This is a genomic window from Enterococcus avium ATCC 14025 (assembly GCF_000406965.1).
Classification (GTDB): Bacteria; Bacillota; Bacilli; order Lactobacillales; family Enterococcaceae; genus Enterococcus_A; species Enterococcus_A avium.
On sequence record NZ_KE136357.1, the window covers coordinates 1073671 to 1188598 of the forward strand.

120 protein-coding genes, 3 pseudogenes, 1 riboswitch and 1 other annotated feature (1 of these 125 cut by a window edge) are annotated in these 114928 nt (G+C 39.5%); of the genes and pseudogenes, 72 read left to right on the top strand and 51 right to left on the bottom strand.

Features of this window, described 5'->3' with window-relative positions; all coding sequences use genetic code 11:
- From OMU_RS05090 to OMU_RS05160, 15 genes are all read right to left on the bottom strand, one after another.
- Positions 1-154: the 5' portion of a sulfite exporter TauE/SafE family protein gene (locus OMU_RS05090; protein ID WP_016178898.1), read on the bottom strand. It extends 728 nt beyond the left edge of the window; 154 of the gene's 882 nt are visible here — the first part of the coding sequence; the start codon lies at positions 152-154; the stop codon falls past the left edge of the window.
- Between the two features lie 18 nt (positions 155-172).
- On the bottom strand, positions 173-1189 hold the full coding sequence (locus tag OMU_RS05095) for a proline racemase family protein (RefSeq protein WP_016178899.1): 1017 nt from the start codon (positions 1187-1189) through the stop codon (positions 173-175).
- 72 nt (positions 1190-1261) lie between these two features.
- Complete coding sequence (locus tag OMU_RS05100) at positions 1262-1741, bottom strand: glycine/sarcosine/betaine reductase component B subunit (RefSeq protein ID WP_016178900.1); 480 nt, start codon at positions 1739-1741, stop codon at positions 1262-1264.
- Between the two features lie 27 nt (positions 1742-1768).
- Entirely contained in the window at positions 1769-2506 is a 738-nt protein-coding gene (gene prdD / locus OMU_RS05105) for a proline reductase cluster protein PrdD (RefSeq protein ID WP_016178901.1), read from the bottom strand.
- Between the two features lie 229 nt (positions 2507-2735).
- Positions 2736-2981 carry a hypothetical protein gene (locus OMU_RS24135; protein WP_196805502.1) on the bottom strand — a complete coding sequence of 82 codons (246 nt, stop codon included), beginning with the start codon at positions 2979-2981 and terminating at the stop codon, positions 2736-2738.
- 27 nt (positions 2982-3008) lie between these two features.
- Entirely contained in the window at positions 3009-3461 is a 453-nt protein-coding gene (locus OMU_RS24140) for a glycine/sarcosine/betaine reductase selenoprotein B family protein (protein WP_016178902.1), read from the bottom strand.
- 3 nt (positions 3462-3464) lie between these two features.
- Positions 3465-3770: a CBO2463/CBO2479 domain-containing protein gene (locus OMU_RS05120; RefSeq protein WP_016178903.1), complete on the bottom strand. Its 306-nt coding sequence runs from the start codon at positions 3768-3770 to the stop codon at positions 3465-3467.
- A gap of 9 nt (positions 3771-3779) precedes the next feature.
- Positions 3780-5684 carry a D-proline reductase (dithiol) proprotein PrdA gene (gene prdA, locus OMU_RS05125; RefSeq protein WP_016178904.1) on the bottom strand — a complete coding sequence of 635 codons (1905 nt, stop codon included), beginning with the start codon at positions 5682-5684 and terminating at the stop codon, positions 3780-3782.
- A 27-nt stretch (positions 5685-5711) separates the two neighbouring features.
- Complete coding sequence (prdC, locus tag OMU_RS05130) at positions 5712-7001, bottom strand: proline reductase-associated electron transfer protein PrdC (protein ID WP_171030557.1); 1290 nt, start codon at positions 6999-7001, stop codon at positions 5712-5714.
- A 544-nt stretch (positions 7002-7545) separates the two neighbouring features.
- A complete protein-coding gene (locus tag OMU_RS05135) occupies positions 7546-8901 on the bottom strand; it encodes a peptide MFS transporter (RefSeq protein WP_016178906.1) in 1356 nt (451 codons plus the stop codon).
- 25 nt (positions 8902-8926) lie between these two features.
- The gene (pepI, locus tag OMU_RS05140; protein ID WP_016178907.1) at positions 8927-9808 is read right to left on the bottom strand and encodes a proline iminopeptidase; all 882 of its coding nucleotides are present in this window, start codon (positions 9806-9808) and stop codon (positions 8927-8929) included.
- 15 nt (positions 9809-9823) lie between these two features.
- The gene (locus tag OMU_RS05145) at positions 9824-10900 is read right to left on the bottom strand and encodes a M24 family metallopeptidase (RefSeq protein WP_016178908.1); all 1077 of its coding nucleotides are present in this window, start codon (positions 10898-10900) and stop codon (positions 9824-9826) included.
- A gap of 512 nt (positions 10901-11412) precedes the next feature.
- Entirely contained in the window at positions 11413-11877 is a 465-nt protein-coding gene (locus OMU_RS05150; protein WP_016178909.1) for a threonine/serine exporter family protein, read from the bottom strand.
- Between the two features lie 33 nt (positions 11878-11910).
- Positions 11911-12663: a threonine/serine exporter family protein gene (locus tag OMU_RS05155; protein ID WP_016178910.1), complete on the bottom strand. Its 753-nt coding sequence runs from the start codon at positions 12661-12663 to the stop codon at positions 11911-11913.
- 134 nt (positions 12664-12797) lie between these two features.
- On the bottom strand, positions 12798-13868 hold the full coding sequence (locus OMU_RS05160) for a M24 family metallopeptidase (protein ID WP_016178911.1): 1071 nt from the start codon (positions 13866-13868) through the stop codon (positions 12798-12800).
- 226 nt (positions 13869-14094) lie between these two features.
- On the opposite strand from OMU_RS05160, the gene OMU_RS05165 reads away from it, so the two are divergent.
- Positions 14095-15999: an alkyl/aryl-sulfatase gene (locus OMU_RS05165; RefSeq protein WP_016178912.1), complete on the top strand. Its 1905-nt coding sequence runs from the start codon at positions 14095-14097 to the stop codon at positions 15997-15999.
- 57 nt (positions 16000-16056) lie between these two features.
- Here the strand turns inward: OMU_RS05165 and OMU_RS05170 are convergent, their stop codons facing one another.
- The 5 genes from OMU_RS05170 to OMU_RS05190 form a co-directional block, all read right to left on the bottom strand.
- Positions 16057-17577: a chloride channel protein gene (locus OMU_RS05170; protein WP_016178913.1), complete on the bottom strand. Its 1521-nt coding sequence runs from the start codon at positions 17575-17577 to the stop codon at positions 16057-16059.
- 57 nt (positions 17578-17634) lie between these two features.
- Positions 17635-18720 carry a replication initiator protein A gene (locus OMU_RS05175; protein ID WP_016178914.1) on the bottom strand — a complete coding sequence of 362 codons (1086 nt, stop codon included), beginning with the start codon at positions 18718-18720 and terminating at the stop codon, positions 17635-17637.
- Between the two features lie 651 nt (positions 18721-19371).
- Complete coding sequence (locus tag OMU_RS05180) at positions 19372-19911, bottom strand: hypothetical protein (protein ID WP_016178915.1); 540 nt, start codon at positions 19909-19911, stop codon at positions 19372-19374.
- Between the two features lie 12 nt (positions 19912-19923).
- Positions 19924-20772: a ParA family protein gene (locus tag OMU_RS05185; protein ID WP_016178916.1), complete on the bottom strand. Its 849-nt coding sequence runs from the start codon at positions 20770-20772 to the stop codon at positions 19924-19926.
- A gap of 1096 nt (positions 20773-21868) precedes the next feature.
- Entirely contained in the window at positions 21869-22936 is a 1068-nt protein-coding gene (locus OMU_RS05190; RefSeq protein WP_016178917.1) for an iron-containing alcohol dehydrogenase family protein, read from the bottom strand.
- A gap of 227 nt (positions 22937-23163) precedes the next feature.
- Positions 23164-23396 (top strand) — a binding site (T-box leader).
- 82 nt (positions 23397-23478) lie between these two features.
- On the opposite strand from OMU_RS05190, the gene OMU_RS05195 reads away from it, so the two are divergent.
- From OMU_RS05195 to trhA, 5 genes are all read left to right on the top strand, one after another.
- Complete coding sequence (locus OMU_RS05195; protein WP_034875974.1) at positions 23479-24303, top strand: MetQ/NlpA family ABC transporter substrate-binding protein; 825 nt, start codon at positions 23479-23481, stop codon at positions 24301-24303.
- A 36-nt stretch (positions 24304-24339) separates the two neighbouring features.
- A complete protein-coding gene (locus OMU_RS05200; RefSeq protein WP_016178919.1) occupies positions 24340-25353 on the top strand; it encodes a methionine ABC transporter ATP-binding protein in 1014 nt (337 codons plus the stop codon).
- Positions 25353-26015, top strand: coding sequence for a methionine ABC transporter permease (locus OMU_RS05205; RefSeq protein ID WP_016178920.1), 663 nt, complete (start codon positions 25353-25355; stop codon positions 26013-26015). Before OMU_RS05200 ends, OMU_RS05205 begins: the two co-directional genes overlap by 1 nt.
- Before the next feature lie 72 nt (positions 26016-26087).
- Positions 26088-26384 carry a hypothetical protein gene (locus tag OMU_RS05210; RefSeq protein WP_227132440.1) on the top strand — a complete coding sequence of 99 codons (297 nt, stop codon included), beginning with the start codon at positions 26088-26090 and terminating at the stop codon, positions 26382-26384.
- 87 nt (positions 26385-26471) lie between these two features.
- A complete protein-coding gene (gene trhA / locus OMU_RS05215; RefSeq protein ID WP_016178922.1) occupies positions 26472-27107 on the top strand; it encodes a PAQR family membrane homeostasis protein TrhA in 636 nt (211 codons plus the stop codon).
- 50 nt (positions 27108-27157) lie between these two features.
- Here the strand turns inward: trhA and OMU_RS05220 are convergent, their stop codons facing one another.
- Positions 27158-28333, bottom strand: a complete 1176-nt coding sequence (locus OMU_RS05220) for an AI-2E family transporter (protein WP_016178923.1) — start codon at positions 28331-28333, stop codon at positions 27158-27160.
- A 334-nt stretch (positions 28334-28667) separates the two neighbouring features.
- On the opposite strand from OMU_RS05220, the gene OMU_RS05225 reads away from it, so the two are divergent.
- Both OMU_RS05225 and OMU_RS05230 read left to right on the top strand, forming a co-directional pair.
- Entirely contained in the window at positions 28668-28949 is a 282-nt protein-coding gene (locus OMU_RS05225) for a metal-sensing transcriptional repressor (RefSeq protein WP_016178924.1), read from the top strand.
- A gap of 13 nt (positions 28950-28962) precedes the next feature.
- Positions 28963-30300, top strand: coding sequence for an MATE family efflux transporter (locus tag OMU_RS05230; RefSeq protein WP_016178925.1), 1338 nt, complete (start codon positions 28963-28965; stop codon positions 30298-30300).
- A gap of 159 nt (positions 30301-30459) precedes the next feature.
- Here OMU_RS05230 and OMU_RS05235 read toward each other — a convergent pair whose 3' ends face one another.
- The gene (locus tag OMU_RS05235) at positions 30460-31332 is read right to left on the bottom strand and encodes a cation diffusion facilitator family transporter (protein WP_016178926.1); all 873 of its coding nucleotides are present in this window, start codon (positions 31330-31332) and stop codon (positions 30460-30462) included.
- A gap of 382 nt (positions 31333-31714) precedes the next feature.
- On the opposite strand from OMU_RS05235, the gene OMU_RS05240 reads away from it, so the two are divergent.
- The 3 genes from OMU_RS05240 (at position 31715) to OMU_RS23335 (ending at position 33452) form a co-directional block, all read left to right on the top strand.
- A complete protein-coding gene (locus OMU_RS05240) occupies positions 31715-32416 on the top strand; it encodes a MarR family winged helix-turn-helix transcriptional regulator (RefSeq protein WP_016178927.1) in 702 nt (233 codons plus the stop codon).
- Positions 32417-32791: 375 nt separating this feature from the next.
- Entirely contained in the window at positions 32792-33235 is a 444-nt protein-coding gene (locus OMU_RS05245) for a GNAT family N-acetyltransferase (RefSeq protein WP_227132299.1), read from the top strand.
- A 49-nt stretch (positions 33236-33284) separates the two neighbouring features.
- A complete protein-coding gene (locus OMU_RS23335; RefSeq protein ID WP_016178929.1) occupies positions 33285-33452 on the top strand; it encodes a hypothetical protein in 168 nt (55 codons plus the stop codon).
- 972 nt (positions 33453-34424) lie between these two features.
- Here OMU_RS23335 and OMU_RS05255 read toward each other — a convergent pair.
- The 7 genes and pseudogenes from OMU_RS05255 to OMU_RS05280 form a co-directional block, all read right to left on the bottom strand.
- Positions 34425-35090 (bottom strand): hypothetical protein, encoded by a 666-nt coding sequence (locus tag OMU_RS05255; RefSeq protein ID WP_016178930.1) that lies wholly within the window; start codon positions 35088-35090, stop codon positions 34425-34427.
- 307 nt (positions 35091-35397) lie between these two features.
- Positions 35398-36195 carry a C40 family peptidase gene (locus OMU_RS05260; RefSeq protein WP_016178931.1) on the bottom strand — a complete coding sequence of 266 codons (798 nt, stop codon included), beginning with the start codon at positions 36193-36195 and terminating at the stop codon, positions 35398-35400.
- A gap of 107 nt (positions 36196-36302) precedes the next feature.
- The gene (locus tag OMU_RS23685) at positions 36303-36605 is read right to left on the bottom strand and encodes a hypothetical protein (RefSeq protein ID WP_051122612.1); all 303 of its coding nucleotides are present in this window, start codon (positions 36603-36605) and stop codon (positions 36303-36305) included.
- 6 nt (positions 36606-36611) lie between these two features.
- A pseudogene (locus OMU_RS24145) lies at positions 36612-36809 on the bottom strand (DUF2922 family protein); the annotation flags it as partial.
- Positions 36810-36854: 45 nt separating this feature from the next.
- Complete coding sequence (locus OMU_RS05270) at positions 36855-37244, bottom strand: hypothetical protein (protein ID WP_016178932.1); 390 nt, start codon at positions 37242-37244, stop codon at positions 36855-36857.
- 71 nt (positions 37245-37315) lie between these two features.
- Complete coding sequence (locus tag OMU_RS05275) at positions 37316-37528, bottom strand: DUF2922 family protein (protein ID WP_016178933.1); 213 nt, start codon at positions 37526-37528, stop codon at positions 37316-37318.
- 17 nt (positions 37529-37545) lie between these two features.
- Entirely contained in the window at positions 37546-37749 is a 204-nt protein-coding gene (locus tag OMU_RS05280) for a DUF1659 domain-containing protein (protein ID WP_016178934.1), read from the bottom strand.
- Positions 37750-38309: 560 nt separating this feature from the next.
- On the opposite strand from OMU_RS05280, the gene OMU_RS05285 reads away from it, so the two are divergent.
- A complete protein-coding gene (locus tag OMU_RS05285; protein ID WP_016178935.1) occupies positions 38310-39149 on the top strand; it encodes a Cof-type HAD-IIB family hydrolase in 840 nt (279 codons plus the stop codon).
- 86 nt (positions 39150-39235) lie between these two features.
- Here the strand turns inward: OMU_RS05285 and OMU_RS05290 are convergent, their stop codons facing one another.
- Both OMU_RS05290 and OMU_RS05295 read right to left on the bottom strand, forming a co-directional pair.
- The gene (locus OMU_RS05290; protein WP_016178936.1) at positions 39236-39646 is read right to left on the bottom strand and encodes a type II toxin-antitoxin system death-on-curing family toxin; all 411 of its coding nucleotides are present in this window, start codon (positions 39644-39646) and stop codon (positions 39236-39238) included.
- Positions 39643-39885: an AbrB/MazE/SpoVT family DNA-binding domain-containing protein gene (locus tag OMU_RS05295; RefSeq protein ID WP_034875762.1), complete on the bottom strand. Its 243-nt coding sequence runs from the start codon at positions 39883-39885 to the stop codon at positions 39643-39645. The genes OMU_RS05290 and OMU_RS05295 overlap by 4 nt, the downstream gene beginning before the upstream one ends.
- 182 nt (positions 39886-40067) lie before the next feature.
- On the opposite strand from OMU_RS05295, the gene OMU_RS05300 reads away from it, so the two are divergent.
- The 8 genes from OMU_RS05300 (at position 40068) to OMU_RS05335 (ending at position 47209) form a co-directional block, all read left to right on the top strand.
- Positions 40068-40331: a hypothetical protein gene (locus OMU_RS05300; protein ID WP_016178938.1), complete on the top strand. Its 264-nt coding sequence runs from the start codon at positions 40068-40070 to the stop codon at positions 40329-40331.
- 76 nt (positions 40332-40407) lie between these two features.
- Entirely contained in the window at positions 40408-41016 is a 609-nt protein-coding gene (locus OMU_RS05305; RefSeq protein ID WP_016178939.1) for a hypothetical protein, read from the top strand.
- Between the two features lie 77 nt (positions 41017-41093).
- A complete protein-coding gene (locus tag OMU_RS05310; RefSeq protein WP_016178940.1) occupies positions 41094-41489 on the top strand; it encodes a VOC family protein in 396 nt (131 codons plus the stop codon).
- Positions 41490-41790: 301 nt separating this feature from the next.
- Positions 41791-43707 carry a BglG family transcription antiterminator gene (locus OMU_RS05315; RefSeq protein ID WP_016178941.1) on the top strand — a complete coding sequence of 639 codons (1917 nt, stop codon included), beginning with the start codon at positions 41791-41793 and terminating at the stop codon, positions 43705-43707.
- Entirely contained in the window at positions 43673-44182 is a 510-nt protein-coding gene (locus OMU_RS05320; RefSeq protein ID WP_016178942.1) for a PTS sugar transporter subunit IIA, read from the top strand. The genes OMU_RS05315 and OMU_RS05320 overlap by 35 nt, the downstream gene beginning before the upstream one ends.
- A gap of 47 nt (positions 44183-44229) precedes the next feature.
- On the top strand, positions 44230-44544 hold the full coding sequence (locus OMU_RS05325) for a PTS fructose transporter subunit IIB (protein WP_016178943.1): 315 nt from the start codon (positions 44230-44232) through the stop codon (positions 44542-44544).
- A gap of 18 nt (positions 44545-44562) precedes the next feature.
- Positions 44563-45657, top strand: coding sequence for a PTS fructose transporter subunit IIC (locus tag OMU_RS05330; protein WP_016178944.1), 1095 nt, complete (start codon positions 44563-44565; stop codon positions 45655-45657).
- A gap of 274 nt (positions 45658-45931) precedes the next feature.
- The gene (locus OMU_RS05335) at positions 45932-47209 is read left to right on the top strand and encodes a class II D-tagatose-bisphosphate aldolase non-catalytic subunit (protein WP_016178945.1); all 1278 of its coding nucleotides are present in this window, start codon (positions 45932-45934) and stop codon (positions 47207-47209) included.
- Between the two features lie 325 nt (positions 47210-47534).
- On the opposite strand, the gene OMU_RS05340 is transcribed toward OMU_RS05335, so the two are convergent.
- Positions 47535-48713, bottom strand: a complete 1179-nt coding sequence (locus OMU_RS05340) for an MFS transporter (RefSeq protein WP_016178946.1) — start codon at positions 48711-48713, stop codon at positions 47535-47537.
- 305 nt (positions 48714-49018) lie between these two features.
- Between OMU_RS05340 and OMU_RS05345 the strand changes: the two genes are divergently transcribed.
- From OMU_RS05345 to OMU_RS05380, 9 genes and pseudogenes are all read left to right on the top strand, one after another.
- Positions 49019-50926, top strand: coding sequence for a beta-glucoside-specific PTS transporter subunit IIABC (locus OMU_RS05345; RefSeq protein WP_016178947.1), 1908 nt, complete (start codon positions 49019-49021; stop codon positions 50924-50926).
- Between the two features lie 77 nt (positions 50927-51003).
- Positions 51004-52407 (top strand): glycoside hydrolase family 1 protein, encoded by a 1404-nt coding sequence (locus OMU_RS05350; RefSeq protein ID WP_016178948.1) that lies wholly within the window; start codon positions 51004-51006, stop codon positions 52405-52407.
- Between the two features lie 23 nt (positions 52408-52430).
- Positions 52431-53294, top strand: a complete 864-nt coding sequence (locus OMU_RS05355) for a PRD domain-containing protein (protein ID WP_016178949.1) — start codon at positions 52431-52433, stop codon at positions 53292-53294.
- Between the two features lie 414 nt (positions 53295-53708).
- Positions 53709-53861 (top strand): annotated as a pseudogene (locus OMU_RS22815) (family 1 glycosylhydrolase); the annotation flags it as partial.
- Positions 53862-53971: 110 nt separating this feature from the next.
- Positions 53972-54107: riboswitch (FMN riboswitch) on the top strand.
- A 231-nt stretch (positions 54108-54338) separates the two neighbouring features.
- A complete protein-coding gene (gene ribD, locus OMU_RS05360) occupies positions 54339-55394 on the top strand; it encodes a bifunctional diaminohydroxyphosphoribosylaminopyrimidine deaminase/5-amino-6-(5-phosphoribosylamino)uracil reductase RibD (protein ID WP_016178951.1) in 1056 nt (351 codons plus the stop codon).
- A gap of 3 nt (positions 55395-55397) precedes the next feature.
- Positions 55398-56000 (top strand): riboflavin synthase, encoded by a 603-nt coding sequence (locus tag OMU_RS05365; RefSeq protein WP_016178952.1) that lies wholly within the window; start codon positions 55398-55400, stop codon positions 55998-56000.
- The gene (locus tag OMU_RS05370) at positions 55993-57180 is read left to right on the top strand and encodes a bifunctional 3,4-dihydroxy-2-butanone-4-phosphate synthase/GTP cyclohydrolase II (protein WP_016178953.1); all 1188 of its coding nucleotides are present in this window, start codon (positions 55993-55995) and stop codon (positions 57178-57180) included. Before OMU_RS05365 ends, OMU_RS05370 begins: the two co-directional genes overlap by 8 nt.
- A gap of 18 nt (positions 57181-57198) precedes the next feature.
- A complete protein-coding gene (ribH, locus tag OMU_RS05375; RefSeq protein ID WP_016178954.1) occupies positions 57199-57666 on the top strand; it encodes a 6,7-dimethyl-8-ribityllumazine synthase in 468 nt (155 codons plus the stop codon).
- 327 nt (positions 57667-57993) lie between these two features.
- Entirely contained in the window at positions 57994-59424 is a 1431-nt protein-coding gene (locus OMU_RS05380; RefSeq protein WP_016178955.1) for an ATP-binding protein, read from the top strand.
- A gap of 228 nt (positions 59425-59652) precedes the next feature.
- Here OMU_RS05380 and OMU_RS05385 read toward each other — a convergent pair whose 3' ends face one another.
- Positions 59653-61113, bottom strand: a complete 1461-nt coding sequence (locus OMU_RS05385) for a glycoside hydrolase family 1 protein (protein ID WP_016178956.1) — start codon at positions 61111-61113, stop codon at positions 59653-59655.
- Between the two features lie 218 nt (positions 61114-61331).
- Here OMU_RS05385 and OMU_RS05390 point away from each other — a divergent pair, with 218 nt between their 5' ends.
- Positions 61332-62699 (top strand): PTS transporter subunit EIIC, encoded by a 1368-nt coding sequence (locus OMU_RS05390; protein ID WP_016178957.1) that lies wholly within the window; start codon positions 61332-61334, stop codon positions 62697-62699.
- Positions 62700-62749: 50 nt separating this feature from the next.
- On the opposite strand, the gene OMU_RS05395 is transcribed toward OMU_RS05390, so the two are convergent.
- The 6 genes from OMU_RS05395 to OMU_RS05420 all read right to left on the bottom strand — a co-directional run bounded on the left by OMU_RS05395 (position 62750) and on the right by OMU_RS05420 (position 66125).
- The gene (locus OMU_RS05395) at positions 62750-63586 is read right to left on the bottom strand and encodes a MurR/RpiR family transcriptional regulator (protein WP_016178958.1); all 837 of its coding nucleotides are present in this window, start codon (positions 63584-63586) and stop codon (positions 62750-62752) included.
- Positions 63587-63837: 251 nt separating this feature from the next.
- Entirely contained in the window at positions 63838-64266 is a 429-nt protein-coding gene (locus OMU_RS05400; RefSeq protein WP_016178959.1) for a phage holin family protein, read from the bottom strand.
- Positions 64267-64360: 94 nt separating this feature from the next.
- On the bottom strand, positions 64361-64918 hold the full coding sequence (locus OMU_RS05405; protein ID WP_016178960.1) for a DUF2922 family protein: 558 nt from the start codon (positions 64916-64918) through the stop codon (positions 64361-64363).
- A gap of 45 nt (positions 64919-64963) precedes the next feature.
- Entirely contained in the window at positions 64964-65347 is a 384-nt protein-coding gene (locus OMU_RS05410) for a hypothetical protein (RefSeq protein ID WP_016178961.1), read from the bottom strand.
- Positions 65348-65671: 324 nt separating this feature from the next.
- On the bottom strand, positions 65672-65905 hold the full coding sequence (locus tag OMU_RS05415; RefSeq protein ID WP_016178962.1) for a DUF2922 domain-containing protein: 234 nt from the start codon (positions 65903-65905) through the stop codon (positions 65672-65674).
- A gap of 16 nt (positions 65906-65921) precedes the next feature.
- Positions 65922-66125, bottom strand: coding sequence for a DUF1659 domain-containing protein (locus OMU_RS05420; protein ID WP_016178963.1), 204 nt, complete (start codon positions 66123-66125; stop codon positions 65922-65924).
- 520 nt (positions 66126-66645) lie between these two features.
- Here OMU_RS05420 and OMU_RS05425 point away from each other — a divergent pair.
- The gene (locus tag OMU_RS05425) at positions 66646-66894 is read left to right on the top strand and encodes a type II toxin-antitoxin system Phd/YefM family antitoxin (protein ID WP_016178964.1); all 249 of its coding nucleotides are present in this window, start codon (positions 66646-66648) and stop codon (positions 66892-66894) included.
- Positions 66895-67179, top strand: coding sequence for a Txe/YoeB family addiction module toxin (locus OMU_RS05430; protein ID WP_016178965.1), 285 nt, complete (start codon positions 66895-66897; stop codon positions 67177-67179).
- Positions 67180-67787: 608 nt separating this feature from the next.
- Here OMU_RS05430 and OMU_RS23995 read toward each other — a convergent pair.
- Together OMU_RS23995 and OMU_RS23340 are read right to left on the bottom strand one after the other, a co-directional pair.
- Positions 67788-67934 (bottom strand): annotated as a pseudogene (locus OMU_RS23995) (DUF6577 family protein); the annotation flags it as partial.
- Between the two features lie 18 nt (positions 67935-67952).
- A complete protein-coding gene (locus tag OMU_RS23340) occupies positions 67953-68099 on the bottom strand; it encodes a hypothetical protein (RefSeq protein WP_016178966.1) in 147 nt (48 codons plus the stop codon).
- 285 nt (positions 68100-68384) lie between these two features.
- On the opposite strand from OMU_RS23340, the gene OMU_RS05435 reads away from it, so the two are divergent.
- The 7 genes from OMU_RS05435 to arcA all read left to right on the top strand — a co-directional run bounded on the left by OMU_RS05435 (position 68385) and on the right by arcA (position 73739).
- Positions 68385-69689: an IS91 family transposase gene (locus OMU_RS05435; RefSeq protein ID WP_081638473.1), complete on the top strand. Its 1305-nt coding sequence runs from the start codon at positions 68385-68387 to the stop codon at positions 69687-69689.
- A gap of 43 nt (positions 69690-69732) precedes the next feature.
- Complete coding sequence (locus tag OMU_RS23870) at positions 69733-69867, top strand: hypothetical protein (protein ID WP_256596771.1); 135 nt, start codon at positions 69733-69735, stop codon at positions 69865-69867.
- 476 nt (positions 69868-70343) lie between these two features.
- Positions 70344-70985 (top strand): mucin-binding protein, encoded by a 642-nt coding sequence (locus OMU_RS05445; RefSeq protein ID WP_016178968.1) that lies wholly within the window; start codon positions 70344-70346, stop codon positions 70983-70985.
- An 80-nt stretch (positions 70986-71065) separates the two neighbouring features.
- Complete coding sequence (locus OMU_RS05450) at positions 71066-71677, top strand: helix-turn-helix domain-containing protein (RefSeq protein ID WP_016178969.1); 612 nt, start codon at positions 71066-71068, stop codon at positions 71675-71677.
- Between the two features lie 125 nt (positions 71678-71802).
- On the top strand, positions 71803-72087 hold the full coding sequence (locus OMU_RS05455; protein ID WP_016178970.1) for a type II toxin-antitoxin system RelB/DinJ family antitoxin: 285 nt from the start codon (positions 71803-71805) through the stop codon (positions 72085-72087).
- 83 nt (positions 72088-72170) lie between these two features.
- The gene (locus tag OMU_RS05460; RefSeq protein WP_229078953.1) at positions 72171-72371 is read left to right on the top strand and encodes a type II toxin-antitoxin system mRNA interferase toxin, RelE/StbE family; all 201 of its coding nucleotides are present in this window, start codon (positions 72171-72173) and stop codon (positions 72369-72371) included.
- A 174-nt stretch (positions 72372-72545) separates the two neighbouring features.
- Entirely contained in the window at positions 72546-73739 is a 1194-nt protein-coding gene (gene arcA, locus OMU_RS05465; protein WP_016178971.1) for an arginine deiminase, read from the top strand.
- 194 nt (positions 73740-73933) lie between these two features.
- Here the strand turns inward: arcA and OMU_RS05470 are convergent, their stop codons facing one another.
- Together OMU_RS05470 and mazE are read right to left on the bottom strand one after the other, a co-directional pair.
- Complete coding sequence (locus tag OMU_RS05470) at positions 73934-74275, bottom strand: type II toxin-antitoxin system PemK/MazF family toxin (RefSeq protein ID WP_016178972.1); 342 nt, start codon at positions 74273-74275, stop codon at positions 73934-73936.
- The gene (gene mazE / locus OMU_RS05475; protein WP_016178973.1) at positions 74275-74505 is read right to left on the bottom strand and encodes a type II toxin-antitoxin system PemI/MazE family antitoxin; all 231 of its coding nucleotides are present in this window, start codon (positions 74503-74505) and stop codon (positions 74275-74277) included. Before mazE ends, OMU_RS05470 begins: the two co-directional genes overlap by 1 nt.
- A gap of 172 nt (positions 74506-74677) precedes the next feature.
- On the opposite strand from mazE, the gene fic reads away from it, so the two are divergent.
- The 6 genes from fic (at position 74678) to OMU_RS05505 (ending at position 80236) form a co-directional block, all read left to right on the top strand.
- The gene (fic, locus tag OMU_RS05480) at positions 74678-75286 is read left to right on the top strand and encodes a protein adenylyltransferase Fic (RefSeq protein WP_016178974.1); all 609 of its coding nucleotides are present in this window, start codon (positions 74678-74680) and stop codon (positions 75284-75286) included.
- 373 nt (positions 75287-75659) lie between these two features.
- Positions 75660-76079 (top strand): hypothetical protein, encoded by a 420-nt coding sequence (locus OMU_RS05485; protein WP_016178975.1) that lies wholly within the window; start codon positions 75660-75662, stop codon positions 76077-76079.
- A 24-nt stretch (positions 76080-76103) separates the two neighbouring features.
- On the top strand, positions 76104-77138 hold the full coding sequence (locus OMU_RS24000) for a PTS transporter subunit EIIC (protein WP_016178976.1): 1035 nt from the start codon (positions 76104-76106) through the stop codon (positions 77136-77138).
- 9 nt (positions 77139-77147) lie between these two features.
- Positions 77148-78164 carry a glucose PTS transporter subunit IIA gene (locus OMU_RS24005; RefSeq protein ID WP_016178977.1) on the top strand — a complete coding sequence of 339 codons (1017 nt, stop codon included), beginning with the start codon at positions 77148-77150 and terminating at the stop codon, positions 78162-78164.
- A 19-nt stretch (positions 78165-78183) separates the two neighbouring features.
- A complete protein-coding gene (locus OMU_RS05500; protein ID WP_016178978.1) occupies positions 78184-79161 on the top strand; it encodes an ROK family protein in 978 nt (325 codons plus the stop codon).
- 19 nt (positions 79162-79180) lie between these two features.
- Positions 79181-80236 (top strand): PTS fructose transporter subunit IIC, encoded by a 1056-nt coding sequence (locus tag OMU_RS05505; protein ID WP_016178979.1) that lies wholly within the window; start codon positions 79181-79183, stop codon positions 80234-80236.
- Between the two features lie 421 nt (positions 80237-80657).
- On the opposite strand, the gene OMU_RS05510 is transcribed toward OMU_RS05505, so the two are convergent.
- Positions 80658-81218, bottom strand: a complete 561-nt coding sequence (locus OMU_RS05510) for an LOG family protein (protein WP_016178980.1) — start codon at positions 81216-81218, stop codon at positions 80658-80660.
- Positions 81219-81299: 81 nt separating this feature from the next.
- Here OMU_RS05510 and OMU_RS05515 point away from each other — a divergent pair, with 81 nt between their 5' ends.
- Positions 81300-81620 carry a MazG nucleotide pyrophosphohydrolase domain-containing protein gene (locus OMU_RS05515; protein WP_016178981.1) on the top strand — a complete coding sequence of 107 codons (321 nt, stop codon included), beginning with the start codon at positions 81300-81302 and terminating at the stop codon, positions 81618-81620.
- A 34-nt stretch (positions 81621-81654) separates the two neighbouring features.
- Here OMU_RS05515 and OMU_RS05520 read toward each other — a convergent pair whose 3' ends face one another.
- The gene (locus OMU_RS05520) at positions 81655-82431 is read right to left on the bottom strand and encodes a glycyl-radical enzyme activating protein (protein ID WP_016178982.1); all 777 of its coding nucleotides are present in this window, start codon (positions 82429-82431) and stop codon (positions 81655-81657) included.
- A gap of 148 nt (positions 82432-82579) precedes the next feature.
- On the opposite strand from OMU_RS05520, the gene OMU_RS05525 reads away from it, so the two are divergent.
- The 4 genes from OMU_RS05525 (at position 82580) to OMU_RS05540 (ending at position 87835) form a co-directional block, all read left to right on the top strand.
- Positions 82580-83326 (top strand): DeoR/GlpR family DNA-binding transcription regulator, encoded by a 747-nt coding sequence (locus tag OMU_RS05525; protein ID WP_016178983.1) that lies wholly within the window; start codon positions 82580-82582, stop codon positions 83324-83326.
- Positions 83327-83475: 149 nt separating this feature from the next.
- Positions 83476-85917, top strand: coding sequence for a glycyl radical protein (locus OMU_RS05530; RefSeq protein ID WP_016178984.1), 2442 nt, complete (start codon positions 83476-83478; stop codon positions 85915-85917).
- A gap of 119 nt (positions 85918-86036) precedes the next feature.
- Positions 86037-86717, top strand: coding sequence for a fructose-6-phosphate aldolase (locus tag OMU_RS05535; protein ID WP_016178985.1), 681 nt, complete (start codon positions 86037-86039; stop codon positions 86715-86717).
- Positions 86718-86737: 20 nt separating this feature from the next.
- The gene (locus OMU_RS05540) at positions 86738-87835 is read left to right on the top strand and encodes a glycerol dehydrogenase (protein ID WP_016178986.1); all 1098 of its coding nucleotides are present in this window, start codon (positions 86738-86740) and stop codon (positions 87833-87835) included.
- Positions 87836-88134: 299 nt separating this feature from the next.
- Here the strand turns inward: OMU_RS05540 and OMU_RS05545 are convergent, their stop codons facing one another.
- Positions 88135-89145: a LacI family DNA-binding transcriptional regulator gene (locus OMU_RS05545; protein ID WP_016178987.1), complete on the bottom strand. Its 1011-nt coding sequence runs from the start codon at positions 89143-89145 to the stop codon at positions 88135-88137.
- 197 nt (positions 89146-89342) lie between these two features.
- On the opposite strand from OMU_RS05545, the gene rpe reads away from it, so the two are divergent.
- The 13 genes from rpe (at position 89343) to OMU_RS05610 (ending at position 100414) form a co-directional block, all read left to right on the top strand.
- Positions 89343-90005 (top strand): ribulose-phosphate 3-epimerase, encoded by a 663-nt coding sequence (rpe, locus tag OMU_RS05550; RefSeq protein WP_016178988.1) that lies wholly within the window; start codon positions 89343-89345, stop codon positions 90003-90005.
- 3 nt (positions 90006-90008) lie between these two features.
- Positions 90009-90440, top strand: a complete 432-nt coding sequence (rpiB, locus tag OMU_RS05555; RefSeq protein WP_016178989.1) for a ribose 5-phosphate isomerase B — start codon at positions 90009-90011, stop codon at positions 90438-90440.
- Between the two features lie 95 nt (positions 90441-90535).
- Positions 90536-91462, top strand: a complete 927-nt coding sequence (locus OMU_RS05560; RefSeq protein ID WP_016178990.1) for a sugar phosphate isomerase/epimerase family protein — start codon at positions 90536-90538, stop codon at positions 91460-91462.
- 20 nt (positions 91463-91482) lie between these two features.
- A complete protein-coding gene (locus OMU_RS05565) occupies positions 91483-92856 on the top strand; it encodes a PTS transporter subunit EIIC (protein ID WP_016178991.1) in 1374 nt (457 codons plus the stop codon).
- Between the two features lie 80 nt (positions 92857-92936).
- A complete protein-coding gene (locus tag OMU_RS05570) occupies positions 92937-93674 on the top strand; it encodes a DeoR/GlpR family DNA-binding transcription regulator (RefSeq protein WP_016178992.1) in 738 nt (245 codons plus the stop codon).
- A gap of 13 nt (positions 93675-93687) precedes the next feature.
- A complete protein-coding gene (locus tag OMU_RS05575) occupies positions 93688-94155 on the top strand; it encodes a PTS sugar transporter subunit IIA (protein ID WP_016178993.1) in 468 nt (155 codons plus the stop codon).
- Positions 94156-94759: 604 nt separating this feature from the next.
- On the top strand, positions 94760-95707 hold the full coding sequence (locus tag OMU_RS05580; protein ID WP_016178994.1) for a serine hydrolase domain-containing protein: 948 nt from the start codon (positions 94760-94762) through the stop codon (positions 95705-95707).
- A 235-nt stretch (positions 95708-95942) separates the two neighbouring features.
- On the top strand, positions 95943-96956 hold the full coding sequence (locus OMU_RS05585; RefSeq protein WP_016178995.1) for a Gfo/Idh/MocA family protein: 1014 nt from the start codon (positions 95943-95945) through the stop codon (positions 96954-96956).
- Between the two features lie 29 nt (positions 96957-96985).
- Complete coding sequence (locus OMU_RS05590; RefSeq protein ID WP_016178996.1) at positions 96986-97462, top strand: PTS sugar transporter subunit IIB; 477 nt, start codon at positions 96986-96988, stop codon at positions 97460-97462.
- Between the two features lie 110 nt (positions 97463-97572).
- A complete protein-coding gene (locus OMU_RS05595; protein ID WP_016178997.1) occupies positions 97573-98334 on the top strand; it encodes a PTS mannose/fructose/sorbose/N-acetylgalactosamine transporter subunit IIC in 762 nt (253 codons plus the stop codon).
- Between the two features lie 4 nt (positions 98335-98338).
- On the top strand, positions 98339-99154 hold the full coding sequence (locus OMU_RS05600; RefSeq protein WP_016178998.1) for a PTS system mannose/fructose/sorbose family transporter subunit IID: 816 nt from the start codon (positions 98339-98341) through the stop codon (positions 99152-99154).
- Between the two features lie 17 nt (positions 99155-99171).
- Complete coding sequence (locus OMU_RS05605; protein WP_016178999.1) at positions 99172-99573, top strand: PTS sugar transporter subunit IIA; 402 nt, start codon at positions 99172-99174, stop codon at positions 99571-99573.
- Positions 99574-99604: 31 nt separating this feature from the next.
- Entirely contained in the window at positions 99605-100414 is an 810-nt protein-coding gene (locus OMU_RS05610; RefSeq protein WP_016179000.1) for a MurR/RpiR family transcriptional regulator, read from the top strand.
- Between the two features lie 396 nt (positions 100415-100810).
- On the opposite strand, the gene OMU_RS05615 is transcribed toward OMU_RS05610, so the two are convergent.
- On the bottom strand, positions 100811-102151 hold the full coding sequence (locus OMU_RS05615; RefSeq protein WP_016179001.1) for an ISL3 family transposase: 1341 nt from the start codon (positions 102149-102151) through the stop codon (positions 100811-100813).
- 212 nt (positions 102152-102363) lie between these two features.
- On the opposite strand from OMU_RS05615, the gene OMU_RS05620 reads away from it, so the two are divergent.
- Positions 102364-103011, top strand: coding sequence for a YczE/YyaS/YitT family protein (locus tag OMU_RS05620; RefSeq protein WP_016179002.1), 648 nt, complete (start codon positions 102364-102366; stop codon positions 103009-103011).
- 253 nt (positions 103012-103264) lie between these two features.
- Here the strand turns inward: OMU_RS05620 and OMU_RS05625 are convergent, their stop codons facing one another.
- Complete coding sequence (locus OMU_RS05625) at positions 103265-104155, bottom strand: DMT family transporter (RefSeq protein WP_016179003.1); 891 nt, start codon at positions 104153-104155, stop codon at positions 103265-103267.
- A 117-nt stretch (positions 104156-104272) separates the two neighbouring features.
- Here OMU_RS05625 and OMU_RS05630 point away from each other — a divergent pair, with 117 nt between their 5' ends.
- Complete coding sequence (locus tag OMU_RS05630) at positions 104273-105127, top strand: helix-turn-helix transcriptional regulator (RefSeq protein WP_016179004.1); 855 nt, start codon at positions 104273-104275, stop codon at positions 105125-105127.
- A 1-nt stretch (position 105128) separates the two neighbouring features.
- Here the strand turns inward: OMU_RS05630 and OMU_RS05635 are convergent, their stop codons facing one another.
- Positions 105129-106049 (bottom strand): sugar-binding transcriptional regulator, encoded by a 921-nt coding sequence (locus tag OMU_RS05635; RefSeq protein WP_016179005.1) that lies wholly within the window; start codon positions 106047-106049, stop codon positions 105129-105131.
- Between the two features lie 150 nt (positions 106050-106199).
- Here OMU_RS05635 and OMU_RS05640 point away from each other — a divergent pair, with 150 nt between their 5' ends.
- Genes OMU_RS05640 through OMU_RS05650 form a run of 3 tightly spaced genes read left to right on the top strand, consistent with a single transcriptional unit; the run spans position 106200 to position 108272 of the window.
- Positions 106200-107036, top strand: coding sequence for a class II fructose-bisphosphate aldolase (locus tag OMU_RS05640; protein ID WP_016179006.1), 837 nt, complete (start codon positions 106200-106202; stop codon positions 107034-107036).
- 16 nt (positions 107037-107052) lie between these two features.
- Positions 107053-107748, top strand: coding sequence for a triose-phosphate isomerase (locus OMU_RS05645; protein ID WP_016179007.1), 696 nt, complete (start codon positions 107053-107055; stop codon positions 107746-107748).
- Between the two features lie 5 nt (positions 107749-107753).
- Positions 107754-108272, top strand: a complete 519-nt coding sequence (locus OMU_RS05650; RefSeq protein WP_016179008.1) for a YjbQ family protein — start codon at positions 107754-107756, stop codon at positions 108270-108272.
- Between the two features lie 57 nt (positions 108273-108329).
- Here OMU_RS05650 and ndk read toward each other — a convergent pair whose 3' ends face one another.
- Entirely contained in the window at positions 108330-108731 is a 402-nt protein-coding gene (gene ndk / locus OMU_RS05655; RefSeq protein WP_016179009.1) for a nucleoside-diphosphate kinase, read from the bottom strand.
- Between the two features lie 77 nt (positions 108732-108808).
- Complete coding sequence (locus OMU_RS05660) at positions 108809-111190, bottom strand: phosphoketolase family protein (RefSeq protein WP_016179010.1); 2382 nt, start codon at positions 111188-111190, stop codon at positions 108809-108811.
- Between the two features lie 515 nt (positions 111191-111705).
- Between OMU_RS05660 and OMU_RS05665 the strand changes: the two genes are divergently transcribed.
- The 4 genes from OMU_RS05665 (at position 111706) to OMU_RS05680 (ending at position 114627) form a co-directional block, all read left to right on the top strand.
- Positions 111706-112380: a hypothetical protein gene (locus OMU_RS05665; protein WP_016179011.1), complete on the top strand. Its 675-nt coding sequence runs from the start codon at positions 111706-111708 to the stop codon at positions 112378-112380.
- A 446-nt stretch (positions 112381-112826) separates the two neighbouring features.
- Positions 112827-113210, top strand: coding sequence for a hypothetical protein (locus OMU_RS05670; protein ID WP_016179012.1), 384 nt, complete (start codon positions 112827-112829; stop codon positions 113208-113210).
- Between the two features lie 58 nt (positions 113211-113268).
- A complete protein-coding gene (locus OMU_RS05675; RefSeq protein ID WP_016179013.1) occupies positions 113269-113949 on the top strand; it encodes a DUF2922 family protein in 681 nt (226 codons plus the stop codon).
- Between the two features lie 393 nt (positions 113950-114342).
- On the top strand, positions 114343-114627 hold the full coding sequence (locus tag OMU_RS05680) for a PspC domain-containing protein (RefSeq protein ID WP_016179014.1): 285 nt from the start codon (positions 114343-114345) through the stop codon (positions 114625-114627).
- Positions 114628-114928: the final 301 nt, after the last annotated feature.

The following is a 114928-nucleotide window of genomic DNA, read 5'->3' on the forward strand; positions in this document are numbered from 1 at the left end:
ATGTATCCAAAAAGTCAGTAACAAAACCAATAATCCCTGAGACGATCCAATTTCCTTTTCCAAGATCATCTTTGTGTTTTATACAGTCACGTCCCATGTTGACCGTGTGCAGCAACATCAAACCAACATATACAGCTAATAATACTGTTACCATATTACCCCTCCTTCATCTTTATCCTAAAAGGAAACCATCCTTCAAGGAATCTTTCGGATCAACTAAAAATGAGTTGTATCCAGTGACATAAGCAGAACCTGTTACTCGAGGAATGATGGCTTTGTATCCTCCAACTTCTGCTTCTTCAACAATTTCACCTTTAAATTTCGTGCATAAAATACTTTCATACACAAAAGTATCGCCAACTTTCATTTCGCCCTTGCCGTACAACGTCGCAAGCTTCGCACTTGTACCTGTTCCACAAGGAGAACGGTCAACTTGTCCATCACCGAAAACAACTACATTTTGATATGTTGCATCCGGGCTGGTTGGTGGTCCATAAAATTCAACAAGATCGACTGTTTTGATATGATCCAGTGTCGGGTGTTGAATCTCAATTTGTTCGTTTACAGCATCACGAATGATCATGCCTAAATCATTAAATTTAGAAGCATTTTCTGGCTTGATTTCTAAACCAACAGATGCTGCTGGTAAGATTGCAAAGAAACTTCCGCCAAAAGAAATATCCATGGCCAATTCACCAATTTCAGGAACATTGACCGTTACATTTTCTTTATAAAGGAATGATTCCACGTTTTCGAATGAAACTGATTCTGCTGAATAGTCTTCATCCAAATGAACTGTTCCGCGTACGATTCCTGCTGGTGTATCTTGAACAACTTTTACTTCACGTTCGCCTTCTTTAGCCTCTACCCAGCCTTGTTCAACTGCTGATGTCATCGCTGCAATCGTGTTGTGTCCGCACATGTTCAAATAGCCGCCAGAATCCATAAAGATAATTCCGTAGTCCGCTTCTTCATGAACGGGCTCAGTAATAAAGGCACCAAACATATCACGGTGTCCACGTGGTTCCAGCATCAACATTCTACGCAAGTCGTCTGCTTCCGTTTCTAAATAAGCTCTCTTGTCAGCCATTGTTTCACCTGGGAATTTTGGAATTCCGCCGATGATCAAACGTGCAGCTTCGCCTGCTGTATGTGTATCGATCGCTGAAATCATTTTTGATACTTTCATGATTATCCTCCCTTGTTACCTAATTTTAAAAATAAATAGGACTTTGATGATTCATACTCATAAAATTTTTCGCTAACGTATTTGTTGATTATCTTTTCGCATTTTTAATTTAATTGACGCAAGCGCTTTAACTGCATCTCGATGATTGATGGTATTTTCACCAACAACCTCCGTCTCGACTCCGGCTTCTGATTTATTAAAATCCAATACGTGATCCGTAAAGTCATTTTCCACCACAAATTTCGCTTGTGTACCAATGAACTTGAGTCCAATCACGCTAATATCTCGGCGCCCGATTTCCTCTAAGGTATTCGCAAAATCCACATCTGAGTTTCCCCAGCCATCTGTTGAAGCAATCACACCATTGGTGCGCATCCCTTCTAACCACGCAGCCGTTCGCTGCCCGACTAGATATTTCATTGCATTACTTTGCGGTGTTCCCACGACAACGACTCCTTGAAAGTCAATGTCTGGATCTTTACCAAGAAGATCGACGAGCGGATCTTGAAAATGATGCAGTGATGTTTCTTTGGTTGATGGGCCAATTCCCATAACGCCACCACCTATCCATTATTTACGTTAAACCATGGAACGAATCGCCCCATCGCGGTATTCATTTGCTGTTAGAAAGACCGGCATATTGTTCATATCAATGATCGAACAACCACCTTTAAAGCCACTAGGTTCATTCGGATAGAGCAACATATCATACATTGCTCCCTGACCAGCCACTTGCTTGACTAAAGCAACTTTGGGCTTACCAGGATTACTACGCTCTTCATAAACATGTACTTCACAGGCGTCTTTACCCTCCAGCATCTTCATTCTTTCGCGAATTTCTTGAACAAAATCGTCCACGATCGCAAACATTTTCAGACAAAGCTCACGATTAAAAGGAGTCCCCTTTTTCGCTAAGAGATCTACATGAATAATGTAGTCCTCCGCTTTAGGCGTCCCTGCTCGATCCAATACTAAATGATCACGCAAAACACCTTCAGAGGAGCCAAATTCATGCATTTGTTCTCCATCTTCAATAGCCCCAGTCATGACGACTGAAACTCCTGTAAGTGTATGCGTGATCCCTGTACCCAACGCACCCAACACCTTTGTGGAGATCGGAATGATATCCATAATGGTGTTGGTTTCAACTTCATGTTGTTGCGGTGGGAGCAATCGAATCGTCAGCTTCTGAATAGTGGCGTCCTCGCAGTCAAAGTCTTGCTTAATTTGTAAACGAGTTGGTTCAATACGGAAGTCGTTACCTGTAGTGACTTCTTCCATATGAAAAACTTTGATCTTTAAAGTTTCGCCTCGCATCATTCACACCTACTTTCAATGTAAACGGCGATTAATAAGTAGCGTCTTCTACGCAAGCTACGCTAAGTAGAACTAGCATTCAGAAATAAGTCGAAAATTCACAAAAATTTGAAAAGCACCAAGTAGGTACCAATCAACATCAGTTCCTACGTCACTGTGTTTCTTGGCAATTTTAGGAATTCCCGTCTTATTTCTCGACGCTAAACACTTATTAAATCAGCCTCTTGACTTAGACGTGGGCAATGTATTCATAAGGTAATGGAACAATTTTCCCTGGCGTTTCGATTGATACTAATGCTTCTAAAGTATCCTTCATGATACCTGTTTGCATTTCAATGTTGTGTGGTTCACCGGCATTGGCACCCATTGGTACACGCGGCGCAACGGCACGTGGAGTCCCGTTTTGGCGTACAACTGGTGGTAATGCGGCGATTAAAATAGTAGGAATTCCCGCTTCCTCAATAGCTCTCTGCACGATCACGGCAGTTCTATGACAGGTTCCTCAGCCAGCGGTTAAGACGACAGCGTCGACTTCTTCTTCTACTAATTTTTGAGCGATTTCTGGTCCAGTCACATCGTGGAATGCGTCTTGGTCTCCACCGCCGCCCATGAATGCGTAGTGAACAGGTGCAGATTCTTTGATAAAGCCTTCTGCAGCTAATTCATGTAAACGATCTAACGGGAACATCGAATTGATATCGCGGTTCGCATCGGCATTATCATAACCACCGTGAGAAACCATCAAATCCTCTACTTTTGAAGTATCTGGTACTTCGCGGTATGTTGTATCACCCGCTAAATTGAAACGTTTATCTGATTTTAAGTGTACGCCAGCTGCTGTTGCTAACGCCACGCGCATTTCTTTAAGCTCTTTTTTCACAGGGGTAAAGACAGATTTTGGCGTAATCGGCACAAAAATTTCTGACTGTAACCCTTCAAAGACTGTTAAGCCCATGTGTTAATTCTCCTCTCCTGCTTCTTCACGTTTTCTTCTGGCTTCGGCCCGACGACGTTCATGCTCATAAATAGCAGTTTTATAATGTTCGTCTGGCTCTTCCGCCAAAACTTCTGGATAGCTCATTAGAAACCCAACTTCTTGACCGATCTCTAAATTATACTCAGAAATGATCATTCGACGGGGGATTTTAAGTTGACCTAAACGACCTTTTAAGTCGATTGTCACACTGGCATCGTGAAGTTCAACGATGATGCCTTCAAACATCTGTTCCGTCGAAATATATTTGAGTTTATTCATTCCATCCATTACTTCACCTTATTCTACTTCGTAAATTTCTTGGCGTTTTTTACTCTTAGGTAAGACTTGTTCGTTATCTACTAGGTCAATTTTCTTGCCTGTTGTTTTTTCGATGATCTCGATGTTGTTGGCTTTCACGTTTGGATTCCATTTACGTTCAGCAGCTTTGATCGTGCCGCCGCCCATCAAGGTCTTCAACATTGCTAGATCACGAATTGCATCTTCTTTACATAGGGTATTGTTCGACAAGATCTCATTTTCGATCCCTTGCATTGATTTGTTGTTGTCAACCATAGCGATCATCTCTGGGTTACCGACAACTAACGCACCCTGTACAGCTGAATAAGAGTCTCCGACAACTTTAATGCCGCGTTTACCAATTTCTTCGATATGTGAAGCAAAGTCGATATGGTTATTACCAAATCCTTCAGTTGTAACAATTGCGCCATCAACATCCATCGCTTCAATTGTCATACCTAAACGTTTAGAAACATAGTATTTTTCAGTATTCGCTTGCGGAGAACCTACAAACATAACACCGACTAAATCGATTTCTTCGTCTTCCATTGCTTCACGTACTAATGGTTCTCTCCAGTAGTGACGAGAAGTTTCTTTTGATGCTGGTCCAATACATGTTAATGCATGGATTCCGCCGTCTAATACTTCAGTTGGCGCTAAAATGACTGGTAAGTTTCCAAGGTCAACGTTAGGTTTCGCACCTAATGTTCCAACTGGTTCGATCGGCATGATCAAGTTATCGTGCATCGCACCTTGACCCATGATCTCTTTAACGATGATCACGCGTTTGTTACCAATCCGGCGTTTTTGTACGATTTCATCATGTTCTACAACTAGAGATTCGTCTGCTTTTTTCACTGCTTCGCGAATTTCTTGTGTAATGTAGTCAGATGCTTTATGAGCGGCTAATGGTCCAGGACGTTCCATATTCGCGCCTTCTTTAATTGTTACTTGTGTTTTGATGAAGATTTCGCCTTTGTCCGGTGCACCAGGACGTCCCCACATGATGTTGCGGTCTAATTCACCTTCAGATGAACCGAATTCACCGATTTGAACACCATTTGCATCTGTTCCTGTAAGAACCATCACGACGCCATCTAACACACGTGTAACACCATGGCCGATATCCGCGCCATCCATTTTAGCAGCGATAGGTTGTACGTCCATGATCGTTTCACTATATTCGTTGTATTTATCTGGTGTAATGATTTCAAAAGTAACACTTTCAACTAGTTCTTCTAGTTCTGCCGCTTCCGCACACATATCTTCCATTTTACGTAAAACTAATGTCGTACCTTCGATTTTCGTTTCATCGCCAAACACAACTTTTTCAATCTTCATGTGATCGCGACGAACAGAACGAACGACTTTTTCTTCTACTTTTGCTTCTGGAGCTGTTGAAGCTTCTGCAACTGGCGCTTCTGGCGCTTGAGCCGCTGCTGCAACTGGAGGCACTGGGGCTGCTGGAGCTACACCCATTTGACCTGCAATAGCCATCGGTACTTCTAAATCAATACCGCGTCCTTCAGCAATATGGATTTTAATTGTTTGTCCGCCCACTGGCGAAACTGGTGCCACGGGAGCAATAGGAGCAACTGGAGTAGGTGCTTCTTCGACAGGAGCTTCCTCTTCTGCTGCTTCTTCAGTGTCCTCAGAAACACCATCTAATAATTCTTTTGTCAATGGAACCAACGCATCCGTTGTTTCTTTCAATGTCGTGCCAAGTACTTGTTCGATTGTTAGAGTATTTTCAGGCATTTCTAATAAACCTGAATCCTCTAAATCAGGGAAGATCGCTGGATCTTCTAAATCATCTGGTGCGATTACTTTGCCTGCTTCTGCACGGCAACATAATACTGCAGGGTCTTTGGCATGTTCTTTAGCAGTTTCTGCTGTAATAGACATTCGTTAAATCCTCCTAAATTTTTAAAATTAATTTGTAGGTAATCGACGATATAGTCTATGCCCATCTGCCCGCAGTACATGATCTGTATGATGATAAACCGGAACTCCTAACCTAGGAGCTACACCCATAACGGTGTTCGTTCAATCGGAACAGGATCCAGTCAATACTACTTCTGCTCCTTGCTTCTTCAAGGACATCACAGTTGCAGCTTGGCCTGGACAAATACCTGGCAGGGCACATCTATATCTTCCATTTACTTCTACCATTCGCTTGCAGCGTTCTGCAGCGACAACTTCAGCGCCCATGTTATTAGCGATCTCGGTCATGCGTTCGGCAGAGCCGCCGCATTCGCAAATCAAAAGACCGACTTTCCGACTTTCTTGAGGGAAAGGCATAGCGACTAACACACCACCACTTGTCTTAGTGATCGGTGTCATCTCGTCACCACTTCTTCCTGTCATTGGTCCGCCAATTACGATCTCGCCATGAGGTTCGACATATCCGCCAACATTGTTAATCAATGTTTTAACTGGTGTGCCAATAGGTACATCTACGAAAACTGTTTCTTTTTGTTTTACACGACCCGAAACGGTCACGTCTTTGTCAATGAACGGTTTGCGGTCTTCAATTGCTTCTGCGATACGTTTAATCGTTTCCACATTGTCGATCACAGCACCAACCTCTGTAGGAAGTTGACCTGGTTCCAAAACAATGTCCATTACTTCACGAACGATCATACGCTCGTCCCCTGCTGGATAGATGTCTGGCAATTGATAAACATCCAGTGTTGGTTCATTGTCCACTGCCTTCAGCAAGCGTGTGACCAGCATCCGGTGTTTACCTTTTACAGCAATTACACCTTTTGGCGCCTTCGTCATTTCCATGCAGTATTTCATTCCGCGGATCAGTTGCTCGATATGTTCACTCATTTGTTTGACATTATGAGCTAATAACGCCTCACATTCTGCACCGTTCGCAATAAAAAGACCTTCTGGAATCTCGCAAGCCAGTTTCAAGAATGTTGGAAAACCCGCACCTCCTGCACCGACGATTCCCGCAGCTTCCACTGCCTTTGCATGAGAATCCGTTTCAGGAATGGGAACAAATGTTGAAAAATCTTGTTCCTCGTCAATCGTCAGAACGATATTTTCACCATCTACATCCACTACTTTCCCAGAAAAGCTGGCATGAATATTGGCACCTAAACCATTAGGCTCAGCGATTAATTGTCCTCGTTGGACCTGATCACCAGCCTGTACGATCCCTTTACAAGGAGCGCCGACATGTTGTTTTAATGGTATAAGAATTTGTGTCAAATTATTTCACCTCCTTGCTTCTTTGTTTGTTCGAACTTGAGCAAATCAGCCACCCGTAGTTCAAGTAAATCATAGCACACTCATCTCCCTTGTAAAAGGTCGTTTCTCGATTATTTTGATATTTTCTGATAAACAACTTGACAAATTGTAGATTTTTTTGGATTCTCTAATTAAATTTTCATCAAAAATATCAATTCCTCAAAAATCGTTTACAAAGACTGATTCAATAATATTTTTAACGATTGTGGATTGTCGACAACACAAGTTATGTATTTGAATATTAAGAAACCTCAATCGTTATTTCACATTTACACTAATTAATTATATTCGTTATTTTATTTAGCCTTGTCAGCAACTTAAATGAAGTTTTAGGACTATTTTTATCCCTTCCAACAAAATAAATCTTCTCCATTCATATGTATATAGGTTCACATTAAAGAATCTTGATTATTCTCTTTAACAATCTCATAATTGGCACGGTTCAAACTATTTTATTAAAGACAAAAAAAGCACTTGCCAGATTGAGGCAAGTGCTAAAAATTGATTAATCATCTTGTTCTAATCGATCAAGAGTTTTACTTCCAAACCATAACGCTAAACCTAACACGATAACAACTGCGGCTAAAATACCATAGCCCATCTGGAATCGAGAAGGATCACTTGTTTCTAAAATTGCATAAATTTTAGGGTAAATCATAGTCGCAAAGAATACCGCGATTGGCCATAGTCCTAATAATAGGCCCATTACTTTAGCTGGTGCTAACTTCGCGATAAATGAGTTGCCTAGTGGAGAGAAGATCATTTCACCCACAGACATCAACAGACTTACTAATACCAACCATAAAATTGATGTTTGTCCTTTACCGATGATATCTGCTAAAACCATCGCAACATAAGAGACACCTACTAGAATCATACCCAATGCTGTCTTTTTAAACATACTCATATCACCTTTAGGACGGGCAGCCATTTTAGTCCACAAACGACCTAATAGTGGGCCTAAAATGATACAAGTTAATGCATTCATTGAGTCAAAATAAGAAGTTGGAACTTTAAAGCTACCTACTAGCCAGTTTGCTCGTTCTAAGAAGCCTGCGCCATCACCATATCCAAAGTAATAGTAAGCTGGCATATAAGCTAAATACCAAACTGTCCAGAATACAATAGAAAAAATTGTAACTAAGATAATCGCTAGGATACGTTTTTTATCCCCCGAAGTTAATTTTGCATCCGCGCCTTCTTCCTTTTTACCGGCAGATTCAAATTTACGTTGGTCAATTTTAAATGGTTTTTTTCCTGCATCACCTAATGAACGGCTATTGAAAATAAACCATAGTGCATCAACCAATAGTAAAATACCACAAATTAAGAAAACAAAATTATAGCCAAATGTGGGAATTAACAATACTAAGAAAGTCGTTCCAATGAATGAACCAATGTTTACGAATGAGTATTGAACAGAGAAAGCTTCATTCAGTGCTTTTTCATCATCAAAGAGCAACCCGTTTACCCCGGATAAATTACCTTTGAATAATCCAGTACCAATCGATACTAAGATAATCATTATCCAAACCATAGTCAGGGAATCTGCCTGCCAAGTAAATAGATAACCTACACCCATCAAAATCATTCCGGCAGCCACACAAAGGCGTGGACTTAACCAATAATCGGCTAACCAACCACCAAAAATTGGAGTAATGTAAGTCATTGCAACGAAAGCAGCTGATACTGATGCAGCTTTTGCAGTTGAAAGTCCAAGACCTCCAGAGCCCACATTAACCGCAATCCAGATCGCCAACATATATTTTACCGTATAAAATGCGCATCGTTCAAACGAGAACCCTAATGCACAGACATAAAACCCAAAAGGTTTCTTTGTTTTTACTGGAGTTGTTTCCACTATCATTCCTTCTCTCTTTAAAAAATTAATCGTTCGCTGCGAGCCATTCTTCCAACAACTTCATATATTTTTCACGTTCTTCTACAAATGGCATGTGTCTGCTATTAGCAAACAGCTCCCATTTTGCGCCTGGAATCGCATCATACATGGTTTTTGCTACTAAAGGTGTACACAAATCATTTGTGCCACTTGTAACAAGTGTCGGGATAGTGACATCACGCAGCTTTTCGGTATAATCATACCCTTGTAAAGTACCTTCCGGCGAGTATTCATTTGGCCCCCAAGCCGTGACATAGCTTTCAGTACCAGCTACTTTTTCACGCCACAATGGTTCAGGATCATCCTTAGTAAATACTGGAGCCGCATGGCGTACCATGAAGCGATCATTTGCCGCCAGATAAGCTGGATCGTCGTAAACGCCGGTTTCTTCTGCTTTTGCAATGGCTGCTTGATCTTCTTCTGACATAAATTTGATCATCCGATGTTGTTCTTGCGCCCAAAGTTTGGCAGAAGGCAATGTACTAGAAAGTACCATACTCTTGATGCCTTTTGGTGCATAATCACAAACATAAATGATTTCTAACATTCCGCCCCAAGATTGGCCTAGTAAATGAACTTCGTCCAAACCTAGATGCTCTCTCAAAGCAATCAACTCATTGACCCATGTTTCCGCCGTCCAAAGTTCCGGCTGTGAAGGTACCGCAGATTTCCCGCAACCTAGTTGATCATACATGATGATCTGGCGGCCATCGACCGCCATTTCATCAAGAACTTCAAAATAGTTATGGGTTGATCCAGGTCCGCCGTGCATGACAATCAATGGTTTCTTATTCCCGCTTTGTTCTCCAACAACTCGATAATAAGTTTGATGCCCTAGATAAGGCATATATCCTTCTTCGATTTTCATACGTTGCGCGGCCTCCTAACCGATTACTTCTAAGTCTTTCGGATAATGGTTCAAGTTTTCGCAGCCATCTTCTGTCACGATTACTAAATCTTCGATCCGTACACCGACTTCGCCTGGAATGTAAATTCCTGGTTCAATCGAGAAGACATTGCCTACTTCTGCGACAGCATCATTTGCTCCTGAAACGTCCCCTGTTTCATGACAATCGATCCCGATAAAATGGCCAAGACGGTGAGTAAAGTATTCTCCGTAACCTTTTTCCGTGATGTAATCACGAGCAGCAGCATCAAGTTCAGAAAATTTAACCCCTGGCTTCACAAGATCAATCGCACGTTGGGCAGCTTCTTTAACGATTTCATACACTTCACGACCTTTATCTGATACTTCTTTATAGAAGAATGTCCGTGTCATGTCGGAAGCATAAGAGTTTTTGATTCCGCCGATGTCTAAGATGACTGAATCACCCGGTTTAACTTTTGAATCATCCGTTTCATGGTGAGGGTCTGCCGCATTTGCGCCATAACCTACGATTGGATCAAATGAGAAGCCGGTATTGCCTAACTCTTTGTAGATCTCGCCTAATTTTTCAGCCATTTCAGCTTCTGTTAGTTCTTGTGGCAATAATTTTTTCAAACGATCAATCGCGATCTCATTATCTGCTTGCGCATCACGCATTAATTGTTTTTCTTCTTCGTCTTTGATCGCACGGACCGCGTCAGTGACTTCCGAACCATTGCCTAATTTAGCATTAGGTACAAGCTCTAATAAGTGTAATAAGAAATGCGCAGGCCAATTCTTATCTACACCAATTTTTTTGTCAGTATCAACATACTCAAGTACTTTTTTCACAGCGTCGTCGGTATCATCAATAAATACTTTTTCCACGCCCAAGTCTTCTTCGATTGGGAATAATTTGTTAACGATCAATGTGTTTTTATTTTCTGGAGTAATTACTAATACTAACAACCGTTCACCAGGATGAATCCAGCGACCAGTTAGATAGAAAATAGTTGTTGGATCTGAAACTAGCAGTTGGCCATAACCTTGTTCTTTCATTTTCTCAATTACTCTTTCAACGCGACGTTCTTTCAAAATGTTTCACTCCTTCTATTGATATTCTTAGCCTGGCGGCATTATTAAAAACAGCTCTGTTTTCACGTAGCTGTTAATAATCCTTTTCGCGGAAACTAACTGCTATGCAACAGTTCGAAAACAACACAAAAAAATTGTGCAGCTATTCACCTATCACTAGTTTTAAAATAACCATAAAATCATTTGAATTTCAAGTCTTTCACAGAATAAAATCAACTAAAATTATAGGTATCCGCTTCCACTAGTTTACTATATCTTTCGGCTTATTTAAACAATTCTTTAAAGTTTTTTTCTAAATCGCCATTTGATTGGAATAATTATCAAAAAAATTGTCCCAAAATCTATTATTTCTCCAGTTATTTCTGCTCCTTATCTTTCTCTCATGGTTTTGTTTTTCTATTAAAATAATGGGATTTTCAATAACACTTTCTAAAACAATTAGTTTGTTTTTTCGAATGGAAATAAAATAAAAAACAATTCTGTTATACAACAAAATTGTTTCTACATTTTATTCACGAGAGTGAATTTTTATTCTTTTGCATTTTATGATAGGAATAGAAAAATTTAGGTGATAACTCATAACCCACTGTGATCCCTACAGCAATTGCGATAGCGATCTTCAAAACTTGAACACCAATTTGTGCGGCTTTGATGGAATCACCGATGAAAAAATTATAAGTAAAATTGTAAATTCCCATTCCGGGAACAAGGCAAAAAATACCACAAATCAAAAAAATTGTCACCGGTGCTTTTAAAGCAAAGGACGCTTCTCGTGAAAGATAAATCAATGCCATTGAAGCAATAAATGTCGCAGCAACTGGTGCAACCCAAAAATGCATGATCAGCAAATAGATGGCCCAACCGCAAGCGCCGATTACTCCGCAGTGAACATAATAGCAACGGGGAACCTCAAAAAGTATCGCAAATGAGATTGTTCCTAAAAACCCAGCTAGGATTTGAAGCAAAGTAGTTACCATGATTGCTTTCACTCCTTTCAATTTTCAAATAAATTAGCTAAATAATTGCAAGACAAGTCCAACTCCCACAGAAACACAAAGAGCGGTAATAAGAGCATTGATCATCTGCCCCCAGCCAGAGCTGTAGTCGCCATCAAATAAATAACGTATACCATTAACAACCGCCACACCAGGTAGCAATGAAATGATTCCACCAGTAACTAGACTAGTCAGCTGCAGTACCGGAAAAAAATGAACAAACAAGCAAGCTAAAATACTGACAAAGCCGCTACTGGTAATTGTTGAAATAATATCCGACATATTAAATTTCGGTAATAAGTACATAGAAAAGCAGGCTAATAGCACACCTAAAATGAATGCACCGATGGTATCCCAAAGACTTCCTCCAAAAATAAAACAGAAGCTGGCACTGCCAAAAGCATAGGCAAAAATTTTTAATGGATTTGAAGCAAAGGACTCATTTTTAATCTCCTGCAGCCACTCATTGGCATCCTCTGGGCTCAAACGTTTTTCTGTTAAGCGACGCGATAAGGTGTTGATCTGTTCAATCCGCCCCAAATTAATTGGAGAAATCGGAATATCCCGTACACGAGCCTGGACTGTTTGATCCTTCAGCCGAGCTGTCATAAAAATCCCATTGATTAAAACAAAACTATCAAATTCCTTCAAATCCAGAGCTTCCGCAATATGGCGTATGGTCGTCTCAATCCGCTTGATCTCCGCACCATTCTTTAATAGTGTTTCCCCAATATCATAGACGAAATCAAAAGCTTCCTGTTCATTCATCGGTTTCACTCCCTTTTTTACGTAAATAATCTGCCAAATCATACGTTTTTTTCATCAATAGTTTAACGTGATTACTTGTTTAAAAAACGACGACAGCCTCTGCCGTCGTCGTCTTAGTATAGCCTATCTCAATCTTATAATTCAATCAAATCATGAGAAATACTGATCATATTTTCATAGCCGTCATCCGTGATCAAGACTTGGTCCTCAATTCGGACACCACCCCAATCCGGAATATAGATTCCAGGTTCAATGGTCATGACCATACCCGTTTCCAATACATCATCATATTGTTCGTCAATGTATGGTAATTCGTGAACAAATAACCCGATACTATGACCAATATTCCGATACGTATATTGCGGATATTCTGTTCCCGCCAATGGTTTCAATGATGCTTGATAGATGTCTTTCACTGCGGCGCCATTTTTCATAACTGCTTCTGCTGCTTCTAGACTTTGTTTTTCAAGCTCATACACTTCTCGTTGTTTTTCTGACGCCTTTCCGACAACGACCGTACGTGTCATATCAGACATATAACCTTCGTATTGACAGCCAAAATCCATTAAGACAAAATCACCATATTCAATTGATTTTTTCGATGGAATGCCATGTAACAAAGAGGTATTTGCGCCAGAAATTAAAATATTTCCATATGGCTGCGTATCTGCACCCTCTTGTACCATGTATAAAGAAAGCTTAGCTGCTAATTCTTTTTCTGTTACCCCAATGCGAATTTCCGGTAATAGCCGATTAAGTGCACGACATGAAATTTCGCAAGCGTTGCGCATGTACTGAATTTCTTTTGGTGATTTAATGGCACGCATGCGGTCAATTACACCACCCTCTTGAACAAATTCCGCTTTGGTCTTCGAGGTGAAATCAGAATACATATCATAGGTCAGATAATCTGCTTCAAAAGCGATCGTCTTTATGTTTTTCTCACTTGCTAAGCGTGCCACTGTGTCCCCGACAGTCCGTCCGGGCAAACGCCAATTAATGATTTCATAATCTGGTACTTCAATATCCGCTTGTTCGGTATAACGCGGATCAGTCAAAAAGTATTGTCCCTCTTGTGTGAGCAAAATAAATGAATCGTCTCCTGTCCAGCCGCTAGTAAAACGAACATTTACTCTTTTAGCAATAAAAAAAGCGTCCAATTTCTCTTTTTCCAAATACGCACGAATCTTTGCTTCGTTTAACATTGTCACACGTTCCTTTCTGTTTTGAAGTTCTAGCCTTCTAAAGAATAGAGTAGCAGTCGCAGGAACTTTGGTCAACGCTTTCAAAAAAATATACTCTCAGCAACAACCATAAATAACCATTCTAGCGGTTCATTCCTCTAAGTCTTTCTGACCATCAGCTCTAGTTTGACAGTTTATCGCGAAATCGCTTACCATTGGTTTATCACATTTTTAAAAGGAGGTACTTATGGAAAAAGCTAGTCATCATACCTGTCAGCATAATCAACATGTGAAATCCAGCTTGCCTTTCAATCATAATCACGAGTTGAACCTTGCCAGACAAAACTGTGTTGCCTCGTTTAACAAACTTGAAATTATCCAAGAAAACAAAGTGATTTGGAGTCAAAAAGCTTATGATTTTTTGGAGAAGGACTGCCCTACTTCCGCAAATCCCAGTCTATGGGAAAATGCCCGCTGTAATCATCAGACAGGATTATTTCGTGTAACGGATAAGATTTTTCAACTTCGCGGCTTTGATATGGCGAACTTGAGTCTGATTTTGACTCCGCAAAATACTTGGGTGATTTTTGACACCTTGATGAGTATTGAATGTTCCCGAGCAGCGATTGAATTTGCTAATCACTGGTTTGAAGAAAATGACTATCCAATTGTTGACGGACACATTGCAGGAATTGTTATCAGCCACTCTCATGTGGATCATTTTGGCGGAATTCGCGGGTTGTTTCCTGATTTCACGTTAGAGCCAGAGATACCTATTTTTGCTCCAACAGGTTTTACTGAAGCCGCGATTGCTGAAAATTTGATGGCCGGCAAAGCCATGGGACGAAGAGCAGGCTACCAATATGGCACCCTGCTAGAAAATTCCCCCACTGGCTCACTGTCAATCGGGATCGGTCAAGGACAGTCTTTAGGAACGGTTAGTTTTGAGCTGCCGACAAAAGAGATTACTGAAAATCAAACGCTGGAAATAGATGGATTAGAAATGGTTTTTCAATTAACTCCCGGTACAGAAGCTCCCGCCGAAATGAACACATATTTTCCTCAGTATAAAGCATTGTGGATGGCAGAAAACTGTACCTGTACCATGCATAATTTATATACACTACGAGGAGCTCAGGTTCGTGATGCGACAGCTTGGGCAAAATATCTTCTAGAAGCCCAGCAATTATTTGGAGAACAAGCTCGGGTAATGTTTCATGCTCACACTTGGCCGCGATATGCAACAGCCGAAGACCCCGACGCAATTAAAGATTACTTAATCTCTCAAGCTCGATTATATAAAGGTATCCATGACCAGACGTTATCCGCTATCAATAAAGGATACACCATTAACGAACTTGAAAGTCAGATTAGGCTGCCAAAAGAATTAACGGAAAAATGGTACTTAAGACCTTACTACGGAACACTGAGTCATAATAGCAAAGCCGTCTATCAAAAATATATGGGCTGGTATGATTCGAATCCAGTTAATTTGGACCCGCTGCCGCCGATTGAAGAAGCTAAAAATTTCATCAATTATATGGGTGGCGCACAGAAAATTTTACAAAAAGCCGCTGAAGACTATCAAAACGGTAACTATCGCTGGGTAGCTAAAGTAACCAATCTGATCGTTTTCGCAGAACCAGACAATCAGGATGCGCGCCTTCTTTGCAATAAGGCTCTCACCCAATTGGGGTATCAGGCAGAGTCAGGTACTTGGCGTAATGAATACTTAACTGGTGCTCTGGAGCTCGCGCAGGGAACAATCAAAAATCCCGATCATTATGCCAATGGATCTCAGGATCTGATCAGTCATCTCACTGGGGAAATGGTGCTCAATTATTTAAGTTTACTCACTATCCCTAGCGACAAACAGCTTTCTGGTATAGTTGTTTTTGAAGATGATTGGACTTTTGAAAATGGCGCATACAAACAACGAAGCTCTTGTTACCAACTTGATTATTGGCGAGGAATCTTAACTTACTTTCCAATTAATTCAACCAATTTAGCTTCACCAGAATATCTTTATCGTGGAAACAGAATACCTTTTATGAATCAGCTTCTCTATACGAAAACAGAGGAACTAAAAGAATGGCGTCAGCTATTTGAAATAAATCCTGACGAACGTTACTTCAATATTATTGAACCTTAATAAAATGGAACAACCAAAAAGCAGCAGAAATTTTCTATTGAGAATTTCTGCTGCTTTTTATTTACGTCGATGGCGACTCATCCGAGTCATTGGTGCATCAGATGAGGGTCTATCTGTTTTGGTTTCAACCGTTCGTTTTGGTTCACGTGACGGACGAGCTTCTTTTCGGGTTAAAATTTCTTGCTTTGGTTTGGCAACACGCGGCTGCACATCTGAATTTTCAGCCTTTTTACGATCTGCTGCTTTTCTTAATTCTGAAACATCTCGTGTAGCGCTCTTTTCTTCTGTTTTTACTGAAGGTTTTTTAGTTCGCTTCGGCAATTCAGGAAATTTAAAGGATTTAATTGTTTGCTCTTCGTGGAAAAAGGGAATTCGTTGTAAAAACAAGTTGCCCAGATATCCCGCTAACCAGATCCACAAAAATAATTCCACTGGAAACAGTAATAAAAATAAACAGGCTGTAGCAAATGGCTGCTTCAAGATTACTGCACAAGCGCTAGCTGTAAAAACAGCTACCAATAAGCCAGGTGAGTACGGCGATAGATTCGCAAAAGCCAATGCAACGGCGATACTTCCAAAAATCATCGGAAAGATTGTTCCGCCACGCCAGTTGCAGGCCAGACAAATCATCGTAATCGCTACCTTACCAAATCCGATTAATAGCAGAATGAAAAAACTCATCGTTTCTGCCTGACGAGTAAAAGACAAGAGACTATGCTCGCCGGAAAATAAAAAGTATGGAGAGATCGTTCCCAATAATCCTAGAAGTACTCCCGCTAAAATAGCTAACGGCAGTGGATTTTTGATCCGCTGATTCAGCTTATCGCCCTTTTCTTGTAAAACTAAGAAAAATTTCCCAAAAAGCGCGCCTAAAATAATCATGGGAATAACCAGCAGCAAACCTTGCCAAGTAAAACTGCTCTCCATTCTGCGAATCGCAAACACTTGCTCTTGGTTAGGAAAGAGATTGTACGCTAAAAGATAACCAATGAAACCTGTAAACGTCGTAAAAATGTATAAAACGTATTTTTTAAGTTTACTTTCCGTCACCACTTGCCAATTATCACGTTCCACCGAACGTCCCACACCGAACAATGGTGTCATAAAGATAACACCCATGGATGTCCCGATGCTAAACTCGATCATATCGGTTCGCTGGTCAGCGGAGAGCTTCCTCCGATCAGCCATATACGTGACGAGACCACCAATGATTGCTACCAGAGCCGCTTCAGGCCCTAAGCTTGCGCCAAATAGCAACACGATCAAAGCGCCTAGTAAATTTCGAATCAGCTTTCCATCGTGATAATCGACTCGCTGTGTTTCTTGAAACTCATCAAAAGATTCTTGCAAGGTTCGGGGGTACCGTCCAAACGTTTTAACAAAAAAACCAATAGCTACCCCACCAATCGTACAAAGAATCAAAGGATAAAAGCGCGGATCACCCAGCGCTTTAGGCAGTGTCTGCCATAAAAGTTGATGACCTACCTCTGCCAGCCCCATAAATAAAGCTATAATGACTCCTACAGCTAATCCTAAAAGCCCACTATAACCAAAAAGTGCTAGTTTAAACTTATTCATAAAATTAACCTTTCTATACTGATAGACTCCGCTACATTATATCAAAGGTTTTCGTTCTTAGGAGACCTTTTTAGAGACTTTTTGCGTTTTTTCAAGCTTTTGCCGCAGATTTTTTTGCTGAATAATTAATTGAACCGATGAAAGCGTTTGTTTAAGATCAGCGGTTAGCTCGTAATGATCAATTAAGTATTGTCGAGTTTTCTCGGTAAAGAAGCCCTTCATGAAGGCAAAAAAGAACCCTTCTGGATTTTTAACCGTTTTATAACGATACATTTGTTCGATAGCCTTAGCAATTGCATCCCCAATGTCAGCCTTGAAATATTCGTTGTGTTCAAAGGTTAATACTTCAGCTTCTGCTGGTAATCCTGCTTGGATATATTGCTGTGTGCTGGCATATTTAGCTTTGAAAATAGTATCAACAAACCAACGTGCCTTTTGATAATTTCCCTCGCAAAATGGTAGAAATCGTTGAAAAGCTTGCTGTGGTAATAAATGAGCGTAACGAGCATTCAGGCCTTCGATTAAACTTTGATCCTGCGAAGTAGCTGTGTTTTGCGGCGACTTGCTGGTTACTTTTGTTGCATTTGTGGTTTGTTTTGCTAAATGTTTTTGTGTACTTGTAAGCAAATCTTGCGAGCTCCTAGACGCAGATTCTGCTTGTCTATCCACAGTGGATAACTCGGCTTTTTTTTCGGGAACTGAGTTTTCCACAGGAGTTAAGGTTTTTGTGCTCATATAATTTTTAAAAGACAATTGAACAACCATTCCCTTTTCAGGGGCTTTAGGATTAGAAACATAGATACGATAGTTCTTTAACCCATGACGCAGAACCTGAATTAAGCCCGCTTTTATCAATACATTTTTCAAAGTTGTTATTTTTCGTTCAGACACACGTAACAAAGCTGCCGCTTCTTCGTTTGAAAAATAGATATAAGGAATCCCTGCTTCATCTAGCCAGCTTCCGTCTTTTTGGGAATTGTAAATACTGCAAGTCATGCGCATTGTGTAAAGGGCATGGAGCATCATTGCTTCAATAGAAAGCTTTTCATATTGTGGATTATTAATTAAATTCATATCAATCGGAATATAATTTCCATTGGGTAAGTTTGTTGCTGTCATGATATTTTCTAAATTTGTGGACACGACAAAAAACCTCCTTGTTCACTCTCAAAATTATTTACGAAAGTTTTAAAGGAATGCTTACTGTCACAAGATATTTGATTGAGAAAGTATCCAAAATATGGTATACTTAATAGAAGGTTAGGCAAACGCCAATTTTTCTAACCCTTAAACGTTTATCTAAATGTGACAGGCTAATTCGCCAAAATTAGCTCAAACCTTTGAGTTTAAAGATCGCCAAATCTTTAAACTCTTTTTTTCGTTTTTTTCTACATGTATAGAATAATGGATTAAAAGCCTGTTGTAAAGCGATTCCCTACCATCTTTTTTTAGAGTAAACTTTTATTATGTTTATAAAACAAATTAAGGTTTACTATAATATAGAGATAAAAACAATTTTGGTTTACTTTATTAAAGGATATAAAAGTATTTATAGTAAACCTTAAATTAAGTATTGTCTTCCCCCTGTTCGAGTTGTAATGTGGATAAAAAGTAATGTGGATAAGGACTTCTTTAGTTATCCACAGCTTACATAGAGAAAGCTCGTCTTTAGGAAAAAGTAAACTTTAAAAAATAATAAACAATAATAAAGGTAAACTTAAATAACAGATAACTTTTAAAAAAGTAAACCGTAATGCAAGATGAACTCTACATTACGGTTTACTTTTTTTGTGTCTATTTCTCATCATTTTCTAATTCTTTGAATAATTTTTGGTACTTTGGCTTCTCTTTATACTCTTCCATCGAGGCTTCTTCAAGTTGATTTAAGAAACTTCGATCATCTCTTGAAAGACCTTTTTCAAGATAATAGTCGTATAAGAAGTCAATCATTTTATCTGGTGTATACCCATCAAACTTTGCATTGATTAAATTTTGCATGCGAATCTTAGTTCGGGCAGAGATTTTTTGCATTTCTAAAGCTTTTAAACGTGGATCGTAATATTGACGTTTCCGACCTCTCTTCCCTGCTTCTGATTCTTGGGGTTGAGGAGGATGTTGCTGAATTTGATTTCTCTCATTTAATTGTCTCGATTCATCGTGAAATGAAGAACGACGAAAATCTGTTTCTGGGCTTAGCGTGCGTTTTGCTAAGAGGTCTTGAGAGCTAGGTTTCTTCTCTTCTTTATCTTGATTGGAATACTCAGACATTTTTTCAATGCCTTTATTCTTTTTATTCGCCGTTAAAAGCGAATCTAGCTTCATTTTTTTCGCCATTTAACGTCTCCCCTACTCTTCACCGCTCAATATGAGGCGATGTTCATCAATTTCGTCCAAAATATTGACGAAAACCTCGTGTGCGCGCTTGTCCCATTGCTCAACTTTACCGTTTTTGTTGATTTCATAGGTTATTCCGGACCCATCGTAGCGTTTCAAACGGCTTTGATTTAACACAACCGTATCTAAAAGATGCGCACCGTAGATTTCTCTTGCTGCAGTATAGATCTCTTGGTCAACGGAGTCCCGCTTTTGCATCATAAATGGAACAATCCCTACGACTTCAAGATCTGTTTCGTACTGTTCAATGAAGAAATTCATGTAATCAATGTAATTTTGCGCTCCTTTGAGTGATTTCACCTGTGTTTGCAAAATGACGATAACATATTCTGCTACATACATGGCGGCATTTGAATAAGTGCTGATTGTCGGAGGAACATCAATATAGATGACATCATAAATACTCTTAAGTGGTTCGATCAATTCCTCCATGTATTTAAATTGAGACAATTTATCGCCAGGATATTTCTCAATCATATAATCAGGAAAATCAGAAAATGAAATATTCGCCGGGATCAGATCCAAATTCGGAATGATCTGGTAAATTGAGGACTGAATATCACCAGAACGAACAGCCTCCCAAATGGTTGCATCAAATTCGTCAGGCAAGGTATCATTGCCAAAATTTTCAGCAGTTAGCGACAATACGTCACTTGTATTCCCTTGAGGGTCCAAATCAATAACTAATGTCTTACGATCTTTCCGAAAAGCACTCTCGAAGGAAAGCATTTGAACGGTCGTCGATTTGCCTACGCCCCCTTTAAAATTCCCTACTACATATGTCTCAGCTTTTTTTGGCATACTAATTCTCCAATCGTAATTTCTCAATTTAAAGTTTACTATAAAACGATAATAATATCAATAAGGTTTACTATAATTCATTAAATGAGGTAAACTATAATTTGCTATGGAGATAAAGTTTACTGTAATTGCATAGAATAGAGTAAACTTTAATTAAGAAATAAAGTTTACTCCATTGTATAAATTGAGGTAAACTTCATCTGATATATAGTTTACCTCAATTGGTTATTTGAGTTAACGCTTTTCTATATAAGAGTATACTTGAATTTAATAAAAAGTAAACTTTATCTATAGTAATATCCTTTAATTTCAACATTTGTCTTTTAAAAAAGTCTACTTTAAAAAGAATATAGGTAAACCAATGATTATTTAAAAGTAAACTCTATATATTTTCTACCCTTAATAAAGTAAACCGTTTTAAATAAAAGTAAACTGCATTTATCACGATTAAGGTAAACTATTTGTTCTTATAAAAGTAAACTCTAAAATTATCAATGTTATGAGGTAAACTTTTTCTATATGAAATTAAGTAAACTTTTTTGAATAAGAAAGTTTACTTAAATATTCTAAATTGAAGTTTACCTATAAATAAAAAGTCAACTTTAAATCGAATGTTTAAGGTGAACTGTATAATATAAGTTTAAAGTAAACCTTATTTAATTAGAGTAAACCTCAATACTTAATAGGGTTTACTTCATTTAAAATAAATTGAAGTAAACTGTGAATTTTATCTATTATATAAAAGGAATCGAGATTAAAATAACTACTTAGAAACAGTGGTAATTGAAACAGCGATGAGAGGCATATTTCAGTAGGATATTTAAGGTAAACTTAAAAATAAAATAATCTATTTGATAAAGTAAACTTTAAATTAAAGAAATTCATCTAGTATAATGATATTAGAGTAAACCTTTATTTAAAATATTAAAAGGTAAACTTTAAATAAAATGCTTAATTAACAGCGTTATTAGAGGTGAACTCTATTAATAGATAAAAATTTATTGTATTTAAAGTAAACTATATATTGGGAATGATAAAAGGTAAACTTAAATAAAATAAGCCATTGAGGTATACCTCAATGGCTTAAAAGTAAACTTTATAAAAATTCTATCGTTTGAATCGCTCGATAGATTTGATCCGCGGTGATATGAGGATCAACCATATTAAAGGTTTCATTTGACGAGGCGGCATGTTCGATTACTGGTGTTAAAGCGCTCTTTGATGTGTCGAAGACTTCCAGATCTTTCAGTTTTAAAGGCAACCCGATTTTTTTATAAAAGGGTCTAAGCTTTTCGATTTCTTCTAGGTCTTTTGTGTGTGCTAGTTGGACCAAAATACCATAGGCGACTTTCATGCCATGAAGCTGATTATGAGTTGCTTCTAAATAAGATAGACCATCATGGACAGCATGAGCTCCCCCAGAGCGGCCATAGGATGCAGCAAACCCGCCTGTTTCTCCAGCTAAACCAATGATTGTATCGGTAACACGACTGAAGGCAGAGGTTGCTTGGTGATTTTCAAGGTCTTTGATAGCAGGAATGGCATCTTCTAAAAGAAGCTGCTGAATGGCTTTCGCACTGGCGATCCCAAGTCGCACATAAGCGGATTTTTCATCTTCAGCTAGATTTCTTGTAATTCCTTCAATTTCATACCATTTTGCTAGTGTATCACCGATACCGGCAACAAAGTAATCTTTTGGTGTTGCTAATAGGAAGTTTGAATCTACGAGTGTTAAGAAGGGTGCGCGTTTCATAAATCCCATCGCTTTAAATGTCCGATTCGGATGATAGACTGCGACAATTGGAGTAAATGGAGCACAATTAGAGATCAATGTAGGAATCACCATTAACTCGGCGTTCAGCTCTTCAGCAACCATTTTTGCTGTATCAATGACACGTCCGCCACCGATTGCAAGAATCAACTCGGCATGTCCAATCTGAGTGGCTAATTCCACTGCGTTTTCGTGGCTTGAACTGCCATCGTAACGATATGTTGGGTAATGTAGTTCCTTGCGATAGTATTTTTTGAATGCTTCAGAGGATTTCTCGCCGGTGATAACCGAGATTTTCTTGAAGTCAGCTAAATAGCTGGGTAAATTTTGCAGGATATTTGCACCGCTGGCATAGCGATTGGCGCCAGGGCGTACTTCGGTAGTGATGTCCATTGAATTCAACTCCTTTTTATATTGAAGAACAAGCCGTCAGTGGAAGACTTGCTCCATTTTAAACGAATACCAAGATGATTAAATGAAACATGGTATCTATTCGTTTTGTGAGATTTCAACTAGTTTATGCTTTGTTAAAATTAAAGTCAACTGTGTTTTTAATGATAAAAAGTGTTGACAGGTTTTATTTTAACCTGTAAGATACGATTTAACAATTTGCTAAACAAAGAAACGTGATGAAGAGAAAAGTATAAATGACGAAGCATCAAAGAGAGTCCGGGCAGGTGAGAGCGGATATGCGGAAGAATTTAGAAAATGGTCTCTGAATGGCATTGCCGATAAGTAGGCAATGACGGGGCAGCGCTCGTTACCAACGCTCAAGTATGCTTGTACTTGTTGAGGCAAGAGTCGTGAGGCTTTTGCAAATGAAGGTGGTATCGCGAGTTAGCTCGTCCTTTTCCAACACATAATGTGTGGAAGAGGGCGGGCTTTTTTCTTTGGCAAAAAAATTATACTTTAAAACGAATATGGAGGAAATGATGATGAAAAAATTAGGAAAAGGAATTTTATTAAGTGTAGCGGCATTGGCAGTTAGCGGAATCTTGGCAGGCTGTGGAACAAAAAGTGAGGCGCAGCCGTTGGATGAAAAGAAAGTAACGATTGGTGTGACGTCGGGTCCTCATCAGGAGATTTTAGAAGAGGTTGCTAAGCAAGCGAAAAAAGACGGACTTGATATCACAGTAAAAAGCTTCGACGATTATAATACGCCAAATACTGCATTAAACGATGGGGATTTGGATGGAAATAGCTATCAGACGTTCTCTTTTCTTGAGCAGCAGGTGAAGGATAAGGACTATAAAATTGAATCCGCCTTTAAAACAGTGGCTTTCCCATTAGGGGTTTACTCTAAAAAAGTTTCGAATTTAAGTAAACTTCAAAAGGGGGACAAAGTTGGTGTACCGAATGACCCGACGAATGAGTATCGGGCGTTGAAGCTATTGGAAGAAGCTGGTGTTCTGAAGCTGAAAGAGGGCGTGGAAATTAAAGCGACCAAAAATGATATTGCGGAAAACCCTAAGGATATTGAGATCGTTGAGTTAGAGGCTTCACAGATTCCGTCTCAGCTAGGCGAGCTGGCGGCAGCAGCAATCAATACCAATTTTGCCTTTGGTGCGGGATTGACCATTAATGATGATGCAATCTACCACGAGCCATTAAAGGATAACCCTAATTACAATGTCTTCGCAGTTCGCACAGAAAACAAAGATGACAAGATCGTTAAAGAGATTAAGAAATATTACCAATCAGACAAAACAAAGGAATTTATTGAGGAAAAATTCAAAGGCTCTGTGGTTCCAGCTTTTTAGTAATACCAGATAGATGAATGAGAAAGGGAGCTTCACATGATCGAACTTAGAAATGTGTCAAAGGTTTACCAACAAAAAAAGCGTCGAATCGAAGCGGTAAAAGAGGTGAGCCTAACGATCCAACAGGGCGAGATTTTCGGCGTGGTGGGTTATTCTGGTGCTGGAAAATCAACATTGATTCGCATGATTAATTTTTTGGAGCCGCCAACAACAGGACAAATTTTGATCAATGATCAGGATTTGGGCGAGCTTAACAAAAAAGAATTATTGTTAACTAGACGTAAAATCGGGATGATTTTTCAAGGGTACAATCTGTTATCGACAGCGACTGTTTATGAAAATATTGCCAAGCCCTTGAAGCTGGAGGGAGTGCCCAAAGAGGTGATTGCAGAGCGTGTGGACAGGTATTTAGACCTAGTTGGCTTAACGGATCGAAAAGACAATTATCCCGCCCAATTGTCCGGCGGGCAGCGACAGCGGGTGGCAATTGCCCGCGCATTGGCTCATGAACCTGAAATATTATTATCAGATGAGGCTACCAGTGCGTTAGATCCTGAGACAACAGAATCCATTTTGACGTTATTGATGAAGATCAATCAGGAACTGGGTATCACGATTTTTCTGATCACTCATGAGATCGACGTAGTACAGCGTATCTGTGATCGTGTAGCGGTGATGGAAGAAGGAAAGGTCGTCGAGGTAGGTCCTGTGATCGATCTGTTTACCCGTCCTGAAGAGGAAACGACGAAACGGTTCATTGGTGCAAATGATGGCTACAACGTCCCAGAAGAGGTCCTAGCGTCTTATAAGGGAACTGGCAGGCTGGTTCAGCTGCAATTTATTGGAGAAGAGGCGACGGAACCTGTTTTGGCAAAGGTCGCGAAGGATTTTCCTTTATGTCCCAATATTCTCAGCGGGAACATCGGCTATTTGAAGGACAAGCGTCATGGTCAGCTGCTCGTTCAGTTTGACGGCGGAACAGAAGCCGATTTCCAAGCGGCGAAGGAGTATATTGAAAATCAAGGAATCATCGTTGAGGGGGTTGTGTAATGAGCGAATTTTGGAATCAGTGGGGCAATGTCGTAATCGAAGGATTAGGTCAAACCCTTGTGATGGTGTTTGTAGCGTTAGGCTTATCAATTGTTATCGGGATACCTTTAGGCGTACTGCTAGTCATTGCTCGTCCTGGCGGTTTGAACAGCAATTTGCCTCTATATTCGATTTTAAACAGTATTATTAATGTGTTGCGCTCGTTGCCATTTATCATTTTATTATTTTTGATATTGCCAGTGACTAAGCTGATTATGGGTACCACTATCGGTGTGCAGGGCGTCCTCTTGCCACTGATCATCTACACGGCGCCTTATCTGGCTCGGTTAGTAGAGACGTCGCTTTTAGAAGTCGATGGCGGGGTGATCGAAGCCTATCAGGCGATGGGAATCAGTCATTTTCATATTATCCGCAGTGTGCTGTTGAGAGAGGCGCGAGGCGGAATCATTCGCGGCTTAACGATTGCCATGATTGGTTTGATCGGAGCTACCGCAATGGCCGGTCTAGTCGGAGCAGGAGGACTAGGAAGCATTGCCTATCAATATGGTTTTTTACGCAATGAGCCGGCAGTGATGTACACCACGATTATTTTACTGATTGTACTGGTTCAGATTGTTCAGTCGTTAGGCAATACCATCGCTAAAAGCTTGGATCGAAGCTAAGAATATTACGATGAACCGAAGGAGCGTTTTCCCCGGGTTCATCGTTTTCTTTTTGCTATAATAAAAGTGGAGGTGAGGTCGTTGAAAGCCAAAGATTTATTGACTGCAATCCAGATAGATGCGGCGGGTGAGCTGAAGAAACTGTCTTCATATACTTATGTTTTTGTGAAGGATGGAGATAAACAGACGAATCATTTAAGGATCAAAACAGAAGAGTCAAAGATTATTTTACAGAAACAGCAAAATCAGGTATTAACACTGAATGAGCTGATCAAGGTATTGAATACGGCCAAGGAATCAGAGATTTATGTAGAGGACGAGCTGGTTTTTGGCTATAAATTGGTTAAACAGGGGATTTCCTTAGGATGAGCTATCATCTAGTTTTGTAAACTAGATTGAATTATCTTGTTAACTATGATATAGTATCTTTAATAAATTATTCGAGGTGACAAATAAATGAATACACAGTTTAGCCGGAAATATCTGATCACAAATGAAGTGTTGAATGCGGTGACGCATGGTATAGGGGTAGTGTTGAGTATTGTTGGGTTTGTTTTTTTGCTGAAGAAGGCGGATAGCGGGCTGCATTATGTATCATTTATTATCTATGGCGTCTCGCTGCTACTACTGTTTTTAGCTTCAACGTTGTATCACAGCTTGATTTTCACCAAGGCGAAGAAAGTTTTTCAGGTCTTTGATCACTGTTCGATCTATCTGTTGATCGCTGGAACCTATACGCCATATTGTTTGCTCTATATTAAAGGAACGATCGGAATTGTTTTGTTAAGTGTCATTTGGTTGGCGGCGATCGTCGGGATTGTCTACAAAAGCTTGACGCTAAGCAAAGTTAAATCGGTCTCGAAATTGTCTACGATCATCTACAATGTGATGGGATGGGCAGTCGTGATTGCTTTGCCAAGTCTTTATCATAGTGTTGGATTGAAGGGCTTGCTGCTGTTAGTTGGCGGAGGCGTTGCTTATACCGTCGGATCGGTCTTTTACAGTATGAAGAATCGCCGCTATATGCATGTTGTTTGGCATTTGTTCGTGATGCTTGGCGCAATGCTGATGTTCTTTTCGATTTATCTATAAAAAATAATCAAAAATGAGTTGTCTCCAAATTGCGGAGACAACTCATTTTTTTATAGATAATCATCTTCGGAAAAGCCAGTGTTGCGATAGGCTCCTTCATCAGCGAAGTACTTATTATAGCGCTGCTTGAACTTGCGAAAGATGAAGACGACGAACAATTTGATCATGGAGTAGATCGGGATACCGAAGATTACACCGACTAATCCTAATAGATCCCCCATTACCAATAATACGACTAGAATCGTGATTGGATGAATCTTCAATTTGTCTCCCATGACCCGCGGTACAACCAAATCCCCGTGAAGCAGCTGAACAACAAACCAAGCGATCACGAATTTTACCACCATCAGATTCGAATCCTGAAAGGCAATGAACATTCCTGGTAAGAAGGCCAAAAATGATCCGATATATGGGATGATACTCAAAATCCCTGCAGCCAGTGCAATGACTGTCGCAAATTCCAGCCCTAACAGCAGGAAGACGATCCAATAAATCAAGCCTAGCAGCAAGGAAGCGATGACTTGTCCTTTTAAGAAGGCGCCTAATTGTTGATTGGCTATTCGGATCAAGGCGCTCGAATCTTTTCTGAAACGTGGCGGAATCAGTTCAATTACTGCATTGTACAATTTATGCGGACTTTGCAGTAAAAAGAAGGCGATAATCGGTCCGGTAAACAAGGTAATAGCGGTACTGGAAACTGCTGAAAAGATTGTTCCCAAACCTTTGGCACCGTCTTGCCAGTTATTTCCTAGATAGGTAAGAGCTTCTTTTGCCAGCTTGTCCAACGAATCCAAAGCCTGATCAGAAGAAGTCGCAAATGGTGTGGCATCCAAAATATTCCGAATCGATTTTTGGAAATCATCGACATAAGAAGGGAACTGCTTAATCAACTCTTGCGCTTGATTTTGGATTACCGGTATAAGCCGCGCACCGCCAAAGAAAAGCATTCCGAAAATTACCACATAGGTGAGAACGATGCCGAGGGTGCGTGGTACACCTTTTTTACTCAGAAAATTGACTACTGGATTCAGTAAATAATACAGCAGCAAAGCAAAGATCATCGGCGGCAGCACCGTTGTAATAATGACCACCAGTGGTTTAAAAATGAATGACACAGTATTTAATAAATAGATGGCCAAGGAACTCAAAATAATCAGTCCAATAATGTAATACGATGTTTTCCCACCAAAAAATTGAATGATTTTTGAGGGTTTCTCTTTTTCCATAGGATGAGTCTCCTTCTATGTTTAATTCGAACGTCGTCAAGGTCTCAATGGGATAGCTAATAAAAATATCAGCAGGTTGGGCCATAGTAAATTACTGAACGAACATCCGCATAAAATAGTATACCGAAAGTAGGTAAGCATGTATACTTTTCAGAGTTTTTGGAGAAACGAGATTAAAATATTAGCATTCTTATGCCCTCCGTCTGTTAACAGTGGATTTTGACTTTATTACTTGAAAGTTTTACAATAACCATATGGGGTATGGGGGTATATAGCATATGATGAGTGCTGTAATATACCCAAGTTTTATCAAAGGAAAAGAGGAGGAACAAACATGTCACATAGACCGGATCATCAGGTGGATAACCTTGTAAAACGAATCAATCGGATCGAAGGACAAATTGGCGGGATCAAGAAAATGATCGTTGATGAAAAGCCTTTTGACGAAGTGATCATTCAATTGAATTCTGCTAAGGCAGCGATACAAAAGATTTCTCAAATATTACTAGAAGCACATGCAGATCATACCTTTATAGATGCTGTGGAAAGCGGGAAGACCGAACAGGAGTTGGAAAGTTTAAGGCGGGCGATTCATCAATACAGCAAGATGCTATAAGTGAGGTGATTAGATGCCTTCACTCAAAGAAAATAAAATTTTAGCATTGGCGATTCCAGCGACGATCGAAAATATTTTGCAGACGACAGTAGGATTTATTGATGCTCTGATGATTTCAAAGATCGGCTTAGTGGCGGTGAGTGCAGTCGGCATTGCTAACACGGTCTTGAATGTGTATTTGGCCCTTTTTATCGCGCTAGGTGTCGGGGCTTCAGCCTTGATTGCTCAAAAAATTGGGGCAAAGAAAAGTGACGAGGCGCAAACAGTTACCAATCAATCTGTTCTTTTAACCGTTGCAATCAGTGTGCTGCTTGGTATGCTCTCGATATTTTTTGGTAGCTCGTTATTGCGTGTGATGGGAGCATCGGCAGCTGTTTTGCAAGAGTCGCTGCGGTTTTTCACTGTTGTAGGCGGTGGCGCGATATTCATGGGTCTAATGACGATTTTTGGCAGTATTTTACGGGCAACCGGAGATACGAAATCACCTATGCAGGTCAGTGTCGTGGTTAATATTGGGAATATCGTGATTGATTATATTTTGATTTTCGGTATAGGACCTATTCCCGCTCTAGGCGTTTTAGGAACAGCGATTGGTACGGTTTTATCCCGGCTGCTGGGGTGTTGGCTGCTTTATCGAAGGGTACAGCTTTCTAAAAGTCCATTGGATTGGTCAACCTTGTTTACTGTTAGAAATTATCGTCCGCTGATCAATCTATCGATTCCAGCAACTTTGGAACGGTTAGTGATGCGGTTGGGACAGGTGCTTTATTTTGGTTTGATTGTCAGTATCAGTGCCAAAACCTTTGCGGCTCATTCGATTGCCGGAAATATTGAGAGCTTTACATATATGCCTGCATATGGTCTGGCGACAGCAGCGACGACTTTAGTAGGGAACGCTGTTGGGGCACGGGATTACTTGCAGGCAAAAAAATACGGCTATTCGGCGGCTAAATATGGTGTGATCTTTATGTCACTGCTGGGCGTGATTCTATTTTTCGGTGCGCCATTTTTTGCCTCGTTGTTTACTTCAGATCAAGAAGCGTTGCAGCAGATTGTGATTGCCTTGCGGATTGATGCCTTCGCACAGCCGGGATTGGCGATCAGTTTGATTACGACGGGCGCTTTGCAAGGAATGGGGGATACTAAGTCGCCTTTATACAGCACAGCATTTGGCATGTGGGGAATTCGGGTTGTGGGTGTGATCATACTTTCTAAGTACTTGGGGCTTGGGATCGCTGGTATTTGGCTATCGATCGCGATTGACCTGTACCTGCGTTCTTTATTCCTAGTCTATAAATTTAACCATAATCTTAGTGGCGAAGTAATAGCCATCAAGGAACCTTCTGAGTAGTGACTTGGAAGGTTCTTTTTAACGGAAACTATATACAAACTGAGATTGACAAGCTTAGTTTGCGGCAGTGCTAAAAATATACGGCTGGTTTAAATTTTTCCTGATAAAAGCGCTTCGTTTCCTCTGGGGTTTGTAAGGGTGGAACGAAGCGTCTTTTGTTTAATCACTCGGTTCAACATGGATATCGGTCTCGAAAATCTGAAACTTATTTTGCAACAATTTCTCAATTTGATCGGTGATGTCATGACTTTCTTTGACTGTTAGATCAGGCTTCATGGTAATGGTGACGTCGAGATAGACATTAGCGCCGTAACTGCGACCCTTGATACTTTTAACTGCTTGCACTTGTTTGATCTGGCTAATCGCTTCATTGTATTGATTCAGTTGTGTTTGGTCAAAGCCGTCAGAAAGTGAAAAGACGCTTTCTTTAAAAATATCCACAGCCGTTTTCAAGATCAGTAATGCCACAACGATTGCGGCCGTACTGTCGAGCCAGCCCAAGTTGAAGGAAGCCGCAAAAACCGCGATGGCTGTCCCGATACTGGTCCATGCATCGCTGCGATTATCCTTGGCAGCGGCCATTAATCCAGGACTTTTGACTTCTTCGGAAAGTCGTTTATTGAAGAAATAGACACCATACATAACAATAGCCAAAATAATTCCGACTATTGCCGCAGTGATATCTGGTGCTTCAGTTTTTTTATTGATTACGGAAAGAATCGAACTGTAAAGTACCTGCATTCCTACCAGCAGCATAATAAAAGAAGTCACTAAACTAGCGACATTTTCTGCTTTCCAGTGTCCATAGCGATGATCCGCATCCGCTGGTTTTTGCGCGATCCGCAAGCCGATCAGAACAGCAACGGAAGCGAGAATATCGGTGAAATTATTCAGACCATCGGCTCGTAAGGCTTCAGAATTAGCTAGATTTCCCACTACTAGTTTCATAGCGGAAACTAGTATATAGGCGGCGATACTAATCAGCGCACCCAACTCCGCTTTTTTCAATTGTTCGTAACGGTTATTTACCATAATTTACACCCCAAAAAAATAAAATGTTTTATCACTATACACTTTATTTCATCGTGAAAACAAGTAATTTTTTAAACTGTAATCATTTTGGGGCAGCTAAACTATTTTACGATTGGCGCCATGAGAAACTCTTCTAAGCTTAGCTAATTTTATTGCTCAGGACTACTTTTGAATGATTCCGAAGTATTTATGCCAAAAAGAATTGACGGTTAATCCTTGATGTAAGAGGTTTTTAGCACTATTTATAGAAAAATAATCAAAAAAATTAAAAAATTTTTGGTTTTATTCATTGACAATGATTAGGTACCGAAGTATACTAAGTTCAAATAAAAAGTTAGGTACCTAAAATATAGGTACCGAAGCAAAGGGAGGATAAGTGACGATGAGCGAGTATACAAAAGAATTATTGAAACGTCTATCCTATGTAGGAAGTGCCAGTCGTCAGTTGATGGTTGTAGGTAATTGTCAGAAGAGTGCACCCACCCAGCAATTGGTTTTAGATATTTTGGCAGAAGAGGATGGTGTAACCTCTGGGGTGCTAGCAGAAATTTTGGATATGCGTCCAAGTTCGGTCACCGAAATTTTGAACAAGTTGGAAAGTCGAGGAGAAATAAAACGTCGCGAAGATGAACAGGATAAGCGGATTAAACGGATCTATATCACGGAGATCGGCCGCGAGAAGGCCAATTTAAACAAACCACAAGAACGCTCGGAAGAATTCTTCGCCGGCTTAACGGATGAAGAACTACATACTTTGGATCAATTACTGAATAAGGTGATTGATGGCTGGAGCGAAGATTTCGGCGGTCGACCTGAATTTCCAAATGATCCATTTGAAGCGATTGAAGCGTTAAAAGCGATGAAGCTCCAATTCGAGCCTCATATGAAAGAGTTTGGTCGAATGTCACAAGCTGAACGCCGTCAAATGAAGCGGTCGTGGAGAGAACAAATGCGTAATCAATTCGGCAGAGCCGGCTTTGGCCCAGGTCCATTCGGTCCAGAGCATCCTAGAGGTCCGAAAGAAGACCCTAGAAAAAAAGACCCGCATGATCAGCCCAAAGATAAAGATTGGGAAAATTGGTAAACATATACGGCTTGAAAATCACACTAATTTTTCCTTGGAAAAATTAATTCTTTAATATGAAAAAGGATGTCAGTTCCACTTTTCGCAGTTTATACGGTGAGGAAACGAATAAAAGAGTAATGACACTCACCAAAAGAACAACTAGTGGAATGATATACGGCTTGAAAATCACACTAATTTTTCCACGGAAAAATTAATTCTTTAATATGAAAAAGGATGTCAGTTCCACTTTTCGCAGTTTATACGGTGGGGAAACGAATAAAAGAGTAATGACACTCACCAAAAGAACAACTAGTGGAATGATATACGGCTTGAAAATCAAACTAATTTTTCCTCGGAAAAATTAATTCTTTAATATGAAAAAGGAGGTCATTGATGATGAAAATCGAAATGGCTGAATTATTTAGCAAGGAACACACTAGCGCAGTGAAATTGCGTAAACAAGTCTTAGGTGGAAAAATTGACTGGGACAATGAAAAGAATTTACACGTTTTTGTCGCAATCGAAAACGATGAGGTTGTCGGAACAGCTGCGATCCAACTGTATCCCTTTGGTATCGCACGTGTCCGTCAAGTGGCAGTAGCACCAGAATATCAGGGCCAGCACATTGGTGATCAACTGATGAACAGCTTAGAAGAATTTGCCCAAGAGCATGGACATTTGCGCATCATTCTAACAGAACGTAAAACAGCCCAATTGTTTTATATGAAACGTGATTACCAGCGAATGTTGTTTTCATTTAAAAAGCATGAAATTGAATTTTTATGGATGATGAAGACATTGCCAACAGTAGAAGTTCCCGTTTTTTCTGAAAACTAGTCGAACAATTGTCCGCCTCTCAGTGTTATGAAAAAGGAGGAAATCTGTTATGAAGGAGTTATTTGATCCGAGAAGAAAAGAAAACGAACCAAAGAAGCATACAGGCAAGGAATTTGAAAAAATTCGTGTCGAATTAGAAGCTAAATCACGCCTCTTCACCACGACACTTGGAATAGTGAATTATCAAAAGTATCACGAATTATACGATTTGAATTAATAAAAAAGTTTTGAGAGAACACACATGTGTCCTTCTCAAAACTTTTTTACGTTAGAGAATCTGTAGCAAAAAAACGATACCAACAACGCCAACTACGATGCTAAAAAGCACGATGACCACCCGTTTAACCAGGTTGTTCTGGATTGAACGGGAGCTGGTAATTCCTAGAATGGAAAAGATCCCCATCAAAGCAATCAACACATTACAAAAGAACGGATAGTAGCTAAAGGGTAAAGGTGTATAAATCGCGACAAAAGGAAATAAACATAAGACCCCCAAAAGAGACAGAATTGTGAAGCTGATAAATAGCAATGACCGGGCCTTTTTATTTTTGATCAGAAGCGCCGAGGCCGTTCCACCAAAAAATACTGATTAGAATCGAAGATAACCCAAATAAAAGTATCGGAAGAATAATCCCACAAAGAATGAGGGGAAATAGAATCAATACGACATGAAACATAGGACGACTCCTTTCACAAGTACGCTGATCAACCACTCCATTCATCTTGTTTAAATAAGATGAACGGATAACAGACATTTCCTACTATCATTATCTGTGAAAAAGGCTTTGAAAACAACCATTGATAGGCCATTTGTATCGTTCGAGATTGGAAGTCATCACTTTTTAAAATTTCAAAATCAAAACAGCGAAGACTTTTTCAAGGAAAAAGAATTCGCTGATTTTGATTATCGGGCATGAAACGCTTTGTGCAGTAGCTGAGAAATGAGAATGATCACAATTATCCCGAAAATGGCCGAGAGCAAGGAGTTTTGTCCAAATAACAGCCAGAGACTTATGGCGATGATTTCTAATCCAAAGATCACGTACTTCATTTTCAGCTCACTTTCTTTTTGTAAAGAATAGTTGTTAGAGCGTGAAAACGTCAATTGGTTTGCTTCTGCATATGCGAATGGGGGGGGTGTATTTATTATCTACAGTCTAAATGCTGAAGACTTCTTACCTTCTAAAATCTACTGCACTGCCTCTAGCATGACATCCATCTGATCAGGCTCTACATTGCCGGCATAGTTAGGGGTAATAAGGGATAATCCGCCATTTTTATTATTGATCAGATACATCACATTGTTTTGATCTTGTCCGCCGGTACCTGAAAGATGCTGGGTTAGGGTGATTTGAGTGTTTACTTTGACTGTGCGAATGCCGCTTCCGTCCTGAGAGAAAACACGGATTTCCTTTGTTGGAATCGTATCAACTTGGGCCGCAAATTGATCTCCAGAATTCGATTGACGACTAGCAAAGGTTACAGTCGTTCCGCCATTGTTTTGCAAAGTGATTGAAGGAGGAACGTTTACTCCCCGTAAATTAAAGGTAGCAGGGCTACTGAATTGAGTGACATCCACTGCATAGGGAGCTGCTTGATTAACCGCTGCACTTTCTGATGAGTCGGTACTGCTAGAAGAGGCCTCTGTGCTGCTAGAGCTTTGTGAGGATTCACTTGAGTTGCTGACCGAACTTGCTGATGATTTGGAAGAGGACGCACTGATACTGCTCTTTTTAGTGACTGATGATTCAGAGACTTTAACTTCCTTATTGTTGTCTTTTTTGTTATTGCAGCCTGCCAGAAATAGAACGCAAATAACGGCAATAGTAGCGATAGAACTTAATTTTTTTAACATGTTCTCCGTCCTTTTGAAAAATTTTTTCCTAAAATGCGATGTTTTTTTATGAATGACCTATATAGGATAAAAGAACGATTCATTCTTTGAACTATAATATATGAAAACCATCACAAATTTGGATAACTATTATTTTATAGTAAATAGATCAGAAAATACATAGTCATTAATCTGCATAATAGCAATGAATAATGAGCATTTTACGTATGTTATTTACGAGAGAAACAATCTCATCAGTAAAAGGTAAGCAAATAACCACTGCAATCAAAAATCGCAGGGGAGAATCTTTCTTCCCAGTTTAGATCATCTACACCCGTCCTTTATTCAACCTATCTTGCAGCACCTTCACACAATCGGATACTGGGCTAATCAGGCCATCTCGTTTTGTGCCCATTCTTTTTTGCAATGCTAGACAGGTGACAGGACCAAAGTTTCCGTCTACGGGCACACGTAAATAAGCTTGGAGCGCGCGAATCATGTTCGAGCCGCCTGAACCATACTGAACGGATGGAATAAACTGATTTGCAGGGTTTTTGATTTGACCGCTGATATTTCCATCTTTGATAGCGCAATTCAGCACTTCCTGTAAACGTCGAGTGGTGGCGGGACCCCAAGAGCCATCAATCGCTAGGATTCGTTGTTGACTGCTATTTTCACTTTGACCAACAATGCTCGCCTGATTTACGCGAAAATAACGAACTGGTAGGCCTGAATAATCGCCCATCCAGCCAATTGCTTTAGTAACAGCGATGTTTTGACAGCCTTTGGAGTAGGTACAATGCAGTGCATCGCCATTGATATTTCCTAAGAACCAGCCGCAATGTCCAGCTGATCCTAGCGAGGCACCTTCATGACCTGCGACCCATAAATCCCCTCGTCGGACTTCTTGCCGGGTGATTTCCTTAAGTAAAGTCCCGTTCAATCCAAAGAGCGTTTCTGTATTGCCGATGGCGGTATGTTTAGGTAAAAGGCCAGCTGCGATCAGTGAACGGAAAACAAAGCTGGAGCAATCCATGGCACCTGCTCCAAGACGATTCGACATGGAATAACAGATTTTTCCGCGCAAAGCCAAGCCATACTGTAAGGCTGCTTCCGTATTTGGCATTGGATCACCTCTTTTATTCTAATATTTTTATTCGTAGACAGCTTGACATTTTTAACGTTTTTAGCTGTAATTTTCCTACGCATGATTGAGTAGAAAGTGCTCGGGATTTAGTTATCGTTAGGGTCTTCCTTATTTCGACTCCTTCGCCTGAACATCCGCTGGAACAGACCTTCTTTTTCAATAGAATCTTTTGTTGGTTCTGCTGTATGTGGTGTAGGGTACTCCGCTGATTGAACGGAATCTAAGTGATGCTCCATTGATTGATTTTCATGCTGTTCTTCTAAAAAGACTTTATCGGTAAGAACCACTGTTGGAAAGGCGGCTGGTTCCTGTTTGTTTGCTGCGTTAAAAAAGCTGACTGGTTCATTAGCTTGTTCTATTTCAGGATCGTGTTCCGGATCAAAAAGCACTTCTTCTTCATAAATGCGGACTTTTGCTGTGACAACAGAATCAAATAGTTTTACGCCGTCTTGTTCAAAAATATCTAGTGTTGTTAATAGTTCGCAAGCTTCTTTGATTTCTGGTGCTGACAGATTTAGGTCTAGGCCTTTGTAGGTCCAGTCATGGGTGCCGCCGTTGCTTTTCCCAAATGTTGCGACTAAATCTCGGGTTATTTTTTCATTTCCTTTCTCTCATTTTTTCTGCGTAGGTTATTCTTATCAGGTTTCGGTTGTTTCAGTTTCTTCAGGTCGGACAATTGAGATTAGTGAACGAACGATGGACACGGTCTTTTGACCAAAGTTACGTAATGGAAAAACTCTCAAGTTTAATTGTTTCCACTCGGATTCCATAAAATAATCCTCAAAGTAATAGAAAAATCGCTTCATGGTGCGAGTGGCCTTGGTATTCATAAACAGATAGCGGACGAGATCCTTTAAAATGTGGGCAAACTCCTGCGCACCTAGTTTGAATCTTACCCGTAAAGCTAAAATATATTTGATAGTCAGGCTGCTATTCTGTGTTTCTTGGTACTGTTCCATGATGCGCTTTTCTAATGTTTCTGGTTTTAACGAAAATAGTTTTTGATGCGACAAAAGCTGCTCATTCATTTTTTTCTCCTCCTGTGTTCTCTATTTAATGAAGAAGGGCGAGAGCATCGCACCTTCTCCAAATAGTCTCTCTAAAAAATAGTGATCTCGGTAATTTTGACATATTTCGCGCTTTCAACTGTGTCGAATAAATCAGCGCCGTCTTTATGAAATAGCTTTACCTTCGTTAGACGTTGCAACAAGTCTTTGACCTCAACCGCTGATTTATTTGGATCTGGATTATTGAGGCTCCAGGTTTGACGTTTACCTAAGCTGGTTCTAAATACTGTGACAAGTTTAAACATGTATATTTTCCTCCTTATTATTTGGTATATCGTGATTGACTAGTTAAGATAACGCCGTCTAGGGCGCTGCCTGCTGGTGAAAGTTCTGTCAGGATCGCGCCTAATTCCAGAACCGCCTCTTCGGTTGGTTCATCGATGACATTTGGAAAACTGACTTTTTTTGGCTTGTCTTCCCCTGAATCAATCTGTACCTGCAATTTGTTGCCGAGTTTTTGGATCATTTTACTTCCTCCATATTTCGATATTTTGTGTTCCGGCCGGTGACTTAACGATAAAGGCCAAACACAAACTTGGTCAAAACCGGCAAAATTACATTTGGGGGTCAAAATTGCACGTTTTTGCTCCCTTTTCTAGACGGAATCGCATAAGAAGGGGATTGCGTTAAAAAAATACTCCGAAAAACGTGCAATTTTCAGGGGCAAATGCAATTTTGCCCACTTTGACACATTTTTCATTTTAGGCATTGGAGAAGAATATTGTATTGATCGCTTTTCTGCACGGAAAATCTTTCGAAAAAAATTTCCTTTTTTTGTTCTGCTTAGTATTTTCTTAATAATTTACAAACAAAAATCAGCTGAACAGAAAACAGGAATTTATTCCGTCGATAGATTTAGGATGGCTAATAAAGTTTGATAAACGCTGGAATTAAAAATTTTTTCCAATTATAATGAGTAACTATCAGGTAACCTGTGAATAAGTGAACAGGTTGCGGTGTATGGGATTATAAAAATGAGGCTTAATTAGAGCCTTATAAACAGGTTTTTTAGAATGGAGATATGAAATGAGGAAGATCGTTTTTTTAGATATCGATGGAACACTGTGCAATGATAGTGGCGTCGTGCCAGCTAGTGCTGAGAACGCAATTAAGCAGGCACATCAAAATGGGCATCGCTTCTTTTTATGTACGGGGCGTTCAAAAGCAGAAATACCAGCGGAGGTCCTGGATTTACCTATCAACGGGATTATCGGAGCTGGCGGGGGCTACTGCGAGGTCGACGGAGAGGTGATTCTTCATCGAGTGTTTGATTCCGCGGAGTTAAGAAAACTTATCGGCTTCTTAGAAGAGCACGGTGTGGAATACTATCTTGAGTCCAATCAGGGCTTGTTCGCGAGTGCGAATTTGCGGAGTTGTTTAGTCAAGCTGACGTTGAATGGATTAGCGGAAAATTCAGTAGAAGGGAAAGCAAAAATAAACGAGATCAAATGGTTTTTAGATCTTTTGATTGAAGATCCATCGCGCATCGATTATGAAGATGTTAACAAGCTTTCCTTTGTCAATCATGCGATACCATATGAAACCATCCACAAAAAATACAATGGTGATTTCCACATGCTGCGAAGCACCGTTCCCGCCTTTGGAGCAGACAGCGGTGAGATCGGAATAAAAAATATCAACAAAAAAACCGCAATCGAAAAATTGCTGGCGCATATCGGACAGGAGAAAGAAGATTGCTTAGCTTTTGGCGATGGTGAGAATGATATTCCAATGTTTGAAGCAGTCGCAACCGGTATCGCCATGTCAAATGCCAGTGAGCGTCTAAAAGTAGTGGCTGATGAAATCACGTATAGCTCAGATGAGGACGGGATTGCTTATATGTTGGAGAAAATGGGGCTTGTATGATTGGTTCCATATAATAAAAGACCGATTCTCAATGCTGAGGATCGGTCTTATTAGTTAAAATTTATTGGTAAATGCATGCCGGCTTCTCAAGATAGGGTCATTCGTGCACCGATTATCTGTGAAACAGAATCTTTTAAGTTTTCAAAATCACTTGATTCATCGGTAGCGATTGACACAACGAGATCGATTCCGTCTTGTAGATCAAACTGAATTGAATAGCCGTTAAGCTGCAGAAAAATATCCACTGCCATCATCGCTGTACGTTTATTTGCATTATGAAAAGGATGTTTTTTAATCAGATTGATCATTAGGATGGCTGCTTTTTCCTCGATAGTTACATAAAGTTCACGACCGAATACGTGTTGAGCAGGTTGATTTACGGCCATCTCTAAAGCATTTATGTCTTTGATTCCCAACTGCTCATCCGGTGAATAATTAACAATTTGAAATGCGTTGATTTTTGAAATATCTTCTGCCCTTAAATAGTTAATCGTCATCTATCTACCAGTTCTTTATAGAGTTCATCGTGCTTCTGAACGGACTTCGCAATCATCATTTCCAATTTTTTTTGATGCTCGTCCTTTACTTCTTTTTTTGCAAAAGCCTCCTTAAGCTTCTCTTCATCAACGTAAACAATATCTGATTCACTCGCTCCGATACTCTCCAAAAATTCTTTTGAGAGAGTAACGACAACTGAATTTCCTATTTTTCGAAGTTTTCTTTCTTGAATCGCCATCATAAGTACCACCTTTCGTATATCTCGTATATCCAGTATATCATGACGGATGAAAGACATCAATTTGACTAATTATTTTTAAGTGAAAGTCTGATAACGTGATTCACAACACCTGTCCATCCATAGTAAACTAAAATTCTAGAAGTATGATGCTAAACCAAATCGTAAATAAAGGAGAAAAAATGAAAGAAATCTATCAAGCTGCCTATAAATACTCGATCTACAATAAAGAATTATTAAAAAAATCCGGCTTATGTGGTTGTTTCTATTGCTGCTTGCTTTTTCAATATGAACGTATCAACGAATGGATTGATGGTGATCCCGATTTGACCGCATTGTGTCCTAATTGTGGCATTGATTCGGTCATTCCGCGAAGTGAACACTACTTGTTATCGGTAGAATTTTTAGAAGAGATGCGAGCTGTTTGGTTTTGGACGGTTAATTAGCTACCTATTGCAAATTGAATGATCAAAGCAACAAACAGTATTGATTTGTCAGTAGAGCGTGAAAATAGGAGGAATAATGACAGTAAAATTTGATTTTAAAAAGCAAAAGATCCGTGGCTGGAAGCGTCGGCTAAGGGATGTTGAGTATTGGGTAATGAACAACAAAGACATTGATTTAGGGTGGTTAGAAGAAAGAAACATGAACTATTCAAAACTTTGGATCCACCCGTTTTTTTCTCTCAAAGAGTACACTCTACCAAATTGGTACAAGCGCCTATTAATTCAGGCATTGCTCGATGTTTATCATTCTTGGGAAACTGCTTTACAGGAAATTGGTGAACCTTACTATTTAAAAATCTGGATTTTCAAAAAAGATTTTATGCGATCACAGGTAGTCGCCAGTTATCGTGATTCGTTACATAATTACGATAACCTGTTTTCGGAAGTGAAGGAGGTCGTGACTTTACCATCAGAAATGAAAGTCGAGCCAGCTGACCAGTTGATCTGGAATCAAGGGATTTTCCTTGTACCTTGGTCAAAACAAGAAATGCTCGAGGACTTAAAGGCTGAGCTGATGACTTTAAAGGAAATCACTCAAATCATAGACTCTGCCTACACTATCGAAGAAAATTCGGATGATACGTTTTATTATGTTGAAGACGATACGGTTTGGATTGGTGGATAGAGCTTATTTTTAGAAAAACATCCGCAAGTTCCTACATGATATAATAATAAAAATGAAGTATAGAGGAGGTATTTGCCATGGTGACACCCTATATCTTATTCGACAAGCAATGCGAAGAGGCGATGCAGTTTTATGAAAGGGTTTTTTCTGGGGAAAAGAAGAATATTCTTAGATACAACGACTACGTCCCAGATGGTGTGGAAGAAGATGTCAGTAATTACGTCCTGCATGGTGAGCTGGAGATTTTTGGCACGCCGTTTACCTTTGCGGATGAAGTGGCTAAGCCAGTTGTTTCCGGCAATAATCTGCACTTGACGATCAATCCACATGAGCTGAAGGAAGCGACCGAGATGTTTAATGAGCTGAAAGAGAGCGGCGAGGTCTTTCTTCCGCCAACCGAAACCTTTTATAGTCCGTTCCATGCATCCGTTATGGATAAGTATGGCATCGTGTGGAATATTATTGTTGTTTAAGTATGTTTTATAGAAGAAGCTTCCCACTCACGTCGTAATGATTGGAGTTGTGGGAGGTTTTTTTGTATTTACACGAAAAGTACATCATTATCTTTTTATAGAGTAAGAGTTCATTCGCAGATTAATTGCAAAATTTTAGTCTTATTTTCTGCAACAAGTAAACGAGATGTTGTAGCGACTTGTTGCAGGGAAATGTAATAGTCAATCTCAAAAAGCCCATCTATAATGAAGCCATGATCATGATAACGCTATCAAAAAGATTAAGGCCTTTATTCTAGATAGTAAGGAAGTGTTTTTCATCATGCTTACAAAAAGACAAAAAGAATTGTTGGAGTTGTTGGCCCAGCAAAGCGACTTTCAAACAGTGGAGTATTTTGCAAGCAAGCTGGGGGTTTCAAAACGAACCACTCACAGCGAATTAAGGATTATTGAAGATTATCTCCAGAGCTCGGGAGAATATCTTGAAAAAAAGCGTGGCGTTGGTATCGCGATAAAGCGTTTCAAAGAAGTCGAAGCGATCGAGGAAAAAAAAGAAGCCAGTGATATCTATAATACCTTCAATCGAAGAGTCGAAATCATGAATATTCTGCTATTTAAAGAAAAGGTAGTCAGCTTCAATCATTTATCAGATAGCTTTATGGTTAGTAAAACTTCTATTATCAAGGATTTTGAATTTATCATGAAAATTCTGAATGTTGGCTCTAGGATTAAGTTATGCAGCGATATTCATGGAACGTCATTAATAGGAAGCGAAGAAGATATCCAGAAAGCCTTATTACAGTTCAATCGTTATTTACTAAATAATTCTGAACTGTATGACGAAGATTTCGCTGAAAAGATCAAATTACTTGATACGTATTATGGTGAGAGCTTGATCAATGTTTGCTCAAATATTTTGTATACGTATATCCGAGAAAATGTGAACGCTATCTCTGATTATTACGTACAGAATATCTTGAATATTTTTATTATCTTGGTTTTCAGAATCGCTAAAGGGCATCATATTGAAGAGTTGAAAAGAACAGATGCCAGTGAAACAACGATTTTCTTTGAAGAAAGTGCGGTTCGAATGCTGCATAAGGCGGCTTTGCGATTGGAGCTTACTTATACCAATGAAGATGTCCATTACTTATCACTACAGCTCATTTCAAATCGTTTTGAACCGTTACCGGAAGAAGAGGTCGATGAAGTGATCGTCGAGCGGCTGCTTTCAAGAGTATCCGCGGCGTTAAATATCAATTTTGCCAGTGACCAGAAGCTGGAAGAGCAATTGAAAAACCACATTCCACCAATGATCTATCGATTACGCTCAAACAATAAAACAGAAAATCCGTTTACTTCGCAAATTAAGAATGAATTCTCTTTGACCTTCAATGTCATTTGGGTGGTCTTAAGTGAGTATGAGCAGGAATTAGGTATCAGCTTTAATGAAGATGAAATTGCGTTTTTAACGATGTATTTTCAAGCCGCGATTGAACGGGCACGGATGAATCGGAAAATTTTGATCGTTTGTCAAATGGGGATTGCGACTTCGGAGCTGTTAATCAATCGAATAAAAAATGTTTTGCCCTCATTGGATACTTTTGAGGTGGCTTCGGTCGCAGAATTAGAACAGATGCCTCTTAACGAGTATGACTTGATTATTTCTACGATCAAAGTGGATATTCCGAAAAAGCAAGTCATCTTGGTCTCGCCGTTTTTGACCAAGGAAGATATTGAACGAATCAAACAGTCTGATCTTTTACCAAAGGCTGAAAATAACGTGTTGAAGCTTGTACGAGCCCATCATCTGATGAAATTTGTCGATAAGGATTTTGTCTTTGTAAACACTGATTTTTCTTCTAAGGAAGAGCTGATCGAACAAGTCGGCGAGGTCCTGATTGAAAATGGGTTTGTGACTCAGCAATTTATTCAAACAGTCCAGGAGCGTGAAGAGATGGGCGGCACGGATCTTCCAACAGGGACAGCTGTCCCTCATGGCAATTCAATCTGTGTCAATCAAACAATCATCGTTCTAGTTAAAAACAAAAAGAAATTCAAATGGAATAAATATTATGTTGATCTGGTGTTTTTGATTTGTATCGCGAAGCAGGATACCTTCCAAACGCGGAATATTTTAGCCGATATTTATAACATCATCGATAGCAATGAACAATTAAAACAATTACGCGAGGCAACGACAAATGATGTGTTGTTTAGAAAACTTGGGAGTGAGTAAGATGGAGAAAGTGCAGGAAAACAGCAAAGGTGTTATTACAACTGATTTAATTTTTTTAGATAGTGATTTAGACAATCAAGAAGAAGCAATCCAACACATCGTTGATACGGCAGAGTTTGTCGGATACGTAGAAGATGCAGATACCTTGTTTCAAGCAGTGATGAAACGGGAGGATGAAGTACCCACCGCGATCGGTTATGATATCGCGATTCCTCATGGAAAAACAGAAGCGGTGTTGAAGCCTTTCATTGCTTTTTTACGAGTGAAGCAACCCTTTCAGTGGGCGAAAGAAAATGAAGAAATGGTTCGTTTGGTCTTTTTGATCGGTGTGCCGCAAAACAGCGAAAGCAAGATGCATCTAAAATTTATCTCGCAATTAAGTAAGAAATTACTGGATGATGACTTTAGAAATAAATTATTGAAGGAAACAGACAAGCATAAAATATATGAACAATTAAGTTCCATTGAAATTTAAAAAATGGTATACGAAATGAACACAGATACGTTAAGGAGGAATACAAAATGAAAATAGTAGCAGTTACAGCATGTCCGACAGGGATTGCGCATACCTATATGGCACAAGAGGCGATTGAAAAAGAATGCAAAAAACGCGGACATGAGGTCCAAGTAGAAACACAAGGCAGTATGGGAATTGAAAATGAATTAGAACAAGAAGACATTGATCAAGCGGACGTATTGATCTTGGCGGTGGCCATCGATGTAGAAGATGGCGAACGTTTTGAAGAAAAGATCGATTCTGGCAAATCGTTATCAGTGGAGCCAGGGGATATGATCAAATATCCTGCCAAGTACATTGATGAAGCAGAAAAATTATAAAAAGGGAGACTTAAAAAAATGAAAAAAGAGAAAAAGTTCGTTAAAGACTTACAAAAAGCCTTTAATACTGGGGTTTCTTTCATGTTGCCATCAGTCGTTGTTGGAGGTATCTTCTTAGCCGTCGCTTTAGCTACCGGTAAGGCGACTGATGCTGGGATGGAAATCACCAGTCCCTTCATGCAAAACCTGAATGATTTGGGTGCGGCAGGTTTTGCGATGATGATTCCTTTGCTTTCAGGTTATATCGCGAATTCATTAGCGGGTAAACCAGGGTTAGTACCAGGGATGATCTTAGGTTTTGTGGCGAATAATCCGATCGGTGCAGGTCAAGTCAAGACAGGCTTCCTTGGTGCGATGATAATGGGTGTGGCCGCTGGTTACTTTGTTCGCTGGTGTAAAACCTGGAAGGTGCCATCAACAATCAAAACAATCATGCCGATCTTGATTGTACCGGTAGTGACGACCTTTGTACTGGGTATGTTCTATATTTACGTTATCTCTGTGCCGATCGGCGTAGCGATGGATTGGTTAGTTGAAGTTCTTGGACAAATGCAAGGCGGAAGCGCACTTATTCTAGGCTTGATCTTAGGTGCTATGACGGCGGTCGATATGGGTGGACCGATCAATAAAACAGCGACCGCATTTACATTAGCCTTGATGGCCGAAGGCGTATACGGGCCAAATGGCGCGCATCGTATCGCTTGTGCGATCCCGCCATTGGCAATGGCAATCTCGACATTTGTTGATCGGAAAAAATATACCGCCGAAGATAAAGACTTGGGAATTTCGGCATTCTTCATGTCCCTGATCGGTATCACAGAAGGCGCGATTCCATTTGCGGCAAAAGACATCAAACGGGTCCTGCCAGCCATCATTATCGGGAGTGCAGTCGGCGGCGCCATGGGTATGGCGACTGGTGTAGAAGCGTTAGTTCCTCATGGCGGATTTATTATCCTGCCGGTCGTGAACGGTAAATTATGGTATGCACTTTCCATCATCGTTGGTGCAGTAATCTCAGCAGGGATTCTGCATTTCACGAAACCAAGTTTAGTTGATGAAAAAAGTCAGGAAAAAAAGTCTGATGCAACTGAACAGGCGGAAGTAGCGAAGTAAAAAGGTGTTTATAATGAAGCGATAAAGCAAGATGGAGTTTAATATCCTCTTGCTTTTTTAGTGTAAATATCATTATAAAAATAACAGATAAACAGAATAGAGAGCTCTAATCAATTGCAACAAGTTCCAACCGATTCTGCAACAAGTAACGGCGCTGATGCATTGACTTGTTGCAAACAAATGTAATATTCACGCCTGCATTTCCACCTTATACTTTAAGTGTGATAAGAAACATGGACTCAAATTTAATTACACGAAATGGAGATGTCAAGGAATGGAAAAGCTACCGATTAAAACAGTCGTAGAAGGGTTACTTGATTTACAGGCAACAGGGAAAAGTGCTACTTTACTAGGAATTGGACCGATGTCAAAAAACTGTGTCCAAGCGACACTGGAGCTATCAAAAGATGATGATTATCCTGTAATGTTTATTGCCAGCCGGAATCAAGTGGATGCAGATGAATTGGGCGGCGGCTATGTAAATGGTTGGAATCAATTTACCTTTGCTAAAGCGGTGGAAGAAGTCGCGGCAGAAATCAACTATGACAATCTATACTACTTATGTCGAGATCACGGCGGGCCTTGGCAGCGTGATAAAGAACGCAACGACCATCTGCCAACTGAAAAAGCGATGGAATTAGGGAAAAAATCATACGTTGCCGATATTGAAGCCGGCTTTGATTTATTGATGATCGATCCAACCAAAGATCCGTTCGAAGTTGGGAAAGTCATTCCATTAGATACTGTATTGGAACGGACAGTGGATTTGATTGAATTTTGTGAACAAGAACGTAAAGCGCGGAATTTACCAGAGATCGGCTATGAAGTTGGAACCGAAGAAACCAATGGCGGCTTAACTTCAACAGAAACCTACGAAACATTTATTCTTAAATTGAAGGAAGAGTTAGAAAAACGCGGATTGCCAATGCCGACCTTCATTGTTGGACAGACAGGAACGTTGACCCGTAAAACTGAACAAGTCGGAACCTTCAACTTTAAAAACGCCTATGATTTAGCCCAAATGGCAAAGAAATACGGCGTTGGATTGAAGGAACACAACGGCGATTACTTAGATGATGTGACACTGCTAGAACATATTCCTTCAGCAATCACTGCAACAAATGTGGCACCGCAATACGGTACGGAAGAAACTCGGGCGTACTTGAATCTGGCGGCAGTCGAAGCAAAATTAGTGGAATATGGTTTAGTCAAGGACGCTTCAAACACACGGGATGTTTTATTAGAACACGCGATCAAGAGCGAACGCTGGAGAAAATGGATGGTCGGTGAGCAAAAAGAATTAACCGTCGATCAAATCATGGAACAAAATGACGCCGAACTTCAAGCGGAAATCCTAGACATTGCCGGTCACTATACCTTCAATGACGATGAAGTAAAAGCCGAAATCGAAAAAATGTACAAGAACTTGAAGGCGCATAATATCGATGGCCAACGTTATGTAGTCGATCATATCAAACGTCCGATTCGTGACTATGCAGAGTGTTATAACCTAAATGGTGTAACAACACGCATTAAGAATAGCGTCAAATAGATAGACGATTAGGAGTGTAAGTAATAATTAACCCCTTTGAAGCAAGGGTTCATGGAATTACAGTTAAAAATTACAATTAATCGGAACGAGCACTATTTAAGAGTGTTTCGTTCCTTTTTTAGTGAAGAGTATCGGCAGTTCTAATTGCTTTAGCAAGCTTAGAAGAATAACAGGCGTACGAGAATTCTTCTAAAATTTTACGTCGGAAAAATGCAAATTATAAATTTCACTATTCAATCCTCTTATGTCACACATATATTCAAAAACAAATAGGAGAGCAAGCTTCCTCTAAAGAAAGTTTTGTTATCCTTAATTTAGCATGGAGCTAACTTTTGAAATTTTCTTTCTTCTTTTGAACAGTGTAATAAACAAGAACAACTACCCCACCAACAAGCGAAGTGCCTGCTAATACCCAGTAGGCGATTTTCAAGTTCAATGCATTATTGATGGCACCGACTATAACAGGAAAAAGCGTCATACCAATCGCGTAGATTGCCTGAAAGAAGCCCATAGCGCTTGATTTTTTATTGAGTTCTATGCCTTCCATGGCTTCAGAAGTGAGTAATGAGAATAGGATTCCAGTACCGACACCGGGAATGAGTTGTAAAAGATAAAAAACTGGCAGGGCATTTACCAATGGAACAGTAAAACAGTAAAGTGCCAGCAGTCCAAACGATGTGAACGTTAGCCATTTTCTGCGCTGAGAATTTAGAGAGATATCTGAACCAATTCGAGAAAAGAAAACTGCTGATAACATGTAAGTGATTGAGGAGAGTCCAACTTGAAAATCAGTCGCACCTTGTTCTTTGAGTAATTGATTTGTAAAGGACATAGTTGTAGACATTTGGATTCCTTGTTGAATGAGAGCTAAAAAAGAGAATAGAATTAATTTTGGCTGCTTGCCAACAGCTAGTAGCTCTTTTACATTAACGGCTATCTCAATGTTTGTGTCTGTTTTTTTTAGTTTTAATGAAATAACAAAACCAGAGAAACCTCCTAAGACACTCAATAAACAAATATTCGTCATGCCAATATGATTATATAATAGGCTGCTCGTAATAAAACCAATCAGCATGCCAATATTATTCGTCATGATAATTTTTCCAGTTGCTGCGGTTTGCATTTGGTTATCATGGAGACTAAGGTAGTAAACCATGAAAGAAATCCAAGTAGCACTGGCAAAGCCTGAGAAAACATTACCTAATAAAAAACCAGTGCCGCTTTGAAAAAAGATGCGAAATAAGGAAGCAACTCCCGCACACAAAGTGCCCAATGAAATAAATAAACGGTGGTTCGGCCGCAAATCAGCCAAGATACCCACAGGCAGGCGTAATGCCAACTGAGAAATGCCGTAAGAGCCAACAATCACGCCGATGAAACTCGTAGATACATTGATTGCTGCTAAGTAAGGAGTCTGGTAAGGGATATAAACATATTGGGCAAACCAAAATAACGCGACTATTATTAATAATATTTTTTGTTCTTGTTTTTTTATGATGAACACACCCTTCGTGATTTAAAAATTCAAGGACAAGCATAACGTAAAATGAGAAAAAAATGCAAATAAAATTTTTATTTTGAATTCGCTTGCATTTGAAAAAATCACATGCTATAGTGTGGATGTAAATTTAATAACCGCGTTCGTTTGACGCGTTACTGGTAATGCAGGCGAGATCAAGTGTACGTAAATGATATCCATGGCTCATGGTGTTATTTATGTATATTTGATCTTTTTTTTGTTAAAAAACGCGGACCTTTGGCCAAGGGAAATCGAAGATCACAAAAAATAAATTTTTGGAGGATTAAAAAATGGATAACCACGATGTGGCACAACGAATTTTAGAAGAGGTCGGCGGGAAAGAAAATATTTCCAGCTTGACCCATTGTTTTACTCGTTTGCGCTTTGTGCTAAAGGACAAAAGCAAAGCAAATAAAGAAGTCATTTCAAATTTAGAAGGGGTCATCCAAGTCGTTGAAGCAAGCGGGCAGTTTCAAATCGTCTTAGGGAATAAAGTTGAAAAGATCTATGATGAACTGATGCCGATGGTGGGTGAGTTAGAGGAAACGAACAATGATAATGGCGAAAAGATTGGAATTGGGACGAAAATTTTAAATACAGTAGCCGCAATCTTTACACCAACGGTTCCAGCAATCGCAGCCTCAGGTATGTTAAAAGGGATCTTAGCCGTCGCAGCATTGATTGGGCTGAATATGTATGGTGTCGATATTAAAACATACAATACGTACATCATTTTAAACGCAGCTTCTGATGCACTCTTTTATTTTATGCCGATTATTTTAGCACGTTCAGCTGCGAAAGTTTTCAAAACCAACGATTACATTGCCATGATTTTAGGAGCGACGCTTTGTTATCCGGCAATTGTTGATTTAATGACCGGTGAGAATCCAGTGACTTTATTCGGTATCGGAATTACACAAGCAAATTATGTATCGTCCGTTGTGCCGATTATTATTGCTGTTTTTGTTTTGGCATACGTAGAGGGCTTCGTCAAAAAAATCATGCCGGAAGTATTAAAAGTCATCATGGTTCCAACGTTGTCGTTATTGGTGATGGTGCCGGCAACCTTAATGATTTTTGGTCCAATTGGTATTTATTTTGGTAATGTAGTGAACTGGGCGTACTACTATATCATGGGGTTGAGCCCAATCTTATTAGGCGCCTTCATTGGTGGAATCTGGTGTGTGTTGGTTATCTTTGGTGCGCATCGGGCGATTATTCCGATCGGGATCAACGATGTAGCCAAAACCGGGCGTCAAAATTTACTAGCTTTTGCTGGAGCAGCTAATTTTTCTCAAGCTGGAGCAGCTTTAGGGGTATTTTTGAAAACGAAAAATAAAAACTTAAAAACAGTCGCAGCTTCAGCAACGGTAACTGCGTTGTTCGGAATCACTGAACCGGCAATTTATGGCGCCAATTTACGTCTGAAAAAACCAATGATTTATGCCGTGATCAGCGGTGCGCTGGGCGGAGCATTGATGGGCTGGGGAGGCTCTTATGGAAATGCGTTTGCTAACCAAGGAGTGTTGACGATCCCAGTATACGCAGAGGCAGGAACGAAAGCCTTTGTTTGCTACCTGTTAGGATGTTTAATTGCGTTTGGCGGTGCTTGTATTATGACGGTTGTTTTAGGGTTTAAAGATCTTCCAGAGGAAAATGCAAAGAAGGTTCAGGAAACATTGACGGATGCGGTGAAGGAAGCGATTAACGATGATTTGGTATTTGAGGACAGTGATTTAGTCGTAGATTCACCGGTAGAAGGTCGGACAATTTCCTTAGCGGACGTTCCAGATGAAGTCTTTGCTTCTGGAGCAATGGGCAAAGGAATCGCCGTGTATCCAAGCAAAGGTGAGATCGTAGCGCCAATGGATGCAACGGTCAGTGTACTTTATCCAACCATGCACGCCATCGGCTTAACATTAGATAATGGTGTTGAGATGTTGATTCATATTGGAATTGATACAGTGAATTTGGATGGGAAATTCTTTGAAAAGCATGCGAATGTTGGAGAGCATTTGACTAAAGGACAGCGAATCGTTTCCTTCGATATGCAAGGGATTGAAGCTGCGGGATATGACTTAACGACATCAGTAATTATTACGAATTCGAATAATTATGTAGCGATTGGTTCAACCAAAGATAATCATATTGAAACAAACAGCAACTTATTATTTTTGCTGACGAATTCAGCAATTTAAACAACCCAAGAAGTGCAGATGAGTTGTATTCTGATAAACATCATGTATTCGAAAAAGTATGAAGGAGCTAAAATTATATGAAAAAATTCGATGAAAACTTTTGGTGGGGAGCTTCTTCCTCAGCCTTTCAAATAGAAGGAGCTTGGGACGAGGACGGCAAAGGGGAATCTGTTGCTGACCACAATTCATTTACCCGTTCTGCTCAGCAGGCGGACACAAAAGTAGCGAGTGATTTTTATCACCATTATGAAGAAGATATCAAGCTGATGAAAGAATTAGGATTAAAAACGTATCGCTTCTCACTTTCATGGGCGCGTATTATTCCAGATGGAGACGGTGAAGTGAATGAACGAGGAATAGCCTTCTATAATAAGGTCATCGATTGCTTGATTGAAAATGAGATTATTCCTTTTGTGACCTTATATCATTTTGATTTACCTTATGCGCTTGCTGTAAAGTATAATGGATGGGAAGCACGAGCTTGTGTGGATGCTTTTAGACGATATGCCCAAGTATGCTACCAAGCGTTTGGTGATCGAGTGAAGCACTGGCAAGTGAATAATGAACAAAACTTGATGATTCGCGTGGACGAACGAATGAATATGTACGATGTGAAGCCAGAGGACCGAGAACGTGTTCGGGCGCAAATGGATTATCACATGTTTGTGGCTCATGCCCATGCGACGAATGATTGCCATGAAATGATTCCAGGCAGCAGCATCGGACCAGCAGTTTCATCAACGATGACCTATCCGGCTTCCAACAAGCCGATGGATATTTGGGCAGCGAAAATGAATGATAATTTTAAAACAAATTATGCGTTGGAAATGTATTGCTTCGGACAATATCCTGGCTATTATCAAACTTATTTAGAAAAGGCGGGCATTGCACCAGTTACACTACCGGAAGATAAAACGATTCTTAAAGCGGCAAAACCAGATTTTATTGCGCTGAATTACTATCGGACACTCGTAGCTAGCTATTTGCCAGCTGATGAAACGCACCCATTCGGAACCCGGGAAAAAGATGTTGACTTTGATCTGTATGGATATTTCCGAGTGGAGAAAAACCAACATTTAATCGCTACAGAATACGGTGCACAAATTGATCCAATGGGGTTACGGCTGGTCCTGAATGAGTATTATCGTCAATTCCGATTACCGTTGATTATTACTGAAAATGGATTAGGGACAGCGGATGTGTTGACTGAGGATGGAAAAATTCATGACCAATATCGAATTGATTATCTTCGCGATCACATCGCGGCTTGTTGTGATGCGATTCAAGACGGAGTTGAATTATTCGGTTATTGTCCGTGGTCAGTGATGGACATATTAAGTTCCCATCAAGGCTTTAAAAAGCGTTATGGATTTATTTATGTAAATAGAGCGGATCACGATTTAAAGGATTTAAGACGAATTCCTAAGGATAGTTTTTATTGGTATCAAAACGTGATTCAAAATCACGGGCTGACAGATTAGAGAAAAGATAAGGCGGTGAGCCAATGCAGGTGCTAAAAGTGATGAATAATTCTCTCGTTTTAGCCTTAGACGAAGCAGGGACTGAATGCATTTTAATGGGAAAGGGCATTGGGTATAACAAAGCGATCGGTCATGAAATCCAAGACGATGAAATCGAAAAGGTGTTTATTTTAACAGATAACAAAATGCTAACCAACTTTGTCCAATTAGCCAGCACCCTGGATGATACCTATATAAACTTGGTGAAAAAGATTATCGATCATGCCGCTACCAGCTATCAAATAGAGGTAAAAGACTACCTCTATTTGTCTTTATCCGATCATATCTCATTCGTCGTAAAGCGTCTCAAGGAGGGAAACGTAGGTGAAAACTTCAATTATCCTGATGTGATGCTCTACCACAAAAATGAATATCGTATCGGCAGGTATGCAGTGGATTTAATAAACAAAGAGCTTCAAATTCAACTACCAGATAGTGAAGCTACAGCCATTGGACTTCATTTTGTTAACGCCAAGCTGGAATCCTCCTCCCATCAGAGAGATCAGAGTATTACCAAGCTGATGAATAATTTTGAAAAAATCGTTCAAAGAATCGTAGGCGGAAAAATAAACCGTGATACCTTTACTTATTCTCGCTTTTTGACTCATCCAAATTATTTCAGTGAACGAGTCTATGAGGGAAATCTCTTTCCTGATGAGGATAAGGAAGAACTGTACCAAACGTTAGCCGTAAAAATGACCAATGAAGTTGCTATTATCAGAGCCTTTGAAATTTTTATCTCTAAGGAATACGGCTTGGATATCACAAAACAAGAGAAAATCTATTTACTCGTCCATCTTCATCGAATTGTGGAGGAACAGGAACGAGAAAGGGAAAAAAGTATTTGAAATAACTAAATGGATTGTTTGGGAAAAATCGTTGATCAATTCTAGATCAGAGAAACAAATTAATCGTGGTTCAACTATCGAAAGTGGTAGTTGAACCACGATTTTCTGTATTTTTATAGTGAAACATTTCCGTCAAGTAAATGATCTTCCCCAACAAAGTCAGTTCATATTGCAAAGTTTTAGCTGGGGCACTTAGGAAACGACAATCAAATGAAATACTAAAGATAATTCCATTCAGAATAATCTTGAATAGAATTATTCTGAATGGAATAAATATTATGCACTAATGGATAATGATATACATGTTCTCACAATGGTCAATTAGATCATAAATCTCATTCCAATCTGTCTTCTTAAGATAATCCATGGTATCTTCTAAGGAACTTAGAATAGTTGACTTGGAAGCAAAGGTCAATTTTTGCGGGAACTGGTGAAATGAGTAAACGCTATGGGTTTATTTATGTGGATAGTGATGACCAAGGAAAGTGGTCGTTAAAACGCAGCAAGAAGAAATCATTTGACTGGTATAAGCAGGTGATAGCAAGTAATGGAGAAAATTTAAAATAACGGTTTAATGATCTGTTTTTCTAGAGATTATGATTGATATTTTTTGTTATTTTAAAATTATTCTGTTGACGACTCAAAAAAAGAATAGTAGTATTTTTTGTGAATTGAATAGTATTCTTCGGGGCAGGGTGTAATTCCCGACCGACGGTGACAAGGCGTGCCTTGAAGTCCGTGACCCGCATTTTTGCGGTTGATCCAGTGTGAGTCTGGAACCGACAGTTAAAGTCTGGATGGGAGAAGAAAAACTTATCAGAAGTATGATGGGGAAGGTCTATCCTTTTTTCATTATGGTTTCTTTGAGTTTATCTGTTACGGCCTCGTGTATGTGCTTACACGAGGCCTTTTTTTGGCAGTTTTTCTTCCTGCTTCAGCAGGTTAGAAAAATGCTATGCGTAACGAGAATAGAATTATTTTTCCCGTTTTTTGAAAAAAATAATACGATAAAGCGAAATAGCTGTTTGGAAAGGAGGAATTTGTATGCATGAAACATTTATGCGGCTTGCGATCAAGGAAGCGTTAAAGGGCAAAGGCAAAACCTTTACGAATCCTTTAGTTGGCGCAGTGATTGTCAAAGATGATCAGGTTATTGCCAAAGGCGCGCACTTAGCTTATGGCCAGCCTCATGCTGAAAAAAATGCGCTGACATCATGTGAAACTCCCGAAAAACTATTAAATTCAACACTCTATGTCACGCTGGAACCGTGTCATCACTATGGCAAGCAGCCGCCATGTACCCAAGCGATTCTGGAAAGTGGGATCAAACGGGTAGTCATCGGACAACTTGATCCGAATCCCCTCGTGGCAGGAAAGGGAAAACAGTATTTAGAAGAGCAAGGGCTTGAGGTGATTACAGGGGTTTTAGAGGAAGAAGTTCGAAGGTTAAATCGCCATTACAATTTTTATCATGAGCAGCAACGGCCGTTTATCACATTGAAGCAGGCCATGACCTTAGATGGGAAAATTGCGTTAGCTGGTCAAAGAACACCCTTAACAGGAGAAGAAGCATTGAAACGAGTCCGCAAAGAACGGGGGCATTATCAAGCGATTTTGATTGGAAGTCAAACCGCTTTGATTGACAATCCAACCTTAGGGACGACTGACGAAGATAAATTTCCTCCTTACCGAGTGGTCTTGGATCGAAAAGGGGAAGTATTGGCACATAAAGAACTCGTACTTTTTCAAGCTGACAGCAGTCCGGTGCTCATTTTCACCGAAAGGGATGATGAGATTCCTCTGCCTGAGCATGTCGAAGTCATTCGAAATCAGGTTCTTTCCCTGTCTTTTGTCGTGACAGAATTAACCAAAAGAAACATTCAATCCCTTTATGTTGAAGGCGGAGCTATCATCCATGATGCCTTTTTAGCAAGCGGCTATTGGGATGAGCTGGTTACCTATCTTGCGCCGAAAATTATTGGCGGGAATGGCACAGCTAGTTTTACCGGCGCACGCTTAGTGGAGCAGGTAACAGCACTAAGCGGTGTATCAATTGAACAATTGGGATCAGACATTCGAATCGTCGGAAGGAGAGTGTAGCAGATGTTTACAGGACTTATTAAGGAAAAGGGCAAGCTGACGCGAATCATTCCTCGTGGAAGGACCATTCTGTTAACCTGCCGAGCGTCTAAAAAACTACTAGCAGATTATCAGATTGGCGATAGTATGGCGATCAATGGTGTGTGCTTGACCGCCGTCAAAAAATCAGAGCAGGAATTTACGGTTGAAATTATACCAGAAACGTATCAGCGAACGTCGTTTTCAAAGGCAAAAGTATCTGACGAAGTAAATTTGGAACGAGCGTTAGCCTTCAATGGTCGAATTGAAGGTCATTTTGTCGCTGGACACATCGACACAACGACCCGCTTAGTCGAAAAGCGAGTGTTAGAAAATGCCTTGATTTTAACGTTTGACTACCCAAGAGAATTGACTGGTAAAATTATTTCTCAAGGCTCGATAGCAATTAATGGTGTAAGCCTGACCGTAACAGAAGCCACGAATCGCCTGTTTTCTGTGAGCCTGATTCCCCACTCGAAGGATCAAACCAATTTGGGGCGTTTACAGCGAGGAGAATTGGTCAATATTGAAACGGATTTGTTAGGAAAATATGTCAAAGCCCAAAGAAAGGACACATCGTATGGATAGAGAAAAAATCGAAGCCGCCATTGAACAGTTAAAAAAGGGTCAACTTGTGATTGTAGCAGATGATGATGATCGTGAAGCAGAAGGAGATTTAGTAGGAATTGCAAATCTAGCGACTACTGAAACGGTCAACTTCATGACAAAACATGCTCGAGGATTGATCTGTGCACCAATCTCCGAAAAAGTAGCTCAACGATTGCAGCTTTCTGAGATGGTCAAAAGAAATACAGACAGCTTCGGGACAGCCTTTACTGTAAGTGTCGATCATCAGTCAACGACAACTGGGATTTCGGCTGGTGAACGAGCACAAACAATCAAAGCACTAGCCGATCCCCAGGCAAAAGGAACAGATTTTAACAAACCGGGGCATATTTTCCCTCTGATTGGGAAAGCTGGAGGCGTACTTGTGCGAAGAGGACATACTGAAGCCGCGTTAGACTTGGCGAAAATGACGAATCAAAGTGAAGCGGCCTATATTTGTGAGATTTTAAATGACGATGGCTCTATGGCCCGCCGTCCACAGCTGGAAAAACTAGCAGAAGAATGGCAGCTGCCAATGATCACAGTGGAGGAATTAGCGAACTATCTGACTGCGACGGTACAAGGCAGGACGACGGTTCAGCTTCCAACTGAATACGGGTCCTTTGAATTAACATTGTTTGAGGATGGACAACAGCGAGAGCATTTGCTTCTTTCAAAGGGTGATATTTCAAACTCAGAACAGCCATTGTTGGTGCGGCTTCATTCGGAATGTCTAACCGGAGATGTCTTTGGATCTCATCGCTGTGATTGTGGTGAGCAGCTCCATGAAGCGATGCGCATGATTGAAGCAGAAGGAATCGGCGCGATTCTCTATTTGCGACAGGAAGGAAGAGGCATTGGCTTGAAGAATAAGCTGCGCGCCTACCAGCTTCAGGAACAAGGTCTAGATACCTATGAAGCCAATGTTGAGCTCGGTTTTGAACCCGATGAACGGGAGTATCAATTTGCTGCAGAAATATTAGCTTCTTATGGTATCAAGGAGATTCGCTTGTTAACCAATAATCCGGAGAAGGTGAAAGAACTAGAAGAACGAGGCATCCACGTTCACCAACGGGTTCCATTAGAAACAGCCCCTTTAAAGGAAAATAGTGCGTACTTAAAAACGAAAAAACAAAAATTTCATCATTTATTATCGATTTAAGAAAAGGAGAGAAAAAGAATGCCACAATTTGAAGGAACATTTGACGGCCAAGGAATCAAGGTAGGAATCGTTGTTGCACGCTTTAACGAATTTATTACCTCTAAACTATTAAGCGGAGCGATGGATAATTTGCTGCGGCATGGTGTAAAGGAAGAAGATATTGATGTCTATTGGGTACCAGGAGCCTTTGAGATTCCCTTTATCACAAAAAAATTAGTAGCAAGTGGAAAATACAGCGGGTTGATCACCTTAGGCGCAGTGATTCGCGGAGCCACCACCCATTATGAACTGGTTAGTAATGAAGTCGCAAAAGGGGTGGCCCATATCGGTCTAGAGTCAGAGATTCCTGTGATGTTTGGCGTATTGACCACAGAAACGATTGAGCAGGCTATCGAAAGAGCTGGGACCAAAGCCGGGAATAAAGGAGCGGAAGCAGCGCAGGGCTTGATTGAGATGGTGACGTTGAATCAAAAACTCTTTAGTTAACAGCACATAGTCATTTTGAACGAAAATCGTCCTTGTGGAACAATAGTAATAGGGGAGCGTAAATTCTTTAAAATGTAAGAAATATAATGTTGCTAAAAAACAGTCCTTTTTATTGATTTAAATTAATTAGTACCTATTCCACAGCTAGCATTACTTCGGACTAGCTGGATGAATCGCGAAATATAATTCCATTCAGAATAATCATAAACAGAATAATTCTAATCAGAATAAACTGTAAAAAACATGTTATACTGATCTTAAGGAAACGAGATAGATCAAACTCAGTTGACGTAGATTTCTACGGAATGAGATTGGAGGAATAGGGAAATGTTTGTAGGCAGGAAGAAAGAACTAGCTATTCTCGAAAAATTATACAAAAAATCCAGCTTTGAAATGGCCGTTGTCTATGGGAGAAGGCGGGTCGGGAAGACACGTCTTATCTCAGAATTTGCAAAGGGAAAGAAAACGATCTTTTTCTCGGCGAAAGAAGTGAATGATCGTTTAAATATCAATGGATTTTTACAAGCCGTTCAGGAACTTGTGGGGGAACATTTTTTACCTAATATTGATAATTGGGAAGATGCGTTTAATTATCTGTATGAAAAAACACGCGGTAGCAAAATTGTTTTGATTATTGATGAATATCCTTATGCAGCAAAGGCGAATAAGTCTTTAAATTCAATTCTTCAGCATTTTATTGACCACAAACTTGATCTTGATAGTAATATTTTTATGATTCTTTGTGGTTCGCAGGTGAGCTTTATGGAGGATGAGGTATTAGCAGAAAATAGTCCACTTTTTGGTCGAAAGACTACGCCTATTCATGTAGGAGAACTAGATTATATTGATGCCGCAAAATTCCTTGACAGCTACTCAAATGAAGACAAAGTGAAATTTTATTCCTGCATGGGAGGGATTCCGTACTATCTTTCTCAAGTAGATAAGACCCTATCCTTTGATGAGAACATGGAGGAGCTTTATTTCGATATTTATGGTGGTCTGTATTCAGATCCAATCATGGTATTGCATCAGGAGCTGCCAGAGCCTAAATTATATAATTCGGTTCTGCAAGCTATTGCCAGTGGGGCGAACACGCTTGAACAAATTCGGCAAGCAACATATATTGAAAAAAGTACATTGAGTAAGTACCTTAAAACACTAGTCAATATGCGGATTATTCAACGGAATTTGCCCTTCGATGTTGATCCGTTGAAGAGCAAAAATTCTCATTATACTTTAAAGGATAATGTCTATCGTTTTTGGTTTCGCTATGTCTTCACGAATCAAGAAGAGATCGAGCGTGGAAGAGGAAAAAGGCTGTATCAAAGAGAGATAAAAGAAACATTGAATGAGTTCATTGGTGCCCCTGCTTTTGAAGAAATCTCCATGAGCTATTTATATTTCTTAGATGAATTAGAAGAATTGCCCTTCTTTCCTAAACGTACAGGTTCATGGCGAGGGAAGAAGCAAAAAGGGGATTCTGATGAACGTGAATTTGATATTGTAATGGAGAATAAGAAAGAGCAAAAAATTTTGATTGGTGAATGCAAATGGCGCAATCAATTGAAGACGGTGAAAGAAATTCAAAAATTAATGAGCCATGCCTCCTATTTACCGGGATACGATGAGTATTACTTCTATTTTTTCTCAAAAGCGCCGTATCCAGAGCAAGCGCGTGAACTAGAAAAAATCCACGAAAACCTCGTATTAGTGACGATTGATGATTTGTTTGATGAGAAGATCGTTACGCTTCATTGAATGGGATGAATACAAGAGGTTGGTGATTTTTATAAGTCATCGTTGTTTCTTAGAATAGGTTGTTGCCTAGTATAGGAGACTCCAAAAGCTCCAGAAATTGACGAGTGTCCGTCGTTTCTGGAGCTTATAAGGTGAGTTCCGATGTTCACCAATTGTTTGATATAAACTAACACTTTAACTCTTTTTCTCCCATTTTTCAAATAAGATTCAACTTGAAAGCTTTACAAATTAAATTTCTTCGCCATTTGATGCAATCACTTGTTTATACCAATTGAAGCTCTTTTTCTTATATCGGTTGAACGTTCCATTTCCGAAATTGTCAGCATCTACATAAATGAAGCCATAGCGTTTGGAAATCTCTGAGGTAGACATACTAATAATATCAATCGGTCCCCAAACGGTATATCCGATTAAATCCACACCGTTTTTAATAGCCTTTCCCATTTCATTAATATGACTGCGTAAGTAATCAATTCTTTGAGTATCCTCAATCTCGGTAGTCCCATCAGAGTGCTCTTGAAGTCCGATACCGTTTTCTGCGACGAATAGTGGAAGTTGGTATCTATCATAAAGCTTTTCCAGCGTGATCCGAAGTCCGACTGGATCGATCTGCCATCCCCATTCGTTGCTTTCAAGATAAGGGTTCTTAACACCATTCACCAAGTTGCCTGTTGTGAGTTCAGTATCTTTATCAATTTTATGTTTAGAAAGAACAGTCATGTAATAGCTGAAGGAAAGGTAGTCGATAGTGTTTTCCTTCAGCAGCGTCTCATCTGTATCTTCCATAATAAGATTAATATCATTTTCTTTAAAGAAGGCTTTTATGTAGCTTGGATAATAACCTCTCACTAAGACATCAGAATAAAAAAGATTTTTCTGATCGTCCTTGATTGATTCCAGGACGTCAAGTGGATCACAGGACGCTGCGTATCCTTCTCGGCGCGCTAACATGCCACCCATTTGTGCATTTGGAGAAATATCTTTTAGTATTTTTTTAGCCATTGCACTGGCCATAAAAAGGTGGTGAATCACTTGGTATTTATCCGTTTTTTCGTCCTTTATATAGTCCGTTGGAACAGCGCCGCCTACATAAAAACTATGATCAATCACATTTATTTCATTAAAGGCCATCCAATACTTGACCGAATCTTTGAACTCAGATATGACTGTCTCACAATAATGAGAGAAAAACGTCAGCATTTTTCGATTGATCCAACCTCCATACTTCGTAGCAAGATATGCAGGTGTTTCATAGTGGGAAAGAGTAACGATTGGTTCAATATCATACTGTTTTAACGTTCGGAATACGCGATGATAAAAATCCAAACCGGCTTTGTTCGGCTCTTTTTCATCACCTTTAGGGAATATTCTTGACCAAGAAATAGACATCCTTAGCGCTTTAAACCCCATTTCAGCAAATAAAGCAATATCCTCTTCGTACCTCTCATAGAAATGAATGCCCCATCTCTTAGGATAAATATCCTTTTTATCGGCTAATCTTTTTTCTATTTCCTCAATTGATAATTCATCGAAAGCAGCATATTTAGCGTAATCTTGATTTTCATAGTATGGAGCAGTATCTGCTACCGATGACCCGCGCCCATCCTTGTTCCAAGAACCTTCTGATTGATTTGCGGCGATAGCCCCACCCCATAAAAAATGTTCAGGAAAAAAAGTATCTTTTGCCATATTTTTACCTCCTTATCGTTATTTTAATCTTAAGACAAGGGAATGTTATAATCAATGGAAATTGGGCTAGGGTGCAAATGTTGTCCCCTGTATAAAGCAGGGTGCATATTTTGTCCCCCGACAGAAATGAAAAGAAAGTATGCTGTTAGTATAAAGAAATTGTTCTTTATAGAAATCGTTTGTGTAACTTTCGACAAATAGTATGAAGGAGGAAAAATATGAATTACCAATCAGTTTCTCAGGCGTTACTGGATGTTATTAAGATCGAAAACATTCGTAACATCACACACTGCGCAACCAGACTCAGAGTGAATGTCAGAAATATCGACCAGATCGACACAGAAAAGGTTGAACAAATTGAAGGGGTCTTAGGTGTCGTCAAACAGGGTGATACGCTGCAAATTATTTTTGGCCCGAATGTCCAAGGAGTCTACGATACGTTTAATCAATTATATGAGTCAAAAATTTCTACAACTAAAAGTAAAGAAGAAGATTCTACCAAAAGTAAAGAAGGACCATTTTCTAGAGCGCTGAGCTTTTTAGCCGCCGCATTTTTACCTACGATGCCAATCGTGGTTGCTGTGGGACTAATATCTGCAATTCTTAATATTATCATTCTTGCGACTAGTTTATCAGCAGAGTCACCTACCTACGAATTGATCAATGCAATCGCATCTACGGGTTTCTTTTTCCTTCCGCTCTATGTCGGTTATGGAAGTGCGAAGCAACTGAATATCAATCCTGTTTACGGCATATTTTTAGGGGCGGTATTACTAAATGAAGGAATTAACGGAGTAGAAGGTCTGAGTCTTTTTGGTCTGCCCATTGTCGCAACCACGTATTCTTATACCGCGCTTCCGGTGTTATTGGGCGTGATTATAATGGCTCAAACGCATAAACTTATTTATAAAAGAATTCCAAGCTATTTTAAAGAGGTCTTGATTCCATTAATTGTCATTACAGTCGGAACACTTGCTACGTTGCTGTTAGTAGGACCTTTAGGAGTCATTTTAGGAAATTGGATGACTGCTGGATTTGTATTCATTCATGATAAAATTGGTTGGCTGGCTCTGGGATTAGTTGGTGCACTATTTGGCTTTACGGTACTTACTGGAACAAACAAAGCGCTGGTTCCGATCATGGTTACTTCTCTCGCTGCTCAAGGGTATGATACATTCCTTATTCCTGCGATGCTTGGTACCAATATCGCGATTGCTACGGCCACTTTGGCTGTCGCTTATCTTGAAAAAGATGCGACGAAAAAAGGGACACAGCTGTCAGCCGGAGTGACTGGACTTATGGGTATTTCAGAACCATCCTTATTCGGAGTGCTAATCAATGATAAACAGGCATTATACGGCTCGATGATCGGAGGAGCTATTGGAGGGGTAGTGGCAGGTATAACGAATTTGGCACAAAACTCAATTGTTTCAGGCTTACCCGGATTAGCAACAATGGTTATCTCGAAGGCTCCATATACGGGTCTATCGAATATGTACGCAGGCATTTTAGTCATTGTCGTATCAGGAGCTGCCGGTTTTCTGGCGACGATTTTCTTAAAAAGAAGAAAAATGAGTAAGGTATAAGCGATGACTAGTTAATTTCAAAATACAAAGAAGAAGCTGGATGAAAATGATCATTCAGCTTCTTTTTGCATATGTTTTACTTCCTTATCAATAGTTGCGTATTCATAGTATAAAAAGTCAAAGAACAAATTTGTCGCGTATCTTCTGTTTACGACCTCTTCCTTGACCGTTTCATTTGAAATTTGATCCGTAAAATTGTAAAGAGTGCTGTCTGTTAATCGGATAATGTCGGTAAAGACTGAGTGAGTATATTGATTATTCAAAGTAACAAGATAGATCGGACACGTCATTTCTTCCAGATCTGTAACAATCGAATGCGCCATGACACTGCTGGAGGATAGGACGATGACTACATCATTTTCTTCTATTTGTATGTCGCTATCCTTCTTGTAATTGATGATGATATCCCAAAAAGAGTTAAATCTCAAAAATTGCATTTGCATATCCTCTACCATTCGTGTTGTTGAAGTAGAGGTAAGCCAGTAAATATTTTTAGCATTATGCATGACTTTCGCCAATGTTCTAATTTTCTCAAGAATCTTAGAGTTATTATTCAAAAAGAATTTCTGAATCTCATTTATTTGCTGAATGTGTTCTTTTACGTAGTCTTTTCTATCTAGTTCCTTTTCAAACATACTGATATCGTATGGGATCGTAAACTCATTTTTGAAATCCAAAAAACTCTCATGATCCAGTTTTGAGAAAAAACGCCGAACAGTGGCTCTTGAGACGTGACAATCCGCAGAAACATCGTAAATATTGATGCTTTTTATATCATCAAATCGCTTCAGAAAATATTTTGATAGTATTTTCTCCGTTGAGTTTGTCGGCGATTCATTGTACAGCCTCAGTAATAGTAAAAACGTTCCATATCTTTCAACTGACATTTTATTTCCCTTTCCAAAAAGTATTCTGCTATCATTTTATCATTTATTTTTGTTTTTCTAAGAAATAAATGGGAGGAAAAACGAGCAGGTGGAAAGAGTGTTGTCATGTTACAAGAAGGGGAAATTATATCAGACCAACAACTGACGGATTTTGCACATTATTTATCATTCAAGCCATACTATATTTCCCCACGCAAAGACAACCCAATTACAAGTCCACTTCAGCACTTGCAATTGGATTCTCTTTTTTATTATACATTGTTCTCTTGATCATCCTTATCAGGCAAATCCCCGACATCCCGTTCAAACACTCGCAGCCATTTCTGCAGCCACGCGATCTTTAGTCCAAAGGCATGGGCATTTTCTAAGATCGAACCAATCTCGTACAGAATCAGAAGAGCGGTCCAAATCAAGGCGACATTAATAGGCAAATCGATGCCAACGACAGGTGCTAGTATGTCTAAAGCAGCGGCACAGATAATTGTTGAGAACGTGATGAACTTGGTAAACAGTCCGTAAAGATTGATAGAGGAGACCCACGTATGGCTTTTTAGTGCTTTGGCGTAGCCAGTAAAAAGGTCTAAGCCAACCATCGTCAAAAAGACACCCATGATTGGGACACTTCCGCCGAATAGATAGTTAACGAGTGTTCCTCCAGATAAAATTGATAAAACAGTCATTTCAATTCCCTTCTTTCAAATAGATTTAATCAACATCTGCGATTTAGCTCGCAGGTGTCATTTGTCCTACGCTAGATAGAATGGAGATTAGCGATTAAGTGCTTGATTCATGATTCGCTGGGTCGTCTTTATTCCGCTGTTTTCGCCTGAACATTCGTTGAAGCAGGCCTTTTTTGTTGTTTGCATCTTTTCTTGTTGGCTGTTTAGTCGATCGTTTGACAGGTGCGGCTACAGTTGCTGGATGTGCGACGGGTTCATTCGTTTCTAACGATAATTGTGTTTTACTAAATGGCACAATCGCCACAGGAATCTGGAGCGGCACGTGTTCGGATTTCTCCTGTTTTTCTGGTACTTCAAAACAGCCAACCTTTTCACAGGTCGCTTCATAAAACGGTTCAGTTTGATCCACATCAATCTCGTTTTTCAGGTCAAACAGCGTGGTTACCTTGGTAGAGACAAACTTTGCCGTGACAACAGAATCAAATAGTTTTACGCCATCTTGTTCAAAAAGGTCTAAGGTCGTTAATAGTTCGCAAGCTTCTTTGATTTCTTCTGCCGACAAGCTCGTATCCACGTCCTGATAGGTCCAGTTGTGTTTCTTGCGGTCACTGTTAAAAAAAGTTGTGACCAATTTTGTAGACTCAGTGATCATTTTTCTTCTTTCCTCTCATTTATTTTCTGCGTAGGGTAGTTCTTATCAAGGCTCAGTCATTTCTTCAGGACGTACAAATGAAACCAGTGAACGAGCGACAGACAAGACTTTCTTGCCAAAATTTCTCAAAGGGAAGACCCTCATCGTCAGCCGTTTCCATTCAGGCGCCGCAAAGTAATCCTGAAAATAATAAAAGAAGCGCTTCATGGTACGTGTTGCTTTGGTGTTCATAAACAAATAGCGGACAAGATCGCTGAGAATGTTCGCAAACTCCTGCGCACCAAGTCTAAAACGGATGCGTAAAGCCATAATATATTTAATTGTTAAGCTGCTGTTCTGTGTTTCTTGATAAAAGGTCATGATTCGTGCCTCAAGTGTTTCGGGTTTTAGTGTGAAAATCTGTTGGTGCGTTAAAAGTGGTTCATTCATGGATCTTCATCCTCCTTATTTGTTTTGAAGTAGTTTTTTGTAAAAAGAAAGTTCGATTCGAATGCCGTATATCATTCAACTAAAGTGCTGGAACGATAAACTAGCTATTAATGCTAATTATTTTTCTAACTAAGAGACCTGCGAAAAGTTGAACTGACATCCTTATTTGTTTTAAAGTAATAATTTTTTCCAAGAGAAAAAAATCGTTCGATTCAAATGCCGTATATCATTCTTTTAAAATTGCTAAAGTAAGAACTGACATCCTTATTAATAGAGAAGAGCGGTACGTCTACCGCGACTTCTCAAATTTAGTAAAGCAATATCCTACTGTTGTTCCTGTGTGTTATCAAATAGGATCGTTTCAGTTGTTTCCACATATTTTGCGCTTTCGACTGTGTTGAAAAGGTCCGCGCCGTCTTTATGGAAAAGCTTGATGCCGATTAGACGTTGTAAGAGGCTTTTGACCTCAGTAGGCGTCTTATTTGGATCAGGGTTATTCAGGCTCCAGGTTTGTTTTTTTCCTAAGCTGGTTGTAAAGGTTGCGACAAGTTTAAACATCTAATTTTCTCCTTCCTTATTTGGTATACCGAGATTGGCTAGTTAGGAGCACACCGTCTAGGTTGCTGCCTTCTGGTGAAAGTTCTGTCAGGATGGCGCCAAGCTCTAGCACCGCTTCTTCGGTTGGTTCGTCGATGACGTTTTGGAAGTTCACCTTTCTTAATTTGTCTTCACCTGCGTCGATTTGTACTTGTAATTTGTTGCCGATTTTTTGAATCATTTTTTCATTCCTCCGTTATAGTATTTTTTTTGTTCCGGTCGGTGACTTAACGATAAAGGGGAAATACAAACTCGGTCAAAACCGGCAAAATTACATTTGGGGGTCAAAATTGCAGGAGTTTTCAATCTCTTTTTTACACAAATCCTATAAGAACAGGATTTTACTTTGTGAAAAATGAAAGAAGCCAGTAATTTTCATAGCCTCATGTAATTTTGCCTACTTTGACACATTTTGGGTTTTATGCGTGGAGAAGTAATGTTGATTTGATAGTGTTTGTAGAATGGAAACATCTTCTAAAAAAACTAAACATTTTTATTTGACTTAAGGTTTTCTTAATGAGTAAAGGAGAAAGTTGAAATGAGGAAGGTCTAGAAATAGTGTCGTGATTTAAAAAGATGACGGCTCCAAAAATTCAAATGGAGGCTTATTTTGACGGTTATAAGGAGTTAGAAGATTGATAAAACTAAGGATGTACGTTATAATGTACGTGATAACGTACATGTAGAAAGAGGGGCTTGTCATGGAAGTAATCACACCAACGAATTTAAGAAAGAATTTATTTGAAACTTTGAAGGGCGTAGCAACTGATAACAGCGAGATTGAAGTTACCTTAACGAATAAAGAGGGGGTAAATGATGGAGTAATCATGATGTCTAAACGTGAATGGAGTGCGATTCAAGAAGAATTATATTTGTATAGAACAGGTACGCTTGATAATGTATTTAGCCTTATGGAAAGCGAATCTGAGGATGATTTTGAGGAAGCATAATTGAGCGATTGGAAGGTATTAGTCCATAAAGAAGTTAAAAAAAAGCATTTACCGCTGTTAGAAAAAATAAATCTGCTATCTGACTATGAAGAAATCATCGAAACGCTAAAAAAGAACCCTTATACTCAAATTAGAAATTTTGAGCAATTACGTCCAAAAAACAAGCTAATGTATTCTATGAGAATCAATGGAAAGCATAGAGTTGTTTATACGATTGATAAGAAGAATAAAGTAGTTAAGGTATATTCTGCTTGGTCACACTACGAAAATAATATGCCAAAATAGAGAAACACGAAAAAAACCGTTAGGGAAAGCCCCAAGCGGTTTTTTGTGGCAAAAAGGATGAAAGAGTAGGCGATGCAATAGATCAATCAGCTCATATGCACGTAATTTTAGAGATAGTCCTTGTTCCGATTGAAAGGTCGATTGTTCCGATGTAGAGATGTTTCTCCTAACAAAAAGGGCGTTTAGTCCCGTGTGTCGAGTCAGTATTTCCAGTAGTAGACTTTGCTCGATCGGTTTAAAGATCAAAAATATTCTAATTCCAGACTGAAGCAATGGCAGACATTCTATTTTAGCAGCTGAGATCAAAAAAATTTCATACTGCTACGCATTAAATATGGGCAACGGCAATGAAACATCTCGTTACTCTAAATACATTGAAACCTTTTACAATTTTTACTTTGATTTAGCTTGCTTATCTTTATATAAAGAAGAGCCTAATATCAGTGATCCTATCCTATTAAGTAAATCATTTGTATCAGGGGCGGCAATTGATTATGACAAGTAGTATCAGTGAAAATTGCATCAAAAATACGATTTTAGAGTATACAGAGATCTTTCTGTGTACTTTTTTATTTTGATCATGAGGCTCAACAACTAAGTTAGCCGCCCTAACTTTCAATCAATAATTTTTCAAGTTTAGGTGTATAGAAATTGTCGTTAACTTTATTCAAAGGAGCGTCTACGTGTAATTGATTTACGATCGTATTTTCTTCTTGTGGAGAAATGTAATAGTTATACATTTTCTGTTCTGGAGATAAAAAAGTGTTGGGATGCTACTCTTTCAAAAAATAGAATGCCGCATCTAATACATCGGCGTCGATTTCAACAATGAGATTATTTGTCTGAATCAAATGAGTAGCTACAATCGGGTTTTCTTTAAAAAAAGATAGTAAGTCTTTCTCGTGTAATGCATCTTCCATAGTAAATTCTCCTAACCAAATAATTGGGTCATAATCAAATTTAGACCTAATTATTTGGTGTCTATCTACTCACAATAATAGAAGCAATGCTTTAATTTTTTTTGAATGACGCCATTCACAAAAGCTGCTACAACATAATAATCTTCATCACGTAATTAAGTTACGCAAAAAGCGACGGCTCTTTTTTGACATTAAAGGAAGTATAACATTTTAAGAGGTCAAAGGATTGATACATCAATCTTTTGACCGCTTTTCATCTGGTCTTTTTCCTATTAAACTGGAGATATGAAACCCAATATTTTACACGCCATTTTCTTTGATGAATATCAAAACTGGGAGAAATTCAATCAAAGGTACACGAGAAGGATTCGATCCGTTGTGAAAAGAGAAGTGAAGAAGTTTCGCGATTGTGGTGACCTTAAAAAAGGTTATCGTCTATTTGTCTGTGAAGGATGCCATGATGTAAAGAAAGTGGCTTTTCGTTGTAAAGGGAAATTTTGTCCAACTTGTGCAACTGGGGAAAGTCAACGGTGGGCAGAGGTTGCGGCGAATGATCTGTTTACAGTGACGCATCGACACGTCATCTTCACGATCGATGAAGGTTTACGTGAGATTTTTCTGAAGGAGAAGTATCGTAAGGAGCTTTTAAAAGGATTAATGGATGAAGCTGCACGGATACTATTAGATTTTTTTAGAAAGCACCATATACAAGCTGGGGTTGTGGCAACACTCCACACCTTCGGTTCTCAGCTAGAATACAATCCGCATGTTCATTTAGTCGTCACCATGGGTGGACTGACGAAGGATGGAAAATGGAAGGACTATGACTATTTTCCGTTCGCAATGTTGAGGAAATATTGGCAGAATGCGGTCCTAAAGCTCATTCGAAGAACCTTATCCCAATGGGATAAGGCACGAGTCCAGCCGCTTTTACAAGCGGCGTACACGAAAAATGCAGAGGTTTTTTACGTGCATGCACCCAAAAGGAGCCGAACTTCTCTCAAAAAGATATTAGAATATATCAGTCGTTATATGAAACGTGGTCCCATTGCTTTAAATCGTATCCTTTTGTACGATGGGAAAATAGTGATGTTTCAGTATCATGATAAACGAACTAACACGGATAAGATAAAGACGATGTCGGCAGAGGAATTTATTGGTGCACTGATTCGTCATATTCCAGAGAACCAGTTCAAAACAATTCGTAGATACGGCATTTATAGTCGGCGGATCAAGACAATCATGAAAAAAGTATTAAGTAATTACCAGAAAGAGATTCAACGAATGCTTGTGAATGTGAAGAAAGCACTTAAACCAAAATCATGGTGTGAACGAATAGCCGAAGAATTCGGAGTAAATCCATTGGAATGTACTAGATGTGGCGAATATTATGAATTTAGTGGAGTTAGTGTGTCTAAAAATGGACGACTTGTAGTGAAATATGCGAAGAATAAAGAATCGGAACGATTCATGCGAGAGGAGAATAAAAAAATTGGGGAAGAAGCATCGAAACGTAAGTATGAAAAAGAAAAAGAAGCAGCTTTTAAAAAACTTCGATTCCAATGGAGTGGTTCATTACATTTGTCTTGAATGTGGGATAAAGGAAAAAATTCCAAAGGAAGTAGTTCAATTTTTGGATGCAGGAGATGTTGCATTTGATCCTGAGAACGCTCCGCAATTTGATTGCGAAAAATGTGGTGGAGAGATGTATCCAGAATACTATAAGAACATACTTGGACACGAATTTAGAATCAGTGATCGACAATAAAATGATTTATCTAAACAAAAAGTCCTCAGGAGCGGTTTTCTCCTGAGGTTTTCTTATTTGCTTTGGGTTCAAAAAAGAAAGGCTACTCTGTAAAACGACAAATAGGATAAAAAAACAACTAGAAACTGGCATTTTAGATAGGAACAGTTGAATTACTAAGGTTTATGTCAGTGATTTCCAGCTACTGATAGTTAAAAATAGAATTTTATTATTGGATTTTATTTGAAATATGTGTATTGGTCTTCAATCATTTTTACACAACATTGCCTTTAAATGATTGTTTTTAACAAAATAAACCGAAATAGTTACTGATAATCACAAATGATGACGCTTTGTTAACGTTTCTATAGATTATGATACCTTTCGTAAGGAAAAAAGAACGAAACCGAATAGCTTGAGCGTGCTGTCATTTGATGGCTTTTTTCGTTAGCGAGGTTATTTATTTCGTTCAATTTATAGAAAGAAGACAAATATTAATGAAGAAATCAACCAAGCAAAAAGGATTGTTATTTGTCTTTTCCACCTTTTTTGTGTTAACAGGCTCCTTTGTTACACAAGCGCTGGTGAGCCTCCCTGTTTCCGCGGAAACGATTGTTACTCCAACAAAAACAGAAGAACGGATCGAAACTAAAGAAATCAATCGGGTGATTCATTATACCTACGAAAGCGCCAAGAAAGCCACGTCAGACAAAACGGAAACAGTCACTTTCACACGTATCGTAACGGAAAACCTAATGACCGGTGAAGCTGTTTATGGAGAATGGGTGGCCGCAGACCAGGATACCACCTTTGAGAAGGTGAAGAGTCCGAAATTCAATGGGTATACAGCAGATAAAAAGGTAATCGATGAAGTGACTAATCTCGAAGTTGACGATGAAGACGTAGAAGAAACAGTAACATATAAGAAAATCGCTTCAGTAACTTCAACTGCGGAGTCGAGGGAATCAAGCACACTATCGTCAGTAGAATCAAGTGATTCAACCACTACTTCATCGAAGACTCTTCCAAGTAACGGTGAAAAGAGCCAGCACTACGTTACATGGTTCGGTGGTATTGCGATATCCGTGATGATGATCCTTGGCGTTTTAGTTAATCGTTTGAAACGCAAAATAAATTAAGTGCTAATAATATTGTTGTTTATAGGAAGTTTCGAAGGACAGTGAACTTATTTCAGATAGAACAACTGGAGGAATTTTATATGAGAATATTGGTGTTAACCAAGAACATCCATCATGAATTAGTATTACAACGAGAGTTGCAGATTTTGAATCACGAAGTTTTCGTGACACGAAATGAACGGAGCATTTGTTTAGTAAATGAATGTGAGCTTGTATTTGATTGTTTATTTTTGAGTGAAACGTTATCAGAGAAAGAATTTTTATCAATAACCAAGAAAGCTTTTTCCTTATTTAACGGGCAAATAATTCGTGTGATTCCTGAAAACGGAGAATACCCTTCACACTCAAAAGAAGCTTCAAACGTATTATACGTTAGTCGGTCATTTGTCGATTTGCGAGATCTTTTAGCCACGCTCATTACTAAAAATGATGAATACAAAGAACAGGCAACATTAGAACAATTTATTCGAAAGTTGAGCAAGAATGAACAGTTATTTTTTGAACAACTACAGGAGGAGCGACCGATCACTCGCCAACAATTATGTCAGATCATTTGGCAAGGGGACGAATCAAAATCGAGAAAATCTCAGCTCTCGTACATAGCGAAGAAGGTCAATAAGAAACTCGCGGCATACAACTATACAGACAAAAGAATCAAGACCTACTGGGGGAAAGGGTATATCCTTCAGTAGTTTGGAGTGTTGAATTTTCGATGGTGATAAACGGGGCTATCTATCGTCATTTTGTTGCTATATGTAGCTTTTTATATACGAAAGCATTATAATATAGATAGTTAATAATAAGAGGAGGGAGCAAAATGGCAACCATTCGCATTGATGATGAGTTGAAAAAAGAAGCCGACGAAATGTTCGACGAGGTGGGAATGAATACTTCAGTTGCGGTGAAAATTTTTTTGACACGATTTGTTAAAACTGGGAAATTTCCATTTGAAATAGAAACAATCGATCACCAGCCCAACGAGGAAACATTAAAAGCCTTCAAAGAGACCGATGAAATGATTAATCAAGGAAATTTAGGGAATAACGAAGAATTGCAGGCCTACTTTGATAGAATGAAAAAGGAAGCCGATTTGGATGCTTAATTATCAGACAACAAAACGTTTCGATAAAGATGTGAAAAAAATTGATTAAACAAGGGCGATAGATAGAAAAATTGCAACAGGCGATGGAGTTACTGATAAATGAAGCGGAGCTGGGTCAAGAGTACAAGCTTCATCCATTAGAACCCAAGAATCAGATTCCAAAGCGATGGGATATACATATTGGTGGACGGAATAGTGATTGGATTGTTATTTTTTATTATGTGTTCGCAAAGAAGACAATTATTTTTGAACGCACAGGCAGTCATTCTGACCTTTTCAGATAATTGGATACTTTGTACTAAAGAGTCTTTCGAGGCTCTTTTCTTTTTTGCAACAGCAGGGAACTTGGATTATCTGTGATTCTCATCTATACTTTTATTAGGCATTCTTTTTTTGAGTAACGAATATCATGCCTATAATCGAAAGCGTGTACATGTCGAGAGGAAGGGGAAGAATTTATGAAGAAACCAATCCATGTTTTTTCGGAAATCGGTCCATTGAAACAAGTGCTTCTGCATCGGCCTGGACAGGAGCTAGATAACTTGATGCCCGATTATTTGGAGCAGTTGTTGTTTGACGACATCCCATTTCTTGATCAGGCGAGAAGGGAGCATGATCTATTTGCGGATACCCTTCGATCAAAAGGTGTTGATGTGCTCTACTTAGAAGATTTAGCTGCGGAGTCCTTAACATGTGATGGGATTAAGCAGGAATTTTTACAGGAATACTTAGATGAAGCCTTCATCACTGACGGTGATATCCGCAAAGAAATTACGGACTATTTTTCAGCTATTAAGGATAACCGCATGTTTATTGATCATACGATGGCAGGGTTGAAAAGAAATCAGCTGTTTGACAGGACGGATGAGGCGTCACCTTTTTATATTGATCCAATGCCGAATTTGTATTTTACTCGTGATCCCTTCTCAACGATTGGAAGCAGTATCGCACTGAACAAAATGTATGCCGAAACCCGTCGCAGAGAGACGTTTTATGCCAAGTATATCTTCAACCATCATCCCATGTTTGCGCAGAATCCTGTGAATCTGCTGTACGACCGTGAAGACAGTACGAGACTTGAAGGCGGCGATGTATTGGTGCTTTCAAGCAAAGTATTGGCTGTCGGAATCTCCCAAAGAACTGATATGGAATCCATCAAAAAATTAGCCGCCCGCATTTTTGAATCAGAGCCAAGCTTTGAGCAGGTATTGGCCTTCAATATTGGCGAAGAACGAAAATTCATGCACCTAGATACCGTCTTTACGATGGTGGATCAGGATAAATTTACGATCCATCCTGAGATCGAAGGAGATTTGGCGGTCTATTCACTAATCAAAGCCAATCAAAAAGTAAAAATTATTGAAGAAAAGGATACGTTAGAAAATATTCTGTGCCGCTATCTCGATTTGCCGGCTGTAGAGCTGATTCGTTGCGGCGGAAATGATATCACCGCAGCTGCTCGCGAGCAATGGAACGATGGCGCGAACACCCTAGCGATCGCACCCGGCGAAGTGATCGTCTACGACCGGAACACGATCACGAATAAGAAATTAAAAGAAGCCGGCGTCAAAATAAACACCATCCCAGGAAGTGAACTCGTTCGCGGACGCGGCGGTCCACGTTGTATGAGTATGCCGTTTGTTAGGGGATAGATGCCGTTTTGGTGGGTTCATTATATGGGAAAAGGAAATTGGTTGTTAAAAAAACTACATGGCATCGAATTGGACAATTTTTGATATGAGTGATTTTTGTTTCCGAATTTATATAACGTGACTCTCGCAAGACATATGAGAAAAAATCATAGTAACAAACTCGTTGTACTAATAACAACAGCTCCTTACTATGATTAAAATATATATTCAATAATTTGATCTATTTTAGCCATATCTTGCAAAGGTAAGGATTCAATTTTTTTGAGCTTTCTCTCTTTGAAATCAAGTGATTTTAATTGAGAAATAAGTATTTGTCCCGTAGTGTCTAAATCGTTTGGTAAAGAATAACGTGTTGGTAAGTTTCTTATTGTAGAAGTAATCGGGCAAATCACTGCAAACAGCGTTTTACGGTTAAACTCGTATCTAGATACGACCAACCCAGGACGTCTCTTTTGAATCTCTTTTCCTGCGGAAGGATCAAAATCAATCCACACAATATCTCCTTTTTTAGGAACATAGATTTTTTCTTCAGTCATTATAAAATCTCTCTTCCTTCAGGAGATAAATCTGTCCATTCGTCTTTTTCATAATACTCCGCTTCTTCTCCACCACTGAAGGGATCTTCGATTTTGGGAACTAATGTGATTGTCCCATCATCAGAATAGACAACAATATACTCTTTGTTTTCTTTAGGTTTCTTCCCGTTATCCGAAGGTAAGGTTATCACTACAGAGCTTCCTTGTAATCTAGATTTTGCAATAAGCATAGTACCACTCCTTTATATCAATTTTACCATGCAACACTCAATCACGCAATGGGTGCAAATTTCATTTTAGTGTCTAGAGAAAATGCTAATTTTATATAGAAAGAAAAACCAATACGAGACAGATGTTTAGTAAAAATCATTATGATGTCTTTTTGGAAGAGGAGAACAGGTCATGGCTATTTTAGAGAACTTACTTGGCATAGACAATCAAACAGAGCTTGCCAAAGCCAAAGAAAAAGTAAGTAAAACCAGAGCAAAAGAACTCGTAGAAAAGAATGTCATTGATTCGTTTGATGTAGGCACCTTTAAAGGACTGGCTCAAATTCATCATTATCTGTTTCAAGATATTTATCCTTTCGCGGGAAAAACCCGAGAGGTTGATTTAGCAAAAGGTCAGTTTAGATTTGCGCCAGTGCTGTATCTTGAACCCGCACTGAAAGAAATAGAGAAGCTCGAACAGACGAATTACGAGCAAATTATTGAAAAATATGTAGAGATGAACATTGCTCACCCCTTTAGAGAAGGCAACGGTCGTGCCACTAGAATTTGGTTAGACCAGATACTGAAGAAAGAAATAGAAAAGATGGTAGACTGGAACGAGGTAGACAAGGATCAATACCTTTCAGCAATGATCATGAGTCCGGTGAATGATCTTCCTATTAAAGAGCTATTGAGACCTGCCTTGACCGACAAGATTGCTGATCATGAAACCTATTTTAAAGGGATTGATGCTAGTTATTATTATGAAGGATATACAGAGTTTAAGACAGAGGATTTGTAGTTGTAACTGATGTGATATATACGCCCAATCATCTATATCGATGATTAGGCGTTTTTTTGTGTTCAAAATATGTTTGGTACATTAGAAATTTATCGCATTATGAGAGAGAAAACACCAAATTATCGAAGAGAAGATAACCGATGGATAGTTAAATCAGCTTCAACTACTACCAAAAAAACTACATTAAGACCATTCATCTACTAATTGGCACAAAAGTGCATTTCTATTTCAAAATAAAAATGTTTAAGAAAAGCACAAAAGTGCAATTTAGAATCTATTTCACAAGCGTCGTTGACGAAATCGCTTTCAGGTGATAACTTTTTACTTACGAAAGGACAGTAAATACTTTCGAAAGAAAAAGGAGGAGTGACGTATGAAAAGAAAGCTAAAGAGTAAAAAGGTTTTTGCTACTATTACTGACCTGTTTATTTTCTCCGTATTTGCAAGGGTTGTTCTTTATGGATGCCATCAAATCGGACTGGGGATGCAGCTTTCATTACTTGTTGGTCTATTAGTTGGAGGGATAATCAATTATGTATTAATTCCTTTATTTTTCAATAGACAGACCATCGGAATGAAGGTTAATCATCTTGCTTATGTATTTGTGAATAGTAGCACTAAATGTGATGGTATCGTCTTGTTGCTGAGGTTTTTATTGCAATTATTGTTGAACGTTGTTTTTCTTGGAATTCCCTTAGCAGTAAATCTGTTTCTGCTTGTTTGGAGAAAGGATGCTTTTACGCTAGTGGATCAGTTGTTTTCACGTGTCATGGTGAATCAGGAGTTACGTTAGAGAATGGAAAGGGATGAGTGATTTATGAAAAAATTATTTGGGATTCTACAAAAGGTCGGTAAGTCGTTAATGCTGCCTGTTGCTACTTTGCCGGCTGCTGGGATTTTACTCGCGTTTGGAAATTTGTTCCATCAGGAAACGGTTTTGAACCAATTTCCAGTGTTGCAGGCCGGCTGGTTTCAGATTGTGGCAGATGTAATGGAGCAATCTGGTTCGATTATTTTCGGCAATCTGCCGTTGCTATTTGCAATTGCGGTCTCCATTGGATTAGCTAAAAATGATGGAAGTGCGGCCCTTGCTGGGGTTGTTGGTTACTTGATGATGAACATGGCGATGGGGGCTATTTTAGGAATTACACCAGAAATGGTGGCTGAAAATGGTCAGAAATACGCCACTGTATTAGGGATTCCTACGTTGCAAACGGGTGTCTTTGGCGGGATCATCGCCGGGGTGATTGCATCCAATTGTTTTAATAAGTTCTATAAGATCGAATTACCGCCTTATCTAGGCTTCTTTTCTGGAAAACGATTTGTCCCAATGGTAACGGCGGTATTCTCACTGCTGATTGCGGGAGTTTTATGCTTCATTTGGCCGCCGATTCAGGATGGCTTGAATGGTTTTTCTTCGACCGTTATTGAAACGAATCAAACGTTGGCTGTCTTTATTTTTGGAGTAATCGAGCGGGCATTGATTCCCTTTGGTCTTCATCACGTATTTTACGCGCCCTTCTGGTTCCAATTTGGTTCTTATACGTCGACTTCAGGAGCTATTATCCACGGCGATCAGCAAATTTTCTTCCAACAAATGCGTGACGGGGTTGCGCTAACCGCGGGAGCCTTCATGACAGGGAAATTCCCATTCATGATGTTTGGCTTGCCAGCTGCTGCCTATGCCATGTATAAGGAAGCAAAACCAGAAAGAAAAGTGTTAGCCAGTGGGATTTTACTATCAGGAGCCTTAACCGCCTTCTTAACAGGGATTACGGAACCATTAGAGTTTTCTTTCCTATTCATCGCGCCTGCTTTGTACGGTATTCATTGTTTATTAGCCGGAGTTTAATTTGCGGTGATGAATATTTTAGGGGTAAAAATCGGGATGACCTTATCTGGCGGGTTAATTGATTTCATTCTTTTTGGTGTTTTAGTCAATCGTACCTCTTGGTGGTTGGTGATTCCGGTTGGTTTAGTCTTTGCGGTTATTTATTACTTTGTCTTCAGATTTGTGATCGTCAAGCTGAATTTGCCAACCCCTGGTCGTGAGGAAAATGTTGACGACGAAGAGGCCGCGGCTGTTTCATCTGGCGGCAATCTTGTGGTTAGCTGGAAAATCATTGATGCATTAGGCGGCAAAGCCAATCTTAAATCGGTGGAAGCCTGTATCACACGGTTAAGAACCGTATTGGTGGATAACTCGATTGTGGATGAAGAGATGTTGAAAAAATTAGGCGCAGTGGGTGTCGTGCACGTTGGCGATGGCTTCCAAGCGATTTTCGGCGCAAAATCAGATATTTATGCGACAACTATCAATGAAATCATCGATTCGAATATGGAACGTCCTGCTGAAATTGATTTGGAGAAAACGATCACAGTGGAAGCTCCGTTAGAAATCAAGCTGGATGACGCCTGTGCGAATATTAAAGAAAAAGTTGTTTCACCAGTAGCCGGAAAAATCGTTCCCATGAGTGAAGTACCAGATCCAGTCTTTTCACAAAAAATGATGGGTGATGGATTTGCCGTTATTCCAGAAGATAATGTGATTGTATCACCGATTGATGGAACGGTTATCAATGTCTTCCCAACGGAACACGCGGTAGGCTTAGTAACGGATTGCGGCATTGAATTGATCGTGCATGTTGGTCTGGATACGGTCGCGCTTAAAGGCGAAGGCTTCCAAGTGATGGTCAATGAAGGAGACCAAATTCATAAAGGCCAACGCTTGTTCATTGTTGACTTTGACTATTTGAAAGAGCAAGGGAAAAATACCATGACGATTGTTGCCTTTACCAATCTAGCGAATAAAGAGATCAAAATTGTTTCCGGAGATTCGGTTTCTTCCAGTCAAGCGGCGATTGTTGATTTAGCGTAAAGCAAGGAGTGACTTTAAAATGTACATGGTATTTGATATTGGTGGAACATTTGTAAAATATGCAATTTTAGATAGGTCTGGAAATATCTTCATTCAAGGAAAATTTCCAACGCCGCAGCAGTCATTGGATGAATTATTACTTGAAATGTTTTCAACGATTGAGCGTTATGAAGAATACGAGGTCAAAGGCATTTCCATTTGCTGCCCGGGGGTAGTCGACTCTTATCAAGGAGTCGTCTACTACGGCGGCTGTTTAACCTATTTACATGAAGTAAATCTCAAACAGAAATTCATTGAAAAATTTAAGCTTCCTGTTTCGATCGAAAACGACGGCAAAGCGGCGGCACTTGCTGAATTATGGCGCGGGGGAGTCAATCAGTCCAAACATGCCGTGATTCTGGTTTTAGGCAGTGCAATCGGCGGCGGCATCGTGATCGATGGTAAGCTCCATCGTGGACAGCATTTTTCCGCTGGTGAGGTGAGCTATATGGTAGGGGACCCGACAGACCAGCCAGGGATTTTTAAAATGTGCGGTTTTGATGCCTGTGCGCCTAAAATGATCAATGATATTGCTGAGGCAAATGGTTTGTCTCCTGATACCGATGGCCGCATCGTCTTTGAATATATCAAAAAGGAAAACGCAGCATCGTGGTCAATCTTTACGGAATACTGCCATAAAATTGCTAAAATGATCGTCAGTCTACAATACATTCTCGATCCTGAACGTTTCATTATCTGCGGCGGGATCAGTACTCAGTCACTTGTGTGTGAACAGATCATGAAGGAAGTAGAGCAGATTTATAAGAAAAATCCGATGTACTTACTGATGCCTGTTATTGAAAATTCGACGCTAAATAATGACGCCAATCTTTATGGCGCGCTGTATCACTTCTTCGAGGAATATATCGAGAAAGCCGATGAGTACGCGGAGCATAATGCGATCTTGTGTCCAAATTGCAGTACGGAGTTGATCCAGTCAGAGCAGAAGGCTGTGTAAGGTAGCGAAGGAGAGAAAGATGGAGACAGTTGAAAAGAAAAAGAATCATTTTTTAGAATCGATTTTATCAGGAGTCAACTATATGCTGCCGTGCGTAGTAGCTGGCGGGATTATGTTAGGTGTTAGTTTTTTATTAGATGATATTTCCATCAATCCTGATACTTATGGAACCAACTTGCCTTTAGCGGCATTCTTCAATAATAACGGGAATATCATGTTCAGCTTCATGTTACCGGTCTTTTGTGCCGGGATTGCCTTTTATATTGCTGGAGTCGCGGGGATTCCTGCGGCACTAATGGCCGGGGCAATCTGTCGTGATGGCGATTCAAGTTTCTTGGGGGCGCTGTTATTAGGTTTCGTTGTTGGCTTGTTTGTTCTATTGCTTAAAAAGCTATTGGCGAAGCTGCCAGAGACGTTTACAATTTTGAAAGACTTACTGCTCATCCCGCTTATTTCGGTGATTGTTACAGCAATAATCGCACAATTTTTGGTGGAGCCGATTATTGGCACGTTGAACCTGTTAATGAATTCAGGGCTACAGTCTATGAATGGGTCAAGTCAGATTATTTTAGGCGCTGTTTTAGGTTTAATGCAGTCTGCGGATATGGGTGGTCCGATCAATAAAACGGCGTATCTGTTTGCTACGGCTGCCTTGGCAAATGGACAATATGTTTTGATGTCTGCGGTATTAGCTGGTGCCTTGATTCCGCCGTATGTCACAGGAATTTCTTCCTTATTGTTTAGAAAAAAATTTACGGAGAAAGAACGGGGACAAGGAATCACCAACTTGATTATGGGACTAGCCGGCATCTCAGAAGGCGGCATTCCTTTCCTATTGAAAGATCCGCTTAGAGTTGGCGCTGCGTGTATGATTGGCTCAGCAATTGCTGGCGGTGGCTCTGTTTTACTCGGGTATTCAGTCATGGCGCCGTTTGGCGGATTCTTCATTTTACCGCTGAATGCGAATCCTTTTGGGTTTGTCCTTTCGGTTGTATTAGGGGTAGCTGTGGGTGTCGTTATTCTTGGCGTAACCAAAAAAGAAGCGGCAGAAGCCGAAGTTGAAATAGCAAATTAACAAAAATGCATGTGATCAAAAAATGGCGGGCTGCCCGTCAATAGGACAATGAAATATTTTTTTTTGAACTACTCTTCCATCTTTGGAGAGTAGTTTTTTTCAAGTAGTAGCTACCGCTTTGTGTCGTTTCAGCTTCCGCGAGGATTATATCTCCTAATCCAGTTGATTCTTCATTTTCCCCATAATAAACACCCCTAACTAGGACGTAATTATTTCCTTGTCCTCGTTAGGGGTTAATTTATCAGATTAAGATGATTTGGCTTCAGTCAATGTAATTTCACGATAGAAAAACTATTGTATTACATTTAGATGGTACAAAACAAAAGGTGATTTATGAAATTTGTATAATCTCTTAGAGTCATAGAAGACTGAGGGATTTTAATCAACGAGGCACAATCAGCTTGTGTTTCATTGATTAAAGTTAATATGTTCTGATTTCTGGAGGTGTGTAATTTTTTATAAATTGATCGATTTCCTTTAATGAAACAGAAAATAGCGTCTTGGCTCTGTCTGCTTCAGTAAGAAATTCGTTTTCCACCATATTATCAAATAGATTCTTCAATGGATTATAAAATCCACTTTCATTGAACATAATACATGGATTTGGATTTTGACCAATCCTTGACCACGAAATCATTTCTGTAATTTCTTCCAATGTTCCTGGCCCGCCTGGTAAAGCTATGCAGGCATCTCCTAGAGTGAACATTTTTTGCTTTCTTTCAGCCATATTTGCAACGGTATACATTTTGGTCAACTTAGGGTGAGCCAATTCTCTTTCCATTAAAAATGTGGGCATTACACCGATCGCAGTCCCATTTTTATCAAGCACCGCATCAGCAACAACTCCCATCAATCCAGCTTTTCCACCACCATATACTAACGAATGACCTTGATCAGCGATCCATCCCCCTAAGTTCTCAGCGGTTTTCTGAAAGATTGGGTCTTTCCCCGTATTAGCTCCACAATAAACGATGATATTCAAATATTTCCCCTCTTTCTTTCATAGTTAGTTTAGTGTACCATAGAAAAAAGAACTTATGTTCCTAAAAAAGGAGGTTATAGATTGGAATTAAGAAAGTATCAAACATGGATCAGTGAATTTTATAAAAAAAGAAATTGGTATCAATATAATCCATTTATTCGCTCTAATTTTTTATCCGAAGAAGTCGGGGAAGTCTGCCGCGCAATTCGAGCTATTGAAATCGGCCGTGATCGTCCCGATGAACAACAAGCTGACTATCAAGAATCTCTTGAAAATTTGACAGAGGAGCTGGGAGACGTTCTTGATAACTTATTAATTATCGCGGATAAATACAACATTTCTTTTGATGAAATCATGACTACCCATAAGAAAAAATTAGAACAGCGATATAATCATAAGTAAAGGCATTTTTCGTCATAATGCTCGCACGCCTTTTTTAGTGAACCGAACAGGAAATCTGATGGTCCTCAAAGATCGCTTTAAAGTAATCCAAATCTTCGGTATGAAGCTGAGGGATATCGTGCATCGTGTACTCTCTCTCAAGGTATTCGTATTTTTTTTCTCCAAACTGATGAAAAGGCAGCAGCTCGACCGTAGTGATCCCCATCTGATTAAAGAGCTGAGCAAAGGCTTCGGCATTTTCCTCTCCGTCATTATAGTTCGGGATGACCGGAATTCTTACTACTAAATTGGGATGCTCGTTGAGGGCGTAGGTTAAATTATTTAAGATAGGCTTCAACGACACACCCGTTCCTCTTTTATGTTCGTCTTCATCGTGGTGCTTCACATCAAAGTAGAGAATGTCGACTTGCTCGATATATTTTTTAAAGACTTCAGCTCGAGCGAATCCCGTCGTCTCACTAGCGGTATGAACGCCTTTCTCCTTTAATTGTCTAAGTAATTCGGTAGCGAACTCTGCCTGATAAAGGACTTCGCCGCCAGATAAGGTGACGCCGCCGCCGGATTCTTCATAGAATGGTTCGTCCTTCATCACTTCCTCAATGATTTCGTCTAAGGTTTTGTATTCACCTACAGTAGTGACAGCCTTTTTTTGGTTATCCCACATATTTTCTGGTTTACCGTCCTGAGACTCCGGATTTGAACACCAGTAGCATTTCAATGGGCAGCCTTTGAAAAATACGACGGTTCGGATACCAGGACCGTCATGAATACTAAATTTTTGGATATTAAAGATACAGGCTTTGTCTTTCATGGTAAGACTCCTTTCCTAACTCACTTGTATTTTAACAAATAATATTGTATTCGTAAATATAATATATTACGTACGAAACTAAATGATTTTAAAATATTGTTGCGTGATAGGAAATATGGTAATCTAAGAGGGATAAAGGAGGTTCACTATGACAAGAGAAGAGGAAATTATTTCGATAGTAAGTCAAAAGAAAAAAATTGAAGTAAATGAACTTTCGGAATTGCTAAACGTATCCAAAGTAACCATCAGAAAAGATCTGGATAAATTAGAATCACGAGGCCTTTTGCATCGCCAACATGGGTTTGCCTTATTGAATAATATGGATGATATTAACTATAGATTGGCTCAAAATTACGATTTAAAACGAAAAATCGCCTTAGAAGCCAGTAAAATTGTTAATGATGGCGATGTGATCATGATCGAATCGGGGTCTACCTGTGCGTTGTTGGCAGAAGAGTTGGCCTTCAATCGAAACGACATTACGATCATTACGAATTCATGCTTTATTGCTTCCTATATAAGGAAAGCGGATTCGGTGAAGGTGATCTTAATCGGCGGCGAGTATCAAAAGGAATCTCAGGTGAACGTGGGGCCGCTGGTAAAACAGGTAATTAGCGAATTTTACGTCGATAAGCTATTTGTTGGCATTGATGGCTTTGATTTGAAGCGGGGCTTTACTGGCAGTGATATCACGAGATGCGACACGACGAGAACCTTAGCAACCGCGGCGAAGCACACGATTGTCTTAACGGATTCCAGCAAATTTACTCAAAATGGCGTGGTATCTGAATTTGGATTTAATGAGATCAGCAAGATTTTTACCGATGATGGGATTGAAGAAGCAACACGCACTTTCCTGAACAAAAATAAAATTGATGTCATCGCAGTGAAGTAATGGGTTACCCTTAAAGAGAATTGCACATTTGTGCAATTCTCTTTTTTCTTTTTTTGTTCTGGATTCATATTGACGTATTTTACCAGTGCATGGTATCATAACTTCGAAAGAACAATAAAATAGTTACGAACGAAACAGGAGGGCTTGATATGAGTATTCAAACAAAAGAACGTGAAGGTACGAACAGTCAACCGTATTTTGGTCATTTAACAAATCGTATGAACGAGTATCGGGAATCTGTACTGAACAAGAAACCCTATATTTGTGCAGAACGCGCATTATTAGCTACTGAAGCCTATAAGGAAAATCAACATCAGACAAATGTCATGAAACGGGCATTGATGTTAAAAAACATTCTAGAAAAAATGTCGATTTACATTGAAGATGAAACCTTGATCGTCGGAAATCAAGCAGCCTCCAACAAGGATGCACCGATTTTCCCAGAATATACGATGGAATTCGTTTTAAATGAACTTGATCTATTTGAAAAACGTGATGGCGATGTCTTCTATATAACTGAAAAAACCAAAGAGGATTTACGTTCGATCGCGCCTTTCTGGGAAAACAATAATTTACGAGCAAAAGCGGGCTGCTTACTGCCTGATGAAGTTTCTGTATTTATGGAAACGGGCTTCTTCGGAATGGAAGGAAAGATGAATTCTGGCGATGCCCACTTAGCCGTGGATTATCGGACTGTGTTAGAAGTTGGCTTGGAAGGCTATCGCAAACGGACATTGCATGAAAAAGCGAACCTAGATCTGACAGAGCCGGAAAGCATTGATAAATACCAATTTTACAATGCAATTTTGATCGTATTAGATGCGGTTCAAACCTACGCAGAACGTTTCTCTGCCTTAGCAAAACAGCTGGCCGAAACAGCGACACCGGAAAGAAAAGCGGAGCTGTTAGAGATTAGCCGTATTTGTGCAAAAGTTCCCAATCAGCCGGCGGAAACCTTCCAAGAAGCAGTACAATCAGTTTGGTTTATTCAATTGATTTTACAAATTGAATCAAATGGCCATTCGCTTTCTTACGGTCGCTTCGATCAATATATGTATCCATATTTGAAATCTGATCTAGAAAAAGGCACCATTACTGAAGCGAAGGCGGTTGAGCTGTTAACCAACCTTTGGATCAAAACATTAACTATTAATAAAGTAAGAAGCCAAGCCCATACCTTTAGCAGTGCAGGCAGTCCCTTGTATCAAAATGTCACCATTGGCGGCCAAACGCGGGATAAGAAGGATGCCGTAAATAAGTTATCTTATCTTGTCCTTCGAAGTGTTGCGCAAACAAAATTGCCGCAGCCTAATTTAACGGTTCGTTATCATTCAGGATTGGATAACGACTTTATGAATGAATGTATTGAGGTAATGAAGCTAGGTTTTGGGATGCCTGCTTTTAACAATGATGAAATCATCATCCCTTCATTTGAAAAAATTGGTGTCACAGAAGAAGATGCCTATGATTATAGTGCAATCGGCTGTGTCGAAACGGCTGTTCCAGGTAAATGGGGCTATCGCTGTACCGGAATGAGCTACATGAACTTCCCTAAAATCTTAATGATTGCGATGAATGACGGGATTGACCCGGTTTCTGGTAAACGTTTTGTTAAAGGTTATGGTCATTTCAAAGAGATGAAGTCCTTTGAAGAGCTGCAGGATGCTTGGGATAAAACCGTGCGTGAATTAACGCGTATGAGTGTCATTGTAGAAAATGCTATTGATATTGGCCTTGAACGAGAAGTCCCAGATGTTTTGTGTTCTGCACTAACGGAAGACTGTATCGGCCGAGGGAAGACATTGAAAGAAGGCGGAGCCGTTTACGACTTCATTTCAGGCCTTCAGGTTGGGATTGCCAACTTAGCGGATTCTTTAGCAGCGATTAAGAAGCTCGTTTATGAAGAGCAAAAAGTAACGCAAGAAGAGCTTTGGGAAGCATTGATGACAGATTATGCCAGTGAACGCAGTCAAGAAATCCAGCAAATGATCCTAAACGATGTTCCAAAATATGGGAACGACGATGATTATACCGATCAGTTGGTGACAAAAGCTTATGACAGCTATATCGAAGAAGTCAAAAAATACCCAAGTACCCGTTTTGGACGCGGACCAATCGGCGGAACCCGTTATTCTGGAACCTCATCGATTTCAGCAAATGTCGGTCAAGGGAAAGGCACAATGGCTACACCAGACGGACGTAATGCGTGGGTGCCTTTAGCTGAAGGCTGTTCACCATCCCATAACATGGATAAAAACGGACCGACTTCCGTGCTTAAATCAGTCTCTAAGCTAAGAACAGAGGAAATCATTGGTGGCGTCTTACTCAATCAAAAGGTTAATCCTCAAACGTTAGCCAAAGAAGAAGACAAGCAAAAATTGATCATGCTGCTTCGCGCCTTCTTTAATAAATTGCACGGATACCACATTCAATACAATGTCGTCTCTAGAGAAACATTGATCGATGCACAAAGACATCCAGAAAAACATCGTGACTTAATTGTCCGCGTTGCCGGCTATTCTGCCTTCTTCAATGTCTTATCAAAAGCAACCCAAGATGACATTATTGAACGGACCGAGCATGTATTGTAAGAGATTCCTTATATCTGAGAGACCTAGTCTCTCAGATATATTCTAGGTTTAACTGCAAGTGAATATTTGTGAATTTTTCCACAAATAATCCGAATTACTTGAAAACGGAGTGTGCAAAAATGGAATTTATGTTAGACACAGCAAATATCGCAGACATTAAAAAATTTGAAAAAATCATTCCTTTAGCAGGTGTGACGTCAAATCCTTCAATCGTAAAGAATGAAGGCAACATCGAATTCTTTTCTCATATGAAACAAATCAGACAAATCATCGGAGACGACAAATCCCTTCATGTCCAAGTTGTTGCCACAGATTATGAGGGAATGCTTAAGGATGCAGAAACGATTTTAGCGAAAATTGACAAAAATGTCTTTGTAAAAGTTCCTGTCAGTGAAGAGGGCATAAAAATCATTAAAGAATTAAAGAAACGCGAAGTGAATGTGACTGCAACCGCAATCTACACCAAATTCCAAGCGTATTTAGCCATCGCAGCAGGTGCGGATTACATTGCGCCTTATTTCAACCGAATGGAAAACTTAAACATTGATCCTAGAGAAGCCATTGCTGAAATGGCGAAGGAAATTTCAAGAACCAACAGCCAGACCAAAATTCTTGCTGCTAGCTTCAAAAATGTCGGTCAAGTGAACGCCGCTTTAGAAAATGGCGCGCACTCTGCAACGATGGGTGTAGACATCATTAAATCTGCTTTTGCAATGCCGTCAATTGAAAAAGCAGTGGTGGATTTCACCTCTGATTGGGAAGCAAGTTTTGGAGAAGGAACGACTATCGCGTCACTTTAAAAAAAATTTGGAGGTTCGTTATGGAGAAAGTATTTGCAAGTCCGTCAAAATATGTACAAGGAAAAGGTGTGCTGACTACTGGGATTGCGCATATCAAAGCGTTAGGAGTCAATGCATTGTTACTTTGCGACGACATCGTTTGGGAAATTGTTGGAGAAACGTTCAATGATCAATTAAAAAAAGAGAATATCGCTGTTACCCGTGTTCCATTTAACGGGGAAGCTTCAACCAAAGAAATTGAACGCGTAAGCGACATTGGCAAAACCAATCAAAGCGATTTGGTTATTGGCTTAGGCGGAGGAAAAACAATTGATGCAGCAAAAGCAATCAGCGATAAATTAGCTATCCCTGTTGCTGTTGTGCCGACGATTGCCTCTACCGATGCACCAACTTCAGCTTTGTCTGTTATCTATTCAGAGGAAGGGGTATTTGAGCAATATTTGTTCTATAAGAAGAATCCCGAATTGGTGTTGGTAGATACGGCAGTGATTTCCAAAGCGCCGAGCCGCCTGTTAGCTTCTGGTATTGCGGATGCACTTTCGACTTGGGTCGAAGGGAGATCGATTATCGAAGCCCATGGAAAAACGATGGGTGGCGCAGCTCCAACTTTAGCAGCTGAAGTGATCACCGAAAAATGTGAAAGTGTTTTGTTCGCGAACGCCTTTCAAGCGATAGAAGCCTGCGAAGCAAATGTGGTAACACCAGCTTTAGAGGCAGTTGTCGAAGCTAATACACTTCTAAGCGGGATTGGCTTTGAAAGCTGCGGACTTGCAGCGGCGCACGCGATCCATAACGGCTTTACCGCACTGCATGGAGACATCCATACCCTGACTCACGGAGAAAAAGTCGCTTACGGAACCCTGACTCAGCTATTCTTAGAAAATAAGCCAAGAGAAATGATCAACAAGTTTGTTTCCTTCTATCAGGCTCTAAACCTACCAACAACATTAAAAGATTTGAAGTTGGAAAATGTTTCCTACGAGGAGCTCTTAAAAGTTGGCAAATTAGCGACTCAAGATGGTGAAACCATCCATCAGATGGCGGCAGATTTTACTGCCGAAGATGTGACAGATGCGTTGTTTGCGGTTGATGCTTATGTGAAGTCGTTGAACAAATAATTATGTCCAGAAATAACTTTAATACGATGAGTTAAGGAAGAAGTCCTTTGTGGCTTCTTTTTTTGGTGAAAAGCTGAGTTTGGTTAGTAAGCTTTCACTGGATAATTTAGTTGGGCTTCGTAAAACGCGCCATAAGTGATGATTTTATTCAAATCTAAATTGATATGATAGGAATTCTAGGGGAATGTTAGAAAATTACTGAAAGATGGCATGTGGTAGTGGATGGTTGGCAAGTATCTATAATTATTTCAGAAAATTAGTAGGATGCAAGAACAAATAAACCATAGCAATATTTTTGGCTATGGTTTATTTGTTGATTGGCGCGAAATCAGCGAAACTGGAACAATTAATAATTGATCTGTCTCATTTGGATGTAGGATGAGATTCAATAAATTATCTACAGCAACTTTGGCAATTTTATCAGTATCTTGTTTAACAGAAGAAAGTGGAGGAAACGCATATTTAGCTGCAGGAGTATCATCAAATCCAATTATTTTGATATCTTTAGGAACCGATTTATTTAATTGACGTAAAACTAGCATCGTTTCTAAAGCAATCGAATCATTGATACAAAAAATTCCGTCAATTTTAGGATTTTCTGTTAGATAAGTTTCAATAAGTTTTAAAAAATTTTGTTTGTCAGGATCTATATTCAGCAAATGATTCTTAGAGGAAAAGACGATATTATTCTTTTTTAATGCATCTTTAAAACCGCTGAACCGTTCTCTTGTTGACGTAGATTTTCTACTATGCATAGCGATTAAGGGATGTTGACAGCCAGAGTTAATTAGCTCTTCTGTTGCCTTAAAAGCGCCTTGATAATGATTAGACGAAATGAATATAGTGTCTTTTCTAGTTTTTGGCTCTCTGTCAATACAAATGTAAGGGATATGCTTGTCGCTAGGTGCATAATCAAAGTCAAAAGCTTCTGCTCCAGAAATCACGATTAAGCCATCCACGCCTTTGCCTTCAAGCATTTTTAAGTAGGCTGTCTCTTTTTCTTGACTACGAGCAGTATTACATATTATCGTAGAATACCCCTTATCAAATAAGATTTCTTCGATTTTTTGGACAACATCGGCAAAGAAATAGTTACTGATATCAGGAACTAAGATTCCAATCGTAAAAGAACGATTCATTCTAAGACTTTTAGCATTGTAGTTCATTTTATATCCAGTTTCTTCGATCACTTTCAAGACTTTTTGACGTGTCTCCTCGGAGAATCGGCCGTTGTCATTGATCACTCGGGAAACGGTGGCGATTGATACACCGCTGAGAGTAGCGATGTCTTTTAAAGAATATTTTTTCAAAGTAGCACCTCTTTGAGTAAACGATATCCATATCGTGTTTTATTTACTCATATTTTCCCATAAACAGATTAGTAATACAATGGAATCATTAAATAAGACGTTGACATTATTTTGTTGAGGTGATATATTTTGGTTAATCGATTACTCAATTATTTTTTTGTTTTTTGGGAAATCGATTACTCAAGGAGGTTGAAGAGATGAAAAAATTATTGTGTCCATCATTAATGTGTGCAGATTTTTCTAGATTGAAAGAAGAAGTTGAAGAATTAGATCGAGCCGGTACGGATATATTTCATATTGATTTTATGGATGGTAGTTTCGTTCCTAATTTTGGTATGGGGCTACAGGACTTTGAAATGGTTCGATCTTCTACTCAAAAGACCGTGGATGTTCATTTAATGATTCAAGATCCAAGTAAACATGTAAAAATGTTTGCCACTATGGGAGCGGATATTATTTATATTCATCCTGAAGCGGACCAACAGGCGTCTCGGACATTAGACGTTATTCGTGGTATGGGAAAGAAAGCTGGAATTGCGATTAACCCAGGAACGTCAGTTGAAAATATCTTGGAACTATTACCTTTAATTGATTATGTGATGGTAATGACAGTTAATCCTGGTTTTGCAGGACAAAAATATTTGGAGTTTGTGAATCCTAAAATTGAAAAACTTGTTAAATTGGCAGAGGATTTCAATTTTGAGATCCTAGTGGATGGAGCGATTTCTCCAGAAAAAATTCAACAACTTAATGGAATAGGTGTGACTGGTTTTGTCTTAGGTACTTCTGCTTTATTTGGAAAGAAAGATAGATATGATGAAATTCTGAATAAACTTAGAAATGAAACAGTGGAGGCGTAAATAATGAAATTAGCAATTGGTAGCGATCATGTAGGATTTGAATTAAAACCAGTAATTATTGAGTATTTAGAAGAGCTTGGACATGAGGTAACTGATTTTGGACCATACTCGAGTGAAAGAACAGACTATCCAATTTATGGTAAGAAAGTGGCTGAAGAGGTTGCAGCGGGTAATTTTGATTGTGGCATTCTTATCTGTGGAACCGGAGTGGGAATTTCGATTTCTGCTAATAAAGTTAAAAGTATCCGAGCAGTCGTTTGTAGCGAACCTTATTCTGCAAGATTATCTAAAGAACACAATAACACAAATATTCTTGCCTTTGGCTCACGGGTTGTCGGTAGTGAGCTTGCCAAAATGATTGTCAAGGAATGGCTAGATGCGAAGTTTGAAGGCGGGAGACATTCTAAGAGAATTGAGATGCTTAATCGTATCTAATTTTGAAAAAATATAAAAATGTTTGAAAAAATATGGAATAATTTGATTTAAAGTGGTATGATTACCTCACATAAGGTTAGAGGAGGAAATATCAAATGAAGTTAGCTACAAGAATTAACTCGTTTTTACCAAAGTTTGACAATAATCTGGAAAAAGTCTTTGCAGAGTTCAAAAATTTAGGATTAACTCATGTTGATCTAAATTATCCTGAACATGTTGTGGATTACAGTCCAGATGAAATGAAAAAAATTTTGAGTGAGAATAATTTAGAATTAAATGGAGTTGCTCTTCGTTTTAGAAATCAATTTATCAACGGCGAAATTGGAAACGCTAACGAAGAAATTTCAAAAAAAGCTTTGCAACTTTGTAAAGACGCCGCAGACTATTGTCGAGCAGTTGGTGGTGAAGTAGTAACGATTTGGTTAGGATTTGATGGTTTTGATTACTCGTTCCAAATAAGCTATGAAAAAGTTTGGAAACAAATTCGAGATTGCTTTATTGAGATGGCAGACTATGCACCGGATGTTAAATTTAGTATTGAATACAAGCCTTTTCAACCACGAGCATATGCGTTTATCGATTCATTAGGCTTAGCTATGGTAATGATGAATGAAATTAATCGGGATAATTTAGGAATTACTCTAGACTATTGCCATATGCTAATGAAACATGAAAATCCAGCTTATGGTGCTAGCATTTTAGGAAGTCGGAACAAGTTGTATGGGGTTCATTTAAATGATGGCTATGGATTGAATGATGACGGCTTAATGCTTGGAACAAGTAGTTTAGTGAAGACAATCGAATTTCTATATTATATAAAACTTCATGAATATGATCATGCGATTTATTTCGATACATTTCCTGTAATTGAAGATCCTGTTGCAGAATGCAAACGTAATATTAATATGATAAAGAAACTAGATAATTTAATTGGTAAATTGGGTATGTCATATATTCAGTCAGTAATTGATGAAAACAGTGCTGTAAAAGTGAGTGATTTAGTAATTAAATTTTTAGCATAATTTTAGGGGGAGTGAAAAAAATGGTAAATTATAAGAATCTAGCAAAAAGTATCTTAGATGAAGTTGGCGGACCAGAAAATATTTCAAATATGACTCATTGCGCTACACGATTACGTCTCACGCTAAAAGATGATAAAAAAGCAAATGATGAAAATATTAAGCAACTGGATGGGGTCGCTAATGTTGTTAATAAAGCAGGGCAATATCAGATTTTAATTGGTACAGAAGTTCCTAAGTTATATGACGAATTTGAAGAGTTAGTTAATAATAATGGTCAAGCACAAGTAGAGACGAGTAATGTTAAAAGTGGGGGTATCATTACTAATATTTTTTCAGCTATTTCAGCCATTTTTGCACCATTGTTACCAGCCCTGGCTGGTTCTGGGATCTTACGAGGTTTTATTATTTTAGCAGTTCAAATAGGTGTGCTTAGCGAGAATAGTGGTACGTATACTATTCTATATGCCACTTCAATGAGTGTTTTCTATTTCTTACCAGTGTTGTTAGCTTTTACATCTGGACGCAGATTTGGCGCAAGTCCTTATTTGTCTGCTTTAATCGGAGCATCGTTGTTACATCCTGATTTCATTGCATTATTAGGGAATCAAGGTAATGGTGCGACTACGAATTTCTTAGGAATTCCAGTAGTTTTGATGAACTACAATTCAACGGTTGTGCCGATTATTTTATCTATATGGGCATTTTCTTATCTTTATAAATTTTTAGATAAACATGTTCCAGAAACGTTAAAGCTAGTTATTGTACCACTAATTTCACTTGTAATAATGGTTCCATTAACCGTTATTGTCATTGGTCCTTTGGGCGTGTACGGTGGAGAGGGAATAGCTAATATTGTAAATTGGTTAATTGAGCGCAGCAGTATTCTAACTGGAGTGCTTATAGGTGGTGGTTGGAGTGTTCTTGTAAGCTTTGGAATTCATTGGGCAGTCAATCCCATTATGATTAATAATATATCGATGCACGGTTTTGACTATATTGTGCCGTTTACTTTTGCTTGTAATTTTGCTGTCATTGGTACCACTATTGGAGTTATTTTTAAAGCACGAAATAAAAAGCTAAAAAACTTCGCCTTAACAGGTCTTATTACGATAGCGCTATCAGCTATTATAGAACCTACGCTCTTTGGTCTGTTAGTTAAAAATAAGAAATTGTTTTTAGCCCAAATTATAGGTGGCGCGGTTGGTGGTGCATACTTAGGTCTTATGAAAGTTGTTACTAATTCATTTGTATTTGGTAGTGTTACTACATTTCCTGCGTTTGTGACAAAGAATAGTACAAACTTTGTCCACGCGATGATTGGTTTATTAATTTCGTTACTAATTTCAGCTGTATTAGGCTATTTATTTACAAATAAAGACGATCAATTAGCTTAAAGAAATTGGTAGAATAGTCGTTACTAATTGAACTATGCTATTATTATAGTAATAGTAAAACTAGAAACGAGGACAGTTAATTGATACCATATGAACGACAAGAAAAGATTGTAGAAATCCTCAATCAAAAAGAACTTCTTCGAATAGAAGAATTGCAAAAGTATATTCCAGAAACTTCAATTTCTACTTTAAGAAGAGATTTAAAAGAGTTAGAAAAAAGAAATAAGGTGCAACTTCTAGCTGGTGGTGCGGTAAAATTGATGACTAGCACTATTGAATTGCCTATCTCGGCTAAAACTAATCTACAAACAAAAGAAAAGGATTACATTGCTAAAGTAGCAGCCAGATATATTAATGATGGCGATACGATATACTTAGATTCCGGATCTACTTGTTTTGCATTGTTAAAGGAAATTGTTAAAAAGAAGATACACATTATCACGACTAATACTGACGCATTGTCGTTAATTGGTGACTTTTCTTGTGACATTACTTTATTGGGAGGTACATTTAATCCAATTATCTCATCTCTTTCAGGCCCATTAACCGAAGAAAATATTAAGAAATATATTTATGATAAAGCTTTTTTAGGTGCTAACGGGATTGATTTAAAATTTGGAGTAACAACGCCGGATTATGTAGAAGCCTCTAAAAAGATGGCAGTATTAGGTCAAGCGAAAATATCTTATTTACTATGTGATAGTAGTAAATTTCATAAAGTTTCGACAGTTAAAGCTTTTAGTTTGAAGGATGTTACTTTAATTTCAGACAAATCTGATAAAAAAATAGGTAAAGAAATTGAGATTATTTCAAAATAAGGAGTCTTAAAACATGGGGCTATTTAATAAGAAAAAAACTACTGAACTATTTAATCCTGTAAGAGGAAATGTTGTCCCTCTATCAAGTGTCCATGATGAAGTTTTTGCTAGCGAAGCAATGGGAACTGGGTTTGGTGTTTTTCCAAGTAGTGGGGAAATATATAGCCCTACAAAGGCTACAGTAACAGCTATATTTCCAACCAAACATGCTATTTCCCTTGTTACAAAAAATGGGATGGAAATTTTGATTCATATTGGAATTGATACGGTTGAATTAAATGGTGAAGGTTTTGACATTTTAGTTCAAACAGATGATAAAGTTGACAAAGATACTTTGTTAGCAAAAGTTAATATAGACTATCTAGAAAAACAACACAAAAAAACTGATGTTATGGTCATTTTTACAAATTTGAAAGATAAGAAACTAAATTTAGATTTAGGGGAGAATCAAGCACAGAATAAAATTGGTACAGTAGAATAATACTAATATAATTGATTGTTCTGTTTTGATTGGAGTATTTTTCAGGACCAGATAACTCTTTAATAGGAGTTAATAAATATAAAAGTAGTAGTTTAGTATCACGAGAGTGGTACTGGACTACTTTTTATATTCAACAAATAAAAAAGTTAACGATCATTTACTGAATAAAAATGTAAACGAGTTTGTTAAAATCACAAGGTTGAGATGGAGAAAGGAAGATAATGGACGCTATACTTAGTATTCCTATGAAGAAATGAAAGTGTCTGCAAGTTCAATACAAATGGAAATCAATTCAGAGAATTATAATTTTATAATAGATTTCGCAGAACTTATCTGTGAAGCTCAATCATCCAATCGACATGCGTCACGGTGAATGTCGCGTTTTCTGCGAGAGGGGAACTCATATTTTATTTTAAACAAGTGAAATTAGTTAAGAAATCCAAAATATAATATATATTTACACATCGCCATTCTTCATGCTATCTTTATTGAAAACTCATATAAAAACTGTTCGAAGTTTATCGGCTAAGATAATCCAATGCTTTTCTATCCATGTTCACTTTATACAGATGTCAAGATAAATAACAAATAGGAGGCTGTTCCGATGACAGGATTGGTAGAGGGATTTTTAAAGAAGACAGAGGAAAAGAAGCTGTATGTTACTGCTGCTCAGATTCGAAAAGAGGGTCAAGTGATTGATGAATGGACGAGATTTACAGGAAAGCCAAGATTTGAAGCATATTCTATTTCGAAAACATTTGCGGCGGCAGGTGTTGGGATTGCTATAAAAGAAGGACTAATCACCTTAGATGATCGAATTGTTGATAGTTTTCCGGAAGAGAGCTACGACCTCACGAATGAAAACGCTTTAAAAATAACGGTTAGAGATTTATTGACGATGACTTCGGGTGTGAGTGAACGAATGTTTCGCAGAGCTGGATATGAGCGGAAGCATGAACGAGATTGGGTGCGTTATTTTTTTAAGCACGCGCCGTTTCTTAATGAGCCGGGAACGACTTTTCTATACAACAACGCAAATGCCTATATTTTAGGCTGTTTAATCGAAAAGAAATCGGGTCAGAATCTGCGAGAATATTTGAGGTATCGGCTTTTTGAACCTTTAGAAATTCACAATGTCGAATGGACCAGCTGTCCGATGGGGCATACAATCGCGGCCAATGCGCTGCAGCTAAGTATGGATGAGGTTGGGAATTTTGGTCAGCTTCTACTAAATAAAGGAGTGTACAAGGGGAAATGTATACTGTCAGAGGCATTTATTGATGATATGTTCGTTCCACATTATGAAAGCAACGAGTTTGTGCCTAACGATCCTCCGGTTAAGGCAGGCTATGGTTATCAAATATGGATTGATGAGGCCAATGATCTAGTATTTATGTGGGGGATTCTCGGGCAATATTGCATTTTGATCCCTAAGAAGAATGTCGTGATTAGCGTGTTATCCTTGGAACCCACAGATGAGATGGGGCATGAGATGTATCCTTTGTCACCGCTTCGTCAGATAATATGGAAAGAATTGGTTATGAAAGTGTGATTAGATAGGTAGGACAAACGATAGAACATGGTTTGTTCGATAGACTACCTGATCATATAACTTTAACTTGATCAATAAAAATCTAGCGTTAAAAAGCAGCATACCGTTCTGGTGTATGCTGCTATTTTTTATTATCCAATTATTCTCCATTTCTATATTGACATAAAATAAAAACCTGCTAAACTTGGCTTATGGATAATTAATCCATAATTGATAAAAACGGAGGATAATTTTTATGGAGAAGCTGAATGTTGCAGTTATTGGTGTCGGGATTTATGGGATTCATCATGTGGATGTGTATAAGCAAAATCCATTTGTGGAGTTGACCGCTGTTTGTGATTTCAGTGCGGATATTCGAAAGATGGCAGAAGAGAAGTATGGTGTAAGGACGTATGAAACTGTCGAGGAATTATTAGACAGCGAGAAATTGGATGCGGTTTCAATTGCTACGCCAGATCATCTTCATGTGGAGCCAGCACTGGCTTGTATCAATCATGGGCTCAACGTATTGATTGAAAAGCCGTTAGCTATAACGGTGGCGGATTGTAAATCCATTATGGATGCGGCTGAGAAAAATAATGTGCGTGTTGCGGTTGATTTCCATAAACGCTGGGACCCAGCAGCGATTTATACCTTCAATCAGTTGAATGAATCTGAAAATGGTTATCCGATTCGCGGGTACATGAACATGGACGATATGATTGATGTACCGACAAAGTGGTTCAAATGGGGCAATTCTTCTGATCCAGTTGACTTTCTGGGGGTTCACTGTGTGGATCTGATGCGTTGGTATATGGGCTGTGAAGTTACCGAAGTTTATTCAGTTGGATCAAAGAAGCTCTTGCCTAGCATGGGCGTTGATACGTATGACAGTGTTCAATCAATGATTACTTTTGAGAACGGTTGCACGTGGATGTTGGAGAATTCTTGGGTTCTGCCATCAGGCTTTGCGAAGGCGAATGATAGTCGAACGTCGATTTTGACTTCAGAAAAATACATTCGCATCAACAATCAGGATCGTGGAGTGGAGATGGTAGACAATGAAAAATCACATACACCGAATGTCTTTTTCTTCAATGATTTCAATAATAAAGTGGTTGGTTTTGGGGCAGACCCAATCAATAGTTTCGTTGATTGCTTGATCGATGGGTCTGATTTTGTGGCAGATGTGTATGATGGATTGCAGGCGGCAAGAGTGACCGAGGCGATTCATAAGAGTTTGGAAATAGGTGACCGAGTGAAACTTTAGTCAAAAAAAGAAAAAAGGAGAGAGGAACGATGGCAAAGCAGAAAATTGTCAGAATAGACTACCGATTGATTCACGGGCAGGTTGTAGCAAAGTGGATCAAGTATTATCCAGTGAATCGGATCATTGTCGCCGATGATGAATTGAAAAATGATGCGTTCATGTGCGATATCTACAAAATGGCTGCTCCTGGAAATGAAGTGGAGATCGTTGGTTTAGCAGAGTTGCAGGCAGCACTGGATAAGAAAAATGATGATGTCATGCTGATCTTCAGAGACATTAAAAATGCGAAGCAGGCATTAGATAGTGGAGTGGGTCTGTCGGAATTAAATGTTGGTGCGGTTCAGACTGGAAAGGATCGTCAATTCGTGACATCAGGTGTCGCCTTATCCAAAGAGGAGTTTGATTGTTTACAGGAAATTCAACAAACAGGCTTGAAGGTATATATTCAGCCAATTCCTGAAAATGAAAAACTATCGTTAGAAAGTATTGCGAATAAAATCAAGTAGGCAGGATGTCCGTTCCACTGCTTCAGTAATTTTTCATTTTAGTGGAGTGAGATATGTGGTGAAAATCACACCTATTTTCCTGAAAAATAAAATCAGTAGGAGGAATTACTATGGATAATAGTGTAATGATGGCTGTTGCAATGGCGCTGGTTTATTGGTTAAGTCGCGGAATGATCGGGGGATATTTCGCGCTGTTTTTCATTGGAAATCCAATCTTCATCGGGATTATTTCTGGCTTGATTTATGGGGATGTCAAATCGGGGCTGATGATTGGCGGAGGGATCGCGGCTGTATTTGCGGGGATTATTGCTCCGGGAGGCAATCTGCCGACGGATCAAGGGATGGCCGCGGCCACTATGATTCCTATCGCTTTAAATACCGGCTTATCTGTGGAGCAGGCAATCGCCTTTGCTGTTCCGTTAGGTCTTTTGGGCGCGCAATTATTGAATTTACGTAAAATCATCAATGTTCCTTTGGTTCATAAGGCCGATGAATATGCTGAAAAGGTGGACACAAAGGGAATCGCTCGAGCAGCAATCTGGTATCCGGTGGCGACTTCTTTCTTATTATTGTTTTTACCTGTTTTTATCGTTGTATTGTTTGGTCAAGATGTGATGCTGAATCTTTTAGAAGTCGTTCCAGAATGGATCATGCATGGACTAGAGGTTGCCGGCGGAGTCTTACCAGCGGTTGGGTTTGCGCTAATCATTAATTCAATTGGAAAACCGCGGCTGATCCCTTATATTATTATCGGTTTTGTCTGTGTTTCTGTGTTAGGTATGAATTCTCTAGTAACTGGGATCATCGCGATTTCGATCGCCTTTATTACTGTGCTGAATCGTAAGCAGCTGTCTGAGCTAATGGGAGGGTAAGAAAATGGAAAAGAATGAAAAGAAACTGACGCGTTCAGATATTAACAAAACGATGTTCCGCTGGTATTTTTCAACAGAGATCTCCTTGAACTATGAAAGAATGCAGTCCATTTCCTTTACGTATGCGTTAATGCCTGTATTACAAAAGCTGTATGATACAAAAGACGACCTGAAGCAGGCTTTGCAGCGGCATTTGGCTTTGTACAACACGAATTGTACAGCTGGAGGATTGATCTTAGGAACGGTTCTTGCGATGGAAGAAGAAAAGGCCAATGAAGGAAACATCTCGGATGAGGCAATTATTGGGATTAAAACAGGATTGATGGGTCCGGTTGCGGCTTTTGGGGATTCATTCAGTGCAGGCACATTGCAAACACTTTGTATTTTAGCGGCGAGTACCTTGGCGGCGGGCGGGTCATTTTTTGGTTTGCTAATGCTGTTTTTAGGGAATTTTATTCTGATGTGCGAGCTTGTTTTGACGACGAATCTTACCTATATTAAAGGTCGTGAGGCCATCAAGGATGTTTTGTCCTCTCGCTTGATGACTGACGTACTGGAGGGTGCGAATATTCTGGGCATGATGATGATGGGGGCATTGACTGCTTCGATGGTCACATTGGTTACACCATTAGCGGTGACGTTTGGTGAGACGAAAATGAAGATTCAAGATAATTTTGACAATCTGATCCCAGGACTCTTCGCCATTTTGGTCTTGTTTTTATTTTACTTCTTGATTGGGAAGAAAAAAGTCAGCATTTCTAAAGTTATTTTCGGAACCATTATCGTTTCGATCGCGCTGTCATTCTTTGGAATCGTATAGGGAAAGGAGTTGTGTCTATGAAGGGAATTTTATTAGTCAGTCATGGCGGATTGGCTGAGGGCATGAGAGAATCGCTAGAATTGTTTTCAGGCAAATTGGAGCAATTAGCTGCTTTATCATTATCCGCTGGGCAGGACATTTCGGAATTTAATGAACAATTAGTTCAAAAAATTGCTTCTGTTGATTCAGGAGACGGTGTGGTCGTTTTTTGTGATCTTGCCTTTGGGACGCCGGCGAATGTGGTGGCACGCTTGCTGACCGCCCCCAAGTATAAGGGGAAACTTCAGATCGTCACTGGTATGAATCTGCCGATGGTTTTAGAATATAGCCAATTAAGGGCGGAAACAATTGATTTTAATGATATGATTAAGGTAGGAAAAGATGGTATCATAAATTTGAATGAAAGCCTAAATCTGTGAGGAAAATATAACTGTTAAAGGAACGAACACAATGAATGCTGTTGATATGATAAACAAACATTATGACGAATTAACCAAATCTGAGCGAAAAGTGGCGGACTATATCGTTTCAAACAAAGACAAGGTCATTCACAACACGATCAGTGACTTGAAGCAGCTCTTGAATGTTGGCGATGCTACGATCAATCGACTTTGTAAAAAAGTGGGCTTTTCCGGCTTTACTGACTTAAAAATCTCGATTGCTAAAAACAATGTCAAGCTGGAGCATGACAGCTTCAATAACACCGACCTGTTGAACAAAATCAAAGAAACTCTGGACAGAACCCATGAGCTAATTGACAAAAATGACTATCGCGAAGTCGTCCGTTTAATCGAAGAGAAACGCCATATTTATATTTTAGGCAAAGGTCAAAGCGGCTTAGCGGCAACGGATTTGGAGAAATTACTTCTAAGAAATGGTGTACAATCAACAGCCCTGTTAGATTCGGATTTTCAAATCAATGCGGCAACGGTAATGACGTCAGATGATCTGCTTATCGTTTTTTCTTTAACCGGTAGAACAGCGGATCTCATTGATGCGATCAACATCGCTAAAGAAAACGACGTAACAGTTATCGGCATTACCAATTATTTGCTATCTCCTATTGCGAAGCTGAGCAATGTCGTGCTGCAAAGCTCTTACGATGAGTTGTTCAATTCACCTGTACCTGGGAGAATGAGCCAGATGTATATCTCTGGATTGATCGTTGATATTTACGAAAACAATCAACACGCTTCAAGAAGCATCGAAATCAGAGAAAAAACACTCAAAAGAATCATGAGCAGACGAGTAGAGGAGTAAAAGTATTTGTTGTTTTCTATAGAAAGATTTTCTAGTTGTGAAGTTGCTATTTTCTATTTGTGAAGTTGCTTTAGTTGAGCCTAATCATCTTAATTGATGGTTGGGCTGTTTTGTTATGAACAGAAAAGGTTAATCCTTTGCCTTCAGAGAACGGGAAGAGACCTCCAGAAAACCAAGAATACATTGTTACCTATTCTAATGACGAAGCGGAGTATTACGAAAAAGACGAAGTTACTAAGTGTGCTTTGTTTTGACAAAATATGAATTGCTTCTTAATATAGAGAAGGACGTATTTATGCATAACACGAAAATACGCGGCGGCGGTTTGTTTATTTGGCTCTTCGTCAATGAGTGTTGGTGAAGAAATTCAATAGAATAATCGAGATACTCACACGGCTAGACAGCTATTTTGTCTAGCCGTGTTGTTGTTCTGGCTTTAGTTAGTTGGGTAGTGTTCTTAGTTTTCTTGAAATATTTTCCTCGATATAAAAAGATTCGTTCTCGGTAGTTTTGAAAGTTTCTAAAGCCATAGGCAATTCGTTTTAGTACTTTGATATGGTTGTTCAAACATTCTATAGGGCCGTTGGAATAGGGAACTCGCAACGCTCGTTTGATTTCTGTTCGATATTTCTTGAAGGTCGTGAACACTGGTTGGTAGTGCTCTGGCAACTCCTTGTAGTCTTCTTTTAGGAGCGCGACGAATTCAGGAACATCTTGTCTTCTGATAGCGGAAAGAAAAACCTGGTAGACTTCGTAGCCTCGCTTTAAGGAGTCATCATAATATAATAGCCGATCGACTATCTCCGCTTCTGTCAGATGATCTCGAAATGACGGACGCCAGTAGCGATGCTGACCATTCAATTCCCACGCATTCTTTTGAAGTAGTCTCCAGTATTTCTTTAAGTGCTTCGACCGACGATCCCCTTTTTTAAAGGTCTTCATTACTTGAATTCGGTGGTTGGTAAAGGCCCGACCGATGTGTTGGCTAATATGAAAGCGATCGGCGACGATTCTGGCATTCGGAAAACACTCTTTCACCAATGTGCGATAGGGTGTATAGAAATCTGAAACCACTAGACGTACTTGTTCACGGACTTTTCTAGGGTAGCGCAAGAAATAGTCGCGTAAAGGATTGAGTTGCCGATTTTCCACAATATCAATCAGTTGATGGGTCTTGCCGTCCATCATGACAAAGCTCATGGCTCCCGAGACGTTTTTCACCGATTTGAATTCATCGAAACACACCACTTCTGGTAACGGCTGGTTCAAAGAAACGGTTTTAGGCCGAAGGCTGCGAAGTATTCGAATGACAGTGGTCGGAGAAATGTGCTTCATACGTGCGATCAAAGACATAGAAAGTGGTTCGCTTAATAGCTCAAGAATGGCTTGTTTGACTCTGCGAGCAATGGAGCAGCGACGATCACTAACTGAATCTTCTGCTAAAAAAGTCTTTCCACAGTGTTTACATTTGAAGCGCTGTTTGTTAATCCGAAGAATGGTCTTGTAGTTACTGACATCATTCAATAAGATGGATACTTTTTTCCAGCCCCATTTAATGATCGTTTGCTCATTTTCATAGTGGCAATGAAAGCATTCCTCTGGTTGATAGGTCAATGTGCCATCAAAAACAAAACATGTTTCGTCATTGATGCGCTCTTTGCGAAAGGCATCTTCATGAAAGGTAAGATTTAGGTCTAGAATATCTAGTAACTCTTTGGTAAACTCTGAATAGGACATCTTGAAACACTCCTTTGAATGGTTTTCGTCGACTTTATTCTAAAGGATTTCAAGGTGTCTGTTTGCGTTTATTAGAAAAAAGAAAAAGTATTGGCAACAGAAGGCGTCACCAACACTAGATATTATAGAGCCGTTTATTTCTATGGCTACATTTGTTTGAGTAGTCATAAAAAGCAAATTGCGGCTGTTTTTATTGTGAAAGGAGTCTTGTTATGCTATCAAAAATAAAATCCTTGGTGGTTTTGTTTGTCGGAATTAGCCTGATGTCAATCGGGATCGCATTAGCGAAGCTTGCCCAATTAGGTACTTCGCCAATTTCTAGTATTCCCAATGTGATGAGTTATATCACACCACTATCGATTGGAAACTTGACAATGATTTTCATGGTCTTGATGATTTTCTTGCAAATGGTCATCTTACGTGAGGTGAACCTTCCTATTATCCTGCAAATCGTACCAGGTCTCGCCTTTGGTGGGTTGATCGATGTCTTTGTGGATGTATTTACTAACTTGGGTTTGCCGGCACTTATGGGACATTACTTGGAGCAATTGGCATTTACATTGCTTGGAATGGTGGTGCTGTCTCTGGGTGTATTTTTTGAAGTCAATTCGCGGTCGATTTTGATGCCAGGAGAAGGACTGGTGGTCGCTCTGACCTTGCGTACGAAGAAACCTTTCGGCAAATTAAAGATGTATACAGATTTAACGATGGTGGCAGTAGCGCTAGTGATCTCGCTGCTTTATTTTCAAGGACTTGTCGGGATTCGAGAAGGAACGATCATTGCGGCGCTCTTTACAGGTAGATTAGTGACCCTTTATAGTCCGTTGATTCCTTGGGTGGATCGTTTTACGACAAAATAAACCATGCTAAAAAATGAATCTATCGCTCAAAGTATCTTTGAAGGATATTTTTAGTAATCGACATTTGTGTTGTCTCCTATGATTGGGTTTGGGAATTGATTTATAGGATAATCAGATATTTTTTGGTTATGAAAGGGTCCTTGGTGTTTTCACTATCGGAAGCAAACAACCATTATAGAAACGTTTATTCATAGTGATGAGCCGTTGCGTGACGAACAACGGCTCATTACTATTTTTTATTAAATCCCGCATTTTACAACACCTTCTGCAATAGCAAGATCGTCCCAATAACAATCACAAAACCGATCGTTGCGATGGCTGTCAATGACGTATGAAAAATCGGGACGGACAAAACGGTCGCAAAGATTGGCTCGAAGGCAGTCAAAATGCTGGCTAGGGATGACGAGATGTATTTCAAGCTGGACAGGTAAATAAAATAAGAAACAGCGGTTCCTAAAATGACTACGATCAAAATATGTAGCAGCGAATGAAGGGAAAGTTCCCCGGTATAGCGGAAAAATGGCTGGATCAGATTTGCGGGCACACTTCCCAACAGCATGCCCCAGCCTACGACTAAGAGACTGCCGTATTTTTTTAGCAGATTACGGGGCTGAACGGAATAAAACGCTAGAGAAATCGCTGAGCCGACACCCCAAAGCAAGGAGGCCGGAGTGACTGTCAATTGAGCAATATTTCCGTTAGCGACGATCATGAACACACCAATAAGTGTTAGAAGCATCAGCAGCAGGGTGTTTCGATTAGGCAATCGTTTGTTTTTCATAGCTTCATAAATGATGATAAAAAATGGGCCTGTATATTGAATAATCGTAGCGAAGGAGGCACTGCTTAGCTCGATCGTCTTGAAATAAGTATATTGAACGGCATACATTCCTAGAATAGAAAAAGTCAGAATCGCGATAAGGTCTTTTTTTTCTCGAAATAGGGCGAAGATTGAAGGCGCGCCCGTAAGTTTAGCAGCAGATAGTAAAAGAAGTCCGGCAATAAACATTCGAGTAGAAACCAACCATTCAGCGGAAAACTGGTAGTCATTAAATAGAATTTGTCCGGAAATCCCTGATATTGCCCATAGTGTGGCTGCTAGTCCCGCAAATAGGATGCCTGTGTTCTTTTCTGCTAATTTCATAATGTTCTCCTTTAATTTACCAATAGTGTTGTGATACTGTATTATAGAACGTTGTATTTTTGACTTTCTATCAAAATAAAGACTATTTTTATCATTATTGTGTAAAGGAGCAAGGCGATGTATTTTGAAGTCAATGAAGCTGAGCAGGAGCAAACCGAACACCGAATCGGTGATTTCCCGCTGGCGATCTATCATCGCATTTTAGAACGGACTAGAAATGATGAGCTGATGTGGCACTGGCATGAAGAATTTCAACTGACCTTCGTTCTTTCCGGAACCTTGGAGCTTTCTGTTGGAAAAGAGACGTATCAGATCCATGAAAAGAGTGGGATCATTATTAATTCACGAAGGCTGCATCACGCGATTCCCTTAACTGAAACGGCAGAGTACATCTGTATTGATTTTTCGCCCCATTTTCTGAATGAACAATTGTATCAATCGACCATCAAACCTTTGCAAGATAATCAGAATTTTATCTGCCGGCTATTAACACTTGCGCCTCATCAGCAGGCAATTTTACAAGAGATCGCAGAGACTCCTCAAGCCTATAACTTTCTAAAAATCTATGAACTAATCCTCAGCTGTCTAAATGAGATCGGCAATTCGCCTACCTCTTCAGAAAAGAAGGAGGATCAGGATATTTATCAGCTGCTGAATTTTGTCCATCAAAATTTTCAACAAGATATTACAGTGGCGGTGATTGCTCAAGTGATTCCTATCAATAAAAATAAGTGTACGAGTTTGTTTAAGGCCTACACCAATCAATCGCCTATGAACTACACGATTGATTATCGATTGTTGAAGGCGAAAGAACGGCTTTTGGAAACCGAAGAGACAATCTCTGAAATCTGTTTTGCGGTTGGGTTTAATAATTTGAGCTATTTCATCGCAAGGTTTAAAAAGAAATACGGCTGCAGTCCGAAGCAGTTTCGGAAGAGGTTTGTGGGTGGGAATACACCTAAAAATCGCTGAACTAAAGCAGTTCAGCGATTTCTTCGTCTATCACCAGATCTGTAATGAAGTTCATCTTAAGCAGGGTTTGGACGCTCTCGGCTTTTTCTTTTCCGGTAGCTACGATGACTACTTGAGGAATTTTCTTGATGTCCTGTAGTTCAATTCCCAGCAGACGTTGGGAGAAGCCTTTTTTTAATGGGGTGCCGTCTACAGTAAAAATCGTACTGCCGATATCGCCGATGGCGTGCTCGCTTTTCAGCAGCGCTGCTTCTTCTTCGGAAATATATTTCAATTTTTTATAGGTGGAGGAGCGAATAGGATCGCTGACACCTAGGATCGCAAGGTCGACTTTTTTTCCTTCTTCGATGATTTCTTTGATTAACTCTGACTTGAGCAGGGTTTCCTTCACCTCTAAGGTATCGGCAATCGCGGGTGCGTAGAAGTAGGAGACCTCGCTGTTGTATTTTTCAGATAGAACAAAGGCTAAGTGATTGGAATGAAAACGGAGCTCTGAAAGACCGATACCTCCGATTAGTGGCGTGATTTTCAAATGGTTTAAATTTAATAAATTCGCGTGTTCAACGTATTCATAAAGTGTGGAGCCCCAGCCGATTCCTAATTTATGGATACTTTTTAGCATGGGCTCAATCAGGTCGGCGCAGAGTTTTCCGGCGGCGGCTTTCTTGTCCTTTTGGGATTTTGCCGCGATTTTTACATTGTTTAGCTGATATTTTTCTATCAGCGTTTCCTGCAGCTTCAGTAAGTGCAGCTCATTGTGCTGAATGGTGATCTTGACGATGCCTTTTTCTTTGGCTTCGTGAAGCAGTGAAGCCACCGTTGGCCGCGAAATATTCAGCTTTTTGGCAATTTCACTTTGGGTGGCTTCCTCTTCGTAATAGAGAAGCGCCGTTTTTAGCATCAAATTTTCACGATCAAGCATTTGTATCCCTCCTTGTAACATATGTTCCTGCGAAAATAATTTTATACCAAATGATATTCGCGGATTCCGTTGACTTTTCACCTTAATGATACTACAATTTTTACAAAAGTAAATAGAGTTTTACAAATGTAAAAAAAGGAGAGGATTCAATTGTTAGTCAATTCCAAGGAAATGCTGCTAAAGGCCAGTAAAGAAGGCTACGCTGTACCTGCTACGAATTTTATCGATCTAGATTCGGCCCGGACATTTGTTACGGTGGCGGAAAAATTAAATAAACCCTTGATGCTGCCATTTGCCCAAGCTCACAAAGACTTGATCTCGTTAGAAGAGGCGGCATTAATCGGGAAATATTTGGCGAATAAGGCTTCTGTGCCGATCGTCTTGCATTTGGACCATGGCGAAGATTTTGATTTTATTAAACAGGCGATTGATTTAGGCTTTACCTCTGTCATGATTGATGCCTCTAAGGAGAGTCTAGAAAATAATATTGAAATCACCAAAAAAGTAGTGGACTATGCTCATCCAAGAAACGTTACCGTAGAGGCGGAATTGGGGCATGTCGGTGCCGGCACCAATTATGAAAATCATGAAACGACTGATTCTATTTACACAGAGGTCAAGGATGTTCAGACTTTTATCGAGAATACCAATGTCGACTCGCTGGCGATCTCAATTGGAACCGCTCACGGAGCCTACAAGGGAACACCGGTATTGAATTTCGAGCGTTTAGCAGAAATTAAACAGATCACAGATGTTCCATTAGTTTTACATGGCGGCTCCTCATCTGGCAGCGCGAACCTAAATCGTTGTGCCACCAGCGGCATTGCCAAAATCAATATTTTCACGGATTTCCTAAATGCGGCTTATCAGAAAAATATGAATGGGCAACCAAAAGACTACTTAGAAATGAAACAGCTTTCGAATGAAGCGATGGCTGAAACACTAGAAGCTTGCTATAAGGTTTTTGCGACGAAAAGCGTGAATTAAAAAGGGGGAGCAACGAATGTCTACTAAAATCAAGTCGCCATTTTTCGTATTTAATCCGAAATCTTATTTATACGGCGAAGAATTACTGAAATTGGCGAAACGTGCAGATGAACTGGCTGCGAAATATCCAGAATGTTCGATCTTGGTCACCGTTCCTTTTGCGGATATTGCCGCAGTGAAGCAGACGACAGAAAAGATCATCGTCACCGCACAGCATATGGATGGGATTTATCCAGGCAGAGGGATCGGACATGTTTTGCCTGAATCGATTTATCATGCGGGGGCACGGGCTGTTTTCCTAAATCACGCCGAGCGGCCAATGACTGTCGCTGCGTTAGCTCAGGCCATCACACGGGCCAAGGAGCTAGGGATTGAAACGATTGTTTGTGCTGATTCTATTCCGGAAGCCCAAGCGGTGGCAATGATGGGGGCGGACGTCATTTTGTGTGAGCCAACCGAACTGATCGGTACCGGACAAACAAGTGATCGTAGCTATATCGAACAAACCAATCAGGCAATTAAGGCGATTGATGCGGACATTTTAGTCATGCAGGCCGCTGGAATCAGCACCGCAGACGATGTTTATCGCACAATGGAACTCGGTGCCGATGGGACTGGTTGTACCAGCGGAATCACAAACGCGGATTCGCCGGCAGAGATGCTGACTGCTATGGTAGAGGCATTGGTAAAAGCACATAAGGAAAGAGGTTAGACAAAATGGCTGTAAAACATGAACAATTATCTCTGGATACTCAAGCAGGGAAGGTGACGTATTTAGATATTACTCTTCAGCTAAGAAAAGCGATCAAAAATTCTGGCATTCGGGATGGTCTATGCGCCATCACGACTCCTCATACGACGTGTTCGGTCATTTTTGAAGAATACGTTCACGACAAGGATTGGAAGGGTGACGAATTTTTACAGGTTGATCAAAATCGCATTTTAGATAAATTAATCCCACGACAATATACGGAATCAGACTACTTATATCCTGGTCCAGCCCATGTGGAATTTCTCAAAGACTTAGCTGCCAAGGACCCTAATTATCTGCCTGATCCAGTCTCGATTTTAAATGCGGATGCACACATTAAAGGTTCGTTCTTCGGAGCCAGCGAAACGGTCATCATCAAGGATGGCGAACCGTTGATCGGTTCAGTTGGGTATCTGTATTTTGTTGATTGGGATCAAAATCGCGAACGCACACGTACCTGCAATTTAATGATTATGGGTGAATAAGAAAAGAAGTACAATCGGAGTGGTTTCACTCAGGATTGTACTTCTTTTTTTAACTATTTACTGAGGAAAAAAGCGCTGAATCTCGATCGTCGCGGCTTCCGGAGAATCGGAGGCGTGAATAATATTTTCACTGGCATTTAATGCGAAATCTCCGCGAATCGTTCCTGGTGCAGCCTCTAAGGCATTGGTTGTGCCAATCATCGTTCGAACGATCCGAATGACTTCTTTTTGCTCGACAATCATGACAACGACTGGGCCTGAGGTCATATAGGCCAACAGGTCATCAAAGAAGGGCTTATCCCTTAGATGAGCATAATGGGCCTTAACTAATGGGACATCAAGGGTTCTTTGCTGCATTTTCCTGATGATCAAGCCACGATCCTCAAGACGTTGAATTATTCTTCCGATTAGTTTTCTCTTAACGCCATCTGGTTTGATGATTACAACAGTTTGCTCCACGTCTTTCACCTCTTTTTCATCGTTAACATTTTAAACAAAAAGCCAAGATGTGACACCTTGGCTTTTTGTAAGGATTCTTATGATTGGTGCTGTAGTTGTTTTAGAGTTTCCCATTTCCAATTTGCAACTTCTGGAATATCCGTTCCATTTTCACGAATAAAATCGTGGTGGAATTGAAGGGTTTCATCCATTTTAGCTGAGAATGCTGCTGCATCCAAGCCATATGCTGCGTTTGCTGCGTCTTGTGCCAAGTGGAAGCGATCCATTTCGCTAAAGACACGCATATCAAACGGGGTAGTTATATCGCCATTTTCACGGTAGCCATGAATATGAATATTATGGTTATGACGATCAAAGAAGATATCCCGCACCATTCCTTCATAGCCGTGGAAGGCGAAGACAATTGGCTTATCCGTGGTAAAGATGGCATCGAAGGCTTCATCAGACAAGCCTCTAGGATCAACATCTGGATGGCGCAGCTTCAAAATATCCACGACATTGACAAAGCGGATTTTTAGTTCTGGGAAGTTCTTATTCAATAGAGAAACTGCTGCTAATGCTTCTAGATTTGGTTCGGTACCAGCCGCAGCGATCACCACGTCAGGTTCTTCGCCGTTGTCGGTACTTGCCCAATCAATTACCTTCAAGCCTTCTTCTACAAGCTCTTCTGCCTCAGCGGCTGAGTAGAATTGTGGGCGAGGGTGTTTACTTGAAACGATTAGGTTGATGACTTGTTCGTCCTGCATCGCTTTATCCATGACCGCCATCAAGCTATTGGCATCGGCTGGCAAATATTCGCGGATAAATTCAGGCTTTTTCTCTGCTAAATGAGTCAAAATACCAGGATCTTGGTGGGTATAGCCATTATGATCCTGTTGGAAAACAGTCGAAGTGGCGATCACATTCAGAGCCGGATATTTTTTGCGCCATGAATGAGCACTTGCTTTACGCATCCACTTGAAATGCTGTGTCAACATTGAATCAACCACTCGAAGGAAAGATTCGTAACTAGCAAAGAAACCGTGACGGCCAGTCAATACGTAGCCTTCTAAAAATCCTTCGGCCTGATGTTCAGATAATTGGCCATCGATTACACGACCAACAGAAGATTGCCATTCATCCGTTGCGTTCTTTGGTTCTAACCATTGACGGTCAGTGACTTCAAAGACTTTATTTAAGCGATTTGATTTTGTTTCATCAGGACCAAAAATACGGAAGTTTGTCGGATTTTCGGTGATCATGTCACGGGCTTGTTGTCCAAAGACGATCATATCCTGCGCCATTACCGCACCTGGTGTCGAAGTATCAATGGCATGCTGCTTCCAATCAGGCATTTTCATTGGTTTTGGTTCAATTCCGCCATTAGTGATCGGATTTTTTGCCATGCGTTTATCGCCTGTTGGAGAAACCACTCGTAATTCTTGCTTGATTTTTCCTTTTTCATCGAAAAGTTCCTCTGGACGATAGGATTTCAACCAATTCACTAATTTGTCGATATGCTCCATGTGCTCAGAATCCACTGGAATTGGTACTTGGTGGGCACGGAAGGTACCAGCGATTTGCTCGCCGTTCCAAGTTTCAGGGCCAGTCCAGCCTTTTGGTGTGCGGAACAAAATGACTGGCCAAGCTGGCATCGTCGCCTCTTCGGCTTTGCCTTTACGTGCCTCGGCTTGAATTTCTTTAATATCTTCAATTACGGCATCTAAGGTTTTCGCCATCATTTCGTGAACTTCCTGCGGATCGGTTCCTTCAACAAAATAAGGGTTCCAGCCCAAGCCTTCAAAATAATTCGCTAAATCCTCGTTGCTTTTACGGGAAAGGATGGTCGGATTAGAGATTTTTCCGCCATTTAGATAAAGAATCGGTAATACAGCGCCATCATTTACAGGATTGATAAAGACATTTGAGAACCAACCGCCGGCTAATGGACCGGTTTCTGCTTCGCCATCGCCCACAACTGTCGCGGCAATTACATCAGGATTATCTAAAATCGCTCCAGTAGCATGAGACAGGGCATAGCCTAGTTCGCCGCCTTCATGGATCGAGCCGGGTGTTTCTGGCGCCGCATGAGAGGCGATGCCGCCAGGGAAAGAAAACATCTTGCACAGCTGTTTTAAGCCGTTTTCGTCTTCGGTAATCTCAGGATAAATCTCGGTATAGCTTCCATCTAGGTAAGAGTTGGCCACCATGACCTGACCACCGTGACCCGGACCTTCGATATAAAACATATTTAGATCATATTTGTTGATGGTCCGATTTAAATGGGCGTATAAAAAGTTTTGACCAGAAATCGTTCCCCAATGTCCGATTGGATGCGTTTTTACATCTTCTTTTTGAATCGGACGGCGTAATAACGGGTTGTCCTTTAAATACATTTGAGCTACCGAAATATAATTGGCTGCCCGCCACCATGCGTCTACTTTTTCCAAATACTCTTTTGAATCAAAATTGGTTGTCATCGAAAAGCTCCTTTGTGGTAAAATTTACTTTTATAATTCTAGTATAATATACCTTTAACTTGTGAATTTGTAAACGATAAATTTTATTTTTCTTTTGTTAGCTGGAAAATCGTGGGTGAGAAATTGACGGCTTAGAAATCGGAAATGTGTAAATAGCAACATTTAGAAGATGGTGTCTGATTGAATGATCGTCAAAAAAATTTTTGTTTTAGTGATTAGTGTTGATTTTATCGTGTTAATTTACAGCCCACTTGGTGTAAGTGGAAGGGTGATGATGTATGATATAAACCAGAATCTTCGTTGAGTAAAAAGAATGTAAGAAGAATACGAGCGAAAATTTTCATGTTCAGATATTCACAATATTATTGACATTCTTTTTTAATTATGGAATAATGCGAAATTAGATTGATGGTGCGTCTTGAAAAAAATGTAAATTCGGCCGAGTGAGCTCTTTTTTTTAAAGATGTTTGTGATTTTTTTCACCCGTTTTTTATCAAAGAAAGGATGATCGAGTGATGAAGGAAAGAAGACTGCAAACCCCGTTCTATTGTGTTAATTCTCAGGTGCTTTGGAAGGATGAAGAGGCTGTCAAGAATGCTGTGCTGGTTGATCAAAAGGTCTCACAGCTAGGAATGGACGCCATCTTTACGGTGTGCAGCGAGGATGTCTCCAAAGTTAAAAATGTGATTCATCGAATCAAACTCGCGATTGATTTTACAGACGCTAAACCTGAAAATTTGAAAAAGCTAAGAGAAGAAGGCGCTGAGGTCATTATTTTCGATGATCTTGAAACGATCTTCAACATAAAAAATATTTTAGAGATAGTCAAAGAACTGAATTATTCCGTCTTAGTAAGAACCGAGAAGCCCTTTGACATTCCTGAAAATGTCTTAAAGGATATCGATATCATCAAATGGAATTTTAGCGATGATCTGGCAGATTCGACTGCTAGTGCTCGTTTGAATACGGAGCAAAAGGAATTTTTAGAGACGTTTAAGCAAGTGAATCCCCACATCGCTGTTATCTATGGCGCAAGGAAGAACATTTCCAGTAACCTAGTCCTAAATACCTTATTGTCAGGCATGGATGGCTTTGGTGAGTTGGGGGGATATCGAACAACGACTGAAAAGCGTTCGGAGATGCTGCACGCGATGAATGATTACAAAAACGTCTTAGATTTCATCAAGTAAATTGAGAAAACTGAAGGTATCAACGCATTTATCAATGATTTAAAATAAGATATTTCGTCAAAAGCCCATCATTTCGTGGGCTTTTTTCTTATTTTTAGATAAAAATATGGGTATTTATTTCTTAATTAAGTTATTTTATGTAGGTTTTTGATACGTGGTTGTCGTATTCCTTAGATTAGGATTTTTATATTTTAGTTGCAATCAAATTTTTGGTGTGTAAATCTCGCGAAAATAGGCGTATGTTGTTGGTGTAGATATCTCAATAAAGAATGATTTCAAGAAAGGATGTCACTTCTGCTTTTCACAGCATCTATAGCTCAGAAAAAATAGAAAGCCATAGTCAAAGAAAGCAATAAACCTGTTTAGCAGAATGATATACGGCGTGAGAATCAACTTAATTTTTTGCAAAAAAATAAATACATTAAAACGAACAAGGAGGAAATCAGGTGCAAGAATACGGCATCACCAGACAAAAACTTTTTACGCTGTCACGGAAAACAGTCGAAAAACGCATTCGCAAGTTTTACCATGAGACAAAAGATGGCACAGCCACCATTGAACTGTTGATCGCGCTGCAAGTCCGAGCAGAACTCTGCGAATCAGAATTCAAGAGTGTGTTACGCGGATTAGCGAATCATATTTTCTTAAAAACCCGCTCGACTGCCGCGATGCGTCGCTATTATATTTATTTTACCGATTATTTTGGAAAGAAAGAATGGCAATTATTATCCGCGAAATTATTCCCAGCGCAAACCTATGTCGCTGAAGAACCTGAACGATTATTGAATCAAATCACTGAAGAACCATTAACAGGATTTGCGGAATCATGAAGGTGATTTCCAGTCCAAGTGAAGAAAAAATAAAAAACGAAAGGAAGAAAACTAAAAAATGAAAACGATTACGTTAGATGCGGAATTTGCCGATGAAATTGGCAAGTCCCATCATTTGAAATTTAAACATTTTGATCCCACCAAAACCGCGGATCAAGTCAAAACAGCATTAACCAAATTAACCAAGATCGGCCTGTTTGAAAAAGATGGGGTCGCGCTATTCAAGGAGGTCCTCCACGCCAAAGTAATCGTGCGAGAAGTCCGCACGATCATTGATGATAAAGAAGAAATTGAGAAACCAGCAAACGATCCAATGAGTGTCATGCTGGAGACAGCTGGCGCACAGCCAGTTGTAGAAGCGACTATTGCAAAAGAAAAACCGCAGCCGCAGTCTGTAAAAAATACCGGACAAATCCGCTTTCCAGAGGATTTCACAATCACCGAAGAGCAGCCAAAACCAGGCTGGTTAATTAAAACCATCCAGCTACCAATGGGAGTGGAACCGCAGGATATTAGTGAAAGTCAGGCATTGATGATGATTACATCCAGTCTGCCAGCAGGCGTCTCCGTGGAGGATCTTGCAGTAGATGAGCAAGCAACGCCAGCGAAGCTGATTATTACGGCGAAATATGAGGAGGAAGCAGAAGAACCAATAGCCTCCGCAAATAAAGAATCGCCGCCAGCAAAACCTAAGAAGAAACGGAAACGATTACTCAATCGCATGCGCAAGCGAGAATAAGTAGCACACTTCCGCCTCATCAAAAAATCCAACGTTGGGATGAGGCGGAAGTGTGTACGATTTAAAAAGGTGAGCGCAAATTTTAAGCCCGCAAAAGCTGCGGGCTATTCGTCGTGTTTTGTTTAGAAAGTTGCGAATTAGACAATCAGGATTTTGTAAATAGAATGGGACGGATCATTCTTTATAGTGATCTACTTGATTGATTTATGAGTCTCTCTGCCTTGAGACTGTCAACGATTTGGGCCAAAATGTTTAGTCGAAAATCGGCCTTTTGCCCTATGCTGAATGAAAGGAGATTCGGCATAATATAGTCATAAGGAAAACAACTTCCACCTAAACAAAAATCGGAAGAATGTTTTAAAAACTAGGGTAACTAAAAGGAGAAAAAAGAAAATGAATAAGAAAATGACTAAATCACAAAACAATCGAGTATTAACAGGTACATTGGCAGGAATCGCGGAGTATTTCGGAGTTGATCCGACACTCGCACGTGTCATCTATGTTTTTGCTAGTGTTTTCTTGATCGGCGCACCAATTCTTTTGTATATCCTGTTGGCAATCCTGATTCCAAATGCAAAAAACAGCACGCGCAACTACGAACACAGCTATTACCAATCAAGTAAAAGCCAACCAAAACAAGCAGAAACAACCGCTGATGATTTTTGGGGAGATTTCTAAAAATAAGCTTCAAAAAACGATTCAAATTACTTGAATTTCAATATAAATCACAAGAGTGGACGACTAAAACAGTTGTTCACTTTTTTTGGAGATTTTTCTTCCGGTTGTTCATTGTGCAGCAAGTTCTATCAATTGAAACCAGCGGGTCATTTTGATCGAAAATAATCAGAATGAATCGCTGATTTTTCATTTTTATGGTGCTCCAAATTAAGCCGAAAAAATCAATTTCAATTTTGGAACAATCGATAAAACTAATATCATTTGTTATTTAATATTTTCTGATAATCAAAAAATATAAGTT

What these genes read in the sequence shown, in the direction of transcription:
- OMU_RS05095 (WP_016178899.1), bottom strand. Translation starts at nt 1,189, where the DNA reads ATGAAAGTATCAAAAATGATTTCAGCGATCGATACACATACAGCAGGC.
- OMU_RS05100 (WP_016178900.1), bottom strand. Translation starts at nt 1,741, where the DNA reads ATGGGAATTGGCCCATCAACCAAAGAAACATCACTGCATCATTTTCAA.
- prdD (WP_016178901.1), bottom strand. Translation starts at nt 2,506, where the DNA reads ATGCGAGGCGAAACTTTAAAGATCAAAGTTTTTCATATGGAAGAAGTC.
- OMU_RS24140 (WP_016178902.1), bottom strand. Translation starts at nt 3,461, where the DNA reads ATGGGCTTAACAGTCTTTGAAGGGTTACAGTCAGAAATTTTTGTGCCG.
- OMU_RS05120 (WP_016178903.1), bottom strand. Translation starts at nt 3,770, where the DNA reads ATGGATGGAATGAATAAACTCAAATATATTTCGACGGAACAGATGTTT.
- prdA (WP_016178904.1), bottom strand. Translation starts at nt 5,684, where the DNA reads ATGTCTATTACAGCAGAAACTGCTAAAGAACATGCCAAAGACCCTGCA.
- pepI (WP_016178907.1), bottom strand. Translation starts at nt 9,808, where the DNA reads ATGAAAATCGAAGAAGGATATATGCCTTATCTAGGGCATCAAACTTAT.
- OMU_RS05150 (WP_016178909.1), bottom strand. Translation starts at nt 11,877, where the DNA reads ATGGTAACTACTTTGCTTCAAATCCTAGCTGGGTTTTTAGGAACAATC.
- OMU_RS05155 (WP_016178910.1), bottom strand. Translation starts at nt 12,663, where the DNA reads ATGAATGAACAGGAAGCTTTTGATTTCGTCTATGATATTGGGGAAACA.
- OMU_RS05160 (WP_016178911.1), bottom strand. Translation starts at nt 13,868, where the DNA reads ATGTTAAACGAAGCAAAGATTCGTGCGTATTTGGAAAAAGAGAAATTG.
- OMU_RS05165 (WP_016178912.1), top strand. Translation starts at nt 14,095, where the DNA reads ATGGAAAAAGCTAGTCATCATACCTGTCAGCATAATCAACATGTGAAA.
- OMU_RS05170 (WP_016178913.1), bottom strand. Translation starts at nt 17,577, where the DNA reads ATGAATAAGTTTAAACTAGCACTTTTTGGTTATAGTGGGCTTTTAGGA.
- OMU_RS05180 (WP_016178915.1), bottom strand. Translation starts at nt 19,911, where the DNA reads ATGGCGAAAAAAATGAAGCTAGATTCGCTTTTAACGGCGAATAAAAAG.
- OMU_RS05185 (WP_016178916.1), bottom strand. Translation starts at nt 20,772, where the DNA reads ATGCCAAAAAAAGCTGAGACATATGTAGTAGGGAATTTTAAAGGGGGC.
- OMU_RS05190 (WP_016178917.1), bottom strand. Translation starts at nt 22,936, where the DNA reads ATGGACATCACTACCGAAGTACGCCCTGGCGCCAATCGCTATGCCAGC.
- OMU_RS05195 (WP_034875974.1), top strand. Translation starts at nt 23,479, where the DNA reads ATGAAAAAATTAGGAAAAGGAATTTTATTAAGTGTAGCGGCATTGGCA.
- OMU_RS05200 (WP_016178919.1), top strand. Translation starts at nt 24,340, where the DNA reads ATGATCGAACTTAGAAATGTGTCAAAGGTTTACCAACAAAAAAAGCGT.
- OMU_RS05205 (WP_016178920.1), top strand. Translation starts at nt 25,353, where the DNA reads ATGAGCGAATTTTGGAATCAGTGGGGCAATGTCGTAATCGAAGGATTA.
- trhA (WP_016178922.1), top strand. Translation starts at nt 26,472, where the DNA reads ATGAATACACAGTTTAGCCGGAAATATCTGATCACAAATGAAGTGTTG.
- OMU_RS05220 (WP_016178923.1), bottom strand. Translation starts at nt 28,333, where the DNA reads ATGGAAAAAGAGAAACCCTCAAAAATCATTCAATTTTTTGGTGGGAAA.
- OMU_RS05225 (WP_016178924.1), top strand. Translation starts at nt 28,668, where the DNA reads ATGTCACATAGACCGGATCATCAGGTGGATAACCTTGTAAAACGAATC.
- OMU_RS05230 (WP_016178925.1), top strand. Translation starts at nt 28,963, where the DNA reads ATGCCTTCACTCAAAGAAAATAAAATTTTAGCATTGGCGATTCCAGCG.
- OMU_RS05235 (WP_016178926.1), bottom strand. Translation starts at nt 31,332, where the DNA reads ATGGTAAATAACCGTTACGAACAATTGAAAAAAGCGGAGTTGGGTGCG.
- OMU_RS05240 (WP_016178927.1), top strand. Translation starts at nt 31,715, where the DNA reads ATGAGCGAGTATACAAAAGAATTATTGAAACGTCTATCCTATGTAGGA.
- OMU_RS05245 (WP_227132299.1), top strand. Translation starts at nt 32,792, where the DNA reads ATGATGAAAATCGAAATGGCTGAATTATTTAGCAAGGAACACACTAGC.
- OMU_RS23335 (WP_016178929.1), top strand. Translation starts at nt 33,285, where the DNA reads ATGAAGGAGTTATTTGATCCGAGAAGAAAAGAAAACGAACCAAAGAAG.
- OMU_RS05255 (WP_016178930.1), bottom strand. Translation starts at nt 35,090, where the DNA reads ATGTTAAAAAAATTAAGTTCTATCGCTACTATTGCCGTTATTTGCGTT.
- OMU_RS05260 (WP_016178931.1), bottom strand. Translation starts at nt 36,195, where the DNA reads ATGCCAAATACGGAAGCAGCCTTACAGTATGGCTTGGCTTTGCGCGGA.
- OMU_RS05270 (WP_016178932.1), bottom strand. Translation starts at nt 37,244, where the DNA reads ATGAATGAGCAGCTTTTGTCGCATCAAAAACTATTTTCGTTAAAACCA.
- OMU_RS05275 (WP_016178933.1), bottom strand. Translation starts at nt 37,528, where the DNA reads ATGTTTAAACTTGTCACAGTATTTAGAACCAGCTTAGGTAAACGTCAA.
- OMU_RS05280 (WP_016178934.1), bottom strand. Translation starts at nt 37,749, where the DNA reads ATGATCCAAAAACTCGGCAACAAATTGCAGGTACAGATTGATTCAGGG.
- OMU_RS05285 (WP_016178935.1), top strand. Translation starts at nt 38,310, where the DNA reads ATGAGGAAGATCGTTTTTTTAGATATCGATGGAACACTGTGCAATGAT.
- OMU_RS05290 (WP_016178936.1), bottom strand. Translation starts at nt 39,646, where the DNA reads ATGACGATTAACTATTTAAGGGCAGAAGATATTTCAAAAATCAACGCA.
- OMU_RS05295 (WP_034875762.1), bottom strand. Translation starts at nt 39,885, where the DNA reads ATGGCGATTCAAGAAAGAAAACTTCGAAAAATAGGAAATTCAGTTGTC.
- OMU_RS05300 (WP_016178938.1), top strand. Translation starts at nt 40,068, where the DNA reads ATGAAAGAAATCTATCAAGCTGCCTATAAATACTCGATCTACAATAAA.
- OMU_RS05305 (WP_016178939.1), top strand. Translation starts at nt 40,408, where the DNA reads ATGACAGTAAAATTTGATTTTAAAAAGCAAAAGATCCGTGGCTGGAAG.
- OMU_RS05310 (WP_016178940.1), top strand. Translation starts at nt 41,094, where the DNA reads ATGGTGACACCCTATATCTTATTCGACAAGCAATGCGAAGAGGCGATG.
- OMU_RS05315 (WP_016178941.1), top strand. Translation starts at nt 41,791, where the DNA reads ATGCTTACAAAAAGACAAAAAGAATTGTTGGAGTTGTTGGCCCAGCAA.
- OMU_RS05320 (WP_016178942.1), top strand. Translation starts at nt 43,673, where the DNA reads ATGATGTGTTGTTTAGAAAACTTGGGAGTGAGTAAGATGGAGAAAGTG.
- OMU_RS05325 (WP_016178943.1), top strand. Translation starts at nt 44,230, where the DNA reads ATGAAAATAGTAGCAGTTACAGCATGTCCGACAGGGATTGCGCATACC.
- OMU_RS05330 (WP_016178944.1), top strand. Translation starts at nt 44,563, where the DNA reads ATGAAAAAAGAGAAAAAGTTCGTTAAAGACTTACAAAAAGCCTTTAAT.
- OMU_RS05335 (WP_016178945.1), top strand. Translation starts at nt 45,932, where the DNA reads ATGGAAAAGCTACCGATTAAAACAGTCGTAGAAGGGTTACTTGATTTA.
- OMU_RS05345 (WP_016178947.1), top strand. Translation starts at nt 49,019, where the DNA reads ATGGATAACCACGATGTGGCACAACGAATTTTAGAAGAGGTCGGCGGG.
- OMU_RS05350 (WP_016178948.1), top strand. Translation starts at nt 51,004, where the DNA reads ATGAAAAAATTCGATGAAAACTTTTGGTGGGGAGCTTCTTCCTCAGCC.
- OMU_RS05355 (WP_016178949.1), top strand. Translation starts at nt 52,431, where the DNA reads ATGCAGGTGCTAAAAGTGATGAATAATTCTCTCGTTTTAGCCTTAGAC.
- ribD (WP_016178951.1), top strand. Translation starts at nt 54,339, where the DNA reads ATGCATGAAACATTTATGCGGCTTGCGATCAAGGAAGCGTTAAAGGGC.
- OMU_RS05365 (WP_016178952.1), top strand. Translation starts at nt 55,398, where the DNA reads ATGTTTACAGGACTTATTAAGGAAAAGGGCAAGCTGACGCGAATCATT.
- OMU_RS05370 (WP_016178953.1), top strand. Translation starts at nt 55,993, where the DNA reads ATGGATAGAGAAAAAATCGAAGCCGCCATTGAACAGTTAAAAAAGGGT.
- ribH (WP_016178954.1), top strand. Translation starts at nt 57,199, where the DNA reads ATGCCACAATTTGAAGGAACATTTGACGGCCAAGGAATCAAGGTAGGA.
- OMU_RS05380 (WP_016178955.1), top strand. Translation starts at nt 57,994, where the DNA reads ATGTTTGTAGGCAGGAAGAAAGAACTAGCTATTCTCGAAAAATTATAC.
- OMU_RS05385 (WP_016178956.1), bottom strand. Translation starts at nt 61,113, where the DNA reads ATGGCAAAAGATACTTTTTTTCCTGAACATTTTTTATGGGGTGGGGCT.
- OMU_RS05390 (WP_016178957.1), top strand. Translation starts at nt 61,332, where the DNA reads ATGAATTACCAATCAGTTTCTCAGGCGTTACTGGATGTTATTAAGATC.
- OMU_RS05395 (WP_016178958.1), bottom strand. Translation starts at nt 63,586, where the DNA reads ATGTCAGTTGAAAGATATGGAACGTTTTTACTATTACTGAGGCTGTAC.
- OMU_RS05400 (WP_016178959.1), bottom strand. Translation starts at nt 64,266, where the DNA reads ATGACTGTTTTATCAATTTTATCTGGAGGAACACTCGTTAACTATCTA.
- OMU_RS05405 (WP_016178960.1), bottom strand. Translation starts at nt 64,918, where the DNA reads ATGATCACTGAGTCTACAAAATTGGTCACAACTTTTTTTAACAGTGAC.
- OMU_RS05410 (WP_016178961.1), bottom strand. Translation starts at nt 65,347, where the DNA reads ATGAATGAACCACTTTTAACGCACCAACAGATTTTCACACTAAAACCC.
- OMU_RS05415 (WP_016178962.1), bottom strand. Translation starts at nt 65,905, where the DNA reads ATGTTTAAACTTGTCGCAACCTTTACAACCAGCTTAGGAAAAAAACAA.
- OMU_RS05420 (WP_016178963.1), bottom strand. Translation starts at nt 66,125, where the DNA reads ATGATTCAAAAAATCGGCAACAAATTACAAGTACAAATCGACGCAGGT.
- OMU_RS05425 (WP_016178964.1), top strand. Translation starts at nt 66,646, where the DNA reads ATGGAAGTAATCACACCAACGAATTTAAGAAAGAATTTATTTGAAACT.
- OMU_RS23340 (WP_016178966.1), bottom strand. Translation starts at nt 68,099, where the DNA reads ATGGAAGATGCATTACACGAGAAAGACTTACTATCTTTTTTTAAAGAA.
- OMU_RS05435 (WP_081638473.1), top strand. Translation starts at nt 68,385, where the DNA reads ATGAAACCCAATATTTTACACGCCATTTTCTTTGATGAATATCAAAAC.
- OMU_RS05445 (WP_016178968.1), top strand. Translation starts at nt 70,344, where the DNA reads ATGAAGAAATCAACCAAGCAAAAAGGATTGTTATTTGTCTTTTCCACC.
- OMU_RS05450 (WP_016178969.1), top strand. Translation starts at nt 71,066, where the DNA reads ATGAGAATATTGGTGTTAACCAAGAACATCCATCATGAATTAGTATTA.
- OMU_RS05455 (WP_016178970.1), top strand. Translation starts at nt 71,803, where the DNA reads ATGGCAACCATTCGCATTGATGATGAGTTGAAAAAAGAAGCCGACGAA.
- OMU_RS05460 (WP_229078953.1), top strand. Translation starts at nt 72,171, where the DNA reads ATGGAGTTACTGATAAATGAAGCGGAGCTGGGTCAAGAGTACAAGCTT.
- arcA (WP_016178971.1), top strand. Translation starts at nt 72,546, where the DNA reads ATGAAGAAACCAATCCATGTTTTTTCGGAAATCGGTCCATTGAAACAA.
- OMU_RS05470 (WP_016178972.1), bottom strand. Translation starts at nt 74,275, where the DNA reads ATGACTGAAGAAAAAATCTATGTTCCTAAAAAAGGAGATATTGTGTGG.
- mazE (WP_016178973.1), bottom strand. Translation starts at nt 74,505, where the DNA reads ATGCTTATTGCAAAATCTAGATTACAAGGAAGCTCTGTAGTGATAACC.
- fic (WP_016178974.1), top strand. Translation starts at nt 74,678, where the DNA reads ATGGCTATTTTAGAGAACTTACTTGGCATAGACAATCAAACAGAGCTT.
- OMU_RS05485 (WP_016178975.1), top strand. Translation starts at nt 75,660, where the DNA reads ATGAAAAGAAAGCTAAAGAGTAAAAAGGTTTTTGCTACTATTACTGAC.
- OMU_RS24000 (WP_016178976.1), top strand. Translation starts at nt 76,104, where the DNA reads ATGAAAAAATTATTTGGGATTCTACAAAAGGTCGGTAAGTCGTTAATG.
- OMU_RS24005 (WP_016178977.1), top strand. Translation starts at nt 77,148, where the DNA reads ATGAATATTTTAGGGGTAAAAATCGGGATGACCTTATCTGGCGGGTTA.
- OMU_RS05500 (WP_016178978.1), top strand. Translation starts at nt 78,184, where the DNA reads ATGTACATGGTATTTGATATTGGTGGAACATTTGTAAAATATGCAATT.
- OMU_RS05505 (WP_016178979.1), top strand. Translation starts at nt 79,181, where the DNA reads ATGGAGACAGTTGAAAAGAAAAAGAATCATTTTTTAGAATCGATTTTA.
- OMU_RS05520 (WP_016178982.1), bottom strand. Translation starts at nt 82,431, where the DNA reads ATGAAAGACAAAGCCTGTATCTTTAATATCCAAAAATTTAGTATTCAT.
- OMU_RS05525 (WP_016178983.1), top strand. Translation starts at nt 82,580, where the DNA reads ATGACAAGAGAAGAGGAAATTATTTCGATAGTAAGTCAAAAGAAAAAA.
- OMU_RS05530 (WP_016178984.1), top strand. Translation starts at nt 83,476, where the DNA reads ATGAGTATTCAAACAAAAGAACGTGAAGGTACGAACAGTCAACCGTAT.
- OMU_RS05535 (WP_016178985.1), top strand. Translation starts at nt 86,037, where the DNA reads ATGGAATTTATGTTAGACACAGCAAATATCGCAGACATTAAAAAATTT.
- OMU_RS05540 (WP_016178986.1), top strand. Translation starts at nt 86,738, where the DNA reads ATGGAGAAAGTATTTGCAAGTCCGTCAAAATATGTACAAGGAAAAGGT.
- rpe (WP_016178988.1), top strand. Translation starts at nt 89,343, where the DNA reads ATGAAAAAATTATTGTGTCCATCATTAATGTGTGCAGATTTTTCTAGA.
- rpiB (WP_016178989.1), top strand. Translation starts at nt 90,009, where the DNA reads ATGAAATTAGCAATTGGTAGCGATCATGTAGGATTTGAATTAAAACCA.
- OMU_RS05560 (WP_016178990.1), top strand. Translation starts at nt 90,536, where the DNA reads ATGAAGTTAGCTACAAGAATTAACTCGTTTTTACCAAAGTTTGACAAT.
- OMU_RS05565 (WP_016178991.1), top strand. Translation starts at nt 91,483, where the DNA reads ATGGTAAATTATAAGAATCTAGCAAAAAGTATCTTAGATGAAGTTGGC.
- OMU_RS05575 (WP_016178993.1), top strand. Translation starts at nt 93,688, where the DNA reads ATGGGGCTATTTAATAAGAAAAAAACTACTGAACTATTTAATCCTGTA.
- OMU_RS05580 (WP_016178994.1), top strand. Translation starts at nt 94,760, where the DNA reads ATGACAGGATTGGTAGAGGGATTTTTAAAGAAGACAGAGGAAAAGAAG.
- OMU_RS05585 (WP_016178995.1), top strand. Translation starts at nt 95,943, where the DNA reads ATGGAGAAGCTGAATGTTGCAGTTATTGGTGTCGGGATTTATGGGATT.
- OMU_RS05590 (WP_016178996.1), top strand. Translation starts at nt 96,986, where the DNA reads ATGGCAAAGCAGAAAATTGTCAGAATAGACTACCGATTGATTCACGGG.
- OMU_RS05595 (WP_016178997.1), top strand. Translation starts at nt 97,573, where the DNA reads ATGGATAATAGTGTAATGATGGCTGTTGCAATGGCGCTGGTTTATTGG.
- OMU_RS05600 (WP_016178998.1), top strand. Translation starts at nt 98,339, where the DNA reads ATGGAAAAGAATGAAAAGAAACTGACGCGTTCAGATATTAACAAAACG.
- OMU_RS05605 (WP_016178999.1), top strand. Translation starts at nt 99,172, where the DNA reads ATGAAGGGAATTTTATTAGTCAGTCATGGCGGATTGGCTGAGGGCATG.
- OMU_RS05610 (WP_016179000.1), top strand. Translation starts at nt 99,605, where the DNA reads ATGAATGCTGTTGATATGATAAACAAACATTATGACGAATTAACCAAA.
- OMU_RS05615 (WP_016179001.1), bottom strand. Translation starts at nt 102,151, where the DNA reads ATGTCCTATTCAGAGTTTACCAAAGAGTTACTAGATATTCTAGACCTA.
- OMU_RS05620 (WP_016179002.1), top strand. Translation starts at nt 102,364, where the DNA reads ATGCTATCAAAAATAAAATCCTTGGTGGTTTTGTTTGTCGGAATTAGC.
- OMU_RS05625 (WP_016179003.1), bottom strand. Translation starts at nt 104,155, where the DNA reads ATGAAATTAGCAGAAAAGAACACAGGCATCCTATTTGCGGGACTAGCA.
- OMU_RS05630 (WP_016179004.1), top strand. Translation starts at nt 104,273, where the DNA reads ATGTATTTTGAAGTCAATGAAGCTGAGCAGGAGCAAACCGAACACCGA.
- OMU_RS05635 (WP_016179005.1), bottom strand. Translation starts at nt 106,049, where the DNA reads ATGCTTGATCGTGAAAATTTGATGCTAAAAACGGCGCTTCTCTATTAC.
- OMU_RS05645 (WP_016179007.1), top strand. Translation starts at nt 107,053, where the DNA reads ATGTCTACTAAAATCAAGTCGCCATTTTTCGTATTTAATCCGAAATCT.
- OMU_RS05650 (WP_016179008.1), top strand. Translation starts at nt 107,754, where the DNA reads ATGGCTGTAAAACATGAACAATTATCTCTGGATACTCAAGCAGGGAAG.
- OMU_RS05660 (WP_016179010.1), bottom strand. Translation starts at nt 111,190, where the DNA reads ATGACAACCAATTTTGATTCAAAAGAGTATTTGGAAAAAGTAGACGCA.
- OMU_RS05665 (WP_016179011.1), top strand. Translation starts at nt 111,706, where the DNA reads ATGAAGGAAAGAAGACTGCAAACCCCGTTCTATTGTGTTAATTCTCAG.
- OMU_RS05675 (WP_016179013.1), top strand. Translation starts at nt 113,269, where the DNA reads ATGAAAACGATTACGTTAGATGCGGAATTTGCCGATGAAATTGGCAAG.
- OMU_RS05680 (WP_016179014.1), top strand. Translation starts at nt 114,343, where the DNA reads ATGAATAAGAAAATGACTAAATCACAAAACAATCGAGTATTAACAGGT.